General features: G+C 49.1%; 105 protein-coding genes, 1 tRNA gene and 6 pseudogenes (1 of these 112 running past the window's edge). 67 read left to right on the forward strand and 45 right to left on the reverse strand.

Annotated features, from left to right (window positions below):
- The first annotated feature begins 842 nt into the window (after nt 1-842).
- The 9 genes from B3Z23_RS06335 to B3Z23_RS06375 all read left to right on the forward strand — a co-directional run bounded on the left by B3Z23_RS06335 (nt 843) and on the right by B3Z23_RS06375 (nt 11,358).
- A complete protein-coding gene (locus tag B3Z23_RS06335) occupies nt 843-1,604 on the forward strand; it encodes a GntR family transcriptional regulator (RefSeq protein WP_294904417.1) in 762 nt (253 codons plus the stop codon).
- Between the two features lie 94 nt (nt 1,605-1,698).
- The gene (locus tag B3Z23_RS06340; protein WP_294904420.1) at nt 1,699-3,111 is read left to right on the forward strand and encodes an ABC transporter substrate-binding protein; all 1,413 of its coding nucleotides are present in this window, start codon (nt 1,699-1,701) and stop codon (nt 3,109-3,111) included.
- A gap of 59 nt (nt 3,112-3,170) precedes the next feature.
- On the forward strand, nt 3,171-4,004 hold the full coding sequence (locus B3Z23_RS06345; RefSeq protein ID WP_294904423.1) for an ABC transporter permease: 834 nt from the start codon (nt 3,171-3,173) through the stop codon (nt 4,002-4,004).
- Entirely contained in the window at nt 3,991-4,806 is an 816-nt protein-coding gene (locus B3Z23_RS06350) for an ABC transporter ATP-binding protein (protein WP_294904425.1), read from the forward strand. Before B3Z23_RS06345 ends, B3Z23_RS06350 begins: the two co-directional genes overlap by 14 nt.
- Nucleotides 4,807-4,889: 83 nt before the next feature.
- Nucleotides 4,890-6,260 carry an arylsulfatase gene (locus B3Z23_RS06355; RefSeq protein ID WP_294904428.1) on the forward strand — a complete coding sequence of 457 codons (1,371 nt, stop codon included), beginning with the start codon at nt 4,890-4,892 and terminating at the stop codon, nt 6,258-6,260.
- A gap of 81 nt (nt 6,261-6,341) precedes the next feature.
- Nucleotides 6,342-7,256 carry a formylglycine-generating enzyme family protein gene (locus B3Z23_RS06360; RefSeq protein WP_294904431.1) on the forward strand — a complete coding sequence of 305 codons (915 nt, stop codon included), beginning with the start codon at nt 6,342-6,344 and terminating at the stop codon, nt 7,254-7,256.
- A gap of 13 nt (nt 7,257-7,269) precedes the next feature.
- On the forward strand, nt 7,270-8,436 hold the full coding sequence (locus tag B3Z23_RS06365) for a SulP family inorganic anion transporter (protein ID WP_294904433.1): 1,167 nt from the start codon (nt 7,270-7,272) through the stop codon (nt 8,434-8,436).
- 367 nt (nt 8,437-8,803) lie between these two features.
- The gene (gene nac, locus B3Z23_RS06370; protein WP_294904436.1) at nt 8,804-9,721 is read left to right on the forward strand and encodes a nitrogen assimilation transcriptional regulator NAC; all 918 of its coding nucleotides are present in this window, start codon (nt 8,804-8,806) and stop codon (nt 9,719-9,721) included.
- A gap of 341 nt (nt 9,722-10,062) precedes the next feature.
- Nucleotides 10,063-11,358, forward strand: a complete 1,296-nt coding sequence (locus B3Z23_RS06375) for an NCS2 family permease (protein WP_294904438.1) — start codon at nt 10,063-10,065, stop codon at nt 11,356-11,358.
- A 122-nt stretch (nt 11,359-11,480) separates the two neighbouring features.
- On the opposite strand, the gene B3Z23_RS06380 is transcribed toward B3Z23_RS06375, so the two are convergent.
- Nucleotides 11,481-12,929 (reverse strand): AMP nucleosidase, encoded by a 1,449-nt coding sequence (locus B3Z23_RS06380; protein WP_294904441.1) that lies wholly within the window; start codon nt 12,927-12,929, stop codon nt 11,481-11,483.
- 388 nt (nt 12,930-13,317) lie between these two features.
- Here B3Z23_RS06380 and B3Z23_RS06385 point away from each other — a divergent pair, with 388 nt between their 5' ends.
- The 3 genes from B3Z23_RS06385 to zigA all read left to right on the forward strand — a co-directional run bounded on the left by B3Z23_RS06385 (nt 13,318) and on the right by zigA (nt 18,767).
- Nucleotides 13,318-14,784 carry an EmmdR/YeeO family multidrug/toxin efflux MATE transporter gene (locus B3Z23_RS06385; protein ID WP_414716477.1) on the forward strand — a complete coding sequence of 489 codons (1,467 nt, stop codon included), beginning with the start codon at nt 13,318-13,320 and terminating at the stop codon, nt 14,782-14,784.
- A 118-nt stretch (nt 14,785-14,902) separates the two neighbouring features.
- Nucleotides 14,903-17,017, forward strand: coding sequence for a putative bifunctional diguanylate cyclase/phosphodiesterase (locus B3Z23_RS06390; RefSeq protein ID WP_294904447.1), 2,115 nt, complete (start codon nt 14,903-14,905; stop codon nt 17,015-17,017).
- Between the two features lie 541 nt (nt 17,018-17,558).
- Nucleotides 17,559-18,767 carry a zinc metallochaperone GTPase ZigA gene (gene zigA, locus B3Z23_RS06395; protein ID WP_294904450.1) on the forward strand — a complete coding sequence of 403 codons (1,209 nt, stop codon included), beginning with the start codon at nt 17,559-17,561 and terminating at the stop codon, nt 18,765-18,767.
- Nucleotides 18,768-18,826: 59 nt separating this feature from the next.
- On the opposite strand, the gene yghU is transcribed toward zigA, so the two are convergent.
- On the reverse strand, nt 18,827-19,609 hold the full coding sequence (gene yghU / locus B3Z23_RS06400) for a glutathione-dependent disulfide-bond oxidoreductase (protein WP_294904453.1): 783 nt from the start codon (nt 19,607-19,609) through the stop codon (nt 18,827-18,829).
- A 373-nt stretch (nt 19,610-19,982) separates the two neighbouring features.
- On the opposite strand from yghU, the gene B3Z23_RS06405 reads away from it, so the two are divergent.
- A complete protein-coding gene (locus B3Z23_RS06405; RefSeq protein ID WP_294904456.1) occupies nt 19,983-20,771 on the forward strand; it encodes a formate/nitrite transporter family protein in 789 nt (262 codons plus the stop codon).
- A 58-nt stretch (nt 20,772-20,829) separates the two neighbouring features.
- Here the strand turns inward: B3Z23_RS06405 and B3Z23_RS06410 are convergent, their stop codons facing one another.
- Entirely contained in the window at nt 20,830-21,711 is an 882-nt protein-coding gene (locus B3Z23_RS06410) for a LysR family transcriptional regulator (protein ID WP_294904458.1), read from the reverse strand.
- Nucleotides 21,712-21,884: 173 nt separating this feature from the next.
- On the opposite strand from B3Z23_RS06410, the gene B3Z23_RS06415 reads away from it, so the two are divergent.
- Nucleotides 21,885-22,739, forward strand: a complete 855-nt coding sequence (locus B3Z23_RS06415) for a Vmh family MBL fold metallo-hydrolase (protein ID WP_294904461.1) — start codon at nt 21,885-21,887, stop codon at nt 22,737-22,739.
- 90 nt (nt 22,740-22,829) lie between these two features.
- On the opposite strand, the gene B3Z23_RS06420 is transcribed toward B3Z23_RS06415, so the two are convergent.
- From B3Z23_RS06420 to B3Z23_RS06430, 3 genes are read right to left on the reverse strand one after another with little or no spacing between them, the layout of a single operon-like run.
- A complete protein-coding gene (locus B3Z23_RS06420; RefSeq protein ID WP_294904464.1) occupies nt 22,830-23,600 on the reverse strand; it encodes an amino acid ABC transporter substrate-binding protein in 771 nt (256 codons plus the stop codon).
- A 15-nt stretch (nt 23,601-23,615) separates the two neighbouring features.
- Nucleotides 23,616-24,377 (reverse strand): amino acid ABC transporter ATP-binding protein, encoded by a 762-nt coding sequence (locus tag B3Z23_RS06425; protein ID WP_294904467.1) that lies wholly within the window; start codon nt 24,375-24,377, stop codon nt 23,616-23,618.
- A 4-nt stretch (nt 24,378-24,381) separates the two neighbouring features.
- On the reverse strand, nt 24,382-25,053 hold the full coding sequence (locus B3Z23_RS06430; RefSeq protein ID WP_294904470.1) for an amino acid ABC transporter permease: 672 nt from the start codon (nt 25,051-25,053) through the stop codon (nt 24,382-24,384).
- A 550-nt stretch (nt 25,054-25,603) separates the two neighbouring features.
- Here B3Z23_RS06430 and B3Z23_RS06435 point away from each other — a divergent pair.
- The 4 genes from B3Z23_RS06435 (at nt 25,604) to B3Z23_RS06450 (ending at nt 29,759) form a co-directional block, all read left to right on the forward strand.
- A complete protein-coding gene (locus B3Z23_RS06435; RefSeq protein WP_294904474.1) occupies nt 25,604-27,901 on the forward strand; it encodes an FdhF/YdeP family oxidoreductase in 2,298 nt (765 codons plus the stop codon).
- A gap of 308 nt (nt 27,902-28,209) precedes the next feature.
- Nucleotides 28,210-28,692, forward strand: a complete 483-nt coding sequence (locus B3Z23_RS06440) for an Hcp family type VI secretion system effector (protein ID WP_294904477.1) — start codon at nt 28,210-28,212, stop codon at nt 28,690-28,692.
- A 27-nt stretch (nt 28,693-28,719) separates the two neighbouring features.
- Nucleotides 28,720-29,334 (forward strand): peptidoglycan recognition protein family protein, encoded by a 615-nt coding sequence (locus tag B3Z23_RS06445; protein ID WP_294904479.1) that lies wholly within the window; start codon nt 28,720-28,722, stop codon nt 29,332-29,334.
- Entirely contained in the window at nt 29,328-29,759 is a 432-nt protein-coding gene (locus B3Z23_RS06450; protein ID WP_294904482.1) for a hypothetical protein, read from the forward strand. The genes B3Z23_RS06445 and B3Z23_RS06450 overlap by 7 nt, the downstream gene beginning before the upstream one ends.
- Nucleotides 29,760-29,925: 166 nt before the next feature.
- Here the strand turns inward: B3Z23_RS06450 and B3Z23_RS06455 are convergent, their stop codons facing one another.
- The gene (locus tag B3Z23_RS06455; protein ID WP_294904485.1) at nt 29,926-30,405 is read right to left on the reverse strand and encodes a GNAT family N-acetyltransferase; all 480 of its coding nucleotides are present in this window, start codon (nt 30,403-30,405) and stop codon (nt 29,926-29,928) included.
- An 84-nt stretch (nt 30,406-30,489) separates the two neighbouring features.
- Here B3Z23_RS06455 and B3Z23_RS06460 point away from each other — a divergent pair, with 84 nt between their 5' ends.
- The gene (locus B3Z23_RS06460) at nt 30,490-31,407 is read left to right on the forward strand and encodes a LysR family transcriptional regulator (RefSeq protein ID WP_294904488.1); all 918 of its coding nucleotides are present in this window, start codon (nt 30,490-30,492) and stop codon (nt 31,405-31,407) included.
- Nucleotides 31,408-31,432: 25 nt separating this feature from the next.
- Here the strand turns inward: B3Z23_RS06460 and B3Z23_RS06465 are convergent, their stop codons facing one another.
- Nucleotides 31,433-31,786, reverse strand: a complete 354-nt coding sequence (locus B3Z23_RS06465; protein WP_294904490.1) for a PTS fructose-like transporter subunit IIB — start codon at nt 31,784-31,786, stop codon at nt 31,433-31,435.
- A 91-nt stretch (nt 31,787-31,877) separates the two neighbouring features.
- Nucleotides 31,878-32,192 (reverse strand): annotated as a pseudogene (locus B3Z23_RS06470) (PTS fructose-like transporter subunit IIB).
- Between the two features lie 6 nt (nt 32,193-32,198).
- On the opposite strand from B3Z23_RS06470, the pseudogene B3Z23_RS06475 reads away from it, so the two are divergent.
- A pseudogene (locus B3Z23_RS06475) lies at nt 32,199-32,474 on the forward strand (PTS sugar transporter subunit IIA); the annotation flags it as partial.
- Nucleotides 32,475-32,657: 183 nt separating this feature from the next.
- On the forward strand, nt 32,658-33,152 hold the full coding sequence (locus tag B3Z23_RS06480) for a DUF2938 domain-containing protein (protein WP_294904491.1): 495 nt from the start codon (nt 32,658-32,660) through the stop codon (nt 33,150-33,152).
- Nucleotides 33,153-33,161: 9 nt separating this feature from the next.
- On the opposite strand, the gene B3Z23_RS06485 is transcribed toward B3Z23_RS06480, so the two are convergent.
- A complete protein-coding gene (locus B3Z23_RS06485; RefSeq protein WP_294904494.1) occupies nt 33,162-33,992 on the reverse strand; it encodes a helix-turn-helix transcriptional regulator in 831 nt (276 codons plus the stop codon).
- 157 nt (nt 33,993-34,149) lie between these two features.
- Between B3Z23_RS06485 and B3Z23_RS06490 the strand changes: the two genes are divergently transcribed.
- A complete protein-coding gene (locus tag B3Z23_RS06490) occupies nt 34,150-34,917 on the forward strand; it encodes a phytanoyl-CoA dioxygenase family protein (RefSeq protein ID WP_294904497.1) in 768 nt (255 codons plus the stop codon).
- Between the two features lie 532 nt (nt 34,918-35,449).
- Here the strand turns inward: B3Z23_RS06490 and B3Z23_RS06495 are convergent.
- From B3Z23_RS06495 to B3Z23_RS06510, 4 genes are all read right to left on the reverse strand, one after another.
- Nucleotides 35,450-36,415, reverse strand: coding sequence for a PDR/VanB family oxidoreductase (locus tag B3Z23_RS06495; RefSeq protein WP_294904500.1), 966 nt, complete (start codon nt 36,413-36,415; stop codon nt 35,450-35,452).
- A gap of 89 nt (nt 36,416-36,504) precedes the next feature.
- The gene (locus B3Z23_RS06500) at nt 36,505-36,981 is read right to left on the reverse strand and encodes an aromatic-ring-hydroxylating dioxygenase subunit beta (RefSeq protein WP_294904502.1); all 477 of its coding nucleotides are present in this window, start codon (nt 36,979-36,981) and stop codon (nt 36,505-36,507) included.
- Complete coding sequence (locus B3Z23_RS06505) at nt 36,978-38,282, reverse strand: aromatic ring-hydroxylating oxygenase subunit alpha (RefSeq protein WP_294904505.1); 1,305 nt, start codon at nt 38,280-38,282, stop codon at nt 36,978-36,980. Before B3Z23_RS06505 ends, B3Z23_RS06500 begins: the two co-directional genes overlap by 4 nt.
- A 141-nt stretch (nt 38,283-38,423) precedes the next feature.
- Nucleotides 38,424-39,566 carry an amidase family protein gene (locus B3Z23_RS06510; protein WP_294904508.1) on the reverse strand — a complete coding sequence of 381 codons (1,143 nt, stop codon included), beginning with the start codon at nt 39,564-39,566 and terminating at the stop codon, nt 38,424-38,426.
- A gap of 364 nt (nt 39,567-39,930) precedes the next feature.
- Between B3Z23_RS06510 and B3Z23_RS06515 the strand changes: the two genes are divergently transcribed.
- The 9 genes from B3Z23_RS06515 to B3Z23_RS06555 all read left to right on the forward strand — a co-directional run bounded on the left by B3Z23_RS06515 (nt 39,931) and on the right by B3Z23_RS06555 (nt 49,685).
- Nucleotides 39,931-40,851, forward strand: a complete 921-nt coding sequence (locus B3Z23_RS06515) for a LysR family transcriptional regulator (RefSeq protein WP_294904510.1) — start codon at nt 39,931-39,933, stop codon at nt 40,849-40,851.
- Nucleotides 40,852-41,222: 371 nt separating this feature from the next.
- Entirely contained in the window at nt 41,223-42,566 is a 1,344-nt protein-coding gene (locus B3Z23_RS06520) for an MFS transporter (protein ID WP_294904512.1), read from the forward strand.
- Nucleotides 42,567-42,674: 108 nt separating this feature from the next.
- On the forward strand, nt 42,675-43,748 hold the full coding sequence (locus B3Z23_RS06525) for a porin (RefSeq protein ID WP_294904514.1): 1,074 nt from the start codon (nt 42,675-42,677) through the stop codon (nt 43,746-43,748).
- 111 nt (nt 43,749-43,859) lie between these two features.
- Nucleotides 43,860-44,345: a flavin reductase gene (locus B3Z23_RS06530; protein WP_294904517.1), complete on the forward strand. Its 486-nt coding sequence runs from the start codon at nt 43,860-43,862 to the stop codon at nt 44,343-44,345.
- 54 nt (nt 44,346-44,399) lie between these two features.
- Entirely contained in the window at nt 44,400-45,041 is a 642-nt protein-coding gene (locus B3Z23_RS06535; RefSeq protein WP_294904519.1) for a hypothetical protein, read from the forward strand.
- A 148-nt stretch (nt 45,042-45,189) separates the two neighbouring features.
- Nucleotides 45,190-46,371 carry an acyl-CoA dehydrogenase family protein gene (locus B3Z23_RS06540; protein ID WP_294904522.1) on the forward strand — a complete coding sequence of 394 codons (1,182 nt, stop codon included), beginning with the start codon at nt 45,190-45,192 and terminating at the stop codon, nt 46,369-46,371.
- A 54-nt stretch (nt 46,372-46,425) separates the two neighbouring features.
- A complete protein-coding gene (locus B3Z23_RS06545; RefSeq protein WP_294904524.1) occupies nt 46,426-46,989 on the forward strand; it encodes a nuclear transport factor 2 family protein in 564 nt (187 codons plus the stop codon).
- A 922-nt stretch (nt 46,990-47,911) separates the two neighbouring features.
- The gene (locus tag B3Z23_RS06550; protein WP_294904527.1) at nt 47,912-49,075 is read left to right on the forward strand and encodes a GGDEF domain-containing protein; all 1,164 of its coding nucleotides are present in this window, start codon (nt 47,912-47,914) and stop codon (nt 49,073-49,075) included.
- 193 nt (nt 49,076-49,268) lie between these two features.
- A complete protein-coding gene (locus B3Z23_RS06555) occupies nt 49,269-49,685 on the forward strand; it encodes an NUDIX hydrolase (protein ID WP_294904529.1) in 417 nt (138 codons plus the stop codon).
- Here the strand turns inward: B3Z23_RS06555 and B3Z23_RS06560 are convergent.
- The 3 genes from B3Z23_RS06560 to B3Z23_RS06570 form a co-directional block, all read right to left on the reverse strand.
- The gene (locus B3Z23_RS06560) at nt 49,675-49,848 is read right to left on the reverse strand and encodes a hypothetical protein (protein WP_422664368.1); all 174 of its coding nucleotides are present in this window, start codon (nt 49,846-49,848) and stop codon (nt 49,675-49,677) included. The genes B3Z23_RS06555 and B3Z23_RS06560 overlap by 11 nt on opposite strands.
- Before the next feature lie 54 nt (nt 49,849-49,902).
- On the reverse strand, nt 49,903-50,136 hold the full coding sequence (locus B3Z23_RS06565; protein WP_422664369.1) for an IclR family transcriptional regulator domain-containing protein: 234 nt from the start codon (nt 50,134-50,136) through the stop codon (nt 49,903-49,905).
- A gap of 102 nt (nt 50,137-50,238) precedes the next feature.
- On the reverse strand, nt 50,239-50,466 hold the full coding sequence (locus B3Z23_RS06570) for a helix-turn-helix domain-containing protein (protein WP_294904535.1): 228 nt from the start codon (nt 50,464-50,466) through the stop codon (nt 50,239-50,241).
- Between the two features lie 112 nt (nt 50,467-50,578).
- On the opposite strand from B3Z23_RS06570, the gene B3Z23_RS06575 reads away from it, so the two are divergent.
- The 3 genes and pseudogenes from B3Z23_RS06575 (at nt 50,579) to attM (ending at nt 54,098) form a co-directional block, all read left to right on the forward strand.
- Nucleotides 50,579-52,033: an NAD-dependent succinate-semialdehyde dehydrogenase gene (locus tag B3Z23_RS06575; RefSeq protein ID WP_294907620.1), complete on the forward strand. Its 1,455-nt coding sequence runs from the start codon at nt 50,579-50,581 to the stop codon at nt 52,031-52,033.
- A gap of 60 nt (nt 52,034-52,093) precedes the next feature.
- A complete protein-coding gene (locus tag B3Z23_RS06580; protein WP_294904538.1) occupies nt 52,094-53,260 on the forward strand; it encodes an iron-containing alcohol dehydrogenase in 1,167 nt (388 codons plus the stop codon).
- 68 nt (nt 53,261-53,328) lie between these two features.
- Nucleotides 53,329-54,098, forward strand: a pseudogene (gene attM / locus B3Z23_RS06585) (AttM family quorum-quenching N-acyl homoserine lactonase).
- Nucleotides 54,099-54,249: 151 nt separating this feature from the next.
- On the opposite strand, the gene yajD reads toward attM, so the two are convergent.
- A complete protein-coding gene (gene yajD / locus B3Z23_RS06590; protein WP_157665942.1) occupies nt 54,250-54,597 on the reverse strand; it encodes an HNH nuclease YajD in 348 nt (115 codons plus the stop codon).
- Between the two features lie 424 nt (nt 54,598-55,021).
- On the opposite strand from yajD, the gene B3Z23_RS06595 reads away from it, so the two are divergent.
- Entirely contained in the window at nt 55,022-55,711 is a 690-nt protein-coding gene (locus B3Z23_RS06595; RefSeq protein WP_294904542.1) for a lipopolysaccharide core heptose(II) kinase RfaY, read from the forward strand.
- A gap of 121 nt (nt 55,712-55,832) precedes the next feature.
- Here the strand turns inward: B3Z23_RS06595 and B3Z23_RS06600 are convergent, their stop codons facing one another.
- Nucleotides 55,833-56,288, reverse strand: coding sequence for a nuclear transport factor 2 family protein (locus tag B3Z23_RS06600; protein WP_294904545.1), 456 nt, complete (start codon nt 56,286-56,288; stop codon nt 55,833-55,835).
- Nucleotides 56,289-56,300: 12 nt separating this feature from the next.
- The gene (locus tag B3Z23_RS06605; protein WP_294904548.1) at nt 56,301-56,855 is read right to left on the reverse strand and encodes a VOC family protein; all 555 of its coding nucleotides are present in this window, start codon (nt 56,853-56,855) and stop codon (nt 56,301-56,303) included.
- Between the two features lie 138 nt (nt 56,856-56,993).
- Between B3Z23_RS06605 and B3Z23_RS06610 the strand changes: the two genes are divergently transcribed.
- The 4 genes from B3Z23_RS06610 (at nt 56,994) to B3Z23_RS06625 (ending at nt 59,406) form a co-directional block, all read left to right on the forward strand.
- A complete protein-coding gene (locus tag B3Z23_RS06610) occupies nt 56,994-57,902 on the forward strand; it encodes a LysR family transcriptional regulator (RefSeq protein WP_294904551.1) in 909 nt (302 codons plus the stop codon).
- Nucleotides 57,903-58,049: 147 nt separating this feature from the next.
- Nucleotides 58,050-58,445, forward strand: coding sequence for a nuclear transport factor 2 family protein (locus tag B3Z23_RS06615; RefSeq protein WP_294904554.1), 396 nt, complete (start codon nt 58,050-58,052; stop codon nt 58,443-58,445).
- Nucleotides 58,446-58,502: 57 nt separating this feature from the next.
- A complete protein-coding gene (locus B3Z23_RS06620) occupies nt 58,503-58,886 on the forward strand; it encodes a putative quinol monooxygenase (protein ID WP_294904556.1) in 384 nt (127 codons plus the stop codon).
- A gap of 127 nt (nt 58,887-59,013) precedes the next feature.
- A complete protein-coding gene (locus tag B3Z23_RS06625) occupies nt 59,014-59,406 on the forward strand; it encodes a VOC family protein (protein ID WP_294904558.1) in 393 nt (130 codons plus the stop codon).
- Between the two features lie 119 nt (nt 59,407-59,525).
- On the opposite strand, the gene B3Z23_RS06630 is transcribed toward B3Z23_RS06625, so the two are convergent.
- Both B3Z23_RS06630 and B3Z23_RS06635 read right to left on the reverse strand, forming a co-directional pair.
- Nucleotides 59,526-59,660, reverse strand: a complete 135-nt coding sequence (locus B3Z23_RS06630; RefSeq protein WP_294904560.1) for a hypothetical protein — start codon at nt 59,658-59,660, stop codon at nt 59,526-59,528.
- Nucleotides 59,661-59,729: 69 nt separating this feature from the next.
- The gene (locus tag B3Z23_RS06635) at nt 59,730-61,598 is read right to left on the reverse strand and encodes a sulfatase-like hydrolase/transferase (RefSeq protein ID WP_294904562.1); all 1,869 of its coding nucleotides are present in this window, start codon (nt 61,596-61,598) and stop codon (nt 59,730-59,732) included.
- Between the two features lie 367 nt (nt 61,599-61,965).
- On the opposite strand from B3Z23_RS06635, the gene B3Z23_RS06640 reads away from it, so the two are divergent.
- The gene (locus B3Z23_RS06640; RefSeq protein ID WP_294904564.1) at nt 61,966-62,097 is read left to right on the forward strand and encodes a hypothetical protein; all 132 of its coding nucleotides are present in this window, start codon (nt 61,966-61,968) and stop codon (nt 62,095-62,097) included.
- A 783-nt stretch (nt 62,098-62,880) separates the two neighbouring features.
- On the opposite strand, the gene B3Z23_RS06645 is transcribed toward B3Z23_RS06640, so the two are convergent.
- From B3Z23_RS06645 to B3Z23_RS06660, 4 genes and pseudogenes are all read right to left on the reverse strand, one after another.
- Entirely contained in the window at nt 62,881-63,270 is a 390-nt protein-coding gene (locus tag B3Z23_RS06645) for a DUF943 family protein (RefSeq protein WP_294904566.1), read from the reverse strand.
- Nucleotides 63,270-64,115, reverse strand: coding sequence for a DUF3289 family protein (locus B3Z23_RS06650; protein ID WP_294904568.1), 846 nt, complete (start codon nt 64,113-64,115; stop codon nt 63,270-63,272). The genes B3Z23_RS06645 and B3Z23_RS06650 overlap by 1 nt, the downstream gene beginning before the upstream one ends.
- Before the next feature lie 336 nt (nt 64,116-64,451).
- Nucleotides 64,452-65,139 (reverse strand): annotated as a pseudogene (locus tag B3Z23_RS06655) (tyrosine-type recombinase/integrase); the annotation flags it as partial.
- A 179-nt stretch (nt 65,140-65,318) separates the two neighbouring features.
- Nucleotides 65,319-65,394: transfer RNA gene (locus tag B3Z23_RS06660), tRNA-Asn, on the reverse strand.
- Between the two features lie 333 nt (nt 65,395-65,727).
- On the opposite strand from B3Z23_RS06660, the gene B3Z23_RS06665 reads away from it, so the two are divergent.
- The 12 genes from B3Z23_RS06665 (at nt 65,728) to B3Z23_RS06720 (ending at nt 78,116) form a co-directional block, all read left to right on the forward strand.
- Complete coding sequence (locus B3Z23_RS06665) at nt 65,728-66,168, forward strand: DUF2231 domain-containing protein (protein WP_294904570.1); 441 nt, start codon at nt 65,728-65,730, stop codon at nt 66,166-66,168.
- Nucleotides 66,165-67,472, forward strand: a complete 1,308-nt coding sequence (locus tag B3Z23_RS06670; RefSeq protein WP_294904571.1) for a PQQ-dependent sugar dehydrogenase — start codon at nt 66,165-66,167, stop codon at nt 67,470-67,472. Before B3Z23_RS06665 ends, B3Z23_RS06670 begins: the two co-directional genes overlap by 4 nt.
- A 503-nt stretch (nt 67,473-67,975) precedes the next feature.
- Nucleotides 67,976-68,875 (forward strand): N-acetylmuramoyl-L-alanine amidase, encoded by a 900-nt coding sequence (locus B3Z23_RS06675; RefSeq protein ID WP_294904573.1) that lies wholly within the window; start codon nt 67,976-67,978, stop codon nt 68,873-68,875.
- Nucleotides 68,876-69,046: 171 nt separating this feature from the next.
- The gene (locus B3Z23_RS06680) at nt 69,047-70,132 is read left to right on the forward strand and encodes an LLM class flavin-dependent oxidoreductase (protein WP_294904575.1); all 1,086 of its coding nucleotides are present in this window, start codon (nt 69,047-69,049) and stop codon (nt 70,130-70,132) included.
- Complete coding sequence (locus B3Z23_RS06685; protein WP_294904578.1) at nt 70,132-71,118, forward strand: ABC transporter substrate-binding protein; 987 nt, start codon at nt 70,132-70,134, stop codon at nt 71,116-71,118. The genes B3Z23_RS06680 and B3Z23_RS06685 overlap by 1 nt, the downstream gene beginning before the upstream one ends.
- Nucleotides 71,115-72,095 carry an ABC transporter substrate-binding protein gene (locus B3Z23_RS06690; protein WP_294904581.1) on the forward strand — a complete coding sequence of 327 codons (981 nt, stop codon included), beginning with the start codon at nt 71,115-71,117 and terminating at the stop codon, nt 72,093-72,095. The genes B3Z23_RS06685 and B3Z23_RS06690 overlap by 4 nt, the downstream gene beginning before the upstream one ends.
- A complete protein-coding gene (gene ssuC, locus B3Z23_RS06695; protein WP_294904584.1) occupies nt 72,095-72,937 on the forward strand; it encodes an aliphatic sulfonate ABC transporter permease SsuC in 843 nt (280 codons plus the stop codon). Before B3Z23_RS06690 ends, ssuC begins: the two co-directional genes overlap by 1 nt.
- Complete coding sequence (gene ssuB / locus B3Z23_RS06700; RefSeq protein WP_294904587.1) at nt 72,937-73,701, forward strand: aliphatic sulfonates ABC transporter ATP-binding protein; 765 nt, start codon at nt 72,937-72,939, stop codon at nt 73,699-73,701. Before ssuC ends, ssuB begins: the two co-directional genes overlap by 1 nt.
- Nucleotides 73,698-74,303, forward strand: coding sequence for a cysteine dioxygenase (locus tag B3Z23_RS06705; protein WP_294904591.1), 606 nt, complete (start codon nt 73,698-73,700; stop codon nt 74,301-74,303). Before ssuB ends, B3Z23_RS06705 begins: the two co-directional genes overlap by 4 nt.
- Nucleotides 74,293-75,891 carry a rhodanese homology domain-containing protein gene (locus B3Z23_RS06710; RefSeq protein ID WP_294904594.1) on the forward strand — a complete coding sequence of 533 codons (1,599 nt, stop codon included), beginning with the start codon at nt 74,293-74,295 and terminating at the stop codon, nt 75,889-75,891. Before B3Z23_RS06705 ends, B3Z23_RS06710 begins: the two co-directional genes overlap by 11 nt.
- A 289-nt stretch (nt 75,892-76,180) precedes the next feature.
- A complete protein-coding gene (locus tag B3Z23_RS06715) occupies nt 76,181-76,678 on the forward strand; it encodes an Lrp/AsnC family transcriptional regulator (RefSeq protein WP_294904597.1) in 498 nt (165 codons plus the stop codon).
- Nucleotides 76,679-77,099: 421 nt separating this feature from the next.
- Nucleotides 77,100-78,116, forward strand: a complete 1,017-nt coding sequence (locus B3Z23_RS06720) for a 1-aminocyclopropane-1-carboxylate deaminase (protein WP_294904599.1) — start codon at nt 77,100-77,102, stop codon at nt 78,114-78,116.
- Nucleotides 78,117-78,229: 113 nt separating this feature from the next.
- On the opposite strand, the gene B3Z23_RS06725 is transcribed toward B3Z23_RS06720, so the two are convergent.
- The 3 genes from B3Z23_RS06725 to B3Z23_RS06735 all read right to left on the reverse strand — a co-directional run bounded on the left by B3Z23_RS06725 (nt 78,230) and on the right by B3Z23_RS06735 (nt 81,155).
- Nucleotides 78,230-79,081: an aldo/keto reductase gene (locus B3Z23_RS06725; protein ID WP_038021156.1), complete on the reverse strand. Its 852-nt coding sequence runs from the start codon at nt 79,079-79,081 to the stop codon at nt 78,230-78,232.
- Between the two features lie 147 nt (nt 79,082-79,228).
- Nucleotides 79,229-79,879 carry a carboxymuconolactone decarboxylase family protein gene (locus B3Z23_RS06730; protein WP_294904605.1) on the reverse strand — a complete coding sequence of 217 codons (651 nt, stop codon included), beginning with the start codon at nt 79,877-79,879 and terminating at the stop codon, nt 79,229-79,231.
- A gap of 70 nt (nt 79,880-79,949) precedes the next feature.
- Entirely contained in the window at nt 79,950-81,155 is a 1,206-nt protein-coding gene (locus tag B3Z23_RS06735) for a multidrug effflux MFS transporter (protein ID WP_294904608.1), read from the reverse strand.
- A 210-nt stretch (nt 81,156-81,365) separates the two neighbouring features.
- Here B3Z23_RS06735 and B3Z23_RS06740 point away from each other — a divergent pair, with 210 nt between their 5' ends.
- Nucleotides 81,366-82,319: an aliphatic sulfonate ABC transporter substrate-binding protein gene (locus tag B3Z23_RS06740; protein WP_294904611.1), complete on the forward strand. Its 954-nt coding sequence runs from the start codon at nt 81,366-81,368 to the stop codon at nt 82,317-82,319.
- A 344-nt stretch (nt 82,320-82,663) separates the two neighbouring features.
- Nucleotides 82,664-84,943 carry a ferric-rhodotorulic acid/ferric-coprogen receptor FhuE gene (fhuE, locus tag B3Z23_RS06745; protein WP_294904614.1) on the forward strand — a complete coding sequence of 760 codons (2,280 nt, stop codon included), beginning with the start codon at nt 82,664-82,666 and terminating at the stop codon, nt 84,941-84,943.
- A gap of 45 nt (nt 84,944-84,988) precedes the next feature.
- Here fhuE and B3Z23_RS06750 read toward each other — a convergent pair whose 3' ends face one another.
- Nucleotides 84,989-86,185, reverse strand: coding sequence for an MFS transporter (locus B3Z23_RS06750; protein WP_294904617.1), 1,197 nt, complete (start codon nt 86,183-86,185; stop codon nt 84,989-84,991).
- A 202-nt stretch (nt 86,186-86,387) separates the two neighbouring features.
- Entirely contained in the window at nt 86,388-86,945 is a 558-nt protein-coding gene (locus B3Z23_RS06755; RefSeq protein WP_294904621.1) for a lipocalin family protein, read from the reverse strand.
- A 124-nt stretch (nt 86,946-87,069) separates the two neighbouring features.
- Between B3Z23_RS06755 and B3Z23_RS06760 the strand changes: the two genes are divergently transcribed.
- From B3Z23_RS06760 to B3Z23_RS06770, 3 genes are all read left to right on the forward strand, one after another.
- Nucleotides 87,070-87,735, forward strand: coding sequence for a DUF2268 domain-containing putative Zn-dependent protease (locus B3Z23_RS06760; RefSeq protein ID WP_294904624.1), 666 nt, complete (start codon nt 87,070-87,072; stop codon nt 87,733-87,735).
- 188 nt (nt 87,736-87,923) lie between these two features.
- Nucleotides 87,924-88,892 (forward strand): fatty acid desaturase, encoded by a 969-nt coding sequence (locus B3Z23_RS06765; RefSeq protein ID WP_294904627.1) that lies wholly within the window; start codon nt 87,924-87,926, stop codon nt 88,890-88,892.
- Nucleotides 88,885-89,655: a phosphate/phosphite/phosphonate ABC transporter substrate-binding protein gene (locus tag B3Z23_RS06770; RefSeq protein ID WP_294904630.1), complete on the forward strand. Its 771-nt coding sequence runs from the start codon at nt 88,885-88,887 to the stop codon at nt 89,653-89,655. Before B3Z23_RS06765 ends, B3Z23_RS06770 begins: the two co-directional genes overlap by 8 nt.
- A 10-nt stretch (nt 89,656-89,665) precedes the next feature.
- Here the strand turns inward: B3Z23_RS06770 and B3Z23_RS06775 are convergent, their stop codons facing one another.
- From B3Z23_RS06775 to B3Z23_RS06800, 6 genes are all read right to left on the reverse strand, one after another.
- Nucleotides 89,666-90,997 (reverse strand): LLM class flavin-dependent oxidoreductase, encoded by a 1,332-nt coding sequence (locus B3Z23_RS06775; protein ID WP_294904633.1) that lies wholly within the window; start codon nt 90,995-90,997, stop codon nt 89,666-89,668.
- 33 nt (nt 90,998-91,030) lie between these two features.
- Nucleotides 91,031-91,912 carry an ABC transporter substrate-binding protein gene (locus B3Z23_RS06780; RefSeq protein WP_294904636.1) on the reverse strand — a complete coding sequence of 294 codons (882 nt, stop codon included), beginning with the start codon at nt 91,910-91,912 and terminating at the stop codon, nt 91,031-91,033.
- Nucleotides 91,913-91,949: 37 nt separating this feature from the next.
- Complete coding sequence (locus tag B3Z23_RS06785; RefSeq protein ID WP_294907622.1) at nt 91,950-92,624, reverse strand: ABC transporter permease; 675 nt, start codon at nt 92,622-92,624, stop codon at nt 91,950-91,952.
- Nucleotides 92,624-93,253, reverse strand: a complete 630-nt coding sequence (locus B3Z23_RS06790; protein WP_294904640.1) for an ABC transporter permease — start codon at nt 93,251-93,253, stop codon at nt 92,624-92,626. The genes B3Z23_RS06785 and B3Z23_RS06790 overlap by 1 nt, the downstream gene beginning before the upstream one ends.
- Nucleotides 93,250-94,323 carry an ABC transporter ATP-binding protein gene (locus tag B3Z23_RS06795; protein WP_294904643.1) on the reverse strand — a complete coding sequence of 358 codons (1,074 nt, stop codon included), beginning with the start codon at nt 94,321-94,323 and terminating at the stop codon, nt 93,250-93,252. The genes B3Z23_RS06790 and B3Z23_RS06795 overlap by 4 nt, the downstream gene beginning before the upstream one ends.
- Before the next feature lie 262 nt (nt 94,324-94,585).
- The gene (locus B3Z23_RS06800) at nt 94,586-95,188 is read right to left on the reverse strand and encodes a glutathione S-transferase family protein (protein WP_294904645.1); all 603 of its coding nucleotides are present in this window, start codon (nt 95,186-95,188) and stop codon (nt 94,586-94,588) included.
- Nucleotides 95,189-95,390: 202 nt separating this feature from the next.
- On the opposite strand from B3Z23_RS06800, the gene B3Z23_RS06805 reads away from it, so the two are divergent.
- Nucleotides 95,391-95,639, forward strand: coding sequence for a hypothetical protein (locus B3Z23_RS06805; protein ID WP_294904648.1), 249 nt, complete (start codon nt 95,391-95,393; stop codon nt 95,637-95,639).
- 199 nt (nt 95,640-95,838) lie between these two features.
- The gene (locus B3Z23_RS06810; RefSeq protein WP_294904652.1) at nt 95,839-97,017 is read left to right on the forward strand and encodes an NAD(P)/FAD-dependent oxidoreductase; all 1,179 of its coding nucleotides are present in this window, start codon (nt 95,839-95,841) and stop codon (nt 97,015-97,017) included.
- Nucleotides 97,018-97,078: 61 nt separating this feature from the next.
- Here the strand turns inward: B3Z23_RS06810 and B3Z23_RS06815 are convergent, their stop codons facing one another.
- From B3Z23_RS06815 to B3Z23_RS06825, 3 genes are all read right to left on the reverse strand, one after another.
- Nucleotides 97,079-97,222 carry a hypothetical protein gene (locus B3Z23_RS06815; RefSeq protein WP_294904655.1) on the reverse strand — a complete coding sequence of 48 codons (144 nt, stop codon included), beginning with the start codon at nt 97,220-97,222 and terminating at the stop codon, nt 97,079-97,081.
- A gap of 130 nt (nt 97,223-97,352) precedes the next feature.
- On the reverse strand, nt 97,353-98,642 hold the full coding sequence (locus tag B3Z23_RS06820) for a carbohydrate porin (RefSeq protein ID WP_294904658.1): 1,290 nt from the start codon (nt 98,640-98,642) through the stop codon (nt 97,353-97,355).
- A 478-nt stretch (nt 98,643-99,120) separates the two neighbouring features.
- Nucleotides 99,121-100,008, reverse strand: coding sequence for a LysR family transcriptional regulator (locus B3Z23_RS06825; protein WP_294904661.1), 888 nt, complete (start codon nt 100,006-100,008; stop codon nt 99,121-99,123).
- A 104-nt stretch (nt 100,009-100,112) separates the two neighbouring features.
- Between B3Z23_RS06825 and B3Z23_RS06830 the strand changes: the two genes are divergently transcribed.
- A complete protein-coding gene (locus B3Z23_RS06830) occupies nt 100,113-100,733 on the forward strand; it encodes an NADPH-dependent F420 reductase (protein ID WP_294904665.1) in 621 nt (206 codons plus the stop codon).
- An 85-nt stretch (nt 100,734-100,818) separates the two neighbouring features.
- Here B3Z23_RS06830 and B3Z23_RS06835 read toward each other — a convergent pair whose 3' ends face one another.
- The 5 genes from B3Z23_RS06835 to B3Z23_RS06855 form a co-directional block, all read right to left on the reverse strand.
- Nucleotides 100,819-101,421 (reverse strand): alanyl-tRNA editing protein, encoded by a 603-nt coding sequence (locus B3Z23_RS06835; RefSeq protein ID WP_294904668.1) that lies wholly within the window; start codon nt 101,419-101,421, stop codon nt 100,819-100,821.
- Between the two features lie 56 nt (nt 101,422-101,477).
- The gene (locus B3Z23_RS06840) at nt 101,478-102,386 is read right to left on the reverse strand and encodes a pyridoxal-phosphate dependent enzyme (RefSeq protein WP_294904671.1); all 909 of its coding nucleotides are present in this window, start codon (nt 102,384-102,386) and stop codon (nt 101,478-101,480) included.
- A gap of 77 nt (nt 102,387-102,463) precedes the next feature.
- Nucleotides 102,464-103,156: a helix-turn-helix transcriptional regulator gene (locus tag B3Z23_RS06845; RefSeq protein ID WP_294904674.1), complete on the reverse strand. Its 693-nt coding sequence runs from the start codon at nt 103,154-103,156 to the stop codon at nt 102,464-102,466.
- Between the two features lie 201 nt (nt 103,157-103,357).
- Nucleotides 103,358-104,311 carry a sugar kinase gene (locus B3Z23_RS06850; protein WP_294904677.1) on the reverse strand — a complete coding sequence of 318 codons (954 nt, stop codon included), beginning with the start codon at nt 104,309-104,311 and terminating at the stop codon, nt 103,358-103,360.
- 21 nt (nt 104,312-104,332) lie between these two features.
- Nucleotides 104,333-105,160 (reverse strand): DeoR/GlpR family DNA-binding transcription regulator, encoded by an 828-nt coding sequence (locus tag B3Z23_RS06855; protein WP_294904680.1) that lies wholly within the window; start codon nt 105,158-105,160, stop codon nt 104,333-104,335.
- Nucleotides 105,161-105,673: 513 nt separating this feature from the next.
- On the opposite strand from B3Z23_RS06855, the gene pfkB reads away from it, so the two are divergent.
- From pfkB to B3Z23_RS06890, 7 genes and pseudogenes are all read left to right on the forward strand, one after another.
- On the forward strand, nt 105,674-106,588 hold the full coding sequence (gene pfkB, locus B3Z23_RS06860; protein WP_294904683.1) for a 1-phosphofructokinase: 915 nt from the start codon (nt 105,674-105,676) through the stop codon (nt 106,586-106,588).
- A gap of 12 nt (nt 106,589-106,600) precedes the next feature.
- A pseudogene (locus B3Z23_RS06865) lies at nt 106,601-107,980 on the forward strand (PTS fructose transporter subunit IIC); the annotation flags it as partial.
- A gap of 78 nt (nt 107,981-108,058) precedes the next feature.
- A pseudogene (locus B3Z23_RS18720) lies at nt 108,059-108,814 on the forward strand (HPr family phosphocarrier protein); the annotation flags it as partial.
- 255 nt (nt 108,815-109,069) lie between these two features.
- Entirely contained in the window at nt 109,070-110,053 is a 984-nt protein-coding gene (gene lacD, locus B3Z23_RS06875) for a tagatose-bisphosphate aldolase (protein ID WP_349677218.1), read from the forward strand.
- 459 nt (nt 110,054-110,512) lie between these two features.
- Complete coding sequence (locus B3Z23_RS06880; RefSeq protein ID WP_294904689.1) at nt 110,513-111,613, forward strand: NADH:flavin oxidoreductase/NADH oxidase; 1,101 nt, start codon at nt 110,513-110,515, stop codon at nt 111,611-111,613.
- A 685-nt stretch (nt 111,614-112,298) separates the two neighbouring features.
- The gene (gene cphA, locus B3Z23_RS06885; RefSeq protein ID WP_294904692.1) at nt 112,299-115,001 is read left to right on the forward strand and encodes a cyanophycin synthetase; all 2,703 of its coding nucleotides are present in this window, start codon (nt 112,299-112,301) and stop codon (nt 114,999-115,001) included.
- Between the two features lie 19 nt (nt 115,002-115,020).
- Nucleotides 115,021-115,343, forward strand: the beginning of a protein-coding gene (locus tag B3Z23_RS06890; protein ID WP_294904695.1) for a cyanophycinase. 1,861 nt of this gene lie beyond the right edge of the window; only the first 323 of its 2,184 coding nucleotides appear in the window; it begins with the start codon at nt 115,021-115,023; the stop codon falls past the right edge of the window.

The raw sequence follows: 115,343 nt of genomic DNA on the forward strand, positions 1-115,343 counted from the left end.
GTTAAAAATGGGGGGATTACCAGACGACACAATCGTTTAATCATCACTACGGTAGCGATGGCAAGGTCAGAGTAGTGCCGTGGTTCGCCTATTTTATGAAGATATTACCTGATTGCGCCATGCCCTGACTGCCTGATGTTCAGCAGGAGGGTGATGGAAACATCGTTGATAAAAGTTCTGTGTAACTCTTCCTGTTAGTGATTCTGAGCTTCTGCCTGCGCGACTGGTGACATTATCAGGGAGTTTCAGAGAATGATTCTTAAGTACAGTAAATGTGAGATTCAATCTAAAAGGTGATACTGAATCGACGGGCGAAACTAAGAATTATTGTATATATTTCATCAGTTATTATGCATTTGCTATCAGAACATGAGTCATATGAAAGTGATAACTACCCAGGCAACCGTTAAAGTTGATGGTGATTATGGCCCAGAACTTAAATTTACAATGAGTTATAAATAATACCTGCTGGTTATAATAAAGTGTTTATGAATAAGACCCCCGGACAGAAAAGTGAACATGTTATAACAAGCAGGGAGGTGGGTACTGAAAAAAACACATCCATGAAGTAGAGATCTGCCATCAGTGCTAAAGTTATTGGCCTGTAAAGGATTTTATGAGGTTTGAAAAATATAGTTCATCAACAGCTGACTAAAGGTATAAATAGTTATCATTATTGCTATCAGTAAGTTAACTATAATTTTGGTTCCGGAGGTGGAAATGTTGCCGAGGTATATCATGAATGTTGATATGGGATATGTGATATTGATATAACATGTCATATTGAGTTGTGAGGCGGGAGTGGATATTCTTATCCTGTAAATATGATGAGAATATGTCACATGGCAAAAAACTTAAATATACCATTATGCAATGAAAATTCCTCTCACCCTATGTATGAGCAGGTATATGAGTATTTATACTCAAAAATTATTAATGGCGAATATGAACAGAATCAGAAAATACCCTCTGAAAGCCAGTTGATGGAAATCTTTGGAGTGAGCAGAATTACGATTCGTCAGGGATTAAGTAAACTACAGTCAGCAGGGATGATTTATAAATCCCATGGTCGAGGGGCTTTCGTCTCTCCACCAGTTGTCTCTCAGGATTTACAAAATAGTCTGCAGGGATTTTCGACATCAATGCGTAAAATGGGACATGAAAGTCACTCCAGATTATTATCCTTCAGAAATATAAAGGCATCGGATAGCATCAGTAAAAACCTTAGGGTTGAGCCTGGAAGTGATGTGATAGAAATAAAAAGACTCAGATTTCTTAACAAAGAACCGGTATCAATTGATGTGACATATATCCTCCAGGAACTAGGGGAGAGATTGAGAAATATTGACTTTGAAACACAGGATATCTTTCATGCTCTGGAAGAAAAACTATATATTTCTTTGGGTTATGCGGATTTAAAAATAAGCTCACAACTGGCTAATTCTGAATGCGGGTCTCTGCTAAATATTGAGGAAGGATCTCCAGTGTTAATGATTGAGCGTATTGTTAATACCGCCAGTGGTAAACCTATTGAATACGAGAACCTGTACTATCGTGGCGATTCATTTCAATTTAATTTTAGAGTGAATAATATAGTCGAATAGATAATAAATCCGGCGTAGTACTATTCCTACATGCAATAATTATGTGGTGGTGAAAATTACCAGAGTAATTACCTTACCGTAAGGACGGTTCCATATGGAATTTATTAAATTGTTTAAAATTAAACGATCTACTTTATTACTCATTTCTTCAATGTCACTGTTGCCGTCACTGGCAAGTGCGGAGACTATTAATCTTGGTATCGGTACTCAGGATACCACCACAAATACAGTTACAGCGGGAATAGTATTAAAAAAACTAGGGCTGTTGGACAAATATCTGCCGCATACAGGAAAGTACCAGGGTGTCAGTTACAACATAAGCTGGCTAAATGCTACCTCGGCACCACCGATTACCAATAGTATGATGGCAGGAAAATTACAAATAGGGATGATGGGCGATTATCCCCTTCTGGTCAATGGTGCTATAGGACAACAATTAAATAACCAGACAGAGCTGATTGCTGTGATAGCGTATAATCGTTATGGTAGTGGCAATGGAATTGTTGTGCCTAAAAACTCACCTTACTATGATATTAGCGATCTGAAAGGAAAAATTGTTTCGGTTCCCTTTGGCTCAGCAGCACATGGGATGCTAATGAATGCCTTAAGTGAGCGAGGATTACCACCAGATTATTTTAATCTGATTTCTCAGTCTCCGGAGGTAGGGATCACCAGTTTACAAGAAAATCATATAGATGCCCATGCTGATTTTGTTCCGTATCCTGAATTACTTGCGTTTCGAGGGATAGGCAGGAAAATCTACGATGGTGCAGAAACAGATATACCTACCTTCCATGGTATTGTCGTTCGTAAAGATTTTGCAGATAAGTATCCCGAAGTTGTTATTGGATATCTGAAAGCCGTACTTGCTGCAGACAACTGGTTTAAATCAAATCCTGTACAGGCTTCTGAAAAAATCGAGCAATGGACAAAAATAAATAAAGAAGTGGTTTATATTTATCTGGGGCCGGATGGCATTCATACGTTGGACTCAACAATTAAGCCTTTGCTGGTCAATGCACTGAAAAAAGACTATGGGTTGTTACGTAAGATAAATATGGTAAAACCACTTAACATTAACGCCTGGGTCAATGATTCATATATTAAACAGGCATATAAGGAACTTGGATATAATTACGCTGCGCAGCTTGGCAGTTTTAGTAATTATGGCATTAATACAGAAGATCCAGAGTGCCATGTCACAATTAAAAATCAGGAGGCTATCGGACAGATTTGGTTCAGTGATGGAAATTTAATATCATATAGTTCACCTGAGTGCACTTTCTCTGTCCTGAGAAGAACACCTGGAAAAGAAATAGATACGGTATATGTTATAGATCATCAAAGGGGAATAAAAATGTTCGCCTTGAATGCATTTTATAATGTAGTGACCAGTAATGGTCATTTGAGAATCACACCTTTCATGTTGAAGAAAGATGCGGAGTTATATAACCATAAAAATGGTGGTGAACTGGAAAGCTATCAGCAAGTGATTGCCAAAAAGTGATTTTTACTCCATCGGCACAGACTGAATTATCCATTCATTATTGATTAACAGGAATCGTAATGTGCGGCATGTTGATAAGTTTTTTTAAAAACTCAACGATATCGAAAAATATTTTAAGATCGATGATTTACTGTCTGTCTATAGGGAGTGTTTTTATTGTCTGGTATTTTGGTACTAAGTATAAAGTGAATTTATATGTAAGGTTTGAAAATATACCCCCCCCCTATGAGGTAGGGGTTCAGGCATTACATACTATTTTCTCGAAAGGATATGTTGTTAATATAATATATAGTATCAAGAGGATTCTGTTCGGATTTTTTATTGCTGCTTTCTCAGGTGTTATATTAGGTGTTTGTGCAGGAAGGTATAAAATTGTAAACCTTCTTCTGATGCCTGCAATTGAATTGCTCAGACCTATCCCTGCGATTGCATGGGTGCCGTTATCTATTATGTTATGGCCGGGAACCGAGTCCAGTATAGTATTCATTACTTTTTTGGGCGCATTTTTCCCTGTTTTAGTTAATACATTATATGGAGTTCAATCCATGGACGGTGTTTTGATTCGGGCAGCAAAAAGCCTGGGGGCTGGTGAACTTAGTCTGGTTATATATGTGATCCTGCCTGGAGTATTACCCGCAGTATTCACCGGACTCGAAATCGGGATGGGGGTAGCCTGGGTGTCATTAATCGCAGCGGAAATGATTGCAGGTCAGTTCGGAGTCGGTTATTTCACCTGGGAATCGTATTCGCTGGTGAACTATCCATCAATTGTGCTGGGAATGATAACCATTGGCGTCCTTGGATTAATCTGCAGCAGTGGCATTAGATTTATTGGAAGCAGGATCATGCCCTGGAAAGCATTAACTCGTGGGGGAAAACATGACAAGCAGTAGCGATAAGGGGTTTGTTGAATGTCTTAATATTAGTATGAGTTTCGGTCGCGGAAAGTCGCGCATAGAAGCTCTGAGGGATGTCACTTTTCAGGTTAATCCGGGAGAGTTTGTTTCACTGATAGGACCTTCGGGCTGTGGTAAATCGTCGTTAATTAATATGCTTGCCGGATTTACCGTACCCACCCGCGGGACGCTTCGATTGGATAACAACAAAATAATTAAGCCTGGTTCTGATTGTGGTGTGGTATTCCAGCAATATTCTCTTTTTCCATGGCTCTGTGTACGTAAAAATGTGGAGTTCGGACTTAAAATGTCGGGAGTACCTGCAAAGGAGCGCAAAGAGAAAGCTGCTATGTTTCTCAAACAGGCAGGGTTATCAGATTTCGAAAACCATTATCCCGAACAGTTATCAGGTGGAATGAAACAGCGGGTAGGCATTGTGCGGGCATTAGCTACAAATCCGCAAGTGTTATTAATGGATGAACCTTTTGGTGCTCTGGACACGCAAACCCGAACGGTAATGCAGGAAATTCTGACCAATATCTGGCAGAAGTTTCGAACCTCTGTATTGTTTATTACTCACGATATTGAGGAGGCAGTGTTTCTTTCCGATAAAATTTATGTGATGACAGCTCGCCCCGGGCGAATTAAAGCTGAAATTACTGTTCCTTTACCTCGACCACGGACTGCTGAGATGACCCGTAGCCCGGAATTTATAGAGTTAGTTAATCATATAAAAATATTGATCAGGAATGAATCATTAGCTGCGATGGAGACTGAGTTAAAAGCAGGCGGAGTTTGAGTTTTCAGTCATGAATAGAAAATCATTTATGAGTGCGACTATTTTTTTTGATAATTTTTTGAAGTGAAAGAGGAAGGTAAATCATGTCAAACCGTAAACCAAATATTCTTTTTTTCCATGTTGATAATCTGGGCATGGGAGAGTTAGGTTGTTATGGTGGTGGTATTTTACGTGGTGCAGATACCCGTCGCATGGACGATTTTGCGAAAGAGGGGATGAAACTTACACATTATGTAGTTGAGCCACAGTGTACACCCACCCGTTCCGCACTGATGACTGGTCGTTATCCGATTAGGTCGGGTAATCATACGATTGCCTTAGGTGGTAACTCGGGTGGACTCGTCTCCTGGGAAAGAACTATTGCGGAATTACTTGAAGAAAAAGGTTATAAATCAGCCTGTTATGGAAAGTGGCATATCGGTGCAGAAGATGGGCGGTGGCCCACCGACCACGGCTTCGATGAATGGTATGGGCCGCTCAGAACTTATGATGAATGTATGTGGCTCGAAGATCCGCATTATGTAGCCGAGCGTGACGGATTCTCTTATATGCATGAAGGTCGGAAGGGAGAAGGTTGCTGGCCTCTAAAAGATCAGCAATTAACCATGGATATGAAAAAGCGCTGCGATCTGGAATATTTAAACCGCAGCAAAGCATTTATCGATCAGCAAGTGGCAGACGATGAGCCTTTTTTTGTCTATTTTAATCATTCCCTGATGCATTTCCCGATGATACCGCGGGACGAGTTCATTGGTAAAAGTTCCAATGGTGACTGGGGGGATTGTTTGCTGATGTTGGATAACGATTTTGGTGTTCTGCTGGACCACTTAGACAAACTGGGTGTTGCAGACAATACAATTGTTGTAATGTGTGGGGATAATGGTGCGGAAGATCATCTGGCAGGCCGTGGGACAGGAGGATTTTTTGATGGTTCGTATTTTAGTTCTGCGGAGGGTGGAATACGTACACCACTACTGATTCGCTGGCCTGGATATATACAACCGGGTATTGAAAGTAATGAGATGGTCCATGTCACTGATATGTTCAGCACGTTAGCTAAATTTACCGGCTGTGATATCCCACAAGACAGACTTATTGATGGTATTGATCAGAGTGCATTTTTTCTTAATGAACAGGAAAACTCAAATCGTGAAGCCTGTATGGTCTGGCTTAACGACGAATTACATGCTGTAAAATGGAAAGACTTTAAAATTAATTTTAAACGTCAACAACATTTCCATGATCCTGAATTACCTCTTGGCTTTGCCCGTATTACACATCTTCAGGAAGATCCTAAAGAACGAGAAGCGGTTAATCAGAGATATGTTCGATGGTGGGTTATGCAACACGCACATCGGATAGTTCGTGAATTTGAAGACTCGGTGAAAAAAGAAGCCTTAATACCCCCTGGGTCGTTACTGGACTTTATTCCGGATCGCATAACCGAAGCATAATATCAGTAGTCATTCACTTTATCTTTTATTGATGTCCTCCGGGGCAGGGATTTCTTTGCCCCGAAATCAGGAGTAAACATAATGAATGTTCAGTCTGTCAGACCGCGTCATGACAAGGGAATACTGATCCCATCCGGAGAATTTACCATGGGCTCTGAACAATTTTATCCGGAAGAGCGTCCGTTGCGCCGTGTTAAAGTGAGGGAGTTCCGCATTGACAGACATCCGGTAACCTACCGGCAGTTTGCACGGTTTGTAGAAAATACCGGCTACCAGACTTTTGCAGAGCTTCCTCCGGACCCATCACTTTACCCGGATGCTGATCCTTCCTTTTTGGTTCCTGGATCCCTGGTATTTACCCCGCCCTCAAGTCCTGTCAGCTTACTAGATTTTCGGGCCTGGTGGGCCTATGTCCCCGGGGCCAACTGGCGTTATCCCTGGGGAAAAGCCGCTGGCAAACAGCCTGACCCCGACCATCCTGTGGTACAGGTAACGTTTGCCGATGCACTTGCCTATGCGAAATGGGTGGGAGGAACATTACCTGATGAAGCTGAATGGGAATATGCAGCAAGGGGAGGGTTGGAGGGTAAGACATACTCATGGGGAGATGAGTTTATGCCGGCAGGGCGACATATGGCAAATACCTGGCAAGGGCGTTTCCCCTGGGAGAATCTGGCTGAAGATGGCTTTACAGGGACGTCACCAGTGATGTCATATCCGGCGAATGGTTATGGATTATTTGATATGACAGGCAATGTATGGGAATGGACAAGCAGCAGATTCACACCAAATCATGCTTCTTCTTCGCCTCATAACTGTTGTACCCCTGAAAGGGTTGTAAATATTACCGGGCAACGAAATGTTGTGAAAGGAGGGTCACATTTGTGCGCTCCAAATTACTGTTTACGATATCGGCCCGCAGCACGACAAGGACAAACACTGGATACGGCTACCAGCCATATTGGATTTCGATGCATTACCAGAGTGGGTTCCTGAAGGAGTGGAATCAATGAAATTATCTTCGGGAATTTGGAGTAGAGAAATTGTCGCAGGCCTGGTTACTGCCTTAGCACTCGTGCCAGAGGTTATTTCTTTTTCGGTAATTTCTGGCGTATCTCCAGAAATAAGCTTGTTTTCATCAGTCATATTGTGTCTGACATTATCATTTGCCGGTGGGCGTCCTGCTATGGTAACTGCGGCTGCAGGTTCTGTGGCACTGGTTGCCGGACCTATGGTTCATACGCACGGTCTGGCTTATCTGATGCCTGCCGTATTGCTTTGTGGTGCGCTACAACTTATTTTCAGCTGTGCGGGCTTTGCTGGCATCATTAGATTTATAAAACAACCGGTGATGAATGGTTTTGTAAATGCACTGGGAGTATTGATTTTTGCGGCTCAGTTGTCTTCGGTTAACCATCACGGAATTATCATCTATATATTATTCGCTCTGGCAGCCATTATTACCGTGTGTGTTCCACGGCTACTTCCCAGAGTCCCGGCTCCATTGATTACAGTACTTATTATTTCATTGTTGGTTTATTTTGCCGGACTCACAGTACCTATGGTCGGAGTTCAGGGAACTGAATTGAAAGGGGACATGATTCGTGACTGGAATATGGCGCCAGTTAATTTTCATACACTGATGATAATTTTCCCAACGGCCCTGAGCATGGCGTTGGTAGGGTTGATGGAAACATTACTTACGGCAACCGTCGCCGATGCAATGACTCAAACCTCTTCAGATAAAACGCGTGAGTCTTTAGCCTTAGGAGCAGCTAATCTTCTGGCGGGTTCTCTGGGAGGTGTCGCCGGATGTGCGATGATCGGGCAGTCGATAGTAAATATTGAGTTGGGAAAAGCCCGTACCCGCCTCTCAACCTTTGCTGCTGGCATTACTTTACTGTTACTGAGTACTGACATGAACAATATATTAAACAGAATACCTATGGTTGCGTTGGCCGGTATCATGGCAGTAGTTGCGATGAAAACGATTAACTGGAATAGCATTCGCCCTGCGACACTGATAAAAAGTCCCTGGTCAGAAACCCTGATAATGATAGTTTCAGTCGGGATCACCGTTTTTACCGGGAACCTGGCAGCAGGTGTAGCCTGTGGGGTAATCCTGACCTACATTCTAATTTTTAGAAAGGCCACAACCATCCCGACACTCAGATGAGTTGACTAATGCTCTGCTCTAATGGCTGGTTAACTTAACTAACACAATGCTGCCAGCCCCATGGCGTGGCAGTGTTAACAGCCTCTGACAGGGAGCAATGCTATTTTGGCTTTTGGACAACGTCAACCTGCACTAATGGCAGACATTTTGCACTGGCCTGGTGCGTTTTTTAGTGTTCTCTGTCATCGAACTGAAATAACCCTGTGCTTAAAAAAACAACAGAACAGCCTCTTTTCATAGTGTTTTTGTTATGACCTGTCTTTGCTGACAGGCTTTATTCATTTCTGGCCTGGTTATTGCAACTACCGGTATATCCATCCAAAGGCATAGCCTGTTTTGAGTTTCCGGATTTCGTGACGGGGGAAAAATGAATCTAAGACGTCTGAAATACTTTGTGAAAATTGTCGATATCGGCAGTCTTACCCAGGCCGCAGAAGTTCTGCATATTGCGCAACCGGCACTGAGCCAGCAGGTCGCTACGCTCGAAGGTGAAATGGACCAGCAGTTGCTGATCCGCACCAAGCGTGGAGTGACTCCGACAGATGCTGGGAAAGTCCTCTATACCCATGCCAGAAATATTTTGCGGCAGTGCGAACAGGCTCAACTGGCGGTGAATAATGCCGGACATACCCTGAGTGGACAGGTCTCAATTGGTCTTGCTCCCGGGACTGCAGCTTCTTCACTGGTGATGCCATTACTGCAGAAGTTGCGTGAGACATACCCGGAAATTCTGGTTTATCTGCACGAAAACAGTGGTCATGCTCTGAATGAAAAAGTGCTGAATGGCCAGCTGGATATGGCATTGCTCTATGACCGGACACCTGTTACCGGGCTGAACTGTCAGCCGTTAATGAAAGAAGAACTGTATCTGGTAGGCACCGGGAATTCTCCGGGACATACGGTTGACCTGGGTGAAGTTGCCGGCATGAATCTCTATCTTCCGCGTGATTATAGTGCTGTACGTCAGCGGGTTGATGAAGCATTTTCCTTGCGCCGGTTAAGTGCACATATCATTGGTGAAATTGAATCTCTGTCGACCCTTTCAGCAGCAATTTCCAGTGGCATGGGTGTTTCGGTATTGCCTGAATCTGCCGCGAAATCTTTAACTGCACCTATCAATGGCTGGATGGCAAAAATTACTGCACCTTCGTTACACCTGCCTTTATCGCTAAATATCTCTTCTGCTCTGCCGTTGTCGGGTTCGGCCCAGGCGGTTAAAAATTGCCTGCTGTCACTGACACAACAAACTATAGTGGATGAACATGAACTGATGCTGGTGAGTTAACCAGCAGTTTACTGTCAGATGCCGGTTATCCGGCATCGCTATAATTTTTCCTGCCGGTAATCAGAAAAACTTATTGCTCCCGGTGCTGTCGATGATTAGGATCGGCAGCCGGAAGGAAAACGTTTGCGCTTTCATGGTGCAGCCAGGTGTGGTTTTTCTGTCCAGCTATTCTCCGGGAATACTGACCTGTGCTATGCCATGGCACGGGTTTTGCTTGTGTAATTCTGTTTGGGGTGATGTGAAAAAGCCTTCTGCCGGACACAGTGTCGCAGAGGGCTTTTTCTGAAATGCCGTAATAAAAATGAAAATCGTGGTAAGCGATATCAAAAAGGGATCGACTCATGCTTGAAAAACTCTTTAAGTTGAAAGCAAACAAAACCAGCGTTCGTACTGAAGTGATTGCCGGTTGTACTACCTTCCTGGCAATGGCCTATATCCTGTTTGTTAACCCAAGTATCCTTGGTGCCACCGGGATGGATAAAGGTGCAGTGTTCGTGGCGACCTGCCTTGCTGCGGCAATCGGTTCTGTACTGATGGGTATGATTGCCAATCTGCCGATTGCTCTGGCTCCGGGCATGGGCTTAAACGCCTTTTTCACTTATACCGTCGTGCTGCATATGGGATACCACTGGGAGGTTGCTCTGGGTGCGGTATTTATTTCGGCATTAACCTTCTTTGCACTCTCTTTGTTTAAAATTCGTGAGTGGATCATTAACAGCATCCCACTGCCTTTACGTTCGGCGATTGCTGCCGGTATTGGTCTGTTCCTGGCACTGATTGCACTGGAAGGAGCAGGAATTGTGGTAGGTAACCCGGCGACGCTGGTGGGTCTGGGCGATATCACTAAACCAGGCGCGTTACTGGCGCTGTTGGGCTTCTTCCTGATAGTCATTCTTGAAGCACGTAAAGTGACCGGTGCGGTATTGATTGGTATCCTGGTGGTCACCGCGATTGCGATGCTGGCAGGTTTAACTCCCTTTGGCGGAATCTTCTCCGCTCCTCCGTCACTGGCTCCAACCTTCCTGAAACTGGACATTGCAGGTGCATTCAACGTTGGTCTGGTGAGTGTGATTTTCGCATTTCTGTTTGTCGACGTGTTTGATAACTCGGGTACGCTGATTGGGGTGACCCGTCGTGCCGGTCTGAGCGATGAGAACGGCAATATTCCGGCAATGGGGCGTGCTCTGGTTGCTGACAGTGCGGCAGCACTGTTCGGTTCACTGCTGGGCACTTCTACCACCACCAGTTTTGTGGAATCAGCAGCCGGGGTAAGTGCGGGTGGCCGTACTGGTCTGACATCGGTGGTGGTCGCTATCCTGTTCCTGTTGTCACTGTTCTTTTCACCACTGGCGGGGAGTGTACCGGTCTACGCGACAGCACCAGCACTGTTATTTGTGGCGGTACTGATGACCTCTGGTCTGGCTGAGATTGACTGGAAAGATATTACTACTGCCGCGCCGGTAGCGGTGACTGCGATTACCATGCCATTCACCTATTCGATCGCCAACGGGATCGCGTTTGGATTTATCACCTGGACCGTAGTGAAGTTACTGAGCGGAAAGGTGCGTGAAGTGAATCCGGCACTGATTATTCTGTCGATTCTGTTTGTCATCAAACTCGGCTGGTTAAGTGCCTGAGTATTGAATCATCCGGCCAGGACTGATGGGGTTATGAACAGTTGTGGCTGGCATTTTAAGGGGCGGATATCCGCCCCTTGTTATTTGTGTTTTCTGTCACGTTATGCTTAGGAAATGCTGCCTCAGCGGAAAGGCGGTTCGTCAAAGGTACGAAGTTTACGGGAATGCAGGCGGTCGGCCTCTGCCTGGAGCAACGACACGGCACAGATCCCGATATGCAGATGTTCGGAAATAGCACCTTCATAAAACCGGTTAGCCTGACCGGGCAGCTTTATTTCACCGTGCAGGGGTTTATCAGAGACACAGAGCAGGGTGCCATAGGGAACCCGAAAACGATAACCCTGGGCTGCGATTGTGGCACTTTCCATATCCACTGCAATGGCCCGGCTTTGATTAAAGCGTAATGCTGATGCTGCATAACGTAACTCCCAGTTACGGTCATCAGTGGTCACCACCGTACCCGTCCTCAGGCGTTGTTTAATATCCTCACCGTGAATCCCGCTGACCTGACGGGTAGCATCGTATAGTGCCCGTTGGACTTCAGCGATACTGGGTACCGGAATATCCGGTGGCAGTACAGAATCTAACACGTGGTCATCCCGTAAATAGGCATGTGCCAGCACATAATCACCAATCCTCTGACTTTCGCGTAATCCTCCACAATGGCCAATCATCAGCCATGCATGCGGACGCAGTACGGCCAGATGATCACAGATGGTTTTGGCATTCGAGGGACCTACACCGATGTTTATCAGCGTTATTCCACGTTTATTATCGGCTATCAGATGCCATGCCGGCATCTGGTGTTTTTTCCACGCGAGATCAGTCACAATATCTTCCGGTTGCTGGCTTTCGGCGGTAATTTCTATTCCTCCGGCACAGACTAAGCGGGTATAAGGAGTCGCCGGGTCCCGGACCTGGGCCACCGCCCAACTGACGAATTCATCGACATAGCGGTTATAGTTGGTGAACAGGACAAAAGGCTGAAAGTCTGCAGTGGAAGTTCCTGTGTAATGACGTAGCCGGGCAAGAGAAAAATCGGTGCGTAAGGCATCAAACTGTCCCAGTGGGAAATCACCTTGTTGACCCAGCAGGCCATCAGAAACCTCGTTACCAATATGCGACAGATCGGTCACCGGGAAGTGGCGGGCGATACTGGCCATGATCTCCCGGTCCGCTGGTAGTTCCGTACCTTCAATGACATAAGGATAGGGAATTTCTGTCCGGGAAGGGCGCACTTCCAGAGTAAAGTCATACTCACTCGCCAGCATCCGGAGCTGTTCACGTAGATAATGACGTAACAGCGCTGGCTGGGTGACGGTAGTGGCATAACTGCCCTGGCGGGTAAATCGTCCCCATGCTCGTACCCGGCTGGCCGGTGCGGTTTCTCCCTGCCAGTTCAGATGCAGCTCAGGATAGACAAACAGACCTGCGGCACGGGTGACAGGGTCCGGTAATATCCCCTGCAGGGCATAGTTTTGCAGTGCCTCACGCAGGGCAGTGACAGATTTCTGGTACCCGGACTCAAGAGCATCCAGGGCGTGTTCTATATCTTCAGGAAGTACAGTCATTTTAGCTCCGGTCTTCGGGGGTCTTCTGTTAGCCTGGTGGCTGCTACCGATTATTACCCGTTAACCCCGCCAGAGAAACTTAAGTTTTTTCTGAAAACCCAGATATTCAGCGGCGGCACTGTATAATTTACATTCATGCATTCGTATAAATAACTGATAATTTTGCAGAGATAAAAAATTTTTTAATAAATAACAATGTATCAGATTTGTTAAGTAGTGTTTTTGGAGTGTGGGGTATAGAATTATTCAGCCAGTGCACATCGCCTGACAGTTTCCCCTGATGATATCCACCAGTGACAAACAATCCGCTGTAAGCACAGTGGTGGTTGATTGTTTGTCTTTATTTCAATGGATTAAATGATTTGGTATCCCCTTGCGAAATCCAGGCATAGCGTTAAAACAAGCAATACAAAAAACGGAATGGTATCCCAGACGTAAGCGCTATACGACGTTATTACGCAGGGAGATTACCCCGTTGGCAGTGCCCATTCTGATTGAAAATACCTGTGTTTTATTAATGGGTGTGCTCAGTACTTTTCTGGTCAGCTGGCTGGGTAAGGCTGCGATGGCCGGAGTTGGGCTGGCTGATAGTTTTAACATGGTAGTTATCTCTTTCTTTGCGGCTGTGGATCTGGGAACTACCGTGGTGGTTGCCTTCAGTCTGGCGAAAAGAGAAGGCAAACGTGCCAGAGCCGCTGCCCGTCAGTCACTGGGACTGATGACTGTCACCGGTTTTTTGCTGGTGATTGTCATCGAAATCTGGGGGTACGTGATTATCGATCTGATTGCCGGAAGTGCTCAGCCCGATGTAAAAGCATTTGCACTCAATTATTTACAGGTGTCTGCATGGAGTTATCCGGCGGCGGCGATTGCGTTGATCGGTAGCGGCGCTTTACGTGGCGCCGGAAATACCAAAATTCCTATGTTGATTAATGCAGGAATGAATATACTGAACATTGCCATCAGTAGTGTCCTGATATATGGCTGCTTTTCCTGGAAAGGGCTGGGATTTACCGGCGCAGGATTAGGCCTGACGGTGTCGCGTTACCTTGGGGCTGCCGTCGTGATTATTGTTCTGATGGGTCGTTACAACGGCGCGCTGACGATTCCGTTGAAAAGTTATTTTCGTCGCTGGAATTTTGCCATCCTGACCGAAGTGCTGAGTATTGGTATTCCGGCCAGTATCGAGTCGGTGTTATTTAACGGCGGTAAATTACTGACCCAGGTGTATGTCGCCGGGATGGGCACCAGTGAAATAGCCGGTAACTTTATCGCGTTCTCAATAGCATCTTTGATTAACCTGCCAGGTAATGCTTTGGGATCTGCGTCAACGATTATCACCGGCAAACGTCTTGGGAAAAACCAGGTTTATCAGGCTTCGATACAAGTGCGCCATGTATTCTGGCTATCGACCTTTGGTCTGTGCTGCCTCGCGCTATTGTCAGCCCCCCTTGCCGGGGTACTGGCGCGGTTTTATACCAAAGATCCGGAGGTTATCCGGGTGACCGAACATCTGATCTGGCTGAATGCTGCATTTATGCCAATCTGGGCGACGTCATGGGTTTTGCCGGCCAGCTTCAAAGGGGCCAGGGACGCGCGTTTTGCGATGTATGTATCGATGTTTAGCATGTGGGGGGCCAGGGTCGTTTTAGGCTACCTGCTGGGAATCTATTTTGGAATGGGTGTGATTGGCGTATGGTTAGGGATGTTCCTTGACTGGGCAGTCCGTGGTGCCTGTTTCTGGTGGCGGCTGGTTAGCGGCAGTTGGCTGAATAATTACCGTCGTTTACAGGCCAAAGCCGCCGCGACGGCAGCCAAAGTCCGGGAAGTGCCGCAGGATGCGGCAGAAAAGTAGCACGCTGCTTCTAATGCATCGATGCATCGTTTGCTCTATTCACTGTGTCGTCAGTTTCTGCCGTCAGCAGAAAAGGCAGATAAACAGAAGCGCAGTTCACCGTTATGCAGGATAAATGATGAGCAGAGCAACAAAAATAACTCTACGGACAGCCTCCGGGCCAGATATACCGTCGACAGAACCGGCATCGTTTGCGGTTTTTAAAGAACTGGTGTTTGACCATATTCCTCTGCCCGCCTGGTTTGTTTCAGCCAAGGGAAGCGAGGTCGTGGCCAATCATTGCTGGCACGAAAAAATGGCAAAACTCACCGCTAAAGCACCACAAGAGTGGCTCAGTTGGGTGCATCCTGAAGATAAGGTGATTGCCAGTGCAGCCTGGGCCGGTGCGTTACAACATCGTTCGCCATTTCACCATCAGGTCCGGCTTGCCCTGGCTGATGGTAGTTTTATCTGGCATATCGTTTATGCTTTTTATCTTGAATCATTTGATTGCTGGTTGGTGAAGTTTTTCGATATTGATGAGATGCAGATGGCCAAAGTTCGTGCCAACGATGATCTGCGCCACTCGAAAAGCATGCTGGATGCCAGCATTGATTGTATCAAGGTCATCAATCCCGAAGGCAACCTGGTGGATATGAACTTCTCAGGTTGTGAAGCCCTGGGCGTGGATCCGAATTCCGGATTTGGGATGGACTGGCTGAACCTGCTACCCCGGGAAATCCGCACCCGCGGTCGTAAAGCCTTAAAAGTGGCGAGAACCGGGGTCAATGCACGTTTTTCCGGCAAAAGCCAGCTGCCAGGCAGTGACCCTTTCTACTGGGACAACATTCTTACACCCGTGCTGGGACCTGACGGGAAAGTGGTCAGTATTCTCTGTGTTTCGCGGGATATTACCGGGTTGCATGTGGCTGAACAGCGATTTAAGTACATCAGCGAACATGACGATCTTACCGGTTTGTATAACCGTCGCGTTTTCCACAGCTCACTGAAAAAATATCTCAGAACTGCAGGTTCGCAAAACGCGTCACTGGCAGTCATGCTGATCGACCTCGATTATTTCAAACTGGTTAATGATACGCTCGGACATGTGGCTGGTGATCATCTGCTGTCGGTACTAGCGAAGCGCCTCATCCGTTATCTGCCAGAAAAAGCCTTTATTGCAAGGATTGGCGGGGATGAGTTTGCCGCCATATTTCCTGGTATCGAAAATCGTGAGCAATTACAGCATGCGGGCACGAAGCTGATTGAAGATACCTGTAAGCCTCTGAGTTATCAGGGGCATGTTATCTCTTTTAGCCTCAGCATCGGTGGGGCGATATTCCCAGCCCATGCGACAGAAAGTACTGCGCTGATTAAAGCAGCAGATATTGCGCTGAATGAATTAAAGCGTAACGGGCGCGGGGGGATTTGTTGCTTTGAACCTTCGATGACGAAACTGGTGGATACTACCCGTAATCAGTTAGAGCAGGCGAAAGATATTATTCAGAATGAAGCTATTCTCCCCTTTTATCAGCCCAAAGTAAGGTTAACTGACGGTCAGATTATTGGTATGGAAGCGTTAATGCGCTTCTACAATACTCACGGTGAACTCTGTTTCCCGGGGGATATCTGGGCTGCCTTCGAAAACTATGCGCTGGTCGAGAGGATAGGCTTTTTTATCCGTGACCGGGTGTTTGCTGATATTCGTCAGTGGATTGACCAGGGGCTGGAAGTCGTTCCGGTCTCCGTCAATGCATCCCCGGTTGAGTTTATGCGGGATAATTACGCAGAAAAATTCCTGCAACAGCTGCAAAAGTACGATTTACCCCCGGAGCTGCTGGAAGTCGAAATTACCGAGCATATGTTCGATGGGCGGGGGGCTGGTTATGTGTTCCGTGCTATCAAACTGCTGAAAGAGAAAGGTGTCAGGATATCCCTGGATGATTTTGGGACCGGTTACTCTGCGTTGGCGAACATCCGGGATTACCCTGTCGATGTCATCAAAGTCGATCGCACTTTTGTCAGTAGTTTGAGTCAGGGCAAGGAGGGACTTGCGGTCATCAAAGCTTTATTGTTGCTGGCTACTCAACTGGAACTGGATGTCGTGGCTGAGGGCATAGAAAATACCGAGCAGCGTGAGTTTCTGATTAATGAAGGCTATTTGCAGGGACAGGGGTTCCTGTTTAGTGCCGCTGTTCCTGCAAGCATCATCAGTGAATATCTGTCTAATCTGGCGACTCATAAACTGCTGTAAGCCGTACCAAACCGAACACCGGGAAAACATGAATTTTCGGCACTAACACGGTGAGCCGTCATGCGGCAACGCTGACGGCTGGCTGACTGGTGAATTAAGGGAACCGTGGCACTCCGGCGAGTCCTCCCGGGTCTCGCTCGTCGAGAAATTTTACCATTTTTTCATCGTCTTACATCAGAATTTCGACTGCCTTTCGTTAGTCTCTATTTCCCATGCTCCCCCGGCAGTAAACCCGTTTTATGACTGGCTAAACAGAACCTTAAGCTGGCTTAAAACGGCAAACTGAGCTTTCTGAACCACTGAAGAACCCTCTTTATTCGTTACTCATCCGCTTCCCGACATTTTCCTCCCGGTTAACGTGGCAATTTCAGGGCAGTTCAGGGGTACAGGGGTGAGTTATGATTGAATTCTAAAGTTGTTATGTTATAACATAACAGCACCAGTCTGGGAATGTAAGAATCATACCCCTGCTGAATGCGGGAGAACTCAATTTGTCCGGACCCGAACCATGCCGCGTTAGATGTACTTAAAGGAAGCTAAAATGTCAGGTATTACACCATCTGTAGCAAATGACCTTCGTCTGCCAGTGACCGTGTTGTCAGGATTTCTTGGGGCGGGTAAAACAACCTTGTTAAATCATATTCTGAATAATCGCTCGGGGCGACGGGTCGCAGTAATTGTTAATGATATGTCTGAAGTAAATATTGATGCAGCACTGGTCAGAGAAGGTGGAGCGGAACTATCACGTACCGATGAGAAATTGGTTGAAATGAGCAATGGCTGTATCTGTTGCACCTTAAGAGAAGATTTACTGTTGGAGGTGAAACGGCTGGCTGAGGAGGGGCGGTTTGATCAGTTGGTGATTGAATCTACTGGTATTTCAGAACCGTTACCCGTCGCGGAGACATTTACCTTTGCCGATGACCAGGGAAATAGTCTGTCTGATATTGCACGACTGGATACTATGGTCACTGTGGTTGATAGCGTTAATTTTTTGCACGACTACACTACCGCACTGACCTTGCAGGACCGAGGGGAAACTGCCGGAGAAGAAGACAGTCGTTCCGTCGTCGATTTGCTGACCGAACAGGTTGAATTCTGTGATGTGCTGTTACTGAATAAAACCGATTTAATTGACCAACAGCAACTATTTCAACTGGAGGGGATTCTGAAAGGTTTGAATCCACGTGCCAGAATCATTAGGTCATCGTTCGGTAAGGTAGATTTAGCGTTAATACTCAATACCGGCTTATTCGATTTCGACGCTGCCGCCAATGCACCTGGCTGGTTACAGGAAATGCGCGGTGAACATACTCCTGAGACCGAAGAATATGGTATCAGCAGCTTTGTATTTCGGGCTCGTAAGCCCTTCCATCCACAGCGATTTTACCGTGTAATGGAAGGGCAGTTACATAAAGTGATACGGTCCAAAGGCTATTTTTGGCTGGCTTCTCAGCCGGAAACCGCAGGAATATGGTCTCAGGCAGGGGGAGTATCTCATTTTGAAATGGCTGGCCGCTGGTGGGTGAATGTTCCTGAGGAACAGTGGCCAAATGATCCTGAATCACTGCAATATATTATGCGCTACTGGCTGGATGCCATTGGTGATTCCCGCCAGGAACTGGTATTTATTGGCATGGGGATGGACGAAATGCGGATTCGCGAACAGTTGACGGCAGCTCTGCTGACCCCACAGGAAATGGCATACCCGGACAGTTTCTGGACCGAACAACCCGATCCTTTTGCCTGAACGGCATCCTGAGTGAACACGCAGAACAGTCCAGTCAGACTGTTCTGCGTTGCTGGTTTTTATTTCAATACCAGACGACCTTTTTTTACCGCCTCGCGTTGACCTATCAGGTCTGCCCAGCGGTTCAGATGGGTATAGGAAGATGCATCCAGGAATTTAGCGGCATCACCATACAAACCACCCTGTACCAGCACTCCGTACCAGGGCCAGATAGCCATATCGGCGATGGTGTATTCCTCACCGGCAATATAGGTATTTTTCGCCAGTTGTTTATCCAGAACATCCAGCTGACGTTTGGCTTCCATCGCGAAGCGGTTTATCGGATATTCCAGTTTCTCCGGCGCATAGGCATAGAAGTGACCAAAACCACCCCCCAGGAACGGGGCACTACCCATTTGCCAGAACAGCCAGGAAAGGCAGGCGGCACGTTCGGCAGTAGCTGTCGGCAGAAAGCTGTTAAATTTTTCTGCCAGGTAGAGCAGAATGGCTCCGGACTCAAAAATATTCACCGGTTCCGGACCACTCCGGTCGACCAGTGCAGGAATTTTAGAGTTTGGATTGACAGAAACAAACCCGGAACCAAACTGATCACCTTCCATAATTCGGATCAGATGAGCATCATAACGGGCCTCTTCCAGACCCTTTTCCAGTAGCTCTTCAAGCATAATGCTCACTTTTACACCATTCGGTGTGCCGAGCGAATAAAGCTGGAAAGGATGTTCGCCGACCGGCAGATCCTGCTGATGCCGTGCACCGGAATCAGGCCGGTTGATGCTGCCAAACCTGCCGCCGACAGACTCAGGGGGGGTCCATACTTCTGGAGGGGTATAGGAAGTACTCATAGGATCTCGGTTCCTTTGGCTGAATGTTAAAATTCACTGCAGTTTGTACAGTATATATCAGCATAGCATTACACTTTCAGGCAACCTTTGCCTGCGTGTGCGGAGATAAGATGCGAAGTAAGGAAAATTATGGTTTAATTAAAGTAAAAAAATCGTTAAAGCTGGGCTGGTATTTAATTTTTAAAATCAATGTCCTATAAACCCGATAAATATTTAGTGCTGTTAATGTTAGAATAGTGTAATTCAGACGTTGGCAGTTGAAACACCACCCGCTATGATCCAGAACGTTCTATGCAAGTAATGTCACAGCCATCATATTGATGACTTTCCTTTAACCAAAGCCGTTTTCAGGTTTATTTAACATCAGGTCACTATGTCTTTCAGCACACCTAAAGAAATAGCAGCGCTGGCGGTCCAGTCCGGAGTCAATAAAAGCCACTCCTCGTTGCAAAATTTACTTATTCTCGGCTTTTTGGGCGGCGCCTTTATCGCAATCGGCTTTCTTCTCGATCTTCATGTTATTGCACAGTTACCTGCAGACTGGGGCTCATTTGGGGGATTATTGGGCGCGATGGTGTTCCCGTTAGGTCTTATCCTGACGATCCTGGCCGGTGCCGAACTGCTGACCGGGAATATGATGGTGCTGACAATTGCGGCGTTGTCAAAAAATATCAGCTGGGGCGCGCTGGCGCGTAACTGGTTTTGGGTCACTATTGCCAATTTTATCGGTAGTGTCGCGGTGGCATGGTTCTTCGGTCACATGCTGGGAATGACCGAAGGGGCATTTCTCAAGAAAACGCTGGCGGTGGCTGCGGCTAAAACCAGTGCACCCTTCGGTCAGGCTTTTATTTCCGGTATTGGCTGTAACTGGCTGGTGTGCCTGGCCGTTTGGCTGGGTATGGCCAGTAAAGATGTGGTGGGAAAAATCATCGGTATTTGGTTCCCGGTGATGGCGTTTGTCGCGATTGGCTTCCAGCACGTAGTGGCGAATATGTTCGTGATTCCGGCCGCCATCTTTGCCGGTCAGGGTAACTGGTCAGAATATCTGATGAACTTTGTGGCGGTGTTCCTGGGTAATGCCGTCGGTGGCGCAATTTTTGTCGCTCTGATTTATTACATGGCCTACAGCCCTGAAAAACAGATGAAAACTGAAACTTTCTGATAGCCAATACGCTGTGAACATCGACGGCTGCCGCTGAATACCAGGGCGGCCGTTTGTTTTACAGAGACTGCAACCGACGCTGAATCTCTTCGAGGAACAGACGGAGCGCCGGTGGCTGAAGTTTACGTGACAGATACATACCGTAAATGCCCAGTGTGAGTGGGGTATAATGCGGCAGAACAGTGACCAGTCGCCCCTTAGCCAGCCATGGACTGGCCTCTGCCAACGGAATCATAGCGATACCGCACCCCGCCAGTGCGGCATCCAGCAGTACCGCAGAGATGCCGGCACTGAGGTTGCCATTGACTGCCACCGACAAAGTTTCACCTTGCTCTGTCAGCAGTTGCCACTGCGGCTGGCTGAAATTACTGTAACTTAAGCAGTTATGCGCTAACAGGGCAAAGGCAGACTCAGGGGTGCCGTGGATGGCCAGGTATTCCGGCGAGGCACAAATCACCGAGGCACATTCTCCCAGTCGACGGGCAATAGCGCCGGGTTCAGGGTTTTCGGTGATTCGTATTGCGACATCAATTCTTTCGCCAATCATATTCACCGGGCGGTTATTAATATCCAGTTCAATACGCAGGTCAGGGTAGCGCAGCAGAAATTCAGGCAGTACAGGGCTGATGATATGCGTTGCAGTATAGTGCGCACAGGCGACACGTAATATCCCTGAAGGCGTCTCCCGGCCAGCCTGGCCGCTGATATCCTCTGAAAGCCGGTTTAACTGACGGGTTTTCTGTAAAATCTCCTCCCCGGCCGGGGTCAGGGTCATATGGCGTGATGAGCGGTGAATCAGCCGTGCTCCGGCCCATTTTTCCATCTCTTCCAGATAACGGCTGACCATCGGGCGCGATATTCCCAATGCCCGCGCGGCAGCACTCAGACTGCCGGTTTCACAAATGCGGTTGAATACCTGTGCCGCCATCACTCTGTCCATGATTACTCCTGATCGATTGACGAAATTCAGCATCTCATAATAAGAGGATTTTAACAGATTACGAAATCTATAGAATATTCCGTCTTAAGCTGGCGATTCTGTTTTTCAGGCTGTCCGGCATTGTTACTTCATTAACTCTCTCCGTCATTACGGCGCAGAATCCGGGAATTATCATGAAACTTTCTAAACTGGTGTTATTGGGCGTGTTACTGAGTGGTGGTGTGGCCGCCGCGCCGTTGCAGTTTACTGTTTATAATCCTCAGGAACAGGGGATCTTTCCTGTGTCCTCCACCCTGGTGACTGGCGGAAAGCAGGCGATACTGTTTGATGCACAATTTAGTGTCAAGGACGGTGAAAAGCTGGTTAACATGATCAGGAAAAGTGGCAAAAAGCTGACCCGGATTGTGATTACTGCGGGTGACCCGGATTACTATTTCGGTCTGCAACCGTTGGTTAATGCCTGGCCGAAGGTAGAGATTGTGGCAACCCGACGTGTCGTCACCCATATTCAGCAGACACAACAGGCAAAACTCATTTACTGGGGACCGAAAATGGGCAGTGGTGCACCACAAAAACTGGTAACCCCACAGGTGATTCCACAAACCCGTTTCAGTCTGGAAGGTCAACCGATAGAGATTCGCAATGCAGATTCGCAGCAAGCCTATGTCTGGTTCCCACAGGAGAAGACACTGCTGGGCGGAACGGCGGTGGATGCCGGAATTCATGTCTGGACGGCCGATACGCAAACCGCGGAGAGTCGTCTGCAATGGCAGGAGACATTGCAGCAGATGCTGGTATTAAAACCACAGAGGGTGATCCCGGGGCATTTTATTGGTAAGGCACCGGCAGGTGATCAGGCAATTCGTTTTACACTGAAATATCTGCAGGATTTTGACAGCACACTGCAGCAACATCATGACTCTGCCACCGTTATCAGCACGATGGAAGCGCTCTGGCCACATCTGGCCGACAAAAGTTCACTGGAGTTGAGTGCCAAAGTGAACACCGGAGAAATGCACTGGCAGTAGCGATAACGCATTCGGAGAAGAAAATCACTTCGGGTAAAAAAATGGCAGGCGCTGAGGCCTGCCATTTGTCTTTAACCATTCGTCAGATGATTAATGTGAAACATCTTCACCGAAGTATTTTTCGGAGATTTTTTCATAGGTTCCGTCTTTCTTAATGGTCGCCAGGGCGTCATTTATAGCCGTCTGCAATGTGGATTCATCTTTACGCAGCAGTACCGCGGAAGCGCTGGCATTATCTTCTGAAGCGACGATTTTCACCGGAGCATCAGGACGGTGCTTTTTGAAATCCAGGAAAGACAGTTTGTCATTCACCGTTGCATCGGCACGCCCCTGGACAACCAGGTCAATGGACTGGTTAAAGCCATCGGTGCTGACCAACTGAGCACCATACTGGCGGGCAATTTGTGCGTAGTTACTGGTCAGTGACTGAGCAGAGTTTTTCCCTTTCAGATCGGCAAAACTGTGAATGCTGGTATTGTCGTTTTTAACCACCACCACGGCTTTAGACACGATGTAAGGTGTGGAAAAGTCATATTTCTTTTGACGCTCAGGGGTCACGCCCACTTCATTAATCACTACATCATAACGTTTGGCATCCAGACCGGCGATCAGTCCGTCCCATTTACCTTCGACAAATACCGGTTTAACGTGCAGTTGCTGTGCAATGGCACGGCCGATTTCCACATCGAACCCGGTCAAATCCCCGGAGATGGTGTGATAGGTGAACGGAGCATAAGTTCCTTCAGTACCAATTTTCAGTTCGCCTGCCGCTTTTACGCGTGCCAAGGCATCGTCTGCCAGTGCTGCATGTGCAAAGCTTAATGACATCACTGCAGACAATAACAACGTGTTTTTTTTCATTTTTATACTCCTGGATTATGCCGGACCGACAGGCAGGCCGTCGGTCAGAGTCGCAATATATTTGGCTGTTCTGGGTTTTTGCGGATGACGGAACAGCGTTTCAGAGTCGCCGGTTTCCACAATTTCACCCGATTCAAGAAAAATAGTGTGGCTGGCGACCGATGCCGCCAGTCGTAAATCATGGGTAGCCATCAGCATGGTGGTGCCTTCATCTGCCAGCTGGCTGAGCACGGCGACAACTTCTACCGACAGTTCCGGGTCCAGTGCTGAGGTGGGCTCATCGCACAGCAAAACTTTAGGTGACGGGGCCAGCGCCCGGGCAATCGCGACGCGCTGTTGTTGCCCACCGGACAGAGTGACCGGCATCACATCACGCTTGTGCAGCAGTCCGACTTTGGTCAGCAATTCGTCGGCCCGTGCTGCGGCGTCTGCTTTTGACCACTTATGCACCACAATCAGCCCTTCGGTAATGTTTTCCAGCACGCTTTTATGCGGGAACAACGAGAAGTTCTGAAATACCATACCGGTCTGACGACTGATACGTTGGATATCTTTACTACGCAGCGGTTTGTTATGGAATTCCAGCGTTTCCTGGTCCAGTGTCAGAGAACCTGACTGGGGGATTTCCAACAGATTGACGCAGCGCAGCAGGGTACTCTTACCACTGCCGGAGGGGCCAATCAGCGCGGTAACCGACCCTTTAGGCAAATTCAGCGAAATGTCCTTCAGGACATGGTTATCCTGAAAAAACTTGTTAATTCCGGTTAATGAAATCATCAGGTTATGACTCCGCCTTTTCTTCACGGGAGAAATGAGTCTCCAGTTTATTTTGCAGTGCTGACAACAGGGTGCTGAAAAACAGATAGATAAGCGCTGCTTCGGAATACAGAATCAGTGGCTGGTAAGTCACAGCCGCAATTCGCTGCGCCGCCAGGAACATTTCAGGGACGGTAATCACCGAAGCGAGTGAGGTATCCTTTACCAGTGAGATAAAGGTATTCGAGAGCGGGGGAACCGCAATCCTCGCTGCCTGTGGCAAAATAATTCTGACCAGCGCCTGACGCCAGCTCATTCCGATAGAATGGGCCGCTTCCCACTGACTGGCCGGAACTGACTTAATGGTAGCTCGAATGATTTCTGAAGAATACGCGCCGATATTCAGCGTGAATCCAATCACCGCGGCCGGGAATGCGGAAATAGTAATTCCGGCACTCGGCAGGGCATAGAAAATCAAAAACAGCTGCACCAGCAGCGGCGTCCCCCGTAGTAACCAGACATAAAAACGCGCCACTGCAACCAGTGGTTTAGGTCCGTACAGACGGATCAGCGCAATAATAAAACCCAGAGACAGCCCGAGAACGAATGAGAGTAACGTTAAGGGGATGGTAAACGTCAATCCGGCATGTAACATCGGCCAGAATGATTCTGCTGCAAGATTCAGCCAGGCTGGCACAGTACACCTTCCAAACAATTGATGAAAAAAAAGGGGCCAGCCACCGGCTGGCCTTTTCGCTTATTTTAGGCAGTAAATTATCACAGTGAAATATTATTTGTGCATATCTTTATATTATAAATTACCCGGACTGGATTTTTGTACTCTGTAGTGGAAGATATTTGGATATTAGTTTTGTTATCAGGTTGTTTGTTGAATAAAAGCATCGCTATCAATAAGTATACTGAAATGTTGTAAGGTGCAGGGTCAGACAGCTAATATGATCACTTCTTCGCCACACTCTAAAAGCCAAAGGGTCACTATGATCCAGTATTCTCACTAACGCTGGTGTTGGCTTTCAGTAAAGCATAACTACACTCCAGCACTGTTTTGTCACTCTGAGCTTCGGGGTATTAAGTGTACCAAGCATTGTCAATGTTCCCCAATACTCAGCCCACAGGTTTCCTCCGCAGGCCAGTCTGGTAATGCTCTGCTAACCTTAACGGTAACTATCCGCAGAGATAATCCGCAGCATAACCTGCAATGACTGTGAGCAACCGGAGGCAATGAAATGGCTAAAAGACGTAGTGTACCCGGAATTCATCCTTACGATGGTCCTGCCGGAGGGTGGGGAGCACTGAAAGCGACGGCGATTGCGGTACGTACCCAGATGGACATTCTGACCGCCCCGCCGACCTTATTACGTACTAATCAGCCGGATGGTTTTGACTGTCCGGGGTGTGCCTGGCCCGATAAAGATCATCGGTCAACCTTTCAGTTTTGCGAAAATGGCGCCAAAGCCGTGACCTGGGAAGCGACCAGTAAACGGGTCACTGCAGAGTTTCTGGCGGCCAATACCGTGACCTCGTTACTGGCAAAATCAGATTACGAACTGGAAAACTACGGACGGCTGACCACTCCATTGGCTTATGATCCGGCCAGCGATACCCTGAAACCGGTTAGCTGGGACGAGGCCATGCAACAGATTGGGGAGGTTCTGCGTGGGCTGGAACCGAATCAGGTCGAATTCTATACCTCCGGACGGGCGTCTAATGAGGCGGCCTGGCTATTCCAGTTGTTTGCACGGGAGTATGGAACCAACAACTTCCCTGACTGTTCGAACATGTGCCATGAGGCGACCAGCGTGGGTCTGCCACAGTCTATCGGTATCGGTAAAGGGACCGTTTCACTGGATGACTTTGACCATGCAGAACTGGTGATCTCTATTGGCCATAACCCGGGCACCAACCACCCACGGATGATGGGTACACTACACGAACTGTCACGTAAAAATGTGCCGATCATCGTGTTTAACCCACTGCGTGAAAGGGCTCTTGAACGCTTTGCCGATCCACAGAACGTCGCCGAAATGGCGACCTATAGCTCGACGGATATTGCTTCCGGTTATTATCAGGTCAGGGCCGGGGGAGATGCCGCGGCACTAAAAGGAATCGCCAAAGCCTTGCTGGAATCTGAAGCGCAGCAGGGCGGGGTGCTTGATCACGATTTTATCGCCGAACATACCCACGGTTTTGAGGCTTTCTGTGATGACTTGCAGGCAACCCGCTGGCAGGAGATTGAGCAGGAAAGTGGCCTGACACAGGAAGTGCTTGAATCTGTTGCAGCTATCTATGCCAAATCGAATGCCACCATTATTACTTACGGGATGGGTATCACCCAGCATAACAAGGGCACAGAAAATGTGCGGCTGATTGCTGACCTGTTACTGATGCGTGGCAACATTGGTAAGCCAGGCGCGGGTATCTGCCCGTTACGCGGACACTCCAATGTGCAGGGCAACCGGACGGTGGGAATTACCGAGAAACCGTCAGCAGATTTTCTGGCACGGCTGGAAAAAGAGTTTGGTTTTACTCCGCCTAAAGAGCATGGTCACGATGCGGTAAAAGCCATGCAGTCGATGATTGACGGCAGTGCCCGGGCTTTGTTGTGTCTGGGCGGTAACTTTGCGGTGGCATTACCAGACTCTCAGGCCTGCTTTCCTGCAATGAAGGCCCTGGATTTGAGTGTGCATATCGGTACCAAACTAAACCGCAGTCATTTACTGGTGGCCCGTCAGACCTTCATCCTGCCTTGCCTCGGCAGAACCGAACTGGATATTCAGTCTTCCGGGCGACAGTCTGTGACCGTCGAGGACTCCATGTCGATGGTTCATGCTTCTTCCGGAAAACTCAAACCCGCATCGCCGGAACTGCGTTCTGAGCCGGCCATTGTCGCGGCGATGGCTGTCAGCACCTTGCAGGACACTAAAGTGGCCTGGAATGATCTGGTGGCAGACTATGACCGGATTCGTGATCTGATAGAAAAAACCGTTCCGGGCTTTGAGGATTATAATCAGCGTATCCGTGAGCCCGGTGGGTTCCGTATGCCACTGCCACCCACTGAACGACACTGGCCGACGGCATCAGGTAAAGCGGAGTTTTCGGTGTTCCGTGGCGTGCATGAAAATATCAACGTGGCAGGCGACAACATACTGCGGCTTATCACCTTGCGTAGCCATGACCAGTACAACACCACCATCTACGCACTGGATGACCGTTACCGGGGAGTGTTTGGCCGGCGGGATATTTTATTTATGAGTGATAATGACCTTGAGCGTCTCGGGTTGGAACATGGTGATGTGGTCGATATTGAAACTGCGCTGCCGGGCAGTGCGCTGAAAATGGAAGGCATTACCGTAGTCGCCTATAACATCGCCGAGGGTTCGGTGGGCGCTTATTATCCGGAGGCCAATGTGCTGGTGCCGCTGGATTATAATGATCCGCAGAGTGGCACTCCCTCTTATAAATCGGTGCCGGTGCGGGTGAAACTGCGTTCGAAAGAGCTGGCTGAATTACCCCGTTCCGCCTGAGTCGCGATAATATCTGCCGGTGAAACGGCAGATTGCCAACGGATGGCGATCAGCTAAGGAACCGTTAAATTTTCCCGTTGTTGTGTAAAAATCCGGAAAGCAGGGTGTTGCCGGATTTTGTGACTCCTCAACAGGTTCCCTATCTGCTATTACGCTAAGATTTTCCCGCTATGCGGAGCTGTTCTGTCGGTGCGTCAGGAAAGAACACGCAATCAGTCACCCGGCAGAGCAATTTTCTTTTTTTTATCCGGCGGTTTATTCGGGACAGAGAAAAGTTGCAAATTTTTTCACTCATACAAGGAAGAATTATGGGGCAGGATATTTTTATAAAGATTAAGGGTATCGGAGGAGAATCACAGGACTCCCTGCATCATGGAGAGACTGAGGTACTGGACTGGGATTTATCGGTAAGCCAGACATCTGATATGCATTCCGGTAGTGGTGGAGGTGCCGGGAAATGTACTGTTGATGACTTCCATTTCGAACATTATATCGATAAATCCACTCCTGGCTTTCTTCAGTATTGCCTGACGGGGAAACATATTCCTGAAGCAGTTATGACAGTAAGAAAAGCCGGCGGGTCTTCGCTGGAGTATCTGCGTATTACACTTCAGGAAATTATCATTACCGGGGTGCATCCGGTCTACCTTAATACCATGCGGTTTCCTCGTGAAACGGTAAGCCTCAGTTTCTCCCGGGTAAAAATAGATTACGTTTTACAGAATATGGACGGAAATTCTGCGGGTACGGTATCTGCAGGATACGATATTAAAGCTAATGCCATCATTTAATGACAGGTGATATAAGGAAATATAGCCATGTTATTTGTTGATAAAAATGGTTTAGTGGATGCGGAACGTATTACTGTGAAGCGATTTAATTCGATTGAACGCGGTAAGCTTGCTGCGGTCAATGGGATTATTGTGCATCAGACTGACAGCACGACAGCCAGAAGTACTTTTAACAGCTATCAGAACATCGGTGCGAATGGTGCTCATTTTCTGATAGATAAGGACGGAACTATCTGGCAGACAGCGTCATTGTACAAAATAACCAATCATGTGGGTTTCCTGCAATCGCGTTGTTTACTGAAAAAATCATGTAGCCCGCAGGAATTAAAAAAAGCCATGGATATGGATAAAATAAAATCTACAAGAGGAAGATCATTAAAAGTACATCAATATGAGGCCAGGAAAGAATTTCCAGACAGATTTCCTTTCAACGGAGATTCTATTGGAATAGAAATTGTTGGGAAATCAAAAAAGTTTGGCGAAAAATATGTATATGAGCCTGTGAATAACAAGCAGAATGAATCATTAAAGTGGTTAATAAAAGAACTATCAGAAACGCTAAATGTTTTTATGAATGAAGTTTATCGTCATCCTGATGTAGCCAGGAAAAATATCACGGAGGCGAGTACTGCAAAATGGTAACCATTAAAAAAATTTCATCTCTGTTACTGCCGGTCTTTATTATCTCTGCATGCAGTCATCCGGGAAAAGTGAAAACACTGACTGAAATCGAAACCGGAAAGACGCTTGAGTGGTATTTAGATGATGCAACCATAAGAGAAGATTGTATTAAGTTTAAACCCACCTATGTACAGATACTTAATTTTTTCAATAAATCGCAGCGTGTTGAAGGGTTCGTTGTTAACGAAGATCGTTACACCCCCTGCTTCGCAACAGGCCGGTTAACATGGCGTGATGGTACCGGTGCAGACTGGAGTTTGTATTCCAGCGGCACAGCCAGCCTTTTGCTGGATAATGGTGAAACAATACATCTGTATCAGCGGGATTATCGCTGGTTTGATCCAACGGCATGCACTTATGGTCTGAGTGATGAAGGTGAATGTTAATGACTTTGAAATGATTAACCGGGCGCAGACCCGGCCAGGATGACTGGTCGACTATTTTCATGCGCTGATGCAGACTTTCTCTTTGCAGGCCAGAGAGGGTGCCGTCCGGGATGAACTGCGGGCACTGATCGCTCCGGCCCTGCAAAGTCTCAGGTTTTTTCAGTCATTAGCTGTTAGCAAAGTTGTGCAGTGCTTCACCGTCCAGGCGATAGCGAACCCATTCGCTTTGCGGCAGGGCACCGATGCTTTTATAAAAGTCGATAGCCGGGGTATTCCAGTCGAGCACACTCCACTCTAAACGACCACACTGACGCTCAACGGCCAGCCCGGCAATATGCTTAATCAATGCCTTTCCGGCTCCCTGACCACGGGCTGCCGGTGAGACATACAGATCTTCCAGGTAGATGCCGTTACGCCCCAGCCAGGTGGAGTAACTGGTGAAAAATACCGCATAACCGATGATTTTTCCGTCCGCTTCACTGATCAGTGCTTCGGTTTTACTCTCTGGTCCAAACAGTGTGGCGCGAATTTCTTCCGGCGAAGTAACAACCTGTTCCGGAGCTTTTTCATAAATAGCCAGTTCGGTGATCATATCGTAGATAATCTGGCTGTCGTCAGGCTGTGCCTGACGGATACGCAGGGTCATGGGCTTTCCTTAAGTGAGTCTGTGATTGCAGGTACTAAGCATAATCGTTATGCTCCAAAGAATTAAGTGCAATGAAATCACTGAATGATGAATATTATGCATCCTGTGTTGCGTCGTCTGGATCTGAACCTGTTACTGGTTCTGGATGCTGTCTACCGGCATGCCTCGGTCAGGCGTGCCGCCGAAGAGCTTTCCATGAGCACTTCCGCCCTCAGTCATGCGCTTTCCCGGTTACGGGATTCGTTGAATGACCCGCTGTTTTATCGTGAAGGTCACCGGATGACTCCCAGCGTGTTTACCACCGGACTGGCACCCTCCGTCAGTCAGTTACTGGGTCAACTTAATCAGGTACTGGCACCCCAGCCGGCATTTAATCCACTGACCAGTCATGAATGCTTTAGCATGGGCATTACCGATTACACCGCCGCCTGTGTATTCCCGCAGTTAATGGCTTCTCTCCAGCGGCAGGGACCGGCGCTCAGTTTCGATTTACGCTATTTGTCGTCGGGTCTGGCGGTAAATGAATTGCTGGCAGGGGAAATCGATCTGGCGCTGGGGTTTAGTGTGCCGCATCAGCCGCCGCATCCTGAGCTGGATGAGATAGACTGGATGCAGGATGACTATGTGGTCATCAGTCATCAACAGCGCCGCGGTCTGAGTTTTGAAGATTATCTGGCGGCGCGTCATCTGGTGGTGACCCCCTGGAATGAACGACAGAGCGTACTGGATTACCAGCTCGAACTGTTGGGTCATAAGCGGCAGATTGCGATTAAAACACCCTCCATGCTCAGCGGTCCGTGGATTGTCGCGGAAACTGATTTGCTGATGGCTCTCCCTCGCCGTGCAGCAGAACGTTTACAACATTCGTTGCCAGTGACTCTCTGGGAGCTGCCGTTTGACGTTGAGCCTTTCACCGTGAAAATTTTATCTCACCGGCGTAGCGGTAAAAAGCAGGCCACAGACTGGCTGAAAGACCTGCTCTGTGGCATCGATAAGCATTAACCGGTCGCAACACAGGGCGGCCGTATCAACTGACAATCATCCGCGTTTTTTCCGGGGCTGAAAGCAGTTTTCGTACCGCGCTGATCACTCTGGCCGGATCGGTCAGAAATGGGCTAATCCGGGATGTCACACAACGACTGTCGGCAAACCGGTCGGCACCGTTTAACTCTATATCGGTAATCAGCAGGACGGCATCCGCTGCGCGGATTAACTGCTCTGTCAAAGGATTTTCGATACCCAGTGCCCCCTGGGTCTCAATATGAATATTCCAGTTTTCCTGCTGGCAGATTTTTTCCAGCCGTTCAGCGGCCATATAAGTATGGGCAACGCCACTGACACAGGCAGTGACAGCGACTAAATTCCGTCCGGTGAGCGGCATAAATCCTCCGGGCAACACGGTTAATCATCTACGCAGCAAATGGAACCTGTGCGGCCACGCCGGGCCGCAGGCAGGGCACCGACAGCGGCGGTCACTGGCTCAGGTGAGCATCTATCTTAGTCATTATAGCGTCTGCACGTTTTAACGCATCGCTGATATTCACCCTGACAATGGTTTTGCCGCTGAAACGTTATTCATTCTGAATACCAATATCTTTAGTCAGGATCACCTGGTCCGCCTCACTGATATCGTTCTCTGTCAGGGTATTTTCCTGACCCAGTGATCCCCGGGTTTCGACTTTAACCTGCCAGCCACAGGATTTGGCGGCAGTCTCCAGGGCTTCAGCGGCCATAAAGGTATGTGCTACACCTGAAGGGCAGGCAGTTACAGCGATAATTTTTGTCATGTGCCGGGATTCAGTTTTGCGATTCCGCACAGTAAGTCTGAGCATATTGAGTAGTCCACCTTCAGTGTGGCAAAGTTAGCCGAACCGGTAGCGTGGGGGGAGGAGCAGGCATAGTTTATTATTATGCTTACCCTAAATAAGCATGAATCGGGGGATCTGCATATGCGGATATTCTCGCGTCTGGCGAGACGTATTATGCATCAGGATTTCCGTGACCGTCTGAATCACGCAGAGTCAGCCGCAGCGATAGCTGCTTTACCGGAACAGGAACTCGCTGTCTGACTGCCGGTAGGGAGTTTTCCGGCAACCCTTTCAAAATAAAACACACCGCACATCACTGTGTGCGGTGTGCTTAGGTGTCTGATTCTGCCCGCCGGTTACCGGCTCAAATTAACTATTGACTTAAAGTTGACATTAAGTTGCACACTGGACCGCGATTTTATCAGCAACGACGGAATACAACTTATGACAACTGACAATGTAGTTATGATTATCTTTTCAGGACTGGGAGCGACTTTGCTGACAGATGTCTGGGCTTTGTTTCAGAAACGGGTCCTGAAGATTTCCGGACTGAATTATGCGCTGGTGGGGCGTTGGTGTCTGTGGATGACTGACGGGCGCTTCTCTCATCAGACAATTATTTCAGCTCCACCACGCAAAGGCGAAACTGCTGCCGGCTGGATAATCCATTATCTGAGCGGGGCTTTGCTGGCATTTATTCCCCTGGCGATTTCCGGTGAAGGTTGGCTGCAACAGCCCGCAGTCGGTATTGCACTGGCATCCGGGATTATCAGCCTGGCCTTTCCCTTTCTGTTGATGCAACCTGCTCTCGGGTTTGGCGTTGCCGCGTCTAAAACTCCGAATCCTCCCCGGGCAAGGCTGCTTAGTCTGGCCACTCATCTGGTGTTTGGCTGTGGGCTGTATCTTACCCTGATATTACTGAAAACTCTTTTGCGGTGACCGGATGACTTACAGCGTCCGACAATGACGACGATATTCCGAAGGTGAACGGTCCGTATGCTTTCGGAAAATCCGACAGAAGTAGTTACTGTCTTCAAAACCGCACTGGTGGGCAATCTCTTTGATCTTCAGTTCGTACCCACGCAGCATTTTCTTAGCCAGCTCCAGCCGCACCGCCGTGAGATATTCATTAAACCCGATCGAGCCAGCTTTCTGGAATAGGTGAGACAGGTAGTTCGGTGTAATGTGGAAATTAACAGCAACATTATCGCGGTTAAGCGGCTGGAAGGCGTGTTCATCAATATACTCCTTGATGGCCAGAAATAGCTCTTTGCTCTTACTCAGCGTATCCGTCAGATGAGTCATCTGATCGATACTGTGGCTCAGTAATCCGGTCAGGGTGATTTGTGCGGTCGGCATTGCCGGCGCCAGGGCCAGTTCATTCATGGCCATTAACAGATAAGAACCGACCCTGGGTCCAAGCCGTGCCACATGTTGTTTCCTCAGGCTGACAAGCGATTTTCCGTCCCATTGTTGCAGGCTAAACCCAAGTTTTTGTTTGCCAAACAGAATACTCAGGGTGGTGGACGGGGTCTGCCATTGTGGCAAATTCCATTTACCTGCCGGGATATATAGTGCGGCGGGAGCTGTTAGTAGCGGGCTGTCTGACGGCAGACAGCCGTCAGCAACTTCTCCGGCGACGATCAGTTCCAGTCGTGGAAAGGGAACGGTTAACGCCAGCCTGGGGACTGGTTGCTGAGTCGCAGGGAAATGCACACTGATCTCTGATTGTCTGCTTATCAGTTGTTTGAGTAAGGCGACGAGGTTGATGTCCGACATAGCTGCTCCGGTTATTTTTTGCTGGATTTGAGTCACGTCACACATTGCTGCGACGGACACAATAATCCAGTGTTGTGTAGCTATCTCATACAGAATGTTGGCCGGAATTACAGTAATTTTCTTACATGTTGTGAAATGGTTAACAAAAGAGGTAGTTATGCAAAATCAATCTGCGGTATGGCTCGATGCCCTGGGGGCAAATGCTGAACTGAGCGAAATCATGAAGCACCAGCTGGATACTCTGGGATATACCATTGTCCCGAATGTGGCGGATGCTGACTGGCTGGCCGCGATGCGTGAACACATTGATCTGCTGGTGGCTCGTGAAGGGGATAATCTGGCGATAGAACATCATCAGGAGGCCACCGCTACCCGGGTCGCGAATCTGGTGAACAAAGGGGTGATTTGGGAAAAGGTCTGGGCGCATCCTTTAATACTGTCTGCCTGCAAATATGTGTTTCAGGGCGATTTCAAAGTTTCCAGCCTGAATGCCCGTGAGGCGCTGTTTAATGGTGGATTGCAACCTCTGCATGCTGACTGGAAGAAACCACGCCCTGATTTTCCTAAGGTGCACCTTGTTAACACTATCTGGGCACTGGACGACCTGTCTGCGGCTAATGGCGCACCAAGAATTATCCCTGCGACCCATTTACGCCCGGAATTGCCTGAAGATGTACTGGCCGATACTCATGCCTCTCATCCGGATGAAGTGGTGTTTGCCGCTCCGGCCGGCAGCGTGATGATCTATAACGCCCATACCTGGCACGGTGGGACCACCAATACCACCGGTGAACGTCGCAGGGTACTGCATGGCCTGTATATCGACCGCGCCGATGCCGCGCAACAGGATCAGCAACGCTGGCTTACCCCTGAAACAGCCAGCCGTCTCACCCCCGCCCAGAAATGGCTGCTGGCAGTGGAGTGATTGCACAGAAGTTCTTCCGGTTTACTATTACGGTAATAAAAACCTGAAGCCGGAAGAAAAATCCAGACATAACAGAGTGGCGAGTCCTGACAGATTACGGTTAACTAAAACAGTGTGCATTCTGGATCTATGGTGATCGTAGGCTTCAGTTATAGCGTTAGACCTCAGGTTAACGTCCTCCGTGAGTGAGCCTCATGGCTCATGCTATTATTCTCCGTTGTCAGCACATTTGTATTAGCGAGATATTTAGGTTAATACAGGTACTGGAACATCATGTTTACTGGCGAGGATGTGACCGCCGAGAAAGGTGACTGGTAGGTGATTTGTAGGCATGCTCCGTGTTTGTCATTAGCCGTCGGGGGACAGAGCAGAATGTCTGCTAGACGGTCATTCTGCACCTGTATTTTTAAAAAGGAAGCACTCGTATCGGTAGTGTAACCCGAATAATGTTTTGGCTAAATCAAAGCCGTTAGTAATGCTGTATCAAACGTTGATTCTTAGTCAGTTTTGAATTCAGCACTATAATGTAAGTTTATTCGATTTCGAATACTTCAATTTCCAGGCGCTCACTAAGAGACCGTGAACAACATAGAATGATTTGATCGTTATCTTCTTTTTCATCTTGGGTCAGGTAACTATCTCTGTGGTCGGGTACCCCGCAAAGAACATTTGCAAGGCAGGTACCACATATTCCTTGCTGACAGGAGACCTTCACTTTAATACCCGCATGAGAAAGTGCTTCGGTAATACTCTGGTCTTCCCGAACGATAACTTCTTTATTCAGGTTGGTTATGCATACGGTAAAGCTGTTTCCTGAATTCTCGATAGTTTTATGAAAGAATTCTTTATGTAATTGCTGATCGCTGAAACCGGCATCTTTTGCATTATCTAATACCCATTGCATAAAACCCTCAGGGCCACACACATACAGATGAGTGTTATACGGCGCGTGGCTTAAAATTTTGCTAAGAGGGATTCTTTCCTGACAATTTTCATCACTGAAATGTAGTATTGCCTTGTCACTCCAGCCACCCGCTAATATTTCATCTACAAAACCGGCAGTCGTGCGTGATTTCGCACAGTAAACAAATTCGAAACTTTTGCCTTGCCGGTACAAAGTATCAGCCATTGCCAACATGGGGGTAACGCCGATCCCTCCACCAATGAGTAAGCTATGATTGGCAGAGCTATCCAGCGGAAAAAAATTTCTGGGGGGGCTGATTTCTACCAAATCGCCAGGCTTAATCTGATGAGCGCGAATAGACCCGCCTCGTGATTCCGGGTTTTTTAAAATTCCCAGGCGATAAGTACTGAGATTGTCGGGGCTGCTGCATAAAGAGTATTGCCGTACCAGTCCATCATCCAGATACAAATCCACATGGGCACCAGCTTCAAAGGAAGGCAGTGGTTGATTATCTAATGAAGTAACAGATATAACCATCACAGCCTGTCCCTGTTCTTCCCTGGAAATAACCTTTACTTTTATATTACCAGACATTAAATATCCTAAATTCAACAGAGTGAGATAAGTGCATAGCGGTATAATCGCTATGCTTTGGCAGAGAAAAAATGTGACTGGATTTCAGTTTATAATATATATCCTATACTGCTTAAATATTCTTCGGAGTTTATTAATTTAATGATTTTTTTGTTAATCAAAAAGTCATGATCATTAACCTCAAGTTCATAAGTAATATCAGCAACGTGATGTTGCCGGTGACCTTTGCGAAATTCCCATAAAGATTGTGCGCAACGAATTTCAATAGTCCCATTTGAGTCGCTTACCAGGCAATACCGGCCACTCATTCTTACTGTACGTGCTCTGGGTGTGGTAGAAATAGATTCTCCGCTATATAAGCGGTTAACCCGCTTTTCTCTCATCTTCTGGTTGTCATAAGCGTAATTGAGTGCGTTTACATAATCAGTGGTCTGATGATCAATGGGGATAATATACAAACCTTCAGGTTTCCAGAGTGTTAACCATTTCCTGAACTCCCCCTGGTCGAGCAAATCGGCTTCCTGGTCGATAAATCTGACAGCCCTTGCAAAAATATCCTGGCTCATTTACAAACTCCTTCATTAGTCATGTAAAATTTCCATTGCTGATAAGCCGCCCGAATACCCGTTTCTGCACTGACATCGCTTTTAAGGCCGTCCGGTGTAGTAGTTTCACCCGCTAATCCGCGATTTACCATGATCCAGAGATTTTTACCTGCGCCACCTCCACGCTGGACTCGCTCCCAGGCTTCTGAATCATCTGGTGTGCCAAAACCCATCGGACCCTGGAAGTGTTCATGCAAGCGTAGTCGCTCCTGGTTAGCAGCCTGTGGGCCACCCTTCATAGTGATGACCATATGATGGATTTCTGTTTCTTTAACTGAAACCGGCTGTAGAACACGGAAAAAGGCCATTGAACAGGCAACATTAGGGAACAGATTAAGATTGAAACCACTGCCACCCACAGCCCGGACAATACGTCGAACCTGAAGCTCTTCATATCCTTCCTGCCGAAGATCATTAGCCAGCCCGATAAAACGTTCAGGAATATCAGCTTCGAGATTTTCCTCCAGGTCAATAAGCGCAGGGATCATCACCATCACGCTGTGACCATTACCTAAATCTTCAACATAGCCTTTGCCATCAACGAAATTAAGCATTTCTTCTGTCTGTTTATCGACTGAGCTAAGGAAAGATTTGTGTACAATCGGGAAGTGATACCCGTCAGTAGTATTTTCCAACTGAATTTTCCAGTTACCCGGAAAACGGAATTTATGAGCCGCAGTCGCTTCGACAGGATAACCGGCACCTTGCTTCATAAACAGATCGATCCATTTTTTTGCAGGACCCAAAAAGTCTTGCAATGGTGGGGCATCCTGATTGAATGTAGCAAAAACCAGACCAGCATAACTTTCGGTACGCAGGCGGACCATACCAAGTTCTGAAGTATCCAGCGTTTCACCATAACTTTCCGGATGTGGTACTCCTCGTAGTGAACCATCAAGCCCGTAGCCCCAGCCATGATAAGGACATACAAAGTTATTGGTCTTTCCTTTATTGTGTTCACAAACTGTTGCGGCTCTATGGCGGCAACGGTTCAAAAGTACATTAATATTTTTTTTTCGATCACGCACCACAATGACCGGATTTTTTCCTACCATAGAAGATTTAAAACTTCCCGCATCTGGCACTTCGCTTTCATGGGCGACCCAAACCCAGGTTTTGGAAAAAATACGCTCCATTTCCAGTTCGAATATATCTTCAGAGGTATACAAACTTGTGTGCACACGGTCCGACTGTATCAGACCCGATATTTCTTTATTACTAAGCTCACACTCAATATTTTTAACTGCAATGATGTCGTTCATTTATCACTCCGGGAACGGGGGGGCGTTATGGTTTATATTGTGATTATTTTTCCCCATCACCATTGGTGAGTGAGGAGAATGCTAAGATTTAGTACGAAATGGTTTATCATTCAAATTAGTTATTTTAACTGTATTAATCTGTTATTCCTGGGTTAAAACCCTAGTGGCGAAATTAATCAGCCCGATTTCGTTGCCTTTCTCAGCGATAATCTGCAGACTCACCGGCCGGTTATTTATTTCACCCACAGGAAGGGTTATTGCCGGATGGCCAGATAAATTAAAAGGGCGCAACAGTCTGGTTAATGGTACAACGGTTATCGGATCCTGGGATTCACTCAACGTCGGAGGGAGATCAGGTAACGTTGGCAGCAGAATAAAGCGGTGTTTGCAGAGAAGCTGATCCACTTCTCCGGTAAATATTGTGCGCACCTTTTCTGCATCGGCCAGCTGTAACGCTGTAACTTTTTCGCCAGACTGAATTCGGGTTTTAGTATCGGCAGATAACACACCAGACTGGCACAGAGCCCCAAAGGATTGCCAGTTTTCATGGCTGATAATGGTCAGACCCGCATTATGTGCCTCGGTTAGTCCTGCAAGTATTCCTGATTCAAAATGCCAGTCACGGTGATGTAAAAAATCTTCTATTAACTTATCCATCTCTGGCAACGCTAGTCCGGGCAGCCAGACAGGGGCAGGTTCAACGTCATTAGCTTCAGCTGGAAAGGCTAATGACTCTAACACCGTTTTTAGCACAGACAGGTCACGGCTAAAAAAACCTATACAATCGAGTGAACTCGTTGCAGGCATGACACCCTGGCGGCTGATGGAAGAAAATCCTGGTTTTAAACCGATGATCCCACAACAGGCAGCTGGCATTCTGACTGACCCACCGGTATCTGTACCGATTGAAAAATCAGTTAACTTACTGGCGACAACCGTGGCGGAACCTGAAGATGATCCTCCTGGAATAATGTCCGGATATAACGGATTTACAGGGGTACCTGACCAGTGATTAATTCCGGTGACACCAAAAGCGAGTTCGTGAAGTGTGGTCTTACCTTTAAGTGTATAACCACTATTAAGCAATTGTTCGATGATCCATGCATGCTCCTTAGCCGGTGCGTTATCAACCAAAGCGATGCTACCAGCGCAGGTTTTCATTCCTTTAATATCAATAGTATCTTTCACAGCAAAAGTAACAGGCCCACTACCCAGGGTAAATTTTGATATATAACCATCAGGCAGGTTTTTAGTGAGCGGTTCTGTCGGAAAATTAGTATCCATGCATATACCCTTGTCAATTTACCGGAGTAATAAATCTGCTATATAGTAAACAGATTCCTGCAATGTTTTTTAAACCGCAGGATTACATCATTAAAACTGCCTCTGACATTTTCAAGGCTCACTAATGACATAAATATTGGTGTTGTTGTTTTATATAATCTGAAGGCAGAGTGGGTCAAATTCTATTGTTTTATTATTACTATAAATACTATGCATGCTAGTAAATTTGCACTTTGATGATGCATTTAGTGTGGGCGGCTATTCATTTTGGTGCAGAGGGGATGTCATTTTTTTTTAATAAAAATTGATAAGTGAAGTTTTTTATCTGATGATTAATTCTCTCCGTCTGGTTGAAAGGATGAATATGAAAAACATTAATATACTGAACATTGATCTTAATCTGATGAAAACATTTCTGGCCATATGTGAAGAACGTAGCCTGACAGCGGCAGCAGACCGCTTGCATTTAAGCCAGCCAGCGGTAAGCCATGCCTTGAGGCGATTGAGAGATATATTTGGTGACCCTTTATTCATCAGAACAGCCAGCGCAATGGAACCCACTGATGCAGCCTTAAAGCTCTATCCCCCGATTGAGAACGCATTAGGCCTTATTCATGGTGCATTGACTATCCACTCAAAATTTGACCCACAGACCGCCAGCAGGACTTTCAATATCTCTATGTCAGATATGTCACAGATGTACATTTTGCCTTTTATCATGGACATTATGTCAAGCACTGCTCCTGGTTTATGTATCAATGTGGTGCAGGTACCTAATGAGAGTCTGGATCAGGCTCTGCGCAGAGGAGAAGTCGATATTGCCGTCGGCTATTTTAATCATCCAGGAGAGGAATGTATTTTTGAAGAGTTATTGCAGGATGAATTTGTCTGTATGGTCAGGGCCGGTCATCCTATCGCACAACATCAGCTGACAAAGGAACATTTGTCAGAACTGCGATTTATCGAGATATCATCAAATATTACGATACATAATGTCATTGCCGACGCAGCCTTTGCCCGCGCCAGCATTTACCGTAATATTGCGTTGAAAATGCCTAATTTTACTACTGCGCCTAAAATTATAGAAAAAACTGATTTGGCACTGATAGTCTCGCGAAAGATTGCGGAAACAATCAATGAGAACATACGGTTTAAAATTTTAGACTTGCCAGTAGATATCCCCGCCATACGAGTTGGGATTTACCGTGATAACCGACTGGTCGGTGACAATGGGATCGTGTGGCTTCGGGACCAGATAGTCAGCATATTTGAAAAAAATAAATAATAAACAATGACTGAAACTGCTGCAGATATGTTCTGTCATCTTATCTATAAGAATAAGTGATTTCCGAAATATCAGGACATGTGGTGATTGAAAATAACTGATTGAAAATCAAACCACCCGACAGGTAAATAATAATTAGTCTCATCCGTAAATGTCGGATAAAATTTAGTAGGAGTAAGAAAAAATTATGAATCAGGATCATTATGGCGCGCCAATTATGGGCGTAGTGCTACTCAATAGTGCAAATTTAAGTATATGAATAAGACTAATACATATGATGAATCAGTAGAATTTGACCAATGACTTGTCAGGGATATATTGAATGCTCAGTAAATAAATACTAATAACGTCTTATTACCTGCAAGGAATATATGATGAGTGGTGTGGTGATTGATTGTTCTGAAAAAGATATTGAGCTGGAGACTAAAAAGCCTGCTCGTTTTGTATTAACATCTGCAATTGGACAAATACTCGAATGGTATGATTTTTTTCTGTATGGTACTGCGGCTGCATTAGTCTTTGGCGATTTATTTTTTCCTGTCAGTAAAAATCCGCTGGCAGGAACCATTGCTGCTTATGCCTCTCTGGCACTGGGTTTTGTTGCTAGGCCACTTGGTGGCGTTATTTGCGGCTATCTTGGTGACAAATATGGCAGAAAGAAAGTTATGACGGCGACGATTGCGCTTATGGGGCTGTCAACGTTCATTATGGGTCTGTTGCCAAATTATCAGCAGATAGGAATAGCGGCACCGGTAATATTGATCACATTGCGTATGATTCAGGGACTGGCTGTCGGGGGAGAATGGAGTGGTAGTATTCTGGTAATTAGTGAAAACACACATCGTTCAAAGCGAGGTTTTTTTTCCGCGATGTCGCCCTGTGGTTCAGTGATGGGCTTTGTTTTATCTTCAGGAGTATTTATCTTCTCTCAAGCCGTGTCAGGTACGGCATTTAACCAATGGGGCTGGCGCATCCCTTTTTTGCTTAGCATTGTACTGACGATTATTGGCCTGTATCTACGTTTTACTCTTAAAGAAAGTGCAGATTTCGAGGCAATAAAGCGTCAGGACAAAGTCGAGAAATCGCCTTTGATCGCGGCTATAAAACAACATCCCAAAGCCATTTTAACTGTGTTTGGTTTAAGGCTTGGTGAGGGATGTGCATCGTGGATATTTTTTGCATTTTCGATTGCATATGGAAAATATCTGGGATTGTCGGGAGATTTCATCCTGTCTTCTTTAACCTTATCAATGTTTACTATGATTCCCTTTTCCCTCCTGGCCGGCTATATGACCGATAAGTATGGCCGGAAAACTATTTATCTCGCAGGTTCGATATTGGCATTACTCTATGCATATCCGTTTTTCCTGCTGCTCGATACTAAACAGCCTGGCCTGGTTATTTTGGCGTTAATACTGGCTAATGGCGTTATTCTGGGCTTACTGGAAGGGGCACAACCCGCATTTATCAGTGAATTGTTTCCGGCAAATATTCGGTATTCAGGCATTGGCCTCGGCAGAGAAATATCCTCTGTTATAGGTGCAGGATTAGCACCATTGATAGCCACAAGTTTATTAGCAACCTTCAATAGTGCAATACCAATCGCTATCTATCTTGGATTTATGGTACTGGTGACTGTAATCACCACACTGTTAGCTCCGGAAACCTATACCCGGCAACAGCGTCTGCAGGATAAGCGCTTATTAGAAAATTAATACTTTTCTTACCGCTGAGGAAATTTATATATCCTGAGTTTTGTTTTGTGTCTTTTAGTAATTAAGTTTTTACTTCGCGTGTGTATTTAACTTTCTATAGGGGTTGGAATGAATAATAAAAAATTGTTGATAGTGGCTACTTTGATGGTCACCGGCTATTCTCAGGCGGCTGAAATATATAATAAAGACGGTAATATACTGGATCTTACTGGAAGTATAAGAGCCAGACATTATTTTAGCCATGATACGACTATCGATGGCGATAATAGTTATATGAGGCTGGGATTCTTTGGCCAAACACAGATCAATGATGAACTTATCGGTTACGGGCGGTGGGAAACGAATATTCAGTTAAACAACTCTGAGGCTGAAGGTACATCGAACTCCAAAACCCGTTATGGTTATGCAGGTATTCGCTGGGCTGACTACGGTTCTATCGATTACGGACGTAATGACGGTGTGCTTTATGATGTGACCAGTATTACCGACTTTGCTCCGATTTTTGACTTTTTGACTGACAGCTTTACTGATGTATTTATGACCGGCAGAGCCACAGGGCTTCTGACTTACCGTACGCATAATTTTTTCGGCCTGACAGATAAATTATCATGGGCGATTCAGTATCAGGGGAAAAATGGATCAGGAAGCAATAATGATTCACGAAGTGTTTACTATGAAACTGGTGATGGGATTGGAAGTTCACTGAGTTATTCTTTTGATAATGATATTAGCGTACTCGGCGCTTATGAAAATTCAAAAAGAACAGCTGCACAAAATCAACTGGCTTATGGCAAAGGGCAATACGCCAGTATGTGGTCTGTAGGAGTAAAATATAATCCAGGAGCATTTTATTCAGCTTTGCTTTATTCACAAGGTAACAATATCACGCCTATGAAAGGCTATGGCTTCGCGAATAAAACTAATAACTATGAAGCGCTGATGAGGTATACATTTTCCAATGGGGTGACTCCGGGAATTGGCTGGTTTCAGTCACAGGCTAAAGATGTCGAAAATTATGGGGATATCACTCTGGCGAAATATCTTGATGTGAGTGCATCTTACCTTCTCGATAAAAATATGTCTGTTTATGCAGACTACAGAATAAATTTTATTTCTAAGGATTCTCCGATGAGTATATCTTCAGCTAATGATTTCGGTATAGGTATGACCTACCAGTTCTGACATTTTCTGATGAATTATTTCTCATGGAATTATTGAGGTTTTATATAAATATTTAATTGATGGTTCCGCTGTTACCCTACTATTAGTTTTACCATGTAGAGACGAATAAATATGAATAAATCTGACTTTTTTAATGCAATGTCACTTCTGTCTGCTTCGGTTAATATAATAACTACCGACGGGCCTGCAGGAAGAGGTGGTATTACCGCGAGTGCCGTATGTTCGGTTACCGATACTCCTCCGACGCTTTTAGTGTGTATCAATAAACGGAGCTCTATCCACAACAAGATCATTCAGAATAAACAAGTATGCATCAATATACTTTCTGCCGGGCAGGAAGATGTTGCCAGAGTATTTGCAGGACAATCTGATATCAGTCACGACGAACGGTTTGCTCAGAGTCTCTGGTTAGTGGGCGGCAATGGGGTACCGGCCCTCCAGGAAGCGACAGTTAATTTGCAAGGTAAAGTCAGTTGTCAACAGGATTACGGTTCCCATACGGTTTTCTTTATTGCTCTTTCCACGGGAAGTTGTAAAGAAAACCCGTCCAGTCTGACTTATTTCAACAGGCAATTTCACTCACTGGGTCATTGTTAATTCCGGAGGTTCTCGATGCATTTTTGTCTGTTTGCCCGGGCTGTCAACGGAATAGTGACAGAACAGGAGTTGGCTGAGTTAACAGAAAATGTCGCGCTGATTAGCGGCCTTACCAGTATTTCTATTCATCAGCCGGAATCACAGGCGGGTGATGATCCCTGTATCGAAAACCAGCAAAGTCCTGGCAGCGTACTGCAGTGTTACTTCGATAATATTACATATGCTGAAGCTGCACTGGCAGAGAATAGTTTTCTGTACGATTGGCTATCGGCGTCTGGTGGTGTAGGCCAATTTTTCTGTCAGATAATGTCGGTCAGATATTATCTGAAGTCAAAATTACCACGAGATAATATAATGAGCTCGTATCTGGTGGGTTATCAAAGCCAGGATAAACTTAGTCATCATTGGGTCGGAGAATATCTGAAAACCCACCCGATGCTTCTGACACAATTGCCAGCAGTAGTGACGGTAGAGGTTTATACACCGGTAAACTTCTATTCCGATTATCCATTCGTTGATAGTTACATTCAACGTAATAAAGTGGTTTTTAATTCGGTGATGGAATTATCAGTATCACTTAACTCACAGGTCAGAAAATTGTTGCGTGAAGATTATCAGCGGTTGCCTGAGATAAACTTAAAGTCGCCACATTACCCAATGCGTTCTTTCACAATGCAAGTTAATTGCACTAACTAATATATATGGTTCATTAGAGATTTTATAAATATGCTTTGTGGTCGTAATATTAACCCTGATTATTTATGCTATCAATAATGAGAATTGGTTTTTAATCAGTAAACCAGTCATTGTAGTAATTCATGCTATTTTTGTTAAAGGTGATCAAATGACCGTGATTAATAACATTCAGTACACTAAAAAACTGGATAGTAAATTCGGACAATCGGCTATGGATATCCTGTTGACGGAAATCGAATCCCGAAGGGAAGAGTTTGGCCATCTTTCTCATGTCCCCCGGGATGTGATAGATAAAATGATAGATGCCGGTATTTTCCGTGCGACAACGCCCAAAATGTTTGGTGGTGATGCTTTACCGCCGATGGATTTCCTGAAGATTATTGAAGATATTGCACAAAGAGATGGTTCGGCAGCCTGGGTTGCGGCTTTTGGCTCAGCAAATATCTATGTCGCTGCATTGCCGGTGAAAACCCAGGCGGTAATCTATGCAACGGGGCCTGATCAGGTCTATGGCGGTGGATTATACCCGGTACAGCCAGCCATCCGGCTGGAAAACGGCTGGCAGGTCAGCGGTCACTGGAAATTTGCCAGCGGTTGTAAAGGCGCTGACTGGCTGGGTGTCGGTATCGGCGGCACCCCGGCTAATGGAAGTGGTCAATCTGCGGGGAAACCACTGACGGCAGTATTCCCAGCCAGTGAAGTGGAAATTGTTGAAAACTGGAATGTGGTGGGAATGCAGGGAACAGGAAGTCATGATCTGCGCATTGAGGGTAAGGCCGTTCACGACGACTGGACATTTATTCGTGGTAGCAGTGCGACTATTGATGAACCGCTTTATCACTATCCTTCAGTTTGTTACCAGGCCCAGGTACATGCTGCAGTGAATCTGGGATTAGCCCGTGCAGCTCTGGATCTTGTGGCTTCAATGTCTGGCAGTGACAAAACATTGACCGGATCACCACGACTCGGGGACAGGGCTTATTACCGGATTGCTCTCGGTAAAGCAGAAGCGATGTTCAGGAGCGTCAGGTCCTTTTTTTATGAAGCACCAAACGACGCATGGGCTGATATTCAGGCAGGAAAACCTATTCTGGATCAGCAGGCGAATTTATTACGGCTGAGTGCATCACATGCTGCACAGGTTTGTTCGGAAGTCATCAAAGCGGCATTTCATCTGGCGGGAACTGCGGCAATATTTGAATCTAACAGGATGCAATGGATTTTACGGGATTCTATGGTCGTCACCCAGCATGCATTTCTTAGTGAGGCAACTTATGACGGGGCCGGAGCTATTTTCTCGGGAATTTCGCCACTCACGCCTTATCCATAATAGTTAAAGTGACTTATTTTATTAATTAGAAATTTTATGTAAAGGATATTTTTAATGAATGAGCATACCATTGATGCATTGGTAAGACGGATTAATGTTCTTGAAGCAGAGTCTGAAGTCAGAAGACTGGAGATGCGCTATATGTTTTTATGTGATACGCCGTTGCCAGAATATGGCGTTAAGGATGATGCTGAACGTATTGATCTTATTGTTGAACTCTTCGACGAAGACGCCGTCTGGGAAGGTGTAGGAGAATATTATGACGGACAATTTGGCCGTGCTGTTGGTAAGGCGGCTATTCGCCAACACTTTGATAATTTCTGGGGAAGCAAGAAAGAGCCGGCATTGCTACTCAATTGTCACTATATGACCTCAGAACAAATTCATGTATCAGCTGATGGACTTACAGCCACAGGGCAATGGGTGCATATGCAACCATGGTTATTCTCTGATGGAAAAGCATTATTACGTTCTTCACGATTATTTAATAGTTTCAGGAAATGTGATGACGGGAAATGGCGTTTTACACGTAACCGTACCGAAAATGTTTTCATTGCACCGCTATCAGCAGACTGGGCATCCGATTATCCTTCAGCCTCAGAGCTGATGAAGCCTTAACAGAATCGTTTTCGCGCCCCCGGCTGTTAATCTGACAGCCGGAGTACAAACCGACTGAAACATGTTCAGATGCTGACTTTCACCTTCCTGCGATCTGACAGCAGATAGGCTGCAATCCCACAGATCAGGTTAAACCACGGAATTAGCATAATAATTTTTAATCGCTGCCGCTATGGGTTTGAAAATTATTAATCACCAGAATATTGGTGACCACCATACAGATAAACTACAGTGCCGGGCCTGGAAGAAGCTGAATATTTGGCGTGATGATTCTCTCTGACGGTTTTAGTACCAGGGTACACAGGGTGGTGAGCGAGAAGCCTGACTCAAGGATATGTACCATTGGATCGAGACTGACTCCGACGGTCTGCTCATCATAATAGCACCACAGGTGTTCCCACCGCCTTATCGTTTCTCGCCTTCAGCCTGATTGCGGGATATTAACCGCTTGGCGTAAGTAAGTATCTGACTGATAAACGAAACGCTTTAACGGGGTTTGACGGTTTCCCTGAAATATGGATATTTGCTTGCATCATCGCCTGCCATCTGAATATTTCTGCAGACGTCCTGATTAGGTTTTTTACGATTTGAACTGGATTACTGGAAATTATTGAACTAAGTTAATCCGTAATATGCAGTTGTTCTCTTTAATGACTGCCGCCAGTTATCGCAGGGTTAACTCACTATGCCGTTTAATTCAGGCCTACCGAAGTCGTCCATCCTATTCTTTTTATTGATATTTATACTATTTATTATTCCGTTAAGTCTAGCCCGGAGCAATAATATTGTGTTTTTTTGGCCAGTTAATACCGTCTCGGCGTTACTTCTGTTGTATATCGCGAGAAGAAATTCCCGATATCGACGGACGACGGCTGTTTTTCTCTATTGTCTGTATCTTCTGGCTGGAATATTAGCATCGTTAATGTGTGATGATACTAATCCTGTTCCTCAGTTACTGGTACTGGTATGGATTAACTCCTTGCAGATGATATTTATTCCGCTGACAATCGCGATTTTAGTGAAAAAACGCTGGCTTATTTTTCCTTACCGCAAAACCATGATAATGCTGATTCCGGTTGTCTGTGCCAGTCTGTTACAGTCATTATGCTATGCGGTGTTTGCTGCTTACACCCAACAGCACGTGTCGTTATTTGGATTGATTGAATGGACCAGCGAGCAACTGGCCACCGGATTGATGATGGTGATGGTAGTCTATCCGTTTTTTTTTCGTCAGGCTTTACCGGTGGCTGGAATTAAAAGACGGCGTTTTATTCTGTTGTTTGGTCTTATGGTGCTGGTACAGTTTCTGATGTTTTTCAATTACTGGCTAGGGGTATCATCCATCGCGGCTCTGGCGCTATTTATTTCTGCCCGTTATCTTAACTTTTACGCTTCAGTTTTTTATAACGGTATGTTTTTACTGATGTGCTCGTTGATGCGTGGCTATCATTATCTGAAAACTGATGCCATTAGCTTTGGTAACAGTATATACCGCGAGATATTTTCTCACCGACTGGAAGATATTTCGCTGGCGATTATCTCCGTGTTTCTGTGTGAGTTAATGCACTGGAAACAGCGTGCCGTAAACAAGATGACCCGACAGTCTGAAACGGATTATTTAACAAAGCTGTACAATCGTCGCTACGTATTTTCGAATAAACACACCATTATCTCGGGTCAGCAACAAGGTTTTATCTTGCTGGATATCGATAACTTTAAAAGTATTAATGACAATTATGGTCACGATAGCGGGGATGAGGTACTTAAGTCAATTTCCTCAACCTTAAAAGAGTTACGCTATCCCGGTATGATGATTTCCCGATGGGGAGGTGAGGAATTTTTTGTGGCCTTCAGCAGTCATCATCGTTGTGAATTTGTTGCTTTTTGTGATCATCTACTGGAAGCAGTCAGAACTACCAGAGTTATCGGCTGCCATCATAAAATCCCCGGGGTGACGGTAAGTTGTGGTGCCGTGTTTAACCCTGATTATCAGGGGAATTTTGAAAATATGATTTCTGTGGCTGATAAAATGCTCTATCAGGCAAAAGCTCAGGGAAAAGATTGTTATGTGATTTACGATATCTGATTCACAGGGAGGGGGCAGAATGCATACTGTCTTTCTGGCCGGGCGTGGATTCTTTGACATTAGTTTTATCCGCTGTCGGTCATTCCGCGTACTGAAAGGAAGGTAATGGCTTCCTGTCGTCAGCCGCTATTAATCAGGGTATGCTGGTCAGCGTTTTACGAACCTTGTCTGCTGATTTTTCTCCGGAGTATTTATGGCTGAAATCAACGTTATCCGTATCGCCGCTGCAGTTATCACCGATAAACAACAGCGAATGCTGTTGGTGAGGAAGAAAAATACCCGCTATTTTATGCAACCGGGTGGTAAAATCGAGCCACAGGAATCGGCACAAATCGCGGTAATCAGAGAGTTGCAGGAAGAGCTTGGCGTATCACTGGAAGCTTCTCAGTTAAAACCAATGGGAGAGTTCACTGATATCGCTGCGAATGAACCGGGTTATATCGTTCAGGCCACCCTGTTTAGACATGAGCAACCGTTGAGTGAGGTGGCGGCAGCCGCCGAAATCGAGGAAGTCCGCTGGGTATCCCGCGAGGAAGCCAGCACAGTGTTACTGGCTCCGCTGACCAAAAATATCATTATTCCGCGCGTTTGGGGTGTGGTTAACGGTTAACGTCATCCCCTGGTCTGGCTGAGAGTGAAGCAGCTATCTCCAGCAATTTTTTACCGATAGTGTCAATTGTCTGCAGCCCGGCTTCCTGTTGCAACAGACTCACAGCCAGACCCGATACCGCCAGGCCGGAAAAATCCCTGACTGGTGAGCCAATACACAACATGCCTTCGCGGATCTGTCCGTTATCGATGGAATAATCACATCCCCTGACATGGGGTTATTCTGAGGTTAAAGCTCTGACAGAATCTACACTGTGGCTGGTCAGTGGTTCCGGCCAGCGATCGGCAAAACGTCGGCAGATCTCTTCATCACTTAACGTACTAAGAATGGTTTTACCGGTCGCAGTGAATGGTGCGGGCAGTCGCATGCCAATGCTGAAGGTAAAACCCAGAGCGGCTTTACCGTTAGAACAGGCAATATAGACCACCTGGCAGTCATCCAGTACCGTCAGGGTAACGGTAAATTCACGTAGTTCATTTCGTCTTTGTCACAGGTGCTGAAATTCTTCAACCAAATCGGTCTGGCAGAGGAAGGCATTTGCCCAACTCATGATTCAGGAACCGACCAGGTAAGTGCCTTCACTGTTGCTAATCAGCATGCCTTCATCTACCAACGCAGCACAGAGACCATGTACCGAACTCTTTGGCAGCCCGGGTTGGCTGACAATTCGGGTAAAGCTGAACGGTGAGGGAGACTGGCTGATCAAATCAAGGATCTGCACTGAGCGGCGTAGTGCAGGCACTGTCACTCCCGTTTTTTCTTCTGCTGAAATTTCAGGCATTGCTCGCACTTCCATAACAGTAATTTGATGTTTTATTAATGGTTGCGCAAAATTCACTCTAATGAATCTGGTTCAACAGATTGAACTTTGTCCAGTGAAAGCGGAGAAAATGATGCTTAAATTACACGATCCTTCCCTGTTAAGGGAAACCTGTCTGCTGGCAGGAGAATGGCGCTCAGCCGCGGATGGCGCGACTCTGTCGGTAAATAATCCTGCAACCCTTGATATCATCGCCCATGTTCCCCGCCTCGCACAGACAGAAGTGGAACAGGCGCTGGCCTCCGCTCAGCAAGCCTTCGAACAGTGGCGACAACAAACTGCCGGTCAGCGCTGTGCTTTGATACGCCGTTGGTTCGAACTGATTACCGAAAACAGAGAAGATCTGGCGGCGATTATGACGGCCGAACAAGGAAAGCCGTTGGCTGAGTCACTAGGTGAAGTGAGCTACGCGGCCTCATTTATCGAATGGTTCGCCGAAGAAGGTAAGCGTACTTATGGTGATGTTATTCCTCCTACTCAGGCAGATAAACGGCTGCTGGTGATTAAACAGCCAGTTGGCGTCTGTGCAGCTATCACTCCCTGGAATTTTCCTGCCGCCATGATCACCCGTAAGGCCGGGCCTGCTCTGGCGGCGGGCTGTGTGATGATAGTGAAACCTGCTAAACAGACCCCGTTGACGGCACTGGCGTTGGGTGAGTTAGCGATGCGTGCAGGGATTCCGGCGGGTGTCCTGCAGGTGATTACCGGTGACTCCAAAGTTATTGGCGGGGTATTGACCCGAAGTGATGTGGTCAGAAAATTATCATTCACCGGTTCGACGGCTATCGGCCGGTCACTAATGGCAGATTGTGCACCGACGCTGAAACGATTGTCACTGGAACTGGGGGGCAATGCGCCGTTTATTGTTTTTGATGATGCAAATCTTGAGGAGGCGGTGGAAGGGGCGTTACAGTCAAAATACCGCAATGCCGGTCAGACCTGTGTCTGTACAAACCGATTTCTGGTGCAGTCCGGAATATACGACCGCTTTGCACAACGGCTGGCAGAGAAAGTGGCTGAACTGAAAATTGGTGACGGTGCCGATGAAGGCGTTCAGATAGGCCCACTGATAGATGAGGACGCAGTGGTTAAGGTGCAACAACATCTCAAAGACGCGCAGCAAAAGGGCGGCAAGGTCACCACCGGCGGTGAGCGGCTGACGCCGGAAGGGCTGTTTATCACCCCGGCAGTCATTGTGAATGCTGACCGGGAAATGCTGGTCGCACGTGAAGAAACCTTCGGGCCGGTAGCACCATTGTTCCGTTTTGATACCGAACAGCAGGCGATTGAAATGGCGAACGATACCGAATTCGGGCTGGCAGCTTATTTTTATACCGAAAACAGCCGCCGGATGTGGCGGGTCTCTGAGGCTCTGGAATACGGCATGGTTGGTCACAATACCGGACTGATTTCGAACGAGGTCGCTCCGTTTGGCGGGATTAAACAGTCAGGGATTGGCAGAGAAGGTTCAAAATACGGTATCGATGAGTATCTGGAAATTAAGTATCTCTGCACCACCGTGGGTTAAGCAGATACTTTTTCCCTGAGACATATATCGCGGCAATCGCCGGTCAGTAAGGAATCCACTATGTCAGAGTTTATTAAGCCATTTGAATTTACCACGGTACCTTCCATTCTGGTGGAATGGGAAGGTGCGCGGCGTTTGGGAGAAATTCTTGCCGGACGTTATTCTGAACGCAATGTCCTGATTGTCACCGATGGCGGACTGGTGAAAGCGGGTTTACTGGAGCCGGTAGAACATAGTCTGCGCAGCCACGGGTTTGAGGTGGCGGTTTTTGACCGCGTATTGGCCGATCCCCCGGAAGCGCTGGTCCTTGAATCAGCTCAACGGGCAAAAGATCATCAGACCAGCCTGGTGATTGGGTTGGGAGGGGGATCTTCGCTGGATGTGGCAAAGCTTACGGCAATTCTGGCAAATTCGTCTCAGGAACTGAATGGGTTATACGGTATCGATAATGTCCGTGGACAACGTCTGCCACTGGTACAAATCCCGACCACGGCCGGCACAGGCTCCGAAGTGACTAATATTTCGATTCTCACGACCAGCGAAACCACCAAAATGGGTGTCGTGTCACGCCAGTTATACTGTGATTTTGTGCTGCTGGATGCACAACTCACCGTCGGGCTGCCTGCAACCCACACTGCGGCTACCGGGATTGATGCGATGGTCCATGCCATCGAGGCTTATACCAGCCAGCATAAAAAGAATCCGCTGTCAGATGCTATGGCGCGGGAAGCATTACGTCTGATTTCAGGGCAGCTGGTGATTGCCTGTCGTGATGGCAGTAACCGCAAAGCCCGCGAAGCTGTTTTGTTGGGAGCAACCCTGGCCGGACAGGCATTCTCCAACTCTCCGGTGGCGGCGGTACATGCGCTGGCCTATCCGCTGGGCGGACATTATCACGTCCCCCATGGGCTATCGAACGCCCTGATGTTGGGCGCGGTACTTCGATACAACGCGAAACAGGCGGCACCTTTATACGCTGAACTGGCGGATGTGCTGAACGTTGGTGCAGGTGGCGATATTCAGACTCGTTGTGGTGCTTTTATCGAAGAAATGATCCGCATTATGGATGAAAGCGGTGCGCCAAGGCGTTTACGCGATGTCGGAGTAAGGGAAGATACCCTGCCGCTCCTGGCCTCTGACGCAATGAAGCAGACTCGTTTGCTGATAAATAACCCGGTAGAGGTTAGTGAAGCTGACGCGCTGGACCTGTACCGACAGGCTTTTTAAGCCGCCCCCATTGTACCCCGGGTACTGCAGGCAAAGGACCTCTCACCCTTACTGATATCCGCTTATATATGTTTCAGACTGGCTCGCTGAAATGCAAAGTTCACATCATCAAAATGAATCAGGGAGACGGCGCTGATTATGAAATACCGGTGCCGTTTTTCCTGCTTACTCATCCTCAGGGCCACACTCTGATAGACGGCGGGAATGCGGTGGAAACAGCCACTGATCCGAAAGGCTATTGGGGCGGTATCACGGATGTCTACTGGCCGGTCATGCGGGAATATCAGGGATGTGTGGCGCAACTTAAAAAAATGGGTATCCGTGCGGAAGATATTCGTTATGTATTACAGTCGCATTTGCAACTTGAACATACCGGAGCGGTAGGCCGGTTCCCGAATTCCACCCACATTGTACAGCGCCGCGAATATGAGTATGCCTTTACTCCTGACTGGTTTGCCGCAGGTGGCTATATCCGTAATGATTTCGACCGTCCTGGCCTGAAATGGGAATTCCTCAACGGGGAGAATAATGATTTTTATGATATTTACGGCGACGGTACACTGAAAACGGTCTTCACCCCCGGCCATTCCCACGTCCACCAGTCGGTACTGGTAACATTGCCAAACAGCGGACCGTTACTACTGACCATTGATGCTGCCTATACCATGGATCACTGGGATGAAATGCACTGCCAGGCTTTATGTCGTCGGCGGTAGAAGCAGTACGTTCGGTGCAAAAGATGCACAGTGTGGTCGAGCGTACCGCAGCCAAAGTGGTCACCGGCCACGACCCCAATGCCTGGCCATCCTTCCGTCATGCTCCGGAATATTATGATTAACGATTGAGCAGTTAACCACCTGTCCGTACAGGAAAAATCCTGTGCGGACAAAAACAGGTCCGATCTGTGTTTTTTGCAGAATTCATCGGAGTAGTGTGAGCAGCAGGATAAATCACAAGGCACTTACCGCTGCCCTGTGACTGACACAGATTCACTTCTTCTTATTCAGCATCGCCTGCAAATCGGCAAATGGATTATAGGTGGCCGCACCGACATCTTTCTGAGCGTCATCTCCGGCGACAACGCGGGTACCGTACTGATCGGCTTCCGTATATTTTGAGTGCTCGTGGTCATGACAATACAGGCACAATAGTTCCCAGTTACTGCCGTCTTCCGGGTTATTGGTGTGGTCATGATCAATATGATGAACGGTCAGTTCACGCAGGTTTGAATAGACAAACTCCCGCGAACAACGTCCGCATATCCACGGGTAAATTTTTAATGCTTTCTCGCGATAACCGCTTTCCAGTCGTGCATAGTTTTTGGGGATCAATGCCATTGCTGCTGCTACCTGTGAATAAGATAAAGTGGAACAAGCCGCTACTATAGCCTAACCCTGCTGATAATGGGAACGAGCAGGGGACTGGTTTTGTTTTTCATGATCAGGTCTGCTAAGGGAAGGGCCCACCCGTGGTAGTAAGATTTTCGGCAACGCCTCCCACGCTAATCTTTGGTTGCCCGCCCATCGTGACGAAATTCTTACCCTTTTTTAATCTCAGTCATCGTCATTTCAGAAGTGTCCCTGATGAGTGAACTACGGATCGGGATCTGTTATAGGTCGATTTGATTCCTATAAGTGACTATAACTATTAATAATTATCACCTTCTGGTTTATCAGATAAATAGCAATAAATGTTAAGGTCTGGAACAGTAGAAAGCTATAATCACTTAAGTTTACATTAATATTAATATATGGTTACAATTTGTCGATAAACAGAACGAAATCTTTTGGCTACGACGTCTATTTCACCCGGGAGGGTGAAATTTTTAACGATCTTATCTTCAGTGATAATTTCGAACAATTCGTGGTTAAAAAATTTCCCAGTGGTAATCCTCTGCGTGATATTTATCTGGTCAGATACATTTCTAAGTATTTCATTATCAAGCGTGACAGGGAGATAGATAACCGGCTGGAAAAGCGGTTGCAGAATTTTATTTACCGGTCTGCCAACCTCCGTCTGATGCGTTATCTGAATCAGGGAAGGGAGTGGTTACTGAATTACACCCCTAATATCTATTTTATTGCTGAAAAGAAAAAATTCAGACAGTGTATTGATAGTTATGCGGTTTTTGAATTCGTTGATGGGGCGTCGATTGGTGAAATTGATCAGTCTAATATAGATCGGGTCAGTGAATGTATTTCGGCCCTTCATCGCGGTGGCTTATCTTCCAATGATATTCATGCCGGAAACTTTATTGTATGTGATGACGGACGATTGAAAGTGATTGATTTGTCATTTAAGGGCAGCCTGTCGTTGTGTAAAGCCAATGACATGCTGCTTCTGGAAAATAAATACCAGGTACAGGTCACCCGGAAAAATTTCTATTATTACCTGCTGAAAATGAGAAATAACCTGCGTACTCTGTCGAGAAAAATACGTGGCAAGCTCTGAATTGTTTTTTCCGCAGAAACAGAGTGTCTCAAATTTTCTGAAACAACGATCAAAACGATTTACTGCAGAGGCCACTGGTTTTCACCACTGGCCACTGAATCGTGAGTACTGGATTATCAGTTTATTTCTGCAGGAAAACCCGGGCACTGGATAATCTGTTGTGGCTTACCGTAAATATGTCTTCACCCCGCACCAGGAACGGGTGGTTGGCGGGGCCGTATCCCCAGCTGACACGAGCAATGCCATGATTCCACTGTACCGGAGCGGGAGTGAAAATAAAGCCACTGTGCAGGGATTGTACTTTACCTATCGCCGCATTGACCTGTTCCATACCCTGATTAAGACCATTCTCGTCGGCAATAAAAAAGTCTGCTGTATAGACCTCTGGAAATTTTGCTGCCCGTTCAGCAGGGTGGGGATTATTCCAGAGGGCAAAATGATGGTCTATCAACTGCTGTAATCCCGCAGGTTCGGTCTGAGTGGCTTCTGTATTCATACTGGTCTCCTCCGCACAGACATCATGGGCACCGGTTAGCAGGCTGGTGGCCAGTAACATAGTGCTGAATATTTTCTTCATCTGCATATCCTCTTAGCCGGTATTTTTTTCTTTACCGGTCAGTTCAATCTGCGAACCCCAGGGAGTCAGAAAGTAAAACCATTGGGTGCCATCGGCATTGGTGACCGGCGAACTTAATGTTTTCAGACCTGCTTCTTTCACCGCCTGATATCCTGCCATTACGTTGCTGGTCTTCAGGGCGATATGGGTTTCGGCATCGTCATCCTGGTGTGGACGGTGATGATCAACCTGCTTTCCACTGTACTCGAACAGCTCTACGCCGGTGCCATTCGGTAAACGCACCATGGCAAAATGCTTAAGTTCGCTGGACTGATGCCAGTTATAGGCGGTTTTCCAGGCGGCAGGAATGGCCCCCGGCGCTATATCGGATTCCAGTGTGGCGCCAAAGGTGGTCCGGAAAAAGCTGATAGCCTGGTTCAGGTCAGGAACGTTAATTCCGACATGATCTAAACCGGCAACGGTCACCAGTGGGGTCTGTGCGGCGCTGATTGCCGGGACTGAAAAACTGGCAGCACCCAATACCAGTGAGGAAGCGAATAACAATGAAGTGATTTTCTGGTGGCTCAAGTTAATTATCCTTCAGATAAATGATTCACCCGACGAATCGTTGTTGCTGACCGTCGGTATCGTTTGGTCTAAACAGCATATCGACGGGGAGCTAATTTCAAAATAGAATGATTTGAAACTCATCATTGCAGATTTGAAATGAATAAATTCCCGGATTTTGAAGGACTCGCGATGTTTGCCAAAGTCGCCGAGGAAGGGTCATTCGCTGCGGCGGCCAGAGTGATGGGGGTGTCGGTACCCACCGTATCACGTGCTGTCGCCAGACTTGAGGAACGGTTAGGCGGGCGGCTGTTTAACCGCACCTCGCGGCAGTTGTCACTGACAGAGTTTGGTCAAAGCATGGCGGCAAAAGCCTCGGAAATCTATCGCCAGGCGGAAGAGGTTGAAAGTGAAGCCCATGAACTTGCGGTGCAACCACGCGGTCAGGTTCGTTTGGCGGTGCCTATGTCATTTGGTCTGCGCTGGGTTGCACCACTGTTACCTAAACTACTGGATCAGTTCCCCGAGCTGAGCGTCGATCTTCATCTTTCTGATGCCTCCGTGGATTTAATCGCTGAGGGTTTTGACGCGGCATTGCGAATCGCAGCATTGCCGGATTCTTCGCTGGTAGCGCGTAAGATCTGTAACGTGACACAGTACCTTTTGGCTTCTCCGGGCTACCTTGCGCGCGAGGGAGTGCCTCAGCACCCGCGTGAACTGTCGGCCAGAACATGTTTCAGTTATGCTTATCGTGCCCGCAGCCAGGTGTGGCGTTTCACCCATCCTTCGGGTGCTCAGGAAGATGTAGTACCCAATGGCCCGTTGCGGGTGACAAATTCAGATGCATTACTGCCACCACTGCTGGCCGGGCAGGGGATTGCCGAATTGCCGGACTTTATGGCGGCTGAGTATCTGAGAACGGGTCAGTTAATCCATCTGCTGGATGAATGGTCAATGACTCAGGGCGGGCTCTATTTTGTGACCCCGACAGCCCGCAGTCGCCCGCTCAAAGTGAAAGTGCTGTCAGATTTCTTTGTTAAGCACCTGAGTGATCCTGAGTGGGGTTAAGCTAAAACAGTGTCGTTTATAGGACACTGTTACCATTTCAATTTTGCAATGATGTCTTTCTTTATTTTCTATTTTGTGGTTTTCAGGATTCCTTTATTGTTGTCTTATGCCGCAGACAGCCGGCTTCAAAACAGAAGGGCATCACCCATGAAAACAGCCGTACAGCTACTGCAAAACTATCTGGACAGTATCCGGGACCCAAGAGCCGCAGCTGCACTATTTGCCGCTGAGGGTGCTCTGGAATTACCGTATCTGCAGACTCTGGGTCAGCAACACAGGGTTCAGGGACCGGCAGCTATCGAAAGTTTTATTGGTGGGCTGCTAAGTAAAGTTCCTGAGTTTCGTTTCCGTAATATCCGGTTCTTTATCGAAACACCGACCCAGGCATTTGCCGAATATAGCGTGGAAGCTCCTGTCGAAGGAACCGGACGGATATACAAGCAGACCTATGCCGGAAGGCTGGTCGCGGAAGACGGGAAGATAGTTTTGTTGCGTGAATCACTGGATACGCTTGCAGCGTGGCGTGCTTTCCACGGCGAATAATCCTGTGCCTGTCTGCAAGGCGTTACTCAATTCAACAGTAGACTTACGGAGAAAATAATGAGCCTTAACCCTAAAATTAGTACCTCGGGTGATCACGATAAAACCCTGCCGACCGAAATCATCGTCAGTGCCTACTACCGTGTGCACCCTGAAGACCGGCAAACCTTTATTGATGCGGTCAAGCCGGAAATGCAGGCGGCTCAGCAATTACCGGGCTGTGTATTTTATGCCTTTTCTCAGGACCTGGTGAATCCGGATGCATTTCATCTGTCCGAAGGTTGGGCGAATATTGAAGCCTATGAACGCCATGAGCATTCGGAAACCTTTCTAAAAGCACTGGCTACCGTGGTGAAAAACGTACGTATTCTGCATCGCGAAGGGATCCGTTATGATGTGGCCAAACAGCATATTGATGATCCGCGCGGCAAAGTCGCGTCCTGACAGGTTTTGCAGAAGCTTTCAGAAGAATCATTGCCGTTTTTCAGGATAAGATAGCAGATATCAGGTCAGTCATTTATCTGACTGACCAAACCCTGAATAAAACACTTAACCCGTGGGGATCTTAACCATGTCAGTCACTTCAGGCGCACACCATATTGGTTTAACTGTCAGTAACCTTGAAGAGAGCGCTGAGTTCTTCACTAAATTGTTAGGATGGAAAGAAGTCAAACGACGTGATGATTATCCTGCCATCTTTGTAAAAGATGATTCACTGATGATTACGCTCTGGAAAACACAACCTGTTGATCCGGTTAGTTTTGATCGTAAAAACAATGTCGGGCTTCATCACTTAGCACTCAGGGTTGATAGCCGGGACGCTCTTTATCAGTTGCTGAATGTGTTGAAGGATAATCAGATTGAAATCGAATTTGAGCCAACCTTGTTGGGCGAAGGACCGTCAATGCATATGATGTGCTATGAACCCAGTGGGATAAGAATTGAGTTCTATTGCGCAGGGTAGATGAATTTCCAGGTATTCCCATGATTAATGTGGTCAGTGATTTTCTGGTGACCGTTGCAGTTAATCAGTTGATATGCCAGCCCGGAAATTACCGGCCTGTTTAGCAATCAGGCTAATGGCTATCCCGACAGAGTTCCCCGGTCCGTTTTATTAAAATCCAGTGGGACGACAATATCCTCGTCCGGAAATCTGCCTTCTGTTTCAGGCTGTGGGCTACCTTTACCCGCAATCCAGTGGCTGTACTGTTCAGACATCTGCAGATCCACCAGCCACCAGGGGGGGAGAAAAGTGTTATCCCCGGGGCTGGTGTGCAATAACGCCGGTTAATCCCTGAATAACCAGGCCGTCTGGTTCGGCTCAAGTTCCCATTTCAGACCATTGAGCGGAGGAATATAGTGCCCGTTATCTTTACTGCCGATTTCACTGGTATACATCCGGTTGAGTTTCTCATTGAGTTCATTAATGATGGTGGTAAATTTCTGATCATTGGCCAGATTATTTATTTCCTGAGGATCGTTAGTTAAGTCGTAGAGTTCAATATCATTATATCTGCGAAGCATTTCCATTGTGCCGGGAGTGTGATGTTGTTGCAAAGAAAAATAGCGGGTGAACTTATATTTTCCGTCATAGATCATTCTGATACCGCCCCGTTTTTTCAGGTCAGGAGAAAATATACTGAAGCGTCGTTTTTTCTCTTCACTGCTCAGCCTTTCATCACGGATAACTCTGAACATATTGCCAACATAAGTCGCGTCTGAATACAACAGCATATCGTAACAATAGAGTATACCTTCCCGCAGATGATTAACCGGATATCGCTCCGGGGCGTACAGCAGAGAACTGAAATCAACCCCTTTTCTTGAGGCCAGGATCGGGCTTTTCTTAGGGGTGTCTTGTCCGGTTAAACCTGCGATGGTCGGGATGACATCCAGGTGGGAGGTCAGGGCCTGGCACTCTTTGCCCCCCTGGAAGTCAGGGTGTACGATAATCATCGGCACATGGACCTGTTGCTGGTAAGTACAGGTACCCTTACCATTCATCTGATGTGCTCCTGCCAGTTCTCCGTGGTCAGAGGTATAAACAATAATTGTTTTTTCTGTCAGGCCCAGCGCATCAATTTCATCAAGGATCCTCACCAGCTGGGTATCATTATCGCGTATGCAGTTAAAATAATAGTCCTGAAGTTTTCTCCAGCGTCGATCCACATCAGCGATGGTACCGACCATGATACCATTGCATAACTGGAACTCAAGATGTGCCGCCGGGCGTCCTGGCTGATGAAACGACTGATGACGGGATTCCGCCAGCGGAGCATCCGGCCAACGTTGTTTATAGAGTGAATTTTCCGGTGGTTGCGACGGAAAAGAACCGCTGTTACCCGTAATTAAACGGCCCTGCCACTGGTTCTTTTCGCCGGGTTCATCGGTATTAAGGTACATGACATCATGAGGATTGACTAAATTGACCGCCAGCATCCAGGGCTGATTTATCTCCTGCTTTTCTCTGCCATTTCCGCGCAGCCAGCTTATGGCCTGACTGGCGGTCAGTTCATCGAAAAGATAGCCACCGTGGCTACGCCCGATGATATCACCGATGCCGGTATAGTCATTAAAACCATACTCCTGCATCAGGGCATTGAGTTCGTCGCGCCGGATAGAAGTCATGTCTGTGTAAGCCGCGTTTTTTTTAGCGGGTGGATTTTGTATCTGGTTATTAAGATGCCATTTGCCTTTGTAGGCCGGGTAGTAGCCTAGTTGCTGCATGACATGACCCAGGGTACCCAGTTTGGGGTCCAGACTGTCAGGCATCCAGGGAAAACCAAGATTATCAAACATTCCCGTTTGGGGCATATGCAGGCCGGTATATAATACTGATCGTGATGGTGTGCAGACACTACTGCAAATATAATGGTTGGTGAAACGTGTCCCGGTTTTCGCTAACCTTTCACGGCCGGGTACGGGGAACGGATATTCATCAAAATAGCGCTCCTGATCTGAGACAATAAACAGAATATTGTAACCTTCCGGAAGTTTAGCTGGCGGAGTCACAGGAACTGCACGTGGCTGATCGGTCTGTGAATTTTTAGCCTGGCTATCCGCTAATGCCATTTTACCACTGAACAGGGAAGCCGCAGTGACAGCGGATGTTATCCGGATAAAATCCCGGCGTGAGGTGTTAGTGTTTTTTTTCATACTTACAGTCCTTGTGATTATTTTTAAATTAACCTGGTTTATTTGTTTAGTATTTCTTAATCTTTATTATAATTCTGATTTCCATTGTATTAATCAATCAGTCTAGGATTCTTTCTTTTTATTGCGGTTTTTTCTGGTCGGGTATGAGTTTATGGGTGATTTATTAAAGGTGTCATTATTTAGTAAATTATTCTTAAATTAATTATTTGTTTTTGTAGGTCGTATAGCATAATGAGGTGTCGCTGATTTTATTAAAGTCACACAGTTACTTTAAGAGTCTCTGTCTGTGAACTTTTTATCTGAAACACCTCCTTTCCTGGTGATAACTGACTGACAGGCTGAATAATTCTACACCCATAAGGTTCAGATGACTGACCTGATAAGTATTCAGATCGTGACCCTGTCATTGGGAATCATCTATGGGGCGGAAGCCATGCACAATGGGCATGGACAGATGATAGCCGTAGCCGCGAGCGGAAGCAGTGAGGTACAGAGTTAAGCTATTGTCGGGAGGAACACAGGAAATGAGTAAAGATGATGGACATGCTTCAGCGTCTCTGACCATAGTGCGCGCAAATTACAAATGAATAAGGTGGGGACCGGTGATCATGTCAATTGCCGAAAACAACCAGATAAGGGAATCCTTATCACTCATCTGGTTCAGACAACAGCGCCTGTCCGCAACAACACAGCCAGTTTTATCGACCCGAATCTATATTTGAACCTAAATTGAAAGTGCCGACCGGACACAGCAAAAAGCCCGCTTAAGTTTCCTTTAGCGGGCTTCTCTAATATGGCTCCTCTGACTGGGATCGCCTTTGCGAGTAACTGGCTAATATTCAAGCTAAACCTGAATTCACTTTCTGTCAGGACCACCAAAATGACCACCAATAGTAGCGGGTTACGTAAGGCTGGGTATGAAAGAGCTTGTGGAAAAGAACTTTATTGCGGAAACAATGATTCAGAACTACTATTTTATTAATCCGGACTTTATGTTCAGTGGTGATTGTCTGTCGTTAGTTAAATCCTATATTTTAACGGAATCGGAGCATTCCAGGATAAAAAATAGGATAAGGCAATGAAAAAAAATACCAAAATACATGAATGGAATTTGAGTTCCTCACCAGATTAAGAAAATCCATTTTATATTTTATAACAGGGTTACCAGGTGTGAAGCATGAGAATTACCTTACATATTTATAAGGATTCGACATCCATATCAAAACCTGTAACTCTGAACCTTTCAAGGGCATGTGTCAGATTAAGTCGCAACTAATACAAATTAAAATTGATATTTAACCCCGCCATCTCGCGTGCGCCAAATCATCATAAGAATCTTTTTATCAATACAATTTTTTGGTGGTTTTATATCTGAGAAGCAAAGTCTGTCTTTTTTACCTTCTATTTGATAGCCATCACCGAAGGCATAGATAACAATAAGAAATGGTATTTTATCACCCGTTGGAATATTGTATTTTTTTAAAATTTCATTTTTGTTTTTTTGCCACCAATTAATCTTGTTTGAGTCGGTAAACGGTAATTTATTAACAATAATCTGTGCTGTACTACCATCGTAATGTGCGCCGATAACAGAAACGTTAGGCTTTACTGTAAACAGATAGCCAATAATACATAAAACCACAGCCAGTAAAAAAATGACTAGTTTACGCATTATCGTTTTCCTTCTATGTCAATCACAGCTTTCATATTTGTCAGAAATGGACGAAAACCAAATTTGTTAAATCGTTGAAGAACGAACCATATTTTGAAAAACTGAAACTGATTGAATTTTTGTTTACGTATATCACCGATGTCCAGACCAAAATGATCCTGGCCGGTAAACCTGACACTTGCTTTCCAGCCATGTTCATTAACATCAAGACGGAGAATTTCTATTTTCGTTGCATAAACGTCGTGAATAGTAACTCCCATTCCATTAATTTTATCAAGTATTAAAGAGTCAAATTTTGGAAGTACAGAGAGTTTAATGGCAGAAGTTAAATTATCCAGTCGTTCACGAGGAAATCCTTTACTGGTATAATCAATGAATAATCCAATCGTTTCTTGCATGATAGACGTTGTTTTCTTAGCAGCATAGTCAGAATGTAACTTCTCACGATATGCTGTATCCAACTGTGGATTATTAAAAGCTGAGCCTCGTGAAAGCTGAAAATTCCTTAGCATCTGATTGATTAGATATCTGTGCGGACCAATGAAAGAAAAAGGTATCGATGTAACCTGCATTTCCTCGAACAAAAGCTGCGCACATTGCTGGACACTCAGCTTATCGCCACAATGAAAACTACCATAAACTCCTGCGAATCTTGATTGTGGATTATCAAATGCTGTCAGTCGGGTCAGTGTGTAGGGATCAACCACATTTGATATCTTGTTAAGTCCGAACTCTCTTCTCAGCCTGTCTTCCGGAATGTCGCCATAACGCATATCGTCCGTAGAAAAATCATTGAAACGGCGCTGGGTCGTGAAGATTGTTAAAGGAAATAATGCATTGCTCACTCGGGGTACTCCGTTACCTGGTTTATCGCAATTGAATTTACAAACTGCCTTTCTAACAAACTATATCGTAAAACCATGTCGTTGATAGCGATATCGTACCGTTATGGTTAGAACATATAGCTGATGTCATTTACCATATCCGTAATGACAGCATGACTCAACGTGATAGTGAGAGGTTTCGGACTCAATGTGTTCAAATTCAGTGCTCTTAAAGAAAAAAATTGGTCAATTCATCTCACATTTCATTAATTTATTGATCTATAAAAACGATCAATAATGAGGCATTGATGGTTTATATCGATTAATAACGACTAATCAAATGATCAGGGTAAGTTACACTGCCAGCCGGGTAAGTAATCGTCCACGATAACCGTCAATGTGTTCTAAAAACTCGTGATATCGTTCAAAGGGCAGGGCGGGACGATGAGCGCATTTACCTGAGGTAATCGCACCTGACATTTCCTGAGCAGGATTGTAATCAAGATTACCCTGTTGAACGGCGTGACGCATAATGGCAGTGGTACGCTGTTGAAGACGAATAGCCACTTCATTAAAACCCTTATCCTCAACCACTTTTGTCGGCACCAGCAGGTCGCGGGTTTTCAGTTCTGCGATTTGACAATTGCCTGTTACCGGAAAAAGATAGGTTTCAAGCGTACGCAGAATTTTCCCCTTGTATTCTTCTGACCATTTTTTATTGCCCGCATGCCATTGTCTGGCGATCGATTCAAACGAAAAAGTGCCGCTATTTTCCCGTTTGTCGTCCTGCTTATTCACAACAGGGTCGTTTCCTTTCGCCAGCAGCTTTTTTGCTTCGTCACGGCGTTGCCTTGCAACAGATAAAGAGATGGCAGGATAAACGCCAGGTGCCAGAGTTTTTTACTTACCGCCAAAACGGTACTGCATGCGCCAGTATTTTGAGTCGTTGGGGGTGCATGAGCAGATACATACCGAAGCCGTCCGTGAGCTTAACGGCTTTCCCGGAAGGGTTTGTATTTCTTATTTTAATATCAGTAAGCGCCACAGGTCAGCCCTCCGTCTGATGGTACAAAACAGATCGAACCGGATGTCCCAGCAAATATACTATTAAATGAGGGTGGATGGTGCCGAACTTTACGGGACGTTATTGAATATAGGGGAGTGGATAACTGCCTGGCTGAAAGACGGAAAGCAGACGTTATGGAACGTCTGCTGACCTGAATATGGCTCCTCTGACTGGACTCGAACCAGTGACATACGGATTAACAGTCCGCCGTTCTACCGACTGAACTACAGAGGAATTGTCGTGAAGACGGGGCGAATATTAATGGCCTGATGGCAGGTTGTCAATACGGATAAACACATTAGGATTCAACTGCCTAACTTTAAAACATTCTGACGGTTATCTGTGCGCTTAGTGGCTTTTTGTTCACCGGTAGTGAAATCTTTCAGGAGTCAGGGCTACGAATAATCTTATTTATGTTAACAAATAGTGAACTAAGGAAACATTTTGCCACATTTCACTATGCTTAACGGGGCAGGGAGGCTGTAGAGCACGGAAAACAGGAATCTTCCGGCTTACCGGCAGTGAATCCGGTAAGACAACATTCTGTCAGAGATAAGGAATCTTAATATGAATGTACCTGAAAGGCGGCGGGGGGCGGTGCTGGCTACGGGGGTATTTGAATTGCTGAACCCTGTTCCTTATGGATTTTTTGTGGGTGCGCTGATTTTCGATATCACCTATGCGTACAGCAGTCAGATACTGTGGCAGAAATCCGCCAGCTGGCTGATTACCCTGGGGTTATTGTTTGCCATTATTCCGAGGCTGATTAACCTGGTACAGGTCTGGACCGGGCCTGACTACCCTGGCCGGCGTTTGCAAAGGCTGAGTTTCTGGCTGAATGTGCTGGCCATTATTGCTGCCATTTTTAATGCTTTCGTCCACAGCCGCGATGCTTACGGAGTAGTGCCGGAAAATGTGGTGTTATCGGTGATTACTGTCATCTTCCTGGCATTGGGTGCCCTGGTGGTGAGCGGTCGGTCACGGAATTTTGCAGGAGGCAGATCATGAATAAAACGCTGAAACTGGCCCCGTTGGCGGTCATCATCGCTTTAGGGCTAACTGGCTGTGATCAGCAGGCAAAACTTACTCCGCAACAACAATCCGGAAGTGACCCGCATCTGCCGGTGGCGAAAAACTTCCTGGTACCGCCAATGCAGGTGCCGGATGCCGCAGGTTGGCAACAAGGTGCAACCCCGAAAGTAGCGGAAGGCTTAAAAATTGAGAAGATTGCTTCAGACTTAAAGCATCCGCGACAAATATACGTGTTACCGAACAACGATGTACTGGTGGTGGAAAGTAACAGCCCGGGCACAGAGGCGGTGACAACACCGAAACAGATGATTGCCTCACTGGTGAAAAATAAGTCCGGTAAGGGTGCCAAAGGTGGCAACCAGATTACCTTGTTACGGCATACAGCGAATGGCTGGGAAAAGCATCTGTTTCTGCAACATTTGAATTCCCCGTTCGGGGTGCAACTGATTGGTGACACATTGTATGTCGCCAATACCGACAGTATCAGACGCTACCCTTATCAGACCGGACAGACCGAAATTACGGATCCGGGCAATGAACTGGCTGATTTACCCAATACCATTAATCACCACTGGACCAAATCACTGCTGGCCAGTCCGGATGGTACCCGGTTATATGTCGGGGTCGGTTCAAACAGTAATGTGACGGAAAATGGCCCGGAAGTAGAATATCGCCGTGCCGATATCCTTGAGGTATTTACAGATACCGGTGCCAGCCGGATATATGCCAGTGGTATCCGTAATCCGACCGGATTGCAATGGGAACCCGCTAGCGGAAAACTGTGGACTATCGCCAATGAACGGGATGAAATCGGTGCGGATCTGGTGCCGGATTATCTGACCTCGGTAACACAAGGCGGCTTCTATGGCTGGCCTTACAGTTACTATGGTCAGCATGTTGATCCGCGGGCCATGCCACAGCGACCTGATTTGGTAGAAAAAGCGTTAAAACCTGATTATGCGATAGGGTCACATGTGGCGCCGCTGGGTTTATGGTTCTATACCGGCCAGTCATTACCGCAGAAATATCACGGCGGGGTTTTTATCAGTGAACACGGCAGTTGGGACCGTTCACCATTGAGTGGTTACCAGGTTTCTTATGTGGCCTTTAACAATGGTCAGCCAACCGGCAAGCCGGAACCGGTCGTTACCGGCTTCTATTCTGAGGATCAGAAACAGTTGTATGGTGCACCTGTCGGGTTGATGCAGGACCAGCAGGGTGCACTGATTATTGCCGATGATGTCGGAAATGCGGTCTGGCGGGTGACAGCCAGTCAGTAAAAGCTGACTGTTTTACTGACCACAGGTGATAAACTTCGGGTCACGACGGCATGCTGACAGGTGCTGAGGTGACCCGTACTCAACTATGTATCTGCCGGACTGGTTTGCCAGTGATTCCCAACGACACAGGCCTGTGCGGGTTAATCAAAATTCGGACTGTGTTCAACGCCATACTCTCCATTTTGCATAATTCCTTCAGATAGTTAACAGCATTGTCGATTTTCTGACAGGCGGTGCTGGCTGATGGTTTTTTCCTGTGTCTTACCGTGAGGTTCTTTCTGTTAGCGCGGTTTCTGTTGTTAAGGGAACAGGCTGTCAGGGCCGTGATACGTTGGGTATGTTTTTGCTGTTGCCTGAGACAATTCTCCTGCCAGAGATAACTCCCGGTAAAGCTGGCTGACGTATTTTGCAAAACAAACAGCAAAAAAGTTACCTGAATCATCGATATACTTATCAACTGATCCTTGTTTACCCGATCCCGTGTCAGGAACCTGATAAACACGATGAAAAAAAAATTAACTTTAGCACGGCGTCATTTCCTGTTGTCCGGGCTGGCTTTATGCCTGCCTGCGCTGGCAAAAGAAGAGTTTGCGACTCTGACCTTTACCCCGTTATCTCCCGCCCGCAGTAGTACAGCAAACCAGCCTTCGACAGGGTACAGAACCCCCTCACGAACGCCCGGAGCAGTAGAGGTGACAACGTCACCTGGTGCCATGCAGCCACGGGCCCGCAAACTGGTGATGATAGACCCTGGCCATGGCGGTAAAGACCCCGGAGCTATTGGCGAGAAGGGAGAAGAAGAAAAGCATGTGGTGCTGGAAATTGCCCATAATTTACAGACCCTGTTCGCGAACCACCGGCATATTGAAGTGCGGTTAACCCGCGAGGATGACCACTTTATCCCGTTGTATCAACGGGTTAATATCGCGCACCAGCACAATGCGGATATGTTTCTGTCAATTCATGCTGACGGATTTACCAGCCCACAGGCACATGGCGCATCGGTATATGCATTGTCCACGCGCGGGGCCAGCAGTACCATGGCCCGTTATCTGTCGCAGCGGGAGAATGCCGCCGATGATTACGCCGATATTAACGTGCAGACCAAAGATGCTCAGTTACAGCGGGTATTTTTCGATCTGGTGCAAAATCAGAATATTAAAAGTAGCCTGGACTTGTGCCGGCATATGATTGGACATATTCGTACCGTGCATACTATGCACAGTTATCACCCCGAGCAGGCAGCATTTGTGGTGCTGAAATCCCCCTCCATTCCTTCGGTCCTGATCGAAACCTCCTTTATTACCAATCCACAGGAGGAGCATTTGCTGGGAACCCGTCAGTTCAGAATGAAGATGGCAAAGGCCATTGCCGGCGGAATTGAAAGCTATTTTACCGTATAACCCGGGCATAACCGGGAGGGGAACCCTGCGAACCACTCAGTAAAGTTGGGCTGATTATGCGTTATTTTTATATTAGCTTAGCTAAAAAATTAATTTCACTCATGATAACCCAGTGAATATGATGCCCCTTAACGGCTGGTGACTCGCCGGCATCATGACAGAGGGGATATCATGAGCATTAATTTTTTAGGGATGATCGGGCATCGCCTGGCATCCGAGATCATTCCGGCACAAGGGCCGGTGTTTGATAAACACTATATCAGTGAATTTGCCCGGGTACACGAACAGGCCGGGTTTGACCGAATTCTGGTGGGCTACTGGTCTGATCAACCGGATGGATTTCTGGTGACCGCGCTGGCTGGCAGCCAGACATCCAGAATTAAATTTCTGTTGGCCCACCGTCCGGGGTTCGTCTCGCCAACACTGGCGGCCCGTAAACTGGCGACCCTGGATCAACTGCTGGACGGTCGTCTGGCGGTTCACATTATCAGCGGCGGCAGTGATGCCGAACAACGGCGTGACGGCGATTATCTGAATAAAGCGCAACGTTATGCCCGTACCGATGAATTTCTCGATGTTCTGCAACAGAGCCTGACCCGCTCCCGCCCATATGACCATCATGGCGAGTACTATCAGGCCGAAGCCGCTTTCTCTGCCATTAAGCCTGCTCAGACACATTTGCCTGTCTATTTTGGCGGCTCTTCTGCGGAAGCGATAGAAGTTGCCGGCAAGCATGCGGATGTATTTGCCCTGTGGGGAGAACCACTGGCCGGAGCGGCACAGACGGTGGCCGCCGTGCGTGCCAGTGCCGCCCGCCATCAGCGTAACATCGACTTCAGTATCTCTTTCCGACCGGTGATTGGTGCGACCGAGGCGGAAGCCCGTGAAAAAGCCGCTCATATTTATCAGCTGGCAAAAAAGCAACTGGCAGATTCCGGCCACCATTTTGGATTACCTAAGCCTCAGAGCACAGGGGCGCAACGTCTGCGTGATGCAGCGGCACAGGGTGAATGGCTGGATAAATATTTATGGACCGGTGTGGCAGGACTGGTGGCGGGGGGATACAACTCGACGGCGCTGGTCGGTACCGCTGATCAGGTCTCTGACGCATTACTGGAATATTACCGGCTGGGGATCAAAAACGTACTGATTCGTGGCTTCGACCCGCTTAACGATGCCCGCGAGTTTGGCGAGGCACTGTTACCTCTGACCCGTGAAAAAGTGGCTGCAGAAGATACGCTGGCGAGGATTGCCTGATGATTAAACGGACACCGCTGGCACTGTTGTTGCTGGCGCTGGGTTCCCCGCTGCTTCATGCCGCAGATGAAGTCACGCTGCGGGTGGGGGATGTGAAAGGGGACCGTCTGGTGGCATTGAAAGCCTCAGGAGAACTGCAACATCTTCCTTATCATCTGCAATTGAGTTCCTTTGATTCCGGTGCGCCGGTGCAGGAAGCATTAAATGCGGGTGCTCTGGATGTCGGGTTTACCGGCGATTTACCGTTCCTGTATGTCTATGCTGCCGGCGCACCCGTCAAAGCGGTCGGCGCCTGGCAAAATAATCCGGACAGTATCGCCTTACTGTCACGGCCCGCAGCAGGAATCCACTCACTCGCTGATTTAAAGGGCAAGCGCATTGCGGTTAACCGCGGTGGCTGGGGGCAGTATCTGGTGCTTGGCCTACTAAAACGGGCAGGGCTACAACCATCCGATGTGTCATTACGCTTTCTTAGCCCGACCGATGGTCGTGCGGCGCTGGCTTCCGGATCGGTGGATGCCTGGGCCCCGTGGGAACCCTATCTCTCTTCCGCGGTAATCATCGATCATGCGCAACGGGTACCGGAAGGCGGAGGCCAGGGGATCATGAGTGGCTACTCCTTTGTTCTGGCGCGTCAGGATGCAATTAACAGTCCTAAGCGTGCCGCTATCGTCGATTTACTGACCCGTCTGGCACGGGCGCAACGCTGGGCGCAACAGCATCCGCAGCAATTCGCTGTGGCCCTCTCTGATGAGTTACACATGCCACAGAATGTGACCCGTGCATGGATTGCCAGCGCGCGAATTTCACCGGTGGTTTTCAACCAGACCATTCAGGCGGCATTGCAACATTCTGCCGACGTTTTCTACCAGGAAAAAGTGTTACCCAAAGCGGTAGATGTCAGTCATGCCTTTGATTTCAGTCTGGCTACAGGTGCTGACAAGATTGCATCAACGCCGGCAAATACCCCTCAGGAGCAACCATGAAAAGGATCGCTGCATTAATGCTATTACTGGGTACGTCTGTCGCCAGCGTACAGGCAGAAGAAGTGACGTTACAGATAGCTGACCAGAAAGGCGGAATGCGTTCTGTACTGGAAGCGGCAGGTAATTTACAGCATCTGCCTTATCACATCCGCTGGACAGAGTTTCCGGCGGCTGCGCCGTTAGGAGAGGCCCTGAATGCCGGAGCCGTAGATGCCGGTATTATCGGAGATGCTCCGCTGTTATTCGCTGAAGCCGGTGGCGCACAGGTGAAAGCCATTGCGGTGGCAAAATCTGATGCTTACGGCACGGCCTTACTGGTAAATGCCAACAGCCCGCTCCATTCAGCGGCTGATCTGAAAGGTAAAAGTATTGCCACTAACCGCGGGTCGATCGGCCATTTTGTGGCACTGAAGGCGCTGGCCAGTGCCGGGCTGAAAGCCAGTGATGTGAATTTCCGCTTTCTTGGTCCGGCAGATGCCAAACTGGCGCTGGTCCGTGGTTCGGTCGATGTCTGGGCGACCTGGGAACCTTATACAGCTTTTGCGGAAACTCAGGATCACATGCGGGTGCTGGTGAATGGCCGTGGATTATGGGCCGGAAACAGCTATGTCGCTGCTACCGATTCGGCGCTGGCCGATCCGGCGAAACGCAAAGCCTTACAGGATTTTCTGTTACGTCTGGCCAGCGCGCAGCAATGGGCCAATGAACATCCGGACAGCTACAGTCAGACGCTGTCAAAAATCATCGGTTTCCCGGTTGATGCCGTCAAACTGTCGTTTACCCGGCGTCATATGGTCTGGCAGTCCATCGACCCACAGACCGTGGTCCAGCAGCAACAGACCGCCGATTTTTATCACCAGAGCGGACTGCTACCTAAGACGATTCAGGTAGCGCCTACCTTTGACCACAGCTTTAAACTCCCGGCGCCAGACGTGAGTTCTGCCGCAGCCACTACTCCCGCACAGGAAGGTAAATAATGGCAATTTTCTCTCTGGATACCCCGGAGCCTGAGACTCAGCGTGCCGGAAAATCCCGGGCCGTCAGAAAGCGGCTGGTGAATGCACTGGTTCCCTGGGCGATACCGGTCGTCGTGATTGTGCTGTGGCAACTGGCGGCACAGATTGGCTGGCTGTCGGTCAGAATACTCCCAGCCCCGGTCACTATCGGGAAGACGTTCTGGCGCATGACTCTGAGTGGCGAACTCGGCAGTAATCTGGCCATCAGTACCGCCAGGGCATTAACCGGCTTCGCGATTGGTGGCTCGATTGGGTTGTTACTGGGATTCATTACCGGGCTGTCACGCATCGGAGAACGGTTACTGGACACCTCGGTACAGATGTTGCGCAATATCCCGCACCTGGCACTGATTCCGCTGGTGATTTTATGGTTCGGGATTGATGAAACCGCCAAAATCTTCCTCGTGGCGCTGGGTACCTTGTTCCCGATTTACCTCAACACTTATCACGGAATTCGTAACATCGACCAGGGCTTACTGGAAATGGCCCGAAGCTATGGATTACGCGGTTTCAGCCTGTTTCGTCAGGTGATATTACCGGGGGCTTTGCCGTCCATTATGGTCGGTGTCCGTTACGCACTGGGGGTGATGTGGCTGACGCTGATCGTAGCCGAAACCATCTCTGCTGACTCCGGCATTGGTTATCTGGCAATGAATGCCCGTGAGTTCCTGCAAACCGATGTGGTGGTGGTCGCCATTATTCTGTATGCGCTGCTCGGAAAACTGGCTGATGTCTGCACCGTACTGTTGGAACGGGTCTGGCTTCGCTGGCATCCGGCTTACCAGGCTAAGGAGAAAAACTAATGACTATTCAACAATCACCGGCCGGGACGCCACTGAATATACAGCATATCAGCAAAAGATACGGCGACCGGACCGTACTGAACAATATCGATCTGCAGGTAGACGGAGGGCAGTTTATTGCCGTGGTTGGCCGCAGTGGCTGTGGTAAAAGTACCTTTTTACGTCTGCTGGCTGGGCTGGAACAGGCAGATGGCGGCAAACTGCTGAGCGGCAGCCACTCTTTGCAGGAGTCAGAGCAGGAAACGCGGTTAATGTTTCAGGAAGCCCGGCTGCTACCGTGGAAAAGTGTACTGGACAATGTCGGTCTGGGGTTGAAAGGGCAATGGCAGTCTGATGCTGCACAGGCGCTGGAAGCCGTTGGGTTGGCTCACCGCGCAAAAGAGTGGCCATCGGCATTATCGGGCGGGCAAAAACAACGTGTGGCACTGGCCCGGGCACTGATTCACCGTCCTGAACTTTTGCTGTTGGATGAACCACTGGGAGCACTGGATGCGCTGACCCGTATCGAAATGCAGACCCTGATCGAATCATTGTGGCAGGAGCACGGATTTACCGTGGTTCTGGTCACCCATGATGTCAGTGAGGCGGTAGCGCTGGCCGACAGAGTGATACTGATTGATGAAGGCAAAGTAACCCTTGACCTGACAATCGATGTTCCTCGTCCCCGCCGTCGTGGTAATGCCCGGCTGGCAGAACTCGAAGCGGAAGTGCTGAACCGTATTCTGACTCCGGCATCCACTGACAGCCTGAGGAAAATCGCATGAGCCAACAGAAGAATTACCCGCGGCTGACCGGATTTATCCGTGAGCTTTCTGAGGTGCTGGAACGTTTTCCGGCGGATGATGAAGCGGCTGTTTTGCAACACAGTGCACCATTGCTGGCCCGGCTGGTCAGCGCAGATGACTGGCTGGATGATGAATTCGCCGTACCACATCCGGAGCACTATCAGCAGTATTTGCTGCATGTTGACTCCGCGGAACGCTTTTCGGTGGTCAGTTTTGTCTGGGGCCCCGGTCAGCAGACTCCGGTACATGACCACCGGGTCTGGGGACTGATTGGCATGCTGCGGGGGTCAGAAAAATCTCAGTCGTTTATCCGTGACAGTCACGGCCTGACACCGTCAGGCGAAGCCGTGGTACTGAATCCTGGCGATGTTGAGACACTCTCGCCGGCAGAAGGCGATATTCACCAGGTATCTAATACGTTTCAGGACCAGGTTTCGGTCAGCATTCATGTTTACGGCGGTAATATCGGTCAGATTTCACGGGCAACCTTCCGTCCTGATGGTAGTGAAAAACTGTTTATTTCCGGTTACGCCAATCAGCGTTTACCTAATATCTGGGGATTATCTACTCATGAGTCATGAACATCATTTTGCGCTGCGCAGTGCAGCGGATATCCGCCAGACACTGCTGGCACAACAGGAACTGGCGCTGGTGGACGTGCGCGAAGAAGCGGTCTATGCGACCGGTCATCCGCTATTTGCCGTGAACCTGCCGCTGTCTAAACTGGAAATTGAACTGTTTTCGCGGATCCCGCGTCGCAGCACGCCGGTAGTCATTTACGATGACGGCGAAGGGCTGGCGTTAACGGCAGCGCAGCTATTCCATAAACTGGGTTATAGCGATGTTTCCCTGTTAGAGGGCGGACTGGAAAGCTGGCGTAGTGCGGGTGAACAGCTGTTTATCGATGTTAACTCCCCTTCAAAAGCCTTTGGTGAGCTGGTGGAACATCAGCGGCACACCCCGTCACTGTCGGCACAACAGGTGGCAGAGTTACAGGCGAGTGGCGCCGATGTGCAGATTTTCGATGTTCGCCGCTATGACGAATACCAGACCATGAATATTCCTGGTAGCCTCAGTCTGCCAGGCGGAGAACTGTTACTGCGTATCCGCGACCTACTGCCGTCGGAAAAGACTCAGGTGATTATCAACTGTGCCGGGCGTACCCGCAGTATTATCGGCACTCAGACTCTGGTCAATGCCGGAATCACCAACCCGGTGGCTGCATTACGTAACGGGACGATTGGCTGGACTCTGGCGGGACAAAGCCTGGAACATGATCAGTCACGTCAGTATGGCGAGCTGTCTGCCGAAAACCGGGTCCTGTCTTCGCAGCAGGCAGCGCGGGTCGCAGAGCAGGCCGGAGTGAGCCATATTTCACTGACACAGTTGCGGGAGTGGCAGCAACAAACGGACCGTACGACTTATCTGTTTGATATCCGCAGTGCTGAAGAGTACGTGGCGGGCCACTTACCAGGCGCGCGTCATGTGCCGGGCGGTCAGTTGGTCCAGGAGACCGACCACTATGCCAGCGTTCGTGGGGCACGGATTGTGCTGGTAGATGATCTGTACACCCGGGCCGATATTACCGCCTCCTGGCTGGCTCAGATGAACTGGCAGGTTGCGGTAGTGAACGGACTGGACAGCAGTGAGTTCAGTGAGCGGGGCGAGTGGCAGGTGCCGGTGGCGGAGGCCGGACAGTATCCGCAGATTGATGCCAGGACAGCAGAGCAGTGGCTGGCCGTGGGTGGAACGACGATCTTAGACTTCACTACCAGTGCTAATTATGTCAAAGGTCATATCCCCGGGGCTGGTTGGGCACTGAGAGCCGATCTTCCACAGCTTGCCGAACAGGGAGCACTCCCGGAGGCAGAACGTTACATTGTCACATGCGGCAGCAGCCTGCTGGCGCGCTACGCGGTGGGTAATCTTCAGCAACTGACAGGCAAACCTGTGGTCCTGCTGGAAGGGGGCAATGCCGCATGGCGTGCCGCAGGTCTGCCGGAAGAACGGGGTGAAAGCTGGTTACTTTCAGAGCGTAAAGACCGCTATCGTCGGCCTTACGAGGGTACCGATGTTGCACCAGAGGCGATGCAGGCTTATCTGGACTGGGAATATGGTCTGGTCGGCCAACTGGAAAAAGATGCCACCCACGGTTTCATTGTGATCTGATGGGGTAGTGAGCCCGCCGGTCAGTGACCGGCGGGTACTTTTGTCTGTTTGCTCCGCTTCATTCCCGCCACTCATTTTTAAATCCTTTGAGAGTTGCCGTCTGGTTGCTTTACCCTGGTTCACTTGCTGCATAGTTAGTTACGGGGGATATTGGTTTTCATGACTGAGAGCCGTCCCACGGCGGGTTGATTTTTGTCTGTGCCGGTGACAGGATAACCGAATCGGTGCAGGGGTGAGTTTAACTATAAGAATTCACGATGGTTTTTATCAGCAGGACGGTGGCGGAACAATGGCTGAACATAAGAGTCGCGAGGTGGCAGACAGCGATAAAAGTCTGGATCGCTTTGATATTGCTATTCTCAGAATACTGCAACAGGACAGCTCGGTGTCTAACGTCGCACTGGCGGAGATGATAAACCTGAGTCCACCTGCCTGCCTGCGCCGGGTCGAGCGGCTGAAAAATCAGGGCTATATTAGCGGTACGGTAGCCTTGCTTAATCCACAGGCACTGAAAGCAGGACTGGTGGTAATGATCGGCGTGGTGCTTGACCGGTCTACACCACAATCATTTAAAGATTTCGAAGGGGCAGTGAGTAAGATTCGTGGCTGCATGGAATGTCATATGGTCAGTGGCGAATTTGATTACATCATGCTGATTCGAACTGCGGATAACCAGAGTTTTAATAAGCTGCATGCCGAGCAGCTGCTGTTCCTGCCCGGAGTCCGGCAAATTCGCTCTTTTATCGGCTTGCGTGAAGTGTTTTCCACCACGCAAATCCCGCTCTGAATTCTCTTAAGCTATCGCCGCCCACCGTTGGCGGCCTTGATTCGCAATCTGTTCTCCTGCCCCGGTCATAACTATTTCCTATCACCCGTCACCGCTCAGATCTCCCGAAAATCGGTGGGCTGACCCTCGTTGTGGCCTGCCCGCCGTGGCGGGGATTTAAGTCACTGATAGTTATCTGTTAATTATCCTGACCTGTACAGAATCTACGGGGATTTTATGTCGGGGTAATTAATAAAATTTCCCATGTTAATCATTAAGAGAAATTATAACCATAAATAGCCTATCATCAGGAAACTTAACAACAATAAAGGTGGGTAAAACGAAATTTACAAAAATGGTGGCTGAGATAAGGTGAAAGGGTACCGCATTCAGCGCGATAAACCACCGTTGTTTATGGCCCCGACATCTCAGGAGATAAAAGATGAATCTTGAAAAATTCCCGCGTTACCCGCTGACTTTTGGACCATCACCGATTACCCCCATGAAAAGGCTGAGCGCAGAATTAGGCGGTAAAGTGGAAATTTATGCCAAGCGCGAAGATTGTAACAGTGGTCTGGCGTTTGGCGGTAATAAAACCCGTAAACTGGAATACCTGATCCCTGAAGCTCTGGCTCAGGGCTGCGATACCCTGGTGTCTATTGGCGGTGTACAGTCTAACCAGACCCGTCAGGTCGCTGCCGTCGCTGCACATCTGGGCATGAAATGTGTGTTAGTGCAGGAAAACTGGGTGAATTACTCCGATTCGGTGTATGACCGGGTGGGAAACATTGAGTTATCGCGGATTATGGGGGCTGATGTCCGGCTGGATGCTGCCGGTTTTGATATCGGGATCCGGGAAAGCTGGAAGCAGGCGATGGAAGAGACCGCAGAAAAGGGCGGTAAACCTTTTCCAATCCCCGCCGGTTGCTCAGAACACCCTTATGGGGGGTTAGGTTTTGTCGGTTTTGCCGAAGAAGTCCGTCAGCAGGAGAAAGAGTTAGGTTTTAAATTTGATTATATTGTGGTCTGTGCCGTGACGGGCAGTACCCATGCCGGGATGGTGGTAGGCTTTGCCGCCGACGGACGTTCCCGTCGGGTGATTGGTATTGATGCTTCAGCCAAACCTGAAAAGACCAAAGCTCAGGTACTGCGAATTGCGCAAAATACCGCAGAACTGGTGGAGCTGGGACGTGAAATTACCGAAGAAGATATCGTGCTGGATACCCGCTACGGTGGACCGGAATACGGGCTGCCTAATGAGGGAACGCTGGAAGCGATCCGGTTGTGTGCCCGAACCGAAGGGGTACTGACTGACCCGGTCTACGAAGGAAAATCAATGCATGGCATGATTGATATGATTCGTAACGGGGAATTCCCGGAGGGTTCAAAAGTTCTTTATGCCCACCTGGGGGGAGCACCCGCCCTGAGTGCCTACAGCTACATTTTCCGTAACGGTTAATCTCCGTCCCTGATTGCCGCCGGTTCGGTGTGAGAGGAACCGGCGGTCGTTCACAGCAGTCAGAGACCAATGGGGATCAGTCAGGCAGCTTCGCCGTGAACATGAGCTTGGGGTTAGACATCCAGTTTCCGCTGAGTAATCCACTCCACGCGCGCCGGGTCACGGTGTGAAAAGAACGCACTGGTCGCGGTATCAATCGCGGTAATTCGCAACATTTCCTCTGCGGTCAGAGCAAAGTCCAGCACATCCAGGTTTTCAGCCATTCGGGGTTTACGTACGGTTTTTGCCAGAGACACAATATTACGCTGCAACAACCAGCGCAGGATCACCTGGCCTACCGATTTTCCATAGCCGGCACCGATAGTGGCCAGTTGTGGATGGTTAAACAGGTCGTTACGGCCTTCGGCAAATGGTGCCCAGGCTTCCGGTTGAATCCCCCGACTCTGCATCCAAGGGACGGTTTGCAATTGTTGGTGGAACGGATTCACCTCGACCTGATTCACCGCCGGAACGATAGAGTTAAAGGCGATAAGATCTGCCAGTCGGTCAGGGTGGAAATTACTGACGCCGATAGCGCGGATTTTTCCGGCCTGGTGCAACTCTTCCATCGCCCGCCAGGCACCATGCACATCACCATAGGGTTGATGGATAAGATACAGGTCAACATAGTCCAGTTGCAGACGGTTCAGGGATCGTTCGAACTGTGCTTTTGCTCCATTGTAGCTGGTATCCTGTAACCATAATTTGGTGGTGATAAACAGCTCATCGCGGGCAATTCCGCTCTGCCTGAGCGCATTTCCGACCTGAGTCTCATTCTGGTAAGAGGCCGCGGTATCAATCAACCGGTAGCCACTGTCCAGGGCATCAAGAACCGCCCGCTCGCATTCGGCGGCATCGGTCATCTGGAATACACCAAACCCGAGCAGAGGCATGTCGATGCCGTTATTGAGTGTTACTGAGTTCATGATGTTCTCCTTTCACTTTGGAAGGGGAAATTATTTCCCCAGTGGATAAATGGCGATAGCCCGTCTAAACCGCCCCAGGTTAAGAGCAGGATTCATCGCTGGCAGTAGAGCTGACTGCCCGGATCTGTCGACGCTGGCAGTATTATGCTATGCCGCACTGGCCTGATGTAATGCGGCTTCGGCCCGTAAGGCGGCGCTGTTATCAACGGGCCGCAGTACCTCAACCAATTGATATAATTGCCCCGTGCTGAGACCGACGCGCAGGCAGGCCCGGGTATGGGCCAGTAATTGCGATTCTGCACCTTCTGTCGCCGCCAGTGCTCCGACAGTCGCCAGTTCACGGCTTTGCCAGTCGAGATTATCGCGGGCAAAAATGTCACCGAACAAATGGCTCTGCAGGAACTGATTAATTACCGGAACAAAGTCGAACAACGCACCTGCCACCGGGCCACCGGCGATAATGCTCTGGTTTTCGTAACCCAGTCGTTGTAAAGCCTCGCCGACCGGCACGGGCGCTGAAGGCTCTGCGCCTTCGTCATCCTGAACTCCGCGTTGTTTACGTGATTCAGTGACTTTCATCAGCAGGCCCAGTGCATTCAGGCTGCGTGGGAAACCGCAATAGGCATACAACTGGACCAGAATTTCTTTGGCTTCACTGAGTGTCAGCCCGGCGTTCAACGCCAACTCCAGTTGGTTTTCCAGCAATTCCATCCGGCTGGTCGCCACATAACAGCCTATCAGCGGGATGACCTGTTGTGTCGCAGACAGTGTCTCAGAAGCAGTGGATTGTTGTGACATGGGTAACTCCTGTTGGCATTAATTTAGGTGAACCTTCAGTCGCGCTGAAAAACCATGATGACTCCGGGTCTCATGCGGTAGTACGGGCAGTAAATGCCATCACAGCACTGGCACAGGCAAACAATGCGATTATCCAGCCCATGGTCCAGGGGGTGCCGTCACTGAACAGTGCTAACAGCAAAGACGAAATGATGCCGCTACCATATTGCAGAGCGCCCATCAGCGCGGCGGCCGACCCCGCAATTTCGGGGACCTGGTCCAGGGCGCAGGCCGTCGAGGTCGCAGCGATAATTCCGTTCATCGAAAAAAAGATGAAGACCGGCACAATAATCAGTGTGATCCCACCAATATTCAGTGCTGTCGCAACGCCCAGAGCCAGCGCCGCCAGCAGGGCGACAGCCACGGCAATTTTGAGCAGCTTTTCCAGGGGGTAGTGATGCACCAGCCGACGGTTGAGCATGCTGACAGCCATCAGACCGACAATATTCACCGCAAACAACCAGCCATAGAATTGCGGTGCTACGCCGAAATATCGGATATAAACCCAGGGTGAGCCTGTGATAAAGGCGTAGGCGGCCACATAGTAAAACGTCAGGCACAGCGTGAAACGCAGATAGGAAGAATCCCGTAGCAGGCGCAGATAGTGACGAAAAGCCCCGGCCAGCGAAACATTGACCCTGCGTTCTGCAGGCAGGGTTTCGGGCAGAAAATTCAGTGCCAGCAACAATACGCCTCCGATAGCTACCAGTAACCAGAAAATAGAGTGCCAGCTGGTAAACCTGATCATTTGCCCACCAATCAGCGGACCTGCGATTGGCGCGATGGCCATAATAATCATCAGCGTAGAGAGCATTTGTGCCGCACGGCTGCGGCTAAACAGATCCCGAATCATGGCCCGGGCCAGCATCGGTCCGGTGCAGGCTCCGAGTGCCTGAAAAACTCGCCAGAAGACAATCTGTGTCATATCTGAGGACAGGGCACACCCGGCGGAACCCACAATAAACAGCACAATCCCGATAAATAGCGGTAACCGGCGACCATAACGGTCACTGAACGGTCCCCAGATGAGCTGAGCAATACAGAACCCGGCTAAAAAGCCGCTAATTGTCAGTTCGGAATTACCCCGTAAATCACTGTTCATCTGTGGCATTGCCGGCAGGTAGATATCGGTGGACAGCGAAGTGACTGCCATCAGGGCGCTCAGGATAATCACAAACACCACTCCAGTGGGTTTGGCAGATGATACAGAGGAAGGTTGTGCAGATGAGTTAAGCATAGGGCTCCGGCGAAAATAAGCAGGGCTCAAAGAATAACGCTTTTCGGAGTGCAGATAATCAGGGGGAAACGGATAGATGCTATGAGTCCCGCTCATAAATAGTATTTTGCTGCGGCTGCTGCAAAATCCGGGAAAGCTTATCTGAAAGCAATGTTTTGCCGGTAACCACGGTGCTTATATCATAATTTCTTTGTTTTCAGGGGAATCAATATGAAATTTCTGTTGTCGATGGTAGCCGGGGGATTGTTACTGAGTCTGGGGGTGAGTGCCACCGCCCGGGCTGAACAAACATTGCGGATTGGCTACCAAAAATCTTCAACTTTGCTGACTTTACTGAAACAGCAGGGGACGCTGGATAAAGCGCTGTCGGGGCAGGGGATATCTGTCAGCTGGCATGAGTTTACCAGCGGTTTACCCCTGCTGGAGGCACTGAATACCGGTAATGTCGATATTACCGCCGATGTGGCAGATACCGTGCCGGTGTTCGCTCAGGCCGCCGGGGCAGATTTCACCTATTATGCCCGTGAGACCCCGTCTCCGGAGGCACAGGCTATCCTGGTGCCCGACGGTTCGACGGTAAAGAGTTTGGCAGAACTTAAGGGGAAAAAAATCGCAGTGACTAAAGCAGCCGGTAGCCATTATCTGCTGATTGTTGCACTTAAACAGGCAGGACTGACGTTAAAAGATGTTGATCCGGCCTGGCTGACGCCTGCTGATGGTAGGGCAGCGCTGGAAAATGGCAGTGTCGCGGCCTGGGTGACATGGGAGCCGTATGTGACCAGTGCCCGTCAGGAGCAGCATGCCCGGGTGCTGGTCAGCGGTAAAGGGCTGGCCAGCTACCAGCGCTATTATCTGGTTGCCAGCCCGTATGTAAAGGCTCATCCGGAAGTCGTCAGTACGGTTTATCACGCCCTGCAACAGGAATCCCACTGGCTGAAATCTAATCCGCAGGCCGCAGCGAAAATCTTATCTCCGTTATGGGGAAACCTGCCACTGGCTACTATAGAAAAAGCTAATGCTTACCGTAGTTACCAGGTAGAACCGGTGAAAAACAGTGATCTGGCAGAGCAACAAAAGATTGCCGACGTGTTTTATCAGGCTAAATTACTGCCAACACCGGTCAATGCCAGTCAGGTTGCCACCTGGCAGCCAGCCACACCATAATTCATCATGATGGCAGGGCTGTAACTACAGCGCTGCCGGATTCGATTGGCTGATGACAGTTGCAGATCCTGTTAAGGTCATACAGCCAAAAAATTCCCCGCAGGAATAATCAGACACTTTTTGTTACCCAGGGTTCAATCTGTTCATATTGAACTGACAATCAAAATGATTATACTTCTCATTCCCTTTACTGTGCGTTAGCGAATTTCTGATGTCTTCGGAAAGGTCTGTCTTTGGTTAAGCCCGCATACCGGATGATGGGGCACTCACCAGACCTGTCTGTTTTGCTGCGCACAATAAGCCGGTTATCGATATAACCGAATATAATTATTATGAGGACGATAATGTTTTTTGCTGCCAGACGAACTGAACAACAGGCTCGTTCCCCTGTTGCAGATTCTGTGAAAGGTCATATCCCGTCGCTGTCTTTACTTGCTGTCGTTATTGCCTCCGTGTTGCATGTCCCACAGGGGATGGCGGCTGATGCACAGACATCTTCCGACAATACGGCTACCAGCCAACCCGTAAACAGCAAACAGAACACCAGCAATAGTAAAAGCAGCACCCTGGTGGTTACTGCGCAGGACCAGGCAAACGATTCCGGTGTGCCAAAACCTACCGACTACAACGTGCCACTGACCCGTGCTGCCACTAAAATGGCCCTGACCGCGCGGGATACCCCACAGTCCATCAGTGTGATCACGAAGCAGAGGATGGAGGATCAGCAACTCGATACGCTGTCAGATGTCTTACAAAATACCACCGGTATCACTCAGGAAAACTCAGGGGCTAACCGCAGCAATTACTATTCCCGTGGATTCAAAATCGATAACTACCAGATAGACGGCGTTCCGGTACTGGAAGATTCGGTCTGGAATCTGGGGGACACCCTGTCTGACACCGCTATTTACGACCGTGTTGAAGTGGTTCGTGGTGCGACTGGCCTGATGAGCGGGGTCGGTGATCCGGCGGCCTCGGTCAATATGATCCGCAAACAGGCCGACAGTAAAACATTTAAGGGTAACTTAAATACCAGCTACGGCAGTTGGGGTAATCAGCGTTACGTCGCCGATCTCTCCGGTCCTTTGAGTGAAAACGGCAGAGTACGTGGTCGTGTGGTGGCCGGATATCAGCGTAGCGGAAGCTGGCTGGATGATTACCATACCCAGAAGAAATTTTTCTATGGCACAGTGGCAGCCGATCTGACTGACTCCACCACCCTGTCTTTAGGATATGATTACGAAGAAACGCAGGTACATGGTGCGACCTGGGGCGGATTACCCACCTTCTATCTGGATGGCAGCAAAACCGATTACAAACGCAGCACCAATCTGTCACCCAGCTGGGCTTACAATAACGTGCATAACCGCACGGTGTTTGCCAGCCTGAAACAGCAACTGGCAAACGGCTGGGAATTTAACCTGACCGGTACCCACAGTGAAGCCGAAATGGACAGTAAGCTGCTGTATATCGACGGCTACTTCGACAAAACCACCGGAATTGGTATCGGCCCTTATGCGGGTTATGACCTGCTGGGCGGTACCGGTGATAATACCGCCATTCGCCATGAGAACGATATTGATGCCTATGCAAGTGGTCCGTATGAACTGTTTGGTCGTCAACATGAAATGATGCTGGGTGTGACTTATATACGGCAGAACAACCGTTACTACAGCGCTTCCACCAGCTTTACTTCGGCAGATGTCGGTGACTTTAATAACTGGGGTGACTATCCGGAACCGGACTGGGATCCGCAGACGCTGGCAGGGGATAATACCATCCACCAGAAATCTGCGTATCTGGCGACCCGTATTTCGCTGGCCGATCCGCTGCACCTGATCCTCGGTGCCCGCTATACCCAGTATAAAGCGGATACCATGACCGAGAATATGGAGAAGAACAATATCACGCCATATGCCGGACTGGTGTATGACATCAACGATACATACTCGGCCTATGCCAGCTATACGTCAATCTTTAAGCCTCAGGCTTATCGTGATGCCAACGGCGCGTATCTGAGCCCCATTACCGGTAAAAGCTACGAAACAGGAATTAAGGGTGACTGGCTGAACAGCCGTCTGAGTGCCTACCTGTCGGTATTCCGTATCGAACAGGATCATCTCGGAGCGACAGATTACTCGTTTGTTAAGGGCAGTACCGATTATGCCTACTACGAGCAGAACGGCACCGTCAGCCGTGGTGTGGAATTTGAGATTAACGGTGCAGTCACTGACAACCTGCAACTGACGTTTGGCGCCACCCGCTATGTGGCGAAAGATGGCAGCGGCAATGCGCTTCAGCCGACTCAGCCTCAGACAACCTTCAAACTGTTCGGAAGTTATCGTCTGCCGTCGATGCCAGAGCTGACCGTGGGGGGGGGAGTCAACTGGCAGAACCATACCTGGGACAGCGTTGCCGGACCTGGCGGTAGCAGCTACCTGTATGCGGATCAGGGCAGTTATGCACTGGTGGATCTGTTTGGACGCTATCATGTGACCAAAAACCTGTCTGTGCAGGCGAACCTGAATAACCTGTTTGACAAGAAATATAATATCGATGTGGGTCGTAACTTTATCTACGGCGAACCACGCAATGTTTCTGTGTCGGCCAGTTATCATTTCTAATCAGCCTGCTGAATGCCCCGTCAGGGGCATTCTTTTTAATGCAGTTTATCCTGTCACTGTTACCCGACGTTGTCCGGCCAGCAATCCTGCCAGAGCCAGCAATACCGGCACCAGAGAACCCCATAACACTCCGTTCCAGCCCACCAGATGCAACAGCGCCCCCGAAGCGAATGACCCGATAATCATTACCCCGAATACCACGAAATCGTTCAGTGACTGGACCGTGGTTTTCTCTGAGGGTTGATGATAATTGATGATCTGTGTCGAGGCGCCGGTGAAGCCAAAATTCCAGCCCAGACCGAGTAAAACCAGCGATAACCAATAGTGCATCACATCGGTGCCAGCCAGACCAGCGAACACAGATAATACCAGGATCAATAATCCGGCGATGGTGATTCTGTGGGAGCCAAACCGGTTGATTAACCGGCCGGTAAAAAAGCCTGGTCCGTACATGGCGATCACATGCCACTGAATCCCCAGATTAGAGTCCTGTTGTGATATCCCATGCATATGCATGGCCAGAGGGGAGGCGGTCATCAGGAAATTCATTACCATATAGGAGACAGCACCGCTGAACACCGTGCGCGTAAAGCCTGGCTGGCGGACCAGTTCCCGTAACGGACGGCCACGGCTTTCAGCACCTATCCTGACCGGGGGTAACTTTACGCCAGCCAGCACTGCCGCAGAAATCAATGCCACCAGGGCCTGAGCCAAAAAGGTGGCTGCAAACAGCTGTCCGGGCCACAGATTCATGGTGCCAGTGACCAGCATCGGGCCAATCACTCCGGCAATCACTCCTGCACCCATCACCAGTGACAACGCCCTGGCACGCTGGCCAGGCGCTGCACCATCGGTAGCGGCAAAGCGGAAAGTGACAGCTACCGCGGCATAAGCACCGCCAAAAAAGGCAGCCAGACAGAATAATGAAAACGAGCCGGTGATGACAGCCAGTGCGGCCAGCAGACCGGTCAGGACACCCGAGCTGGTCCCTGTCATAAAGGCAGACCGGCGTCCATATTTTCTGGCCAATAGCCCAAAGGGTAAAATACAGGCCGCCATACCTGCCACAAACACAGTGACCGGCAGGGTCGCCAGCGAATTGTCAGGTGCGAGGTTATTGCCGACAATCGCCCCGGTGGCATAAAACACCACCGAGTTTGCACCCGCCAGTGCCTGAGCCGTTGCCAGCCGGAAAATATTACTTTTTTGTTGTTGCTCTGAAAGCGCAGATTCACCGTTCATGCAGAGAATTATCCTGGGTAAGGGTCAGAACTAAGAGTTAAGCCGGCAGTCAGGTCGGGATGATGCAGGTCATCACACAATATTACCGACCTGTACTGTCGGTGATTGCAACGATTTACTTTTGCAAGAATGACAGTGTTATCTGGCACTGACGAATAACAAAATATATCTGTACGGGAAAGAAAAACTATTCCGTGTGCGGCTATTCTTCCTGAGTTCTGGCTAATGAAAGATGGCCTTGCGGCACAGAAATCAACTGCTCTACCGGGAAGTTCAGTTGTTTAGCCAGACGGAGATAGTGATTGCGGATTTCTGCCGGCATCTCTGGTGTGCGGGACAGCAACCATAAATAACGGCGGTTAGGTCCACTCACCAACGCATACCGGTATTGTTCATCCACAGCAATCACGTTGTAGCCACCATAGAACGGACCAAAAAACGAAACTTTCAGAGCACCTACATCGGGCTGGCCGGTGAATAATGCTTTCCCCACACTGGTTTTCCAGCGCCGGTTCTGCGCATCATATCCCCGGTTTGTGACCCGCAAACTTCCGTCACTTTGTGGCTGATAACTGGCGGTCACCTGTTCGAGCCCGCGTTCAAAACGATTATCCAGCCGCATAATTTCATACCACTGACCGGAATAACGGCTGGCGTCAAAATCAGTCACCGGAATGACGCCTTTCGGCGGAGTGGGGGAACGACAGGCGGCAAGCGCGACGGATAAGGCAACTATCGATACCACGGGCCAAATTTTCATCTCAACTCCGGTCAACAACAGTGTGTTGCTGAGTATAGCATCACCACAGAAAACGGCGGGTGTGCTTCCAAAAAAACTGTTATATTCTAACCAAATAGACTTTCTTTAACACAGGAGCTGCCTCATGTCACACTGGACCCTGCACTGGCTGGAAGCTACAGGTTCGCTGTCACCCTACCGTGACCAGATTACAGAGAATTTTGTCAGGGCTGAGGCTCTGCTCAGCAGCATGATGCCATCACCGCGGCTGGATATTCTGATACAGAATCTGCCTGGTCAGGTAATCCCTGAAGCCGGATTACTGGGACGTGCTTTTACTGATAAGTTATTCAGTCTGGCGGTGGATCCTGACAACCCTGCGTTTGAGGAGAGCCTGCATCAGGGGATAATGCAAAGGCATATTTTGCATGAAGTCCATCACTGTTTACGGATGGCAGGGCCGGGTTACGGGTTTACCGCCGGAGAAGCACTGGTCAGCGAAGGCTTGGCAGGGCAGTTTGTCAGGCAACTGGCCGACAGCCCGCCTGAAATTTGGGAAGTGGCTCTCAGTGAGGCACAGTTACTGCAGTGGCCGCTTCCCTCTGAAGTACTGAATCAGCAACCCTACGACCATGCTGCATTGTTTTTTGGCAGCGGCACTTTACCGCGCTGGTATGGTTACACCCTCGGGTATCAGATGGTGGCTGCCTGGTTGGCTCAGTCCGGCACTCCTGACCCGCAGCAATGGATTAATGTTCCGGCAGCCCGGGTGATAGCCGCAGCCCAACAGGCAGGACTGGTGACAGCCTGACATTATGGCTCTCCTGCTACGGCGATCTGTAGCCTAAACCGGGCAGTCCGACGGTGGTGTGGAAAACACCCAGATCCCCATGTCCAGTGCTCAGCTAATTTTCTGCAAAGCTTATGATTTCTATTCGGTTGTTTTCTCTCTGTCAGTCAGCAATATTTTGCTGAACTGTATCATTTTTGACGGGCGTTATGGCAGAGAAGAAAACCGCGTATCTCGATCAGCAGCAACGAGACTGGATTAAGCAGCAACAGCAGCACTGGTGGTGGCGCAGCGAATTTCCTACCTGGGGGCTGATTGTCACCATTTATGTGGGCTGGTTTGGTAGCTTTATGCTGGCTGGATCCCTGGGAAAATGGCCGACCACTCTGTTGCTTATCTGGTTTACCGCCTGGTATATGTCACTGCAGCATGAACTGATTCATGGTCATCCTACACGCTATGCGCGGGTAAACCAGTTGTTGGGGTTATTGCCGCTGGCAGTCTGGTATCCTTATGGTCTGTATCGTGATTCCCATCTGGCCCATCACCGTAATGAACTGCTAACCTACCCGCAGGACGATCCTGAAACCTACTATTTTTCGCGCCAAAGCTGGCAGCGCTTCGGACCACTTCGCCGTTCATTGATTCGCCTGCGAAATACCTTTCCCGGCAGACTGGTTCTGGGGCCGCTGATGGATATAGCCGCGACGTCCCGGCAGTTGTTGAGTGATTTTGTCGGGCTTCGTGCCCGGGCAATTCTGATGTGGCTGGTACATGGTCTGTTGTTAGTGGTGGTATTTCACTGGATCACCGCGCATGGCATGTCGGTTGGCTGGTATCTGCTGGCTGTCAGCTATCCGGCGCTGGCACTGACCAAAGTTCGCTCCTTTTATGAACACCGGGCGGACGAAAATCCCGCCGCGCGTTCCGTGATTAACGAAGCCGGTGCCGGCTGGCGTTTACTGTTCCTGAATCTGAACTATCATTCAGTACACCACGATTTACCGGGTATCCCCTGGTATGCACTGAGAACCATTTATCTGCTGAACCGACAACGTTATCAGCAACGTAACCATGGATTCGTGGTGAAGGGGTACCGCGACTGGTGGCAGCATTTTCTGACCGCGCCGGTAGATGTTGAACTTCATCCGTCCGAACAGGAATCGCCGCGTGATTAGTCTTCCGATGTATGATGTCGAACATCCTGCAACACTGGCGCTGACCGGAGAGTTAGCCCGCCGGTTGCAGCGACGGGGTTTTACCGAACAACAGACCCGGGTGGTGTGGCCGGATGACTTAGCCGGGCACTGGCAGTCAGAGGAGCTGTTGTTATCCCAGACCTGCGGTTATCCGCTGGTAACACTGCTGGATTCTGTGCGGACTATCGGTTGTTTCCACTACACTGCGGCAGGTTGTCAGGATTACCGATACCGGAGTCTGTACGTAGTACGCGATACCGACAGGCAATGTACCGTGGCGGATTTTTTTGGGCAGCGACTGGTGTGTAATTCTGCGGATTCTCAGTCAGGGTATAATGTCTGGGCTCGGCGACTGGCAGAGCAGGGCTCAACGGTCACTGAGTTCTTTTCTGAAGTGAGCTTCAGCGGTGGTCATCGTGAGTCTCTGATGGCTTTACAGCAGCAGACTGCCGATATTACGGCGGTGGATTGTGTCTCTCTGGCGCTATTTTCCCGCTACCATCCGCAATGGCTGCACGGGCTGACCGTTATTGATCAGTCACCGCTGACGCCCGGTTTGCCGCTGATAGCTTCAGCGCAGGTCACTGATCAGCAACTGCAAAGGTTGCGGCAAACCCTGACGGAGCTGGTGGCTGACCCGGTGAATCAGCCGTTGTGTGCGCCACTGTTCATCGGCGGCTTTAGTGAGATATCACGCGAAGCTTATCAGGGACTGATACCGGCGGACCGGTCACTCCCCTAAAATGGCACAACTACCCCTGAACGAACTGATTGGCGATGGCCGGTAACCCGAGTTTTTCCCGCAGATTTCCGGCAGCATACTGGTGGCGCATCACTCCACGTTGCTTCAGCAACGGGACCACTTCACGGGTGAAGTTATCGAAATCGGTCGGCAGATAAGGGAACATCAGGTTAAATCCGTCTGCTGCACCACTGTCGAAAATAGTGATTAACTGATTTGCGATTTCCTCCGCTGTCCCGGCCAGTAACCAGCTGTCTGAACTCTGCAACAACTGACGGCCAATCTCAATCAGTGACATTGACGGGTCGTAGCCTTTAATCACTTCCAGCAGGGTGCGTATCCCATCAAAGTTATCTACCTCTGGCAGCTCCGGCAATGGCTGATCGCGCGGATACTGCCGCAGGTCAGTTTTGAGGTAGGAAGAGAGCAGATCGATCGCCATTTCATCACCGGACAGTTGCTGATTCAACGCCAGTCGTTGCGTTTTTTCCTCCTCTGAGCGGATTACCACCGGTAACACCCCGGCAATGATTTTGAGTGATTCCGGGCGACGACCAACGCTCAGTAATCGCTGGTTCATATCCTGACGGTAGGCCAGCCCCTGTTCGATGGACCGGATAAACACAAAGTGCATATCCGCATACTCAGCAGCCAGTTGTTTGCCGGCGGCGGAGGAGCCGGCCTGCACCAGTACCGGTCGCCCCTGGGGGGGCCGCGGGACATTCAGAGGGCCACGGACCCGAAAATAATCGCCCTGATGATTTACGGTGTGGACTTTATCCGGATCGGCAATCATCCCCGTTTGTTTATTAAATTGCAGGGCATCATCCTGCCAGGAGTCCCATAATTGGGTGACCACACGAATAAACTCCGCGGCCCGCTGATAGCGGTCCTGATGAGCCGGCAGAGCATCACGTCCGAAGTTGGCCGCTTCTTCAGGTAGCCATGAGGTCACAATATTCCAGCTCACCCGTCCTTCGCTGATCCAGTCCATTGAGGCAATAAAACGCGCCAGGTTATAGGGCTCGTGATAAGTCGTGGAAGCGGTTCCCATCAGTCCGATATCCCGGGTGACTGCGGCCAGCGCTGACAGCAGAGTCAGTGGTTCCAGCCGCAGATTGGAATACTCCGTCAGTCCGGAAGGGACGCTGTCCCAGACACTGTAGTGATCGGCAATAAAGATATTATCCAGAGTGGCGGCTTCGGCCTGAGCCGCCAGTTTACGGTAATAATCCAGGGAAAAAATCTGCTGATCGACGGCGGCCGGATGCCGCCACGAAAAACGATAATCTCCCTGCGGATTATAGAAAAACAGGTTTAAAATCAGATGTCGTGACGACATAAACCGCTCCGTAACAGAATAAATTTGCGGGAATTACAGATTTTTATTCACCCAGTCACCGGCAACAGAGGCCGGATCGGCGTGTTGCAGATCAACCTGCTGATTCAGTTCTGTCAGGGCTTTATTATTCAGTTTCGCCGAGACCTCATCCAGAGTCTGGCTGATCTGCGGGGTCAGAATGGCCTTTCTGACCAGCGGGACCACATTCTGGCTGGGTTGTTCATGTTTATCATCCTGTAATACTACCCAGTCCTCTTTGGCCAGGTTGCCCTGAGTAGAGACCACGGTGGCGACATCGATACGTTTAGAATTCAGTGCCATTCGTGACAATGGACCTCCCATATCCAGGGTTTCTACCCGTTTAAACTTAATGCCATAGACCCGTTCCAGCCCCGGCAGACCTAATGCACGGGTCACCACTTCCGGTGGGCCACCGACCACCAGTTTGTCGGCCACTTTCGCCAGGTCAGACAGCGTTTTCAGATGGTATTTCTTCGCGGTTTCGGCGCGCACCGCCCAGGCGGTGGTAGATTCTGCTGCAGATGCTTTCAACAGGGTAAATTCGGCGGGCAATGCCTTTTTCAGTGCGGCTTCAACATCCTGTTGCTGAGTGACTTCAGCTTTCGGATCATAGTAGTTAAGCAGAGCGCCAAGATACTCTGGCACGATATCAATTTCCCCGCTTTTCAGGGCAGGGATAATAATTTCCCGGTTCCCCAGATTCAGGCGGGTTTTCACCTCCAGCCCTTTCTTTTGCAGTGCCTTAGCATAGATATTGGCCAGAATCGACTGTTCAGAAAAGTTCGCGCCGCCAATGGTCAGGGTTTCGGCATGGGCGGTGGCCCCGGCCAACAGCAGTGCCACCCCCAGTAGTGACAGAGCCGGTGATTTCAGGTGTAACGATAATTTTTTCATTCAGAGACCTCTGTGATTAACGGGTAAGGGGGGAAAGTTACTGTTGAACTGAGTAGCCTGAACTGTGACGAAACAGCAGGCGACGTAACGCCAGCAGAATCATGTCACAGACAATGGCGAGCACCGATACGATGAATGCGCCGGAAATGATTTGCGGCACATCCTGTTGCCCCAGTCCGTCGATAAGAAAGCGGCCAAGCCCGCCGGCTCCGGCATAGGCTGCGATGACTGCTGTTGCAATGAGTTGCAGTAAAGCGGTACGAAATCCACTGAATATAAGCGGCATAGCTAAGGGTAACCGTAAGCCGGTCAGACTTTGCCAGCCCGTCATCCCCATGGCTCTGGCTGCATCACATAGCTGTTTATCCGCATGATAAATGCCGGCATAGGTATTGGTGACAATCGGCGGCAGGGACATCGCGATCAATGCAATAAACACCGGCAGGTCGGTAAAACCTATCAGCAGAATAAACAGCAATATCAGGCCCAGTGACGGGATGGCGCGTCCGGCGTTAAACAGATTGATAAACCAGAATGCCAGTCGAGGGCGATATCCCAGAAATATACCTGCCGGGACCCCGATAACGGTGGCAATCACAATGCTGACTGAGACATACCAACCATGCTCGGCAATCCGCTGTAAGATGCCAGAATCTCCTGTCCAGTGCCCGGCATCGGTCAACCAGTGAAAGGTCGCGACAAACGTCGCCATTATCTGTTCCATGGCATAATCCACTGTCCGGTACGGGCAATCACAAAATCGAAAATGAAAGATAACAACAGACTCAGAAACAGACTCACCCAGATCGGGGTCAGGAAATCCTGATTAAATCCCGCCAGTAGCAGTTGTCCCAATCCGCCCTGACCAATCAGTGAGGTGACAGTGACCAGCCCGACCAGCGTTACGGAGGCAATCCGCAGACCACTGATCACCGCCGGCAGTATCAGATAAAATTCCACATCCAGAAAGCGTTGAATTCGACGGTAACCGAGAGCCCGTGCCGATTCCAGCACATCGGCAGGCAGCTTTTCCATTCCTGCCAGCAGATTACTGAGCAGAATTAACAGCGAGTAGAGCGTCAGCCCGATCACCGAAGTAGTGACACTCAGTCCTGTAAACGGGATCAGTAAAATGAATAATGCCAGCGACGGAATGGTAAATAATATGCCGCAGAAAGTGACAATCGGTTGTGCCGTGGCTGGCCAGCGCAAAATGATCAGTAAGAATACGGCACTCAACAGGGAGCCGAAAAGCAGAGAGTAAATCACCATCTGCACATGTTGCCAGCTTAGCTCAGCAATCATGGTGCTGTTGGTCATAATCCAGTGCCAGTCAATCATCGGCGAATTTCCTCGCGGTGAGTGTCAAGACTCTGATTCAGCAGCGCGAGTGACAATACCCCACAGTAACGCCCCTCGTCGTCGGTTTTTACCAGCAGACCGTGCGGGGCAGTCAGTAGCTGATTACAGGCAAAACGCAGCGATTCCTGTAAACCAATAGTTTGCGGGGAGGGTGTGCCTTCTGTCTGCCAGTGTAACGGCCGCCAGTTATCATCCAGCACCAATACCGGGGCATGAGCCAGTTGCGGGTGCGGACTGATATCCTTAAATGACGGACTTCCTGTCAGCGGGACATCATATTGCGGGGTGGATGAGACTATTATACGGTCCAGACGACGAAGGTTGGCTTCCGGACCGATAAACTGCCGCACGAAATCATTCGCCGGATTCGCCAGTATATGATCAGGAGTATCGTACTGAACCAGCTTTCCACCCTGCTGGAATATGGCTATTCGATCGCCGAGACGAATGGCCTCATTAATATCATGAGTCACCAGTACAATGGTTTTTTTCAGACGTTGCTGGATATGCAACAATTCTCCCTGCAGTTTATCTCTGACGATGGGGTCGATTGCCGCAAATGGCTCATCCATTAGCAGAATAGGGGGATCAGCTGCCAGCGCTCTGGCAATGGCAACACGACCTTGCTGACCACCGGACAACTCATGAGGGTAACGTTGTAGCAGGCTGCGGTCCAGAGACATCAGATCGACCAGTGCCTCAATACGTTCGGCAATCCTGTGACGATCCCAGCCACATAATAAAGGTACGGTAGCAATATTCCGGAACACGGTACGATGCGGAAACAGAGCCGCATTTTGCATGACGAAGCCGATTTGTCGTCTGACCTGTATAATATCTGACTGAGATAACAGTTTATTTTCAACATACACCTGGCCGGCATCGGGAATATCCAGCTGGTTTATCATTCTCAGGATCGTGGTTTTTCCGCAACCACTGGGCCCGACAAAGGTGCAGAATTCACTCTTATTGATCACCAGGTTCAAATTGTTGACTGCAGCGTGCTGGCTTCCCGGATAGGTTTTGAAAATTCCCTCAAGTTTAATCATATCCTGCTATCGCTTTGGTAAAGAATAATAATCAGTATAGAAGAGATAGTAGTGATATGCCGGAAAGCGACAAAATGCTGAATTGTGTTTTGTATTTTTGGAATAAGCAAAAGGGTGAGTGGATTGCGCCCGGAGAGGAATTGAAAAGTATTGGTTAGCCTGTCTCTCGCCGACAACCCGTAAAGTGCCCGAAGTGACCCGCTGCCCGGCCAGTCAGAAAACACCGGCCGAAGCGATGGTGATTACTGCCTATGGAGCTGCATTACTGAGGGAAGCGTAAAAATACCGGCTGAGCCTCATAGTGTTCTGCTATCGCTTGTAACACCGGAAACTCTGATTTCATCACTACCTGTGGGATCATCAGTTGGATAAAGCTCCAGACCACCGTTCCGGTCACTGCCACCTGGTCGGGATTATCTGACGGGACATGACCGGCAATTTGTGATTCCCACACCCGGCAGGCCTGGAGTAACTGCCCGGTAACCCGTTCCACCCACGGCTGGTACTGTTTCTCCTCCGGGCGCAGTCGATGTTCATAAACATATTGCACCGTTTTTTCGGCAGCCATCAGGATAGTCCCGAGGATCTCTGTATCTCTGGCCAGTGCGGCGGGCGCCGTAGGGAGTAATTTTTTTTCTGGTGTAGCCAGGGTCTCGAAATATTGAAGAATCAGCGACGAATCGACCAGACGAACGCCGTCATCAGTCAACAGCGTTGGTGCTTTAACTGCCGGGTTAAACCCGGAAAATGCCTGGTAATCACTGAACACCGACAGCTTCAGACTATCAAAACTGATACCATACAGCGCCAGAGAAATGGCCGTTCTTCTTACATAAGGGGAATCCATCATGCCAATCAGTTTCATAGAGTCTCCATCAGTCAGTGTTAAGAGTACAGTCCACGCCCACAGGTGAAGTACTGCTGTAGTCTCCTCAGACTAGCTTAAATTTTAGTGGCAAACATCAGTCTTTTATGGGGGTTATGTCAGTCTTTCCGCCGAAAGGTGAAAGGTCCGGGTAAGTTACCACGGCTATCTGATTCGGGCCAGGGAAATTTCGCCGGGCAGTGTGCTTAAATCAGAAAACTATCGTTGGATGTTATCGGTAGCGATTGGATTAATCCGTCAGACGACGGGGCTGTTTGAAACGGCTCAGGTGGAATATATAGCCCATGCGTTGCTGGCAACATTGCATATCAATTTGCCTGATGAGTTACTGGCAACCGGCAGTACGCTACAGGATATACGTCACCTACAGCAGCAACATATTCGTCAGTGTATCGGAAAAAAAGGCAGTGAAACCACTGATGGCCTGTAACCTCCAAATTGCCACCTGAATTTACCATCAGGAATATTCAGAACCACTGAATACAGTGGCTCTGCTAAGAGACTGGTATGGTATTTGCAGCGACAGGCTAAACGGTTAAGGTAGTAACCAGGGTCATCCCGTTGAGGCTAACGGGTATCTGGCTGGACAGGTCAGTTTATTTTGAGCTTGCACATTGAGGGGGCGTTCTGTGACAAAACGGGTAGCAGTGATCGGTGCCGGAGTGTTGGGGCTTTCGGTTGCACGTGAATTAGCCTTGCGCGGGATACAGGTTACGGTTTTTGACCGTGAGACTGCCGGGGCCGGAACCAGCACCACCAGCTACGCCTGGATTAACTCTAACGGTAAATCGCCGGACAGTTATCACCGGTTGAATGCCGAAGCCATCGATGAACACCGGAAACTACAGCATAACAGTCCGACAGCAGGACGCTGGCTGGAAGAGAGCGGCACTTATGAATGGGCCATCGATCCGCAGGGCGAACAGCAATTACTTGAACGGGTTAGCAGGTTGACCGCCCATCACTATCCACTACAACAGGTGACACCCGGCGAAATACAAACACGGATCCCTGAATTACAGATCCCGCCGGGTGCCGGTTCATTATGGTATTTTCCGCAGGAGTGCCTGCTCAATCCGTTTATCTACCTGGCCGCACAACTCGCCGTGCTTCGTGAACAGGGCGCAGAAATGCTGACCCGCTGTGAGGTGGTAGATATCAGTGAAGATTCCTCAGGAGTGACTCTGCTTCTGTCTGATGGCCGCAAGTGGCAGGGCGATGAGGTAATTATTGCCACCGGGCGGTGGTCACAACAACTGGTAAACCGGCTGGGTTTGTCTCTGGCGATGATCGATGCCAGTCAGCAGGGAAAAGTGGCCTGCGGTTTCCTGGCTTACACCACGCCAGTGCTGACCCAGTTGTCGGCTAACCTGATCTCGCCAGAATTGAATATTCGTCCGGCAGGGGGTGGACGGCTGATTTTACAGGCCACCGATCTGGATGTGCATGCTAATCCGGTACAACCACCGGCGGTGGACGGTTTTATTGGCAGAGAAATGCTGATTCGTCTGCGGCGACTGCTGGCGAATACCGACAACGCCCGGCTGGAGAGCATCGCCGTCGGACAGCGGGCGAAGCCTGCAGATGGATTGCCTGCTATCGGCTATCTTACACCGCAACGTAAGGTTTACCTGATGGTGACCCACAGTGGTATCACACTGGCGCCGTTGATCGGCAGGCTGGTTGCGGAGGAAGTCAGTTCACAGCAACGTCCGGCATTGCTGGAAGATTTTGCGCCAGACCGTTTACTGGGCAAAACGGCGGCTGACTTCCCGTCAGAAGGGGTCTGGTTCCCGGCGGCACAATAACCATCACCCCCGGCCTGTTTTCCAGGCTGGGGCAGAGGATTGCTGTAGGCTGCCGGGGGGGTTACTGCAGGTGGCTAATCAGTTCCTGATCAAAGCGGGCCGGTTCTTCCATCTGTGGTGCATATCCGGGTCCTTTCAATTCGATTATTGTGGCCTGGAAGGTTTCTGGCAGAGGATGGCTGAACTTCCTGAGTGTCGTTTTCATCCGTTACAGGTCAGTCCTTTCAGCGAATTTTTGATTCAGTGGCTGGAAAATCAGTCAACCTGAGGGCCATTGCTGAATACCGGACAGCCATCAACAACGGCTGACCGGTAGTTTACACGGGTAATGCTTTTCAGAATTTCAGTTTTAACTGAACCCCGGTCACCCAGCTATTTTTAATCTTCTGGTTCGCAAAGGCCCCCGGATTTTTGATGTACTGCACGCCAGGGCGCAGAGACATCCAGGGAGTGACCTGCACGTTATAATCCACTTCTGCCAGTTCTTCACCCATTCCCAGCCCGCTTAACTGATCAGCGGCAGCGGTTTCTCCCGCAGCCTCCAGCTTCGCGATTGCATTGTGCCGGCTGTGGCTGTTATAGACAGCACGACCGAAACCAATCGCGACTGAGTCATCCGGGCGCGCTTCGAACGGAGCATTTAAAACCAGCCCGGTGGAGTACCAGTGACGGAAAGGCGAGGTCGCACCATCAGTGGTGGTCGCCTGACCAAAGATATGCAGATTACGACGGGCTACCGATGCAGACTGCCATAGTGTCTGGTCTGCCAGCAGATAGGCCCCCCAACGTTTTTGGGCACGAATCTGCGAATCATCGATCCGCGTTTCGTTAGAGCTGTCGTAGTAGTAGCCTACTTTATACAGCCCCGGCAAAGCCGCCTGCAGGTGATAGATCAACTCCAGTGGCATGATATAGCCAGTGGTACCCGGACCAACCGGTTTGAATGCCCGGGCAGAACGGCTGCTCATTTGGGGATTGACGTTAAAGACCGCTGTCTGAACCGTCCAGCTGTCATTAAACTGGTAACTCAGCTCGCCGCCGAAATGGGCGCTTGGATAGTTACCCCAGCCACTGCCGCCGGATAAAGTTAGCGGGTGTCCGCAGAAACCGGCGTTCATAAAACTACACATAATCGGCAGTGTGGCAAAATCGTTGCCCATTGACAGTAAACCGACTTTATATTTCAGTTGGGGAGTCAGCAGGGTATTGGTATAACTCAGTTCAGACAGACGGGTATAGAGACCGCCGTAGATCTCCTGAATCGGCAACCGGTTGCCTGCCAGGTCAGCTGAAGCACTGCGCCCGCGGCGGTCATTAATGGTCAGTTGCAGGCTACCTGCATGGGAGGTGTTAAACAGTTTGTTGAAATCGAAAGTCGCACCAACGCGAATCTGTTGTGCATAACGGGTTCCCCGTGACTGGCCACCTTTAACCACGCTGGCGGTCTCAGACACGTAGTCTCCGCTGAGCGTTATTCCTTTTTGTTCAAGTGCCTGCCGTTCACCGCCCCAGTCACCGGTCAGGGTCGGCTGAGTCATCAGATCGCTGGCGTAAGCGGCGGGAATTGCCAGTGCACATAATATGGCGGCTGGCAGGATGCGGATATTATTTTTAATGACTTTCATTATTTTATTGTCATGTGGATGAATAAGCTTTTCTATTGTATTGCCAATTAATAACTATAGTTATTATTATTTTATCGCTCATTGAAATGTTATGTTTCCTGATGTTTCCCAGGGTAACATAATAAGAATCAATGGAATAATTGGCTGATATTTAATCGCTATGTGCAATAGTTAAACAATAGATTTGCGGATGTTTAAAATAAAAAATAATAAAAATATGCAGCAGAGTTATTTATCTGATCTACGATAGTTAATTAAATCTGTAAATTAAATCGGCCAGTTACACAATACGGTTAAATAAGTTGCAATTGACTTTCAATTCTGGCGAATAAACATCCAACAGATGGCAGACGGATATTTTCGCCAGTGAATGCAGATGAGTTCACAGCACGAGAGAAAATCCCCCGGGGATGGAAGAATTACACGTCGCTCGTAATCTCTACCTGTAAATATCTATGACAATAAGCAGTGATGTTGTTCAGCTAAATTCCTTACGCAAAGCCTCAACAAACTTACGGACTTTGGTGGTAGGACGAAGCCCGGCCGGGATCAAAATATTCATCGGACGTGACGGACCGGCATAGTCTGCCAGTACCTGCACCAGACGCCCTTCGGCAATTTCCTGGCGGAGAATATCTTCCGGTCCCAGGGTGATACCGTGACCTGCATTAGCGGCATAAAGCAGCGCTTTCCAGTCGGTTGAACGAAAACGACCGCGGGGTTTGATTTCCTGCTGCTGGTGGTTTTTGCTGAAAATCCAGCGACAGGGATTAGCCGCTGACCATATCCCATAGACAAGGCAGGAGTGATGTTGCAAATCCTCCGGGTCTCGTGGTACCCCGGCCCGCTCCAGATATCCGGCAGAAGCGCAGGCAATCATGCGGTAGGGGCGCAATGGCCAGCTGATCATACTGCTGTCAGCTAATTCGCCTATCCGGATCAGCACTTCATAACCCTCTTCGGTAGGATCAGAAAACCTGTCGTTCAGGGTGAGTTCGACTTCAGTTTCCGGGTAGTCTTCGAGATAACGGGTGATAAACGGCGCCAGGGCATGGGCCCCAAAGGTTACCGGGGCATTCACCCGCAGAACACCGGCAGGTGAGAGTTTCATTTCCAGAGCAATGGCATCAGCTTCTTCTGCTTCAGCCAGCACAGTTTTACATTTACTCAGATAGCTGTGGCCTATTTCTGTCAGACTCTGGCGACGGGTGGTACGATTCAGTAACCGGGTGCCCAGCCGGGCTTCCAGCCAGGCAACATTTTTCGCCACCATTTGGGGTGACATATTCAGTGCCTCGGCGGCGGAGGCAAATGATCCCAGTTCAGCGGCTTTGACAAAAACGCTCATGCTGGTCAGCTTGTCCACGATTCACTCCTGAATGTTGTTTATCACAGTGTTATATCAGTGTTTATCTCATTATTGCATTTAAATACAGTGAATCCGTCGATTAACATGTTCAGGAGATTACGATGAAACTGGGAATTATTGGTGCAGGCTATGTCGGACGGGCCATAGCGAAACTGGCTATTAAGGCTGGACATCAGGTAATGATAAGTAACTCACGCGGACCAGAGACACTGTTTAGCCTGCGGGCGATGACAGGATGTGAAACGGGGACCGTGAGCGAGGCGATAAAATTCGGTGAGTTTGTGGTAGTGGCCGTACCGCTCAATGCCGTGGGAAGGTTGCCGGCGGATCAACTGGTGGGCAAACAGCTATTAGATGCAGTGAACTATTATCCGGAGCGTGACGGACAGGTTGCGGCACTGGAAGCGGGGCAGATCTCTACCAGCCAGTGGCTGGCAGAGCAATTACCGGGTGCGATTATCACCAAATCCTTTAATGCTATTCCGATGACGGAACTTGAAACTGATGGCTTGCCGGAAGGAAACGAAGGGCGGCGCGCCTTGCCGTTGGCAGGAGATAATGTCGAAGGCAAACGTATTGCCTCACAACTTTACCAGACCTTTGGCTTCGATACTGTGGATGCCGGAGGACTGGCAGAAGGACGACGCTTTGAACGCGGTACTCCTGCCTATTGTGTGCGAATGACCCGGCGTGAACTGGAAACAGCACTGAGTCAGGTGTGAGGTGAACCATGGTGCCGTGACAACCCTCTTGTCATGGCGCTGACGGTCTGTTCAGACAACTGACAGTTGATAACTGACCGAGAGTTCACCCTTTTTTCTGTTTTACTTTACTGATCACCACCTCACCGGTGGTGCCGGTAGAGGTAACATGCGTGCCACCGCATGCTGTGGCCGGAAGGTCGCCCCAGCTTACCTGCCGTCGTCCATGGTATTCAGAAGTTCGTCGCGGTAAATCAGCGGCGACCATGTCTGCCACCCGTTGGCTGATCTCTTCGGCGGTAACAGGCTGTGCATTGTTACCGGCAATGAAAACAATCCGACCTTCACCCGGCCGGTGATTACCTTTAACTGCCTGCCAGCCGGATTGTTCACCCGCATAAGCTATCAGGTGTCCGGCAGAGTGGTAGCGGGTGTGTAGCTGCCGTACCGCACTGTTTACCGTCAGGATGACTGGCCCTGCAGGGACCGCCCGGTCAGTAATGTGTATCACTTCTCCGCTTTCTGGCATCGCCTTAACCAGCATGGCTTCCCCTATATAGCCCTGATCGGAAGGCTGGCCTCCGCCCTGTGGATGAAAAAGCGTTGCCGCCAGAACAACCCTGAACTGTCCTTCCGGCAGGGGGGAACAACTGACTACTTCTGTTGTCAGGCTGAGTGAGTCGCTTTGAAAAAAATAAAGTATGGTCACAGGAAATGTCCTGGTTAATGGCATCGCTGCCGTGGAAATAGCGCAGTCATACGGAATTATTCGCGAAATTCCTGCAGGGAAGAGAGGGTTGCGGTGGCACCACCGCAGACCACCAGCAAAATGTTATTCAGTCCGGCTGAGCGCAGCTGTTGCGAATAAAGTACCGCCAGAGCGGCGCCACAGGCCGGTTCAGTCATCACCCGATGATCATCGGCAAATGTCAGGCAGGCATCCACTGCCTGGCGATCGCTGACAATACAGGGGAGCACAGGTCGTTGTCGGCTGATTTGCCAGGCATGATCACACACCTGACGGGCTCCCAGAGAGGTAGCAACCCCCGACAGTACCGCCAGACTGACCGGTTTACCCGCCTGTAAGGCTGCCTGGTAAGAAGCCATACCGGCGGTTTCTGCGGCATAGATTGGGACTTCAGCCAGTCCGTTGCGTGTCAGGCCGGCATCGACCCCTGACAGCAGGCCGCCACCGCCAACCGATAACACCACCGCATCCGGAATAACACCGTCAGCGACCACTTCATCAATCATTGTTGCGTGGCCTTCCCACAGTAAAGGGTCATCGAATGGGTGAATAAATGCATCATTTCGACCTGTCAGCGCCAGTGCAGCCTGATTGGCTTCTGCCCAGCTACTGCCGGCGACACGCACGCTGGCGCCTTCCAGCGCCAGCAGCTCTCTGGCCCGCTGAGAGGTAGTTTCAGGGACAAATACCACTACCGGAACCCCCAGTCTGCGGCCGGCATAGGCGACCGCCAGCCCCGCGTTCCCCCCGGATGAGGAGATAAAACGCCTGGCGCCACGTGAATAATAGGTTTCGCAGGCGTGGCCTACGCCGCGTAATTTGAAAGATCCACAAGGCTGCAGGGCTTCCATTTTAAGCCAGACTCTGGCGTTGTTGCCCTGGCTTAACGGCAGCGATTCAGTCAGAGGGGTTTTGATACTTAACATAGGGTCTGCTCCATCGGTGTTTCCTGTGCGGTGATTTATCACCGGCTGAACAGTGAACAATGACACGGTGATGACAGTCAGGAGTCCGTCGATTTCAGGGCATCCAGATAGTTGTAAATGGTATAGCGGGTGACGCCGAGGGCCGCGGCGGCTTTCTCCACACCGCCTTTCATCATAAATAATCCTTTCTGCTGCATTGCACTGACGGCGAGGAGATTGGCTTGTTTCCCGGCAGAGCGACTGTGACCAGGGCTCTGTGCGGTGGCCGAAGCAATAATTTCACGCATCATCTGTTCCATATTTTCCGGAGCAGGTTCTGCGGGTATCGCAGGCTGTGTTGCTGGCACAGACAGGTTGCCCAGAGCAGAGAGGATCTGTAAGGCGTTATCTACTCCCGCCTGATCAACATTGATGCACAACGCAGCAAAAGGGCAGCCGGTGTGATCGCGGTAAATGGCGCTACTGCTGCGAAGTGGTTTGCCGTCACGACTATATGTGGTGTAGTCCAGTATCAGAGAGACCTTTTCACTGCTGTTTTCCATGGCCTGGATAAATGCCTGGTCAGTGCGCAGACCTGCCAGAATTGGATCTCCTTGCTTCCGGCTGGTTACCTGTGAATTGACTATCTCAACGATGGAATACTCAGGCTGCCTTAAGTCGTGCAGCACCACTTCCGCATTGCGGGAAACCACACTTCCAATCACCCGGACGGCGGCAGCCAACATCATTAAAAAATGATCGTTAACTTCAGTTGCTGATGGTTCAGACATGGCGAAAGACCTTGCGAAAAATGGGAAAAACGGCGCCAGAAGAGGATACGCTCAATGTAAATTCAACATTTTGTTGAATTACTGAATGAATATATGATTAATAGCTAAACAGATCAACAATAAGTTGATTTGTGACACCAGTGGTGGAAAACCAGAGGGCAAACAGGGCAGGCCCTATCGCAGGGAAGCGGCTATATAGCGTTAAACAGCAACCAATTGGGTTATCTGAGCGAGGGAAGACAGTCCTTCCATCGGACCTTTGTTGGAAACAGCAATAGCCCCGCTGGTATTAGCGAACTCCAGTGCCTGACGGATGGGATATCCCGCCAGTAACAGGCTGACAAAAGTTGCGCCAAAACAGTCACCCGCCCCGGTAGGATCAATCACTTCACCGCCGGAGCCTTTGACATGTAATTCATTCAGACTGCCCGCCGTCATCTGATAATGGCTGGCTCCTTGTGGACCTCGTTTAACCACTACATGAGCAATACCGTTATTCAGCAGTTCCTGAATAACCGACGATTCACTCTGATGTTTTCTGCTGGAAAAATGGGCAACTTCACTCTCGCTGGGCAGGAAAATATCGGTATATTCCAGGATGAAGTCAAAGGCTTGCTCCATCTCCGGAATATTGAGCATCTCTTTACGAATATTGGGGTCAAACGAGACCGTGCCGTTGTTTTGCTTAACGATTTCGATGACCTTGTGCATGGCCTCAATCATGCGAAATGAAAACAGCGACGAGCCCATGATATGAAAATGGTTGCACTGGCTGAGCAGTGTGACATCAATCAGCCGTGCATTAAAACACCCGCAGGCACTGTCAGGAATATTGAAAATAAAGTCGCGTTCAGTTTGCGTCCGGTAACTGACGAAGGCTGTGCCGGTCGGTGCCTGTCTGGCCACAGAAATGCCCGCAGTATTCACCCCTTCACGTTGCAGCCTTGCAATATTCATCCGGCCAAAATCATCATTACCCACACAGCCAAACAACGTCGAACCGAACCCGAGCCTGGCGACCTGCGCCGCGAAAATAGCTGGTGCGCCGCTGGGATAAGGGCCCAGAAATTCTCCGGCTTCGCTGAAGCCCTGATTAGGGTTTTTCGACAGGAACTCAACCAGCAGTTCACCCATGGTGCAAATATTCACTGACATTATGGCTCCTTGTTATCCCGCTTAAGGGGTGGCTGACCAGCTAAAACATTCGTTATTACTGTACTGGATGCTGAATCCGGCCTCTGATAACTGAGGCTGATAGTGCTGCTGTATAAAGCGACTGGTCACCAGACGGCTGGCCTGAGCTAAATAACCTGCCGTTGAGGGTGTGTCTGACCGTGCCGGTTGACCGGTAATAATCACTGTACTTTGTTGTGCAGAATTAAGACCTGCCTGGTAAAACCCGGATAATAAAGGCTGACTGACCATTAGCCCTCCGTCAGATTCGCGAATACCGGCCTCAAAAATAAAGTGATCAACGGTATATCTGCTCAGACACTCCTCCAGTGAGTTGCCCGCCAGTAACGACAGCGGTGCCATTAACTCATCGCCAGCCACAATGATATCACCCTCAATATATTGTTCGGCCAGTAATGCGTGGTGCAGATCATTCACTATCAGTTTCAGCCCGTTGAATTCACTCAGAAAGGGAATCACCCGCCGGATAACACTCCCTTCCCCCAGGAAAACGGTCTGAAACGGGCTGATCGTCCTGGCGCAATGACGGGCAATTTCCAGCTGCTGCGCGAGTGTCAGCGTTTTCCCGGTCACCGGTAAAGGACTTTCATCGGGGGTGGACAGGGAATGGTAAGCCGGAGTCGCGATCGCTCCGCCAAATGATCGCTTCAGATAACCTTGTTGCTCCAGATAGCTGAGGTCACCCCGGATAGTCACTCCGGATACGCCAAGCAGAGCAGAGAGATCTTCCACTTTAATCTCACCATGTTCGCCAACCAGTTCGGCAATTTTTAGCCTGCGTTTCAACAGATTCGATGATTTCCTGGGCACAGCTCCCCCGTTCCTATGCTTATCGAGAGAGTCACTATAACGTTGACTTTTTCCAAATGAAAGTCAGCCGAAAAGTTATCAGTAAACCTGAAAGTTATTCGTCACAATTCTGACAGTTTTACAAAATATGTGTGCCAGAACCTCTGAGTGCTATCGACTATATCACTATGATTGTTAGATTTATTTGCGAATTATCACGTTATCAGAGGGTGATGGCTATTCTGTGAGTTGGCCCGAAAAATGAAAGTATCCACTATTTATCTTTCAGTTTGAAAGTTAAAGCGCAAAATCGTGTCACCGGTCACGCTTTAACCGGATAACTACTGATACATTTATTACAAAATGAAGGTTAATCGTTTTTTTCTTTCATTTTTAAATTTATAACCAGGAGAGTCAGGAGGCGACTCACCGGCTGGCGAAGGTAACGGCAATGTGGACGGCCAGGAGAACAGGGCAGCAGCCTGCTCAGTTTATCCGGCCTCCTCGAGTCAGGAGACAACAAGGCAGGACATTGTGATTTATACACTGACGTTAAATACGGCAATCGATATGAATATTACCTGTGATGCGATTCACCCGGGAGTGGTTAACCGCACTCACCGCACTGATTACTGCCCGAATGGCAAAGGGGTGAATGTCGCACTGGTACTTCATCACTTCAATCAACCGGTCCATATCCTGGGGATATTTGGCGGATTTACCGGGCAATACATTGTAGAAGAACTTACTGCCCGCCAGCTTAGTGTCACCCCGGTTTGGGTGGATAACCCAACGCGAATCAATGTGTTTATCAATGATGGTTGCCAGGAATACAAACTGGTTAATCCGGGTAATAAAGCTGACCAGCAATGTTGCCAACAGGTGCTTCTCCTGCTGGAAGCGCTGACAGCCGGAGACGCTCTGGTGATCAGTGGCAGTCTTCCGCCTGGCATTGGCAGTGAGTTTTACCGGCAAATTGTTGAACTCTGTCACGCAAAGCAGTGTGAGGTGATTCTGGATATCAGTCATCCGTCACTTAAGCAGTTGCTTAGTCAGCGTCCGTTACTGATTAAGCCCAATGATGAGGAGCTGGAGGAAATCTTTGGCTTACCGGCCGGTAATGAAGCGCAGATTCGACGGGCGATGTCCCTACTGCATGATGCCGGCGCGCGTAATGTGTTACTCACCCTGGGGAGCCGGGGAATGTATTTTTCAAACGGCGGGGCGCTGTGGTTCTGTACGGCACCTTCTGTTGAGCTTGTCAGTTCTGCCTGTGCAGGGGACGCAGCGCTCGGCGCATTCCTGAGTGTCTGGGCGGAGGGCGGGGAAGTCACAGAAGCTCTGCGGCTGGCCAGCGCGACCGGAGCCGATGTGGCCGGTTCTGCAGGATTAGGAACGTTATCGGGAATTAACCAGTTACTCGGGCAGACAGAGACCCGCAGATTATAACAGAGGTCAAAAATGAAAAAAGTCATTGCGGTGACGGGCTGCCCGACAGGGGTCGCCCATACCTTCATGGCGGAAGAAGCGCTGAGAATGGCCGCCGAAAAGGCAGGTGTACCGATTAAGATAGAGACTAACGGTGCATCCGGAGTAGAAAATGCAATAACGGCAGAGGATTTAACCGACATTTACGGGGTAATTATTGCCGCAGACAAAGATGTGAATCCGGGCCGGTTTGATGGCTTACCGGTGATTGAAGTGCCTGTGAAGCAGGGGATACACCAGGCGACTGAGTTAATTCAACGGGTAATCAGGGGGGAAGGGATTATCCGCCAACCGGCGGCTGGCAGAGGAGAACAGCCTGCTGTTGGCAAAGCTACTCAGGAGTCTGTGAGCCGGCAGGTGTATAAACACCTGATGAGTGGTGTCTCTAATATGCTGCCTTTTGTGGTGTCCGGCGGCATATTGATAGCCCTGTCATTTTTGTGGGGGATATATTCCGCAGACCCGACAGCGGCTGATTATAATCCGATTGCCGCCACACTGATGAAGGTTGGACAGCAGGCATTTGCCATGATGGTGCCGGTATTTACCGCCTTTATTGCCTTTTCGGTGGCCGGTCGTCCTGGAATGGTGGCGGGTTTTGTCGGGGGGCTACTGGCCAATGCCACCGGGGCAGGTTTCCTCGGCGGGATTATCGCGGGTTTCTTTGCCGGGTATTTTATGTTGTGGATGAAACACCTGTTGCGGAGGCTGCCACGGCAATATGAAGGCCTGAAATCGATTTTTCTGCTGCCGTTGTCCGGGGTACTGGTAACAGGCGTACTGATGGTCTTGCTGGGGCAACAGGTGGCGGCCATTAATAATGGCATGATGCTGTGGCTAAGTTCTTTGCAGCAGGCCAGTCCGGTGCTGTTAGGCATTGTCGTGGGGGCGATGTGTTCCTTTGACTTTGGCGGGCCGGTGAATAAAGCGGCTTATGTCACCGGAACGTTATTGCTGGCCCAGGGGAATGATTACTTTATGGCGGGTGTTTCCGCAGCCTGTATTACACCGCCACTGGTCATTGCCTTTGCCACCACGCTGTTTCCTAAAGGATTCACCACGGAAGAGCGGGCGGCGGGACTGGTGAATTATATTTTAGGTTGTACTCATATTACCGAAGGCGCGATTCCTTTTGCAGCAAAAGATCCGGTAAGAGTGATTCCGCTAATGATGATTGCCTCATCGATATCTGCCGTGCTCAGTTACAGCATGCATATCCAGGTGCCGGCACCTCATGGGGGCTTTCTTATTCTGCCACTGGTCAGTAAACCCCTGGTCTGGGTGGCCTGTATTCTGGCAGGGTCGTTAGTCGGCGCGGTGATGCTGGGAATGCTTAAAATCTGGCAGTCGCGCCGCAGTTTGCCCGAAGCCTCCGGGATGCCAACCGACTCATCATCACACTCCGGATCGGCTATCACGCTGACCCGCGAGATGATTCGCCTTGAACGCCGGGCCTTGAGTAAAGATCAGGCACTGACCGAACTGGCCGCTACCCTGCAACGGAGTGGGTTGACCGGCCCCGGCTATCTTCAGGGCATTCTGGCGCGTGAAGCGATAACCAGCACCTACCTGGGGAATGGTATTGCGGTACCCCACGGGACACCGGAAAGTCGGGATCAGGTGATAAACACCGGGGTGCGCATTCTGGCCTGCCCACAAGGTGTGGACTGGGGCGAAGGCAATACTGCCCGTCTGATTATTGCCATTGCTGCAAAAAATAACGAACACCTGGAGATATTGCGCAATCTTGCCCGTTTACTGGGGGACGACAGTGTCGGCCAGGCCTTAACGACAGTCAGCGACGAGCAGCAGGTGTTGAGTATTCTGCAGAGGCAACCTACTGCTGAACCTGCTCCGGTAGCCATGGAGACCCAGGGAGAAGAAAGCGCCATTTTTGTTCTGGCAAACAGTCACGGACTGCATGCTCGCCCGGCGGCAGAACTGGTCAGACTGATCCGCCAGTGGCCCGAAGATATTCTGATTGAGAATCTTGACCGGCCGTCAGCCCCGGTGAGCGGCCGCAGTATGATGAAGGTGATTGCCCTCGGCGCAAAACAGGGGCACCGGCTGAAATTTACTACCAGTGGTCCGAACGCCCGTGAAGCGTTAGCCGCCATCAGTACTGCTTTTGAGCAGCAGTTTGGAGAACAGGAATCGGTTGTACAACATCAGCTTCCTACGGTATGAAGATAATCCGCCAACACCAGGGGTGGAAATAAACAAAAACTGAAAAGTTAATTATCCGACTGACAGTGCGCGACTTTTATATTTATTTTATCTCTTTGGGTGTTTTTATATCCGGTGGATTTGTGTGTGCCATAAATTTGCGGGTTAAAATAAATAAAAATTAATTAATGAATAAAGGGTTTCGTCCGGCAACGGATGGGTAATCTGCCGCGCACTGTCATTTTTTTATTATTAATTCTTAACAGGTGAAATATGATTAAGCTGACTGAAAATAAAAAACAGGCGATGTTAAGACTGTCAGATAATGACGGGGTTATTGCAGCTCTGGCCATTGATCAACGAGGTGCATTAAAGAAAATGATTAAATCCTATAAACCTCAGGGGGCTGACGCACAGGATATTATTCGCTTTAAAACACTGGTGTCGAAAAATCTGACGCCTTTCGCGACCTCGATCCTGCTTGACCCTGAGTATGGCTTGCCGGCCGCTCAGGCCCGCGCGCAGAATGCCGGGTTGCTGCTGGCCTATGAGAAAACAGGGTACGATGCCAGCCAGCCAGGGCGGTTACCCGATTTACTGAATATCTGGTCAGCAAAAAGACTCAAAGAAGCGGGAGCCGATGCGGTTAAATTCCTGCTTTACTATGATATTGATGAGTCGGCTGAAATTAACAATCAAAAGCATGCTTTTATTGAGCGTCTGGGCGCTGAATGTGTGGCGGAAGATTTGCCTTTTTTCCTGGAGCTGGTTTCTTATGAGGCCAATATATCAGACTCCGGAAGTGTGGAATATGCACGAATAAAACCACACAAGGTTAATGATATGATGCGCGAATTTTCCAATCCCCGTTATGCAGTGGATGTCCTTAAAGTCGAAGTGCCGGTAAATATGCAATATGTTGAGGGATTTAATGGCGCTGGTGAGGCAGTTTATAGCCGTGAACAGGCGGCTGAATATTTCAGACAGCAATCCGAAGCCACAGACTTACCCTTTATCTTTCTGAGTGCCGGAGTCAGTGCCGATCTGTTTCGCCAGACGCTGCATTTTGCGCGGGCAGCGGGATCCACCTTTAACGGGGTGCTATGTGGCCGTGCCACCTGGGCTAAAGGGGTAGAGCCGTTTATTTCCCGGGGAGAGGAGGCAGCGACTGACTGGTTACTGGAGCATGGTAAAGTGAATATCCGGGAGTTGAATGAAACCCTGAAACAAACTGCCAGCTCCTGGCTCGATAAACTCTGAAAAGGGTTCATGTTTCTCTTTGACGGCCTGCGGGCCGTTTTTTTGTTTTTGAAAGACATCATTAAGCGGGTAAACAGCATGTACGGAGAGGCTGTTATCGGATGCCGGGCTTACAATGACTACGGGTAAATATTGCGGGTAATAATGTGCCGTAGCCCCCCACGGGAGGGAAGAACGGGGCCTTTGAACCTTAGCCCAACAGCATATTATCCGGTATTTACAGCCGCTCAGCCCCGTTGAAAGATCAGTTTGAGGATGGGTGGGTGAATAGGTGCTTATCAGTCAGGACGTAAAAACCTTTACACAGAGAGGAAAGATTCTCTGTGCGGGCGTAAGATTAAACGCGGTTGCAGAAACCAGCGCTTTATCGTGGTTGACTGAAGGCTATCAGTAACCGTTTGTTGTATCAGACGTTGTCCGTTCCGGACGATGTTTAACAGTAAACCGATTGAGGTAATTATGAGTCAACTATTCAGTCCTGTGAAACTGGGGCAACTTGCCCTCGATAACCGTATTGTGATTGCCCCGATGTGTCAGTACTCCGCACAGGAAGGATGCGCCGGCCACTGGCACACCATTCATCTCGGACATCTTGCTTTATCTGGTGCCGGATTACTGATTATTGAAGCGACAGCGGTTGAGGATATTGGCCGGATTTCACCTCAGGACTTAGGATTATGGGATGATAAAACGCAGTCTGCACTGGGGGCGGTAATCCGTCAGATTCGTGAAGTTTCGCCAATCCGTATTGGTATTCAACTGGGACATGCCGGCAGAAAAGCCAGTGTCAGTGCCCCCTGGCAGGGCGGTCATCCGTTGTCTGTACAGCAAGGTGGCTGGCAAACCGTTGCACCGTCAACCGTAGGCTTTCATGATGACGGATTACCTCCGGTGTCACTGAGTGCTACTGAGTTACAGGCAGTGAAACAGAAATTTGCTGACAGCGCACGTCGGGCTGTCGCATTAGGCTTAGATCTGATTGAAGTGCATGCGGCGCATGGCTATTTGTTGCATCAGTTCCTGTCGCCGTTGAGTAATCAACGTAGTGACGAGTACGGTGGAACGCTTGAAAATCGCATGCGTTTTCCGCTGGAAGTCTTTAGTGCAATTAAACAAGCTGTCGCAGATTCTGTGGCTGTCGGGGTCCGAATTTCTGCCACCGACTGGGTGGACGGTGGCTGGGATGTTGAACAGTCGCAAGTCTTCAGCCAGGCTCTGGAAGCTTTGGGATGTGATTTTGTACATGTCTCCAGTGGGGGATTGTCCGCACAGCAAAAGATTACCGTCGGTCCGGGTTATCAGGTGCCATTTGCCCGGGCGATCCGCAGCAAAGTGAAAATTCCTGTGATTGCCGTAGGACTGATCACCGAACCGCAACAGGCAGAAGATATTCTGCAACAAGGCGATGCTGATCTGGTGGCTCTGGCCCGTGGCATACTTTATGACCCACGCTGGCCATGGCATGCGGCAGCGGCACTTCATGAACAGGTCACCGTACCCAATCAGTATCTGAGATCTGAACCGCACGATGCCCGGGGTTCCCTGAAAGGCCGTTCATAGTTCCGCTAAGTATCAGCCACTGCCGCTTACCGTGAGAGGGCGGCAGTGAACTCTTTTTTATCAGTCACCTGATTGGCTGATGCCTGCATTCCCGCATCTTCCGGTGCTTATTACTTTCTCTGCCATTGCCGTGGATTAACCTACGAAATCTGTGCCATTGCGTCGCCGGTTTGTTTTCATCCGTGGCACTGGCAGAGTCATCATTCTGCACTATTCTGTTCCTGATACTTTGCCTGTTCCTGAGATGTAGTCTGTCCCTGACACCTTGTCCCACCAGTGCTACTCGCGGTTTTGGGTGTTTTATGACCGTTCAGTCAGCGCGGCATGGTCATCTGCGCTAAAGGCCAGAATATTGGCCCGATCTGTGCATATGTTTATGGCGAGATGGCGCGGTAACTCCTTTATCAGGAGTCAATGACGGACGAATGGGATGGTATCCACTTTCGCAAAGGGTAGCGAGAGGTCAGCCGTCAACCTCCGTTGCGGGCTTTAGGCGTCTCAGTCAGTAGTGCGCAGGGTCCGTTGGCGGTGAGCCACGGTTCGTCCCGGTATGCTAAGGCAGTCAGATAAATTCTGATGATTTGCATGTATGCAGCGCCTATCAATGTTCATCTCACACAGTGACGTGAACCAGATACGCAGCGGTCTTATTTCTGGTTTTTAGAGCATGAAGAAGGCGATTACTATGAATATTATTTCTACGTCAGTATTTGTTGGACCCAATACTTTTGCCCGGACACCTTTAATTCGCCTGACGGTGGATATCGACCCGCACTATGCCGAAAAACTGAACACCCTTGGCACTGAGGTTTATCAGGCGCTGGATCAGGTAGTTCCCGGGATGAGCAGCGATCCGGTGGATCAGGAACCTGGCATGTTGATTGCGCGGCTGGCGCTTAAATTACAACATCTGGCGGGGATGGAAGGCGGCATTGCCTTCACCGCAACATCGCAGGCGGACGATGAAGCCGAAGTTCTGTACAGTTATGAAACCGAAGACATCGGGCTGGAAGCCGGTGAAGTGGCCTGCGATATGCTGGTGGCACTCGCCCGGGCTGAAGCAGATGTCCGGGCGGTGGATCTCAGTCACCATATCGCCCGCTATCTGCGATACGCGGACAAACGGACACTCGGTCCGTCAGCCATGGAGTTAGTCAAAGCGGCTCAGGAGCGGGATATTCCCTGGTACCGGATGAATGATGCCAGCCTGATACAGGTGGGGCAGGGGAAATATCAGAAACGCATTGAAGCTGCACTGACCAGTAAAACCTCGCATATCGCCGTCGAAATTGCCGCAGACAAAAATATGTGCAACCAGTTGCTGGGGGATTTGGGACTCCCGGTGCCAAAACAGCGGGTGGTCTACGATGAGGATGAAGCGGTTTCGGCAGCTAACCGAATCGGTTATCCGGTGGTAGTGAAACCGCTGGATGGGAATCACGGGCGCGGCGTCTCGGTGAGTCTGACGGATGAACAGGCAGTTAAAAAAGCCTACGCGCTGGCTGAACCGGAAGGCAGTGCGGTGATTGTCGAGAGTATGATCCGTGGGGATGATCACCGTCTGCTGGTGGTTAACGGTGAACTGGTGGCGGCAGCCCGGCGAGTCCCTGGCCATGTGGCAGGTGACGGGATTCATACCATTCGTGAACTGATCGCTCTGGTGAACCAGGACCCGCGACGCGGTGTGGGGCATGAGAATGTCCTGACCCGGCTGGAACTGGATGAACAGGCCATCAGACTGCTGCAAAGCTATCGCTATACCGCCGACAGCATTCCCCCTTCAGGTGAGGAAGTCTACCTGCGGAAAACCGCTAATATCTCCACCGGCGGAACGGCGGTCGATGTCACGGATGTGATTCACCCGGACAATAAACTGATGGCTGAACGGGCGATTCTCGCGGTGGGGCTGGACGTAGGTGCCGTCGATTTTCTGACCACCGATATCACCAAAAGCTACCGTGAGACCCTGGGGGCGATTTGTGAGATCAATGCCGGACCGGGGCTGCGGATGCATATCTCCCCCTCCGAAGGTAAGCCCCGTGATGTGGGTGGCAAGATTATGGATATGCTGTTTCCGGCCGGCAGCCAGTGCCGGGTGCCCATTGCAGCATTAACCGGGACCAACGGTAAGACGACCTGTGCGCGCATGCTGAGCCACATCCTGAAAATGGCCGGTCATGTGGTCGGTCAGACGTCGACAGATGCGGTGCTGATTGACGGAAATGTCACGGTCAAAGGAGACATGACCGGCCCGGTATCGGCCAAAATGGTGTTGCGTGATCCGTCGGTCGATATTGCCGTGCTGGAAACCGCCCGTGGCGGGATTGTCCGTTCCGGTCTGGGATATATGTTCTGTGATGTAGGAGCAGTATTGAATGTGACCTCAGACCATCTGGGGCTGGGAGGTGTGGATACGCTGGATGAGCTGGCCAAAGTGAAACGGGTTATCGCCGAAGTCACCCGTGATACCGTGGTGCTTAACGCGGATAATGAATATACCCTGAAGATGGCCGCTCATTCTCCGGCAAAACACATTATGTACGTGACGCGCAATCCTGAGCATATGCTGGTTCGTGAGCACATCCGGCTGGGCAAACGGGCAGTCGTACTTGAGCAGGGGCTGAACGGTGAGCAGATCGTTATTTATGATAACGGAATGCAGATACCCTTAACCTGGACTCATCTGATCCCTGCCACTCTGGAAGGAAAAGCATTGCATAACGTTGAAAACGCAATGTTTGCCGCCGGAATGGCTTATGCGCTGGGGAAAACCCTCGATCAGATTCGCAGTGGCTTACGGACCTTCGATAATACCTTTTTCCAGTCTCCCGGCCGGATGAATGTGTTCGATGGTCACGGCTTCCGGGTGATCCTCGATTATGGACATAATGAAGCGGCTATTGGAGCGATGGTGGAACTGGTGGGACGTCTGAATCCACAGGGGCGTCGGCTGGTGGCGGTAACCTGCCCGGGGGATCGTCGGGATGAAGATGTTGCGGCCATTGCCGCGAAAGTGGCAGGGCACTTTGACAGCTATATATGCCACAGAGATGATGACCTGAGGGACCGCGGGCCGGACGAGATGCCACGCCTGATGAAACAAGCACTGATGTATCGGGGAGTGAAAGAAGAGGCGATTCAGATTGTTGAACAGGAAGTGGATGCGCTGAGCACCCTGCTGAAAATGGCTAACCGTAATGATCTGGTATTGTTCTTCTGCGAAAATATCACCCGTTGCTGGAAACAGATTATCAATTTTAAACCAGCCTTTGGTGAGGCACTTCCTGCTGCCGCTCCGGAGGTTTTACCGGTTCAGACCACCGATATCCCGGCGGGTTATCAGATAACTCAGGGTGAACGTGGCGTACTAATAATACCGAATGACTGACCGGTCTGATGAGATATTTATGACTAATTGCGTGACTTCAGAAAATAATCAGAAACCAAAACTGGCGGTAATCGGCGGCCGGCTGGAAGATGATAACACTGCCGTTTATCAGCAGATGCATCGCTTTTGTGGTGGACGGATTGTGGTTTTTCCCACGGCCTCTTCCGAGCCTGAAGCGGTCGGCGAAGAAACGCTGGCTGTTTTCAGAGCTCATGGCTTTGATGTGGTACTGGCACCGGTGTATGGGGAACATGCGGCAGAGGCGGCACATTCACCGGAGATTGTGGCGTTGATCCGTGAATATGGCAGCGTATTTTTCACCGGGGGTAACCAGGTCTTTAT

Origin of the sequence: Tatumella sp. UBA2305, from assembly GCF_002345795.1 — a bacterium.
Lineage (GTDB): Bacteria > Pseudomonadota > Gammaproteobacteria > Enterobacterales > Enterobacteriaceae > Tatumella > Tatumella morbirosei.

What these genes read in the sequence shown, in the direction of transcription:
- B3Z23_RS06335 (WP_294904417.1), top strand. Translation starts at nt 843, where the DNA reads ATGGCAAAAAACTTAAATATACCATTATGCAATGAAAATTCCTCTCAC.
- B3Z23_RS06340 (WP_294904420.1), top strand. Translation starts at nt 1,699, where the DNA reads ATGGAATTTATTAAATTGTTTAAAATTAAACGATCTACTTTATTACTC.
- B3Z23_RS06345 (WP_294904423.1), top strand. Translation starts at nt 3,171, where the DNA reads ATGTGCGGCATGTTGATAAGTTTTTTTAAAAACTCAACGATATCGAAA.
- B3Z23_RS06350 (WP_294904425.1), top strand. Translation starts at nt 3,991, where the DNA reads ATGACAAGCAGTAGCGATAAGGGGTTTGTTGAATGTCTTAATATTAGT.
- B3Z23_RS06355 (WP_294904428.1), top strand. Translation starts at nt 4,890, where the DNA reads ATGTCAAACCGTAAACCAAATATTCTTTTTTTCCATGTTGATAATCTG.
- B3Z23_RS06360 (WP_294904431.1), top strand. Translation starts at nt 6,342, where the DNA reads ATGAATGTTCAGTCTGTCAGACCGCGTCATGACAAGGGAATACTGATC.
- B3Z23_RS06365 (WP_294904433.1), top strand. Translation starts at nt 7,270, where the DNA reads ATGAAATTATCTTCGGGAATTTGGAGTAGAGAAATTGTCGCAGGCCTG.
- nac (WP_294904436.1), top strand. Translation starts at nt 8,804, where the DNA reads ATGAATCTAAGACGTCTGAAATACTTTGTGAAAATTGTCGATATCGGC.
- B3Z23_RS06375 (WP_294904438.1), top strand. Translation starts at nt 10,063, where the DNA reads ATGCTTGAAAAACTCTTTAAGTTGAAAGCAAACAAAACCAGCGTTCGT.
- B3Z23_RS06380 (WP_294904441.1), bottom strand. Translation starts at nt 12,929, where the DNA reads ATGACTGTACTTCCTGAAGATATAGAACACGCCCTGGATGCTCTTGAG.
- B3Z23_RS06390 (WP_294904447.1), top strand. Translation starts at nt 14,903, where the DNA reads ATGAGCAGAGCAACAAAAATAACTCTACGGACAGCCTCCGGGCCAGAT.
- zigA (WP_294904450.1), top strand. Translation starts at nt 17,559, where the DNA reads ATGTCAGGTATTACACCATCTGTAGCAAATGACCTTCGTCTGCCAGTG.
- yghU (WP_294904453.1), bottom strand. Translation starts at nt 19,609, where the DNA reads ATGAGTACTTCCTATACCCCTCCAGAAGTATGGACCCCCCCTGAGTCT.
- B3Z23_RS06405 (WP_294904456.1), top strand. Translation starts at nt 19,983, where the DNA reads ATGTCTTTCAGCACACCTAAAGAAATAGCAGCGCTGGCGGTCCAGTCC.
- B3Z23_RS06410 (WP_294904458.1), bottom strand. Translation starts at nt 21,711, where the DNA reads ATGGACAGAGTGATGGCGGCACAGGTATTCAACCGCATTTGTGAAACC.
- B3Z23_RS06415 (WP_294904461.1), top strand. Translation starts at nt 21,885, where the DNA reads ATGAAACTTTCTAAACTGGTGTTATTGGGCGTGTTACTGAGTGGTGGT.
- B3Z23_RS06420 (WP_294904464.1), bottom strand. Translation starts at nt 23,600, where the DNA reads ATGAAAAAAAACACGTTGTTATTGTCTGCAGTGATGTCATTAAGCTTT.
- B3Z23_RS06425 (WP_294904467.1), bottom strand. Translation starts at nt 24,377, where the DNA reads ATGATTTCATTAACCGGAATTAACAAGTTTTTTCAGGATAACCATGTC.
- B3Z23_RS06435 (WP_294904474.1), top strand. Translation starts at nt 25,604, where the DNA reads ATGGCTAAAAGACGTAGTGTACCCGGAATTCATCCTTACGATGGTCCT.
- B3Z23_RS06440 (WP_294904477.1), top strand. Translation starts at nt 28,210, where the DNA reads ATGGGGCAGGATATTTTTATAAAGATTAAGGGTATCGGAGGAGAATCA.
- B3Z23_RS06445 (WP_294904479.1), top strand. Translation starts at nt 28,720, where the DNA reads ATGTTATTTGTTGATAAAAATGGTTTAGTGGATGCGGAACGTATTACT.
- B3Z23_RS06450 (WP_294904482.1), top strand. Translation starts at nt 29,328, where the DNA reads ATGGTAACCATTAAAAAAATTTCATCTCTGTTACTGCCGGTCTTTATT.
- B3Z23_RS06455 (WP_294904485.1), bottom strand. Translation starts at nt 30,405, where the DNA reads ATGACCCTGCGTATCCGTCAGGCACAGCCTGACGACAGCCAGATTATC.
- B3Z23_RS06460 (WP_294904488.1), top strand. Translation starts at nt 30,490, where the DNA reads ATGATGAATATTATGCATCCTGTGTTGCGTCGTCTGGATCTGAACCTG.
- B3Z23_RS06465 (WP_294904490.1), bottom strand. Translation starts at nt 31,786, where the DNA reads ATGCCGCTCACCGGACGGAATTTAGTCGCTGTCACTGCCTGTGTCAGT.
- B3Z23_RS06480 (WP_294904491.1), top strand. Translation starts at nt 32,658, where the DNA reads ATGACAACTGACAATGTAGTTATGATTATCTTTTCAGGACTGGGAGCG.
- B3Z23_RS06485 (WP_294904494.1), bottom strand. Translation starts at nt 33,992, where the DNA reads ATGTCGGACATCAACCTCGTCGCCTTACTCAAACAACTGATAAGCAGA.
- B3Z23_RS06490 (WP_294904497.1), top strand. Translation starts at nt 34,150, where the DNA reads ATGCAAAATCAATCTGCGGTATGGCTCGATGCCCTGGGGGCAAATGCT.
- B3Z23_RS06495 (WP_294904500.1), bottom strand. Translation starts at nt 36,415, where the DNA reads ATGTCTGGTAATATAAAAGTAAAGGTTATTTCCAGGGAAGAACAGGGA.
- B3Z23_RS06500 (WP_294904502.1), bottom strand. Translation starts at nt 36,981, where the DNA reads ATGAGCCAGGATATTTTTGCAAGGGCTGTCAGATTTATCGACCAGGAA.
- B3Z23_RS06505 (WP_294904505.1), bottom strand. Translation starts at nt 38,282, where the DNA reads ATGAACGACATCATTGCAGTTAAAAATATTGAGTGTGAGCTTAGTAAT.
- B3Z23_RS06510 (WP_294904508.1), bottom strand. Translation starts at nt 39,566, where the DNA reads ATGGATACTAATTTTCCGACAGAACCGCTCACTAAAAACCTGCCTGAT.
- B3Z23_RS06515 (WP_294904510.1), top strand. Translation starts at nt 39,931, where the DNA reads ATGAAAAACATTAATATACTGAACATTGATCTTAATCTGATGAAAACA.
- B3Z23_RS06520 (WP_294904512.1), top strand. Translation starts at nt 41,223, where the DNA reads ATGATGAGTGGTGTGGTGATTGATTGTTCTGAAAAAGATATTGAGCTG.
- B3Z23_RS06525 (WP_294904514.1), top strand. Translation starts at nt 42,675, where the DNA reads ATGAATAATAAAAAATTGTTGATAGTGGCTACTTTGATGGTCACCGGC.
- B3Z23_RS06530 (WP_294904517.1), top strand. Translation starts at nt 43,860, where the DNA reads ATGAATAAATCTGACTTTTTTAATGCAATGTCACTTCTGTCTGCTTCG.
- B3Z23_RS06540 (WP_294904522.1), top strand. Translation starts at nt 45,190, where the DNA reads ATGACCGTGATTAATAACATTCAGTACACTAAAAAACTGGATAGTAAA.
- B3Z23_RS06545 (WP_294904524.1), top strand. Translation starts at nt 46,426, where the DNA reads ATGAATGAGCATACCATTGATGCATTGGTAAGACGGATTAATGTTCTT.
- B3Z23_RS06550 (WP_294904527.1), top strand. Translation starts at nt 47,912, where the DNA reads ATGTGTGATGATACTAATCCTGTTCCTCAGTTACTGGTACTGGTATGG.
- B3Z23_RS06555 (WP_294904529.1), top strand. Translation starts at nt 49,269, where the DNA reads ATGGCTGAAATCAACGTTATCCGTATCGCCGCTGCAGTTATCACCGAT.
- B3Z23_RS06560 (WP_422664368.1), bottom strand. Translation starts at nt 49,848, where the DNA reads ATGTTGTGTATTGGCTCACCAGTCAGGGATTTTTCCGGCCTGGCGGTA.
- B3Z23_RS06570 (WP_294904535.1), bottom strand. Translation starts at nt 50,466, where the DNA reads ATGCCTGAAATTTCAGCAGAAGAAAAAACGGGAGTGACAGTGCCTGCA.
- B3Z23_RS06575 (WP_294907620.1), top strand. Translation starts at nt 50,579, where the DNA reads ATGCTTAAATTACACGATCCTTCCCTGTTAAGGGAAACCTGTCTGCTG.
- B3Z23_RS06580 (WP_294904538.1), top strand. Translation starts at nt 52,094, where the DNA reads ATGTCAGAGTTTATTAAGCCATTTGAATTTACCACGGTACCTTCCATT.
- yajD (WP_157665942.1), bottom strand. Translation starts at nt 54,597, where the DNA reads ATGGCATTGATCCCCAAAAACTATGCACGACTGGAAAGCGGTTATCGC.
- B3Z23_RS06600 (WP_294904545.1), bottom strand. Translation starts at nt 56,288, where the DNA reads ATGAAGAAAATATTCAGCACTATGTTACTGGCCACCAGCCTGCTAACC.
- B3Z23_RS06610 (WP_294904551.1), top strand. Translation starts at nt 56,994, where the DNA reads ATGAATAAATTCCCGGATTTTGAAGGACTCGCGATGTTTGCCAAAGTC.
- B3Z23_RS06615 (WP_294904554.1), top strand. Translation starts at nt 58,050, where the DNA reads ATGAAAACAGCCGTACAGCTACTGCAAAACTATCTGGACAGTATCCGG.
- B3Z23_RS06620 (WP_294904556.1), top strand. Translation starts at nt 58,503, where the DNA reads ATGAGCCTTAACCCTAAAATTAGTACCTCGGGTGATCACGATAAAACC.
- B3Z23_RS06625 (WP_294904558.1), top strand. Translation starts at nt 59,014, where the DNA reads ATGTCAGTCACTTCAGGCGCACACCATATTGGTTTAACTGTCAGTAAC.
- B3Z23_RS06630 (WP_294904560.1), bottom strand. Translation starts at nt 59,660, where the DNA reads ATGTCTGAACAGTACAGCCACTGGATTGCGGGTAAAGGTAGCCCACAG.
- B3Z23_RS06635 (WP_294904562.1), bottom strand. Translation starts at nt 61,598, where the DNA reads ATGAAAAAAAACACTAACACCTCACGCCGGGATTTTATCCGGATAACA.
- B3Z23_RS06640 (WP_294904564.1), top strand. Translation starts at nt 61,966, where the DNA reads ATGACTGACCTGATAAGTATTCAGATCGTGACCCTGTCATTGGGAATC.
- B3Z23_RS06645 (WP_294904566.1), bottom strand. Translation starts at nt 63,270, where the DNA reads ATGCGTAAACTAGTCATTTTTTTACTGGCTGTGGTTTTATGTATTATT.
- B3Z23_RS06665 (WP_294904570.1), top strand. Translation starts at nt 65,728, where the DNA reads ATGAATGTACCTGAAAGGCGGCGGGGGGCGGTGCTGGCTACGGGGGTA.
- B3Z23_RS06670 (WP_294904571.1), top strand. Translation starts at nt 66,165, where the DNA reads ATGAATAAAACGCTGAAACTGGCCCCGTTGGCGGTCATCATCGCTTTA.
- B3Z23_RS06675 (WP_294904573.1), top strand. Translation starts at nt 67,976, where the DNA reads ATGAAAAAAAAATTAACTTTAGCACGGCGTCATTTCCTGTTGTCCGGG.
- B3Z23_RS06680 (WP_294904575.1), top strand. Translation starts at nt 69,047, where the DNA reads ATGAGCATTAATTTTTTAGGGATGATCGGGCATCGCCTGGCATCCGAG.
- B3Z23_RS06685 (WP_294904578.1), top strand. Translation starts at nt 70,132, where the DNA reads ATGATTAAACGGACACCGCTGGCACTGTTGTTGCTGGCGCTGGGTTCC.
- B3Z23_RS06690 (WP_294904581.1), top strand. Translation starts at nt 71,115, where the DNA reads ATGAAAAGGATCGCTGCATTAATGCTATTACTGGGTACGTCTGTCGCC.
- ssuC (WP_294904584.1), top strand. Translation starts at nt 72,095, where the DNA reads ATGGCAATTTTCTCTCTGGATACCCCGGAGCCTGAGACTCAGCGTGCC.
- ssuB (WP_294904587.1), top strand. Translation starts at nt 72,937, where the DNA reads ATGACTATTCAACAATCACCGGCCGGGACGCCACTGAATATACAGCAT.
- B3Z23_RS06705 (WP_294904591.1), top strand. Translation starts at nt 73,698, where the DNA reads ATGAGCCAACAGAAGAATTACCCGCGGCTGACCGGATTTATCCGTGAG.
- B3Z23_RS06710 (WP_294904594.1), top strand. Translation starts at nt 74,293, where the DNA reads ATGAGTCATGAACATCATTTTGCGCTGCGCAGTGCAGCGGATATCCGC.
- B3Z23_RS06715 (WP_294904597.1), top strand. Translation starts at nt 76,181, where the DNA reads ATGGCTGAACATAAGAGTCGCGAGGTGGCAGACAGCGATAAAAGTCTG.
- B3Z23_RS06720 (WP_294904599.1), top strand. Translation starts at nt 77,100, where the DNA reads ATGAATCTTGAAAAATTCCCGCGTTACCCGCTGACTTTTGGACCATCA.
- B3Z23_RS06725 (WP_038021156.1), bottom strand. Translation starts at nt 79,081, where the DNA reads ATGAACTCAGTAACACTCAATAACGGCATCGACATGCCTCTGCTCGGG.
- B3Z23_RS06730 (WP_294904605.1), bottom strand. Translation starts at nt 79,879, where the DNA reads ATGTCACAACAATCCACTGCTTCTGAGACACTGTCTGCGACACAACAG.
- B3Z23_RS06735 (WP_294904608.1), bottom strand. Translation starts at nt 81,155, where the DNA reads ATGCTTAACTCATCTGCACAACCTTCCTCTGTATCATCTGCCAAACCC.
- B3Z23_RS06740 (WP_294904611.1), top strand. Translation starts at nt 81,366, where the DNA reads ATGAAATTTCTGTTGTCGATGGTAGCCGGGGGATTGTTACTGAGTCTG.
- fhuE (WP_294904614.1), top strand. Translation starts at nt 82,664, where the DNA reads ATGTTTTTTGCTGCCAGACGAACTGAACAACAGGCTCGTTCCCCTGTT.
- B3Z23_RS06750 (WP_294904617.1), bottom strand. Translation starts at nt 86,185, where the DNA reads ATGAACGGTGAATCTGCGCTTTCAGAGCAACAACAAAAAAGTAATATT.
- B3Z23_RS06755 (WP_294904621.1), bottom strand. Translation starts at nt 86,945, where the DNA reads ATGAAAATTTGGCCCGTGGTATCGATAGTTGCCTTATCCGTCGCGCTT.
- B3Z23_RS06760 (WP_294904624.1), top strand. Translation starts at nt 87,070, where the DNA reads ATGTCACACTGGACCCTGCACTGGCTGGAAGCTACAGGTTCGCTGTCA.
- B3Z23_RS06765 (WP_294904627.1), top strand. Translation starts at nt 87,924, where the DNA reads ATGGCAGAGAAGAAAACCGCGTATCTCGATCAGCAGCAACGAGACTGG.
- B3Z23_RS06775 (WP_294904633.1), bottom strand. Translation starts at nt 90,997, where the DNA reads ATGTCGTCACGACATCTGATTTTAAACCTGTTTTTCTATAATCCGCAG.
- B3Z23_RS06780 (WP_294904636.1), bottom strand. Translation starts at nt 91,912, where the DNA reads ATGAAAAAATTATCGTTACACCTGAAATCACCGGCTCTGTCACTACTG.
- B3Z23_RS06785 (WP_294907622.1), bottom strand. Translation starts at nt 92,624, where the DNA reads ATGGCGACGTTTGTCGCGACCTTTCACTGGTTGACCGATGCCGGGCAC.
- B3Z23_RS06790 (WP_294904640.1), bottom strand. Translation starts at nt 93,253, where the DNA reads ATGATTGACTGGCACTGGATTATGACCAACAGCACCATGATTGCTGAG.
- B3Z23_RS06795 (WP_294904643.1), bottom strand. Translation starts at nt 94,323, where the DNA reads ATGATTAAACTTGAGGGAATTTTCAAAACCTATCCGGGAAGCCAGCAC.
- B3Z23_RS06800 (WP_294904645.1), bottom strand. Translation starts at nt 95,188, where the DNA reads ATGAAACTGATTGGCATGATGGATTCCCCTTATGTAAGAAGAACGGCC.
- B3Z23_RS06815 (WP_294904655.1), bottom strand. Translation starts at nt 97,222, where the DNA reads ATGAAAACGACACTCAGGAAGTTCAGCCATCCTCTGCCAGAAACCTTC.
- B3Z23_RS06820 (WP_294904658.1), bottom strand. Translation starts at nt 98,642, where the DNA reads ATGAAAGTCATTAAAAATAATATCCGCATCCTGCCAGCCGCCATATTA.
- B3Z23_RS06830 (WP_294904665.1), top strand. Translation starts at nt 100,113, where the DNA reads ATGAAACTGGGAATTATTGGTGCAGGCTATGTCGGACGGGCCATAGCG.
- B3Z23_RS06840 (WP_294904671.1), bottom strand. Translation starts at nt 102,386, where the DNA reads ATGTTAAGTATCAAAACCCCTCTGACTGAATCGCTGCCGTTAAGCCAG.
- B3Z23_RS06845 (WP_294904674.1), bottom strand. Translation starts at nt 103,156, where the DNA reads ATGTCTGAACCATCAGCAACTGAAGTTAACGATCATTTTTTAATGATG.
- B3Z23_RS06850 (WP_294904677.1), bottom strand. Translation starts at nt 104,311, where the DNA reads ATGTCAGTGAATATTTGCACCATGGGTGAACTGCTGGTTGAGTTCCTG.
- B3Z23_RS06880 (WP_294904689.1), top strand. Translation starts at nt 110,513, where the DNA reads ATGAGTCAACTATTCAGTCCTGTGAAACTGGGGCAACTTGCCCTCGAT.
- cphA (WP_294904692.1), top strand. Translation starts at nt 112,299, where the DNA reads ATGAATATTATTTCTACGTCAGTATTTGTTGGACCCAATACTTTTGCC.